Genomic DNA, 113972 nt, shown 5'->3' with positions numbered 1-113972 from the left:
TGATGGTCGTCGCCTCGGTCCGCGAGGGCGAGGACCAGGTGAGCTCCGGTGCCCCGTGGATGCTGGTGCTCCTGGTCTGCGTCCCGGCGCTGGCGGCGGGCGTCTGGCTCTACGTACGGGTGGAGAGCCGGGCGAACAAGCGCCACCGGGTGCCGACCAGCGGCATCGGCTACGGGGTGGCGGTCGGGCTGCTGTACGGCGTCAGCTCCCTGGCCGTGAAGGGCACCTCCAGCCGGCTGACCACCACCGACGTCGGGGAGGCCGCCCGTTCGCTGTTCGGCTCGCCCTACCCGTATCTGCTGCTCTTCACCGCCGTGGCCGGTCTCATCATGTCCCAGACGGCGCTGCAGCGCTGCCGGGCCTCCCTCATCGTGCCCGTGTGCACTACGGTGACCTGCGTCTTCACCGCGGTCCTCGGGAGCATCGCCTTCGGGGAGTCCCTCCCCGACGATCCGCTGCTGCTGACCCTGCGGCTGGCCGGCACCGCGCTGGCCCTCACCGTCCTGCTGGCCATGCCCCGCCATGACCCTCCCTCGACGGCCCCGTCCTGACCCCGTCCACCGGCCCTGTGCCCTCCCGTCCCGTCCCCACCACCGAGGGAGCCCCCATGAACCTCCCCACCACCGAGGGAGTCTCCATGAACCCCGACGATCCCCTGCTCGCCATCCTGGTCTGCCCGCTCGACAAGGGCCCCCTGGCCCTGCTGACCGATGAGGAGGCGCTCTACAACCCCCGCCTGCGCCTGAATTACCCCATCCTGGACGGCATCCCGCAGCTGCTGCCCTCCTCGGGCCGCAAGGTCGACGCCGACGCCCACGAGAGATACCTGGCGCATCTGAAAGCCTCGGCCGCGTGACGACGTTCGCCGCGGCGGTGGCGTCCCGGCTGCCCACAAGCCTGGTCGGCTCCGCCGCCGTCGTCCTCTACCCGCGCTTCGAGCCGGAGCTGCGCCGGCTAGCCGACTTCTGCCCGCCCGGCTCCACCGCCGTGGACATCGGCGGCTGGTACGGGCCCTGGTCGCGGCGGCTCGCCCGGCGCTGCGACCGGGTCGTCACGGTGGAGCCCGTACCGCACCTCGCCGGCCATCTGCGCCGTACGCTGCCGTCGAACGTCCGGGTGGTGCAGGGCGCGGCGACGGACCGCGACGGCTCCACGGTCCAGCTCTGGCTACCGCAGGGCGACGAGGGCGACCGCGGGGTCTCCTCACTGGAGCGCCGTGACATCCACGCGCACTGCGTCGAGGTGGAGTCCCTCACCATCGACGGCCTGGGCCTGGAAGGCGTCGACTTCGTGAAGATGGACGTCGACGGTGCGGAGGTGGCCGCTCTGCGGGGTGCGGCGGAGCTGCTGCGGCGGGACCGCCCGGCGCTGCTCGTCGAGTTGGAGAGCCGGCTCGGCCCGGTCGCCCCGGCGATCACGCTGCTCACCGGCCAGGGGTACGCGGGGTGGGTCCTGCCCGGACGGCGCTGGGTCCCGCTGGCCGGCTTCGACCTGCCGGCCCATCAGGCGCGGACGGAACACCTCGTCCATCAGGGGCTGCTGCGCAGGGCGTTCGTGCCGCGGCGCACCCGGTACATCAACTCGGTGCTGTTCCTTCCCGAGGGGCGGGTGCCGGGCGCCGCGGCGGCCTGAGCGAATCCGCCGGTGCGGGCCGCGCTGAGAGGGGACATCGCGGGGCAGGTGAGGGGGAGCCGGGCGGCCGTCCCCACGAGGGCGGGTCACCCGGCCGAACCGCCGAGACCGCCATGTACGACCTGGCCGACCCCGAGGAGTTCCGCCGTGATCGAGAGCGCAGACATCCGTGAGTGGCGTACGCGTGACGTCGTCGACCCCGACGGGCGCAGGATCGGGTCCCTGGAGTCCGTCTACGTCGACACGGGGACGGACCAGCCGGCGTTCGCCACCGTGATCGTGGGCCTGCCGACCCGTCACCGGCTGGTCTTCGTGCCGCTGGAGGGGACCGTCGTCGGCCCGGACTACGTGAAGGTCGCCCACGCCAAGGCCAAGGTGAAGGACGGCCCTTCGATCGGGACGGACGACGTCCTGCCCGCCGAGGACGAACCGGCGCTCTTCGCCTACTTCGGTCTGGCGTACCGGCCACCGGCCGATGGCGTACGCGTCCTGGCCCGCCGCTGACGCCCTGCCCGGCCGGTCAGGGGTGCGGTCGGGCGTGCGGTCAGGTGTGCGGTCAGGGCAGGAGCTCGACGTACCCGTCGGTTCCGTGCACGCGGATCCGCTGCCCGTCCCGGATCAGCCGGGTGGCGCGCTCCACGCCGACGACGGCGGGCAGGCCGTACTCCCGGGCGATCACCGCGCCGTGGGTCATCAGGCCGCCCACCTCCGTCACCAGGCCCGCGACGCCGAGGAACAGCGGCGACCAGCTGGGATCGGTGAACCTCGTGACCAGGATGTCGCCCGCTTCGAGGTCGGCGTCCGTCAGGTCCAGGATGACGCGGGCCCTCCCCTCGACGGTCCCGGTGGAGACGGCCAGGCCGGCCAGGGCCCCGGCCGGTACGTCCTCCCGCCGGTACGCCCCGGTGAGAGCCTCGCCGTCCGATGTGAGCACCCGGGGCGGTGTGAGCGCGTGGTACGACCGGAACGCGTCCTTACGCCACTGGATGAGCCGGTCGTCCACCTGGCGCGAGCGCACGACCTCGTGGAGCTCATGGAACGTGAGGTAGAAGATGTCCTCCTTCTCGGACAGCACACGGGCCTGTACAAGGCGCTCGGCCTCCTCCAGAAGCGCCTGCTTGTAGAGGAAGGAGCGGCTGACGATGCCGTACTTCGGGTACTCCCGGTATCCGGCGAAGGCTCTGACCTGGTCGATCATCCGCTTGGCCTCATCGGCCCTGCGGTCCCCGTCCGGCAGGGCGCGCAGGCGCGACAGCACGTCCTGCTCCTTCTGCCGTGCCTTCTGCCGACCCTGCTCGAAGCGCCGTGCGGCGGCGCCCGGCCCGAAGTTCCTGACGTTGTCGAGGATCAGGGGGACGAGCGTGGTGGGGCGCTCGCGCCAGCGTGGCCTCGTGATGTCGATCTCGCCCACACAGCGCATGCCGTACCGGTCGAGGTAGGCGTCGATCGCCTCGCGCGCCTCGGTGCCGCCGGGCAGCTTCGCCAGCTCGTCCAGGAAACCCTCGTCCCGCACTCCCTCGAGGAACGCCACCACCTCGGGGTGCGGGCGGATGACGTCCGCCACGTCGAGCAGGTCCAGTCCCATCTCCGACGTGATGTTGCCGGGGGCGGAGAGCGTGAGCGTGTCAGCCGCGTTCTTCTCTCCCAGCCACTCCCCCAGCTTGTCGTTGAGCCACCAGGTGGCCTCCGTGCCCGCCGTGATCGCCCGCATGCTCAGCGGATCGCCGAGGACGCGCTTGTGCTCCTCGAAGGCCTCCAGCAGGAAGTCGAACAGCGCCGGTCCGCTCCTCGTCCGCAGGTCACGCTCCAAGGCGGCGACCGACACCCGGCTGCGCTCCATCAGCTCCGGGACGATCGCCGGATCGACCTCGGCCGACGGCTCCGACGCGCCCCCGGCCGGTGGCCCTCCGGGGCCCGTTTCCGGGAGCGAGGGGACGAGGTCGTCCCGGTCGAGGACGGTCTCCAGAGCGTCCCTGACCAGCGGATCGCCTCTGCCCAGCACGTCCAGGAGGGCGGCGCGTGACGCGGGCGATGCCAGTCGGCGGGTAACGTCGACGAACAGCCTTCCGCCGGCCTCGTGCATCGGCACCATGGCCGTCCGCTGCCACAGGGAGAGGCCCAGCGGCTTCATGGGGTCGGTCATCATCTGCTGATGGCCGACGGAGACATAGACGTGAGGGTCCTGGTCACCGGCGTCGGGGATGGGGAACACCGTCGTGATCGGCCGGCTCTGGACGATCCGGAAGCCGTCGTCGGCCAAGCACCATTCGATGTCCTGCGGGCGGCCGAAGTACGCTTCGATCCGCCGCCCGAGCTCCACGAGCCGCAGGACCTGCGCATCCGTCAGCGCCGGCCGCCCCTGCCGCCGCGGGTCGACCTCCACCTCCCGCGTACCGCCGCCCGGCAGGGCGTGAACGGCGCGCTGCTTGGCGGCGATCGCCCGGGCGACGACCTCGCCGTCCCGCACGGTGAAGACGTCCGGGTTCACCAGCCCGGAGACCAGGGCCTCGCCGAGGCCGAAGCCGGCGTCCACAGTGGCGGTCCGCCGGTCGCCCGAGAGGGGGTCGGCCGTGAACAGGACGCCGGCCGCCTCGGGGAAGACCATCTGCTGGACGACCACGGCCATCTCGACCGTACGGTGGTCGATGCCGGTCCGCCCACGGTAGGCGACGGCCCGCTCGGTGAACAGCGAGGCCCAGCACCGGCTGACGTGCCGGAGGACCTCGGCCGGCCCGACGACGTTCAGATAGGTGTCCTGCTGGCCTGCGAAGGAGGCCGTCGGCAGGTCCTCCGCCGTCGCGCTGGACCGGACGGCGACGGCGGGCCGCTCGCCGAGCCGGGTGCCGAGCCGGGCGAGCGCACCGGCGATCTCCGCCGCGAGGTCGCCGGGGATCGCGGTCTCCTCGATGGCCCGGCGGACATCCGCGCTGAGCGTGCGGAGCGCCTCCCGGTCGTCCGGGTCCGAGCGCGACAACCTCTCGAGCCGGTCGTCGATGGAGGGCACCCGCGCCACCACCCGCCGGAAGGCGTCCGTCGTCACGCAGAAGCCGTCCGGCACGTGGATGCCTTCGATCCGTGACAGCGCGCCCAGATGCGCTCCCTTGCCGCCGACGACGGCGACCTGCGTCGCGTCGGCCTCATGAAGGTCCCGTACGTCTGTCCGGCGCATCGTCATTCCTGCTTCCTCCGCGGTTCGGGGCACGGCGGACGATTCTGCGCGGTGCCCCGGGCCTTGTGGCAAGCCCCCTGGTGCGCTATATGTTGGACACGGCAAGGAGAGGGCTCTCCTTGCCTTTCCTATTTGCGCGCCACGTTCCACGCTCCCCCGACTCCGTACGGCGGGCTGTCGGATGGTGCGTTCGGGTCTTCTGCGGGCGAGCAGCGTGTTGCGGCGTGCGGATGATACGACCAGGTGGTGTTCTGCTCACCCTGGCAATCCCCGGCCGATGGCGAGATGGCGAGTCCTTGGCCGCGCTGCTCCGAAGGTGCCCTCCATGGAACTCTGCACGGCATTCGTGCTCGGCGGGCTGGCAGTGCTGCTGATGCTGGTCGGCAGCACGGTCTATGTCGACCACGCCGTGAACGCCGACGCGGACGACGACACCGACCCGGGGGAGGAGTTCTCCGTGTGAGGGGCCCCGGCACGAGGTCGATGCACAGGTCCTAGGGTGTCGACGTGAGAGTGCTGCTGGTGGAGGACGACGCCAACCTCCGGTTCGGGGTGGCCGCCGCGCTGCGGGCCGCCGGGCTCGCGGTGGACGAGGCGGCCGATCTGCCGCAGGCCGACGAGGCCCTGTTCGTCACCGCGTACGACTGCGCGGTCTTCGACCGGATGCTGCCCTCCGGGGACGCCGCGGACTATGTGGAAGAGCTCCGGCGGGACGGGCGGGCCGTTCCGGTGCTGTTCCTGACCGCACGGGACACCGTCGCCGACCGGGTGGAGGGGTTCGCCCGGGGCGGCGACGACTATCTGGTGAAGCCGTTCGCCGTGCCGGAGCTGGTCGCCCGGGTGCGCAGCCTGTGCCGTCGCGCTCCGGCCGTGAGCCCGCCGGTGCTGCGGGTCGGGGACGTGGCGATCGACACCGCGCGGCGCCAGGTGCGCCGGGCGGGCGTCCTGCTGACCTTCACCCGCCGGGAGTTCGCGGTCCTGGAGGTGCTGGCCACGCGCGCCGACCAGGCGGTGGGGCGGGCGGAGCTGATCGAGAGCTGTTGGGACGAGATGGCGGAGCCGCAGTCCAACGTGCTGGAGGTACTGATCTCGCAGCTGCGGCGGAAGCTCGGCGGCCCTCCGCTCATCCACACCGTGCGCGGCGTCGGCTACCGCCTGGCCGAGGAGCCCGCCCGATGAGGGCCGTACGCCGTCCGTTCCGCTCCGCCCGCGCGCTGACGCCGACGGCTCGCGTACGAAGGCTGCGCCGGCGCATCACCGTGCTGTTCGCGCTGACGAGTGCGGCGGGGCTGGTCGCGATGGCGGTCCTGGCGGTGCGCAGCGACGGCGTGCGCGGGCGTGAACAGCTGGACCAGGCCATGAGCGCCGACACCAACTGGGCGCTGGGCCTGCTGGAGACCGACGAGGACAGCCGGCTGGACACCGAGGTGCTGCTCGACAACGCGGGGACCGCGTGCCCGCCGCTCTTCCTGCTCTCGGCGCCGACGGCGGCCGGGGAGCCGGCCGCCACGTCCGGGAAGCCGGTGGTCACCCCCGGGGAGCTGGTCGTCGAGCACGCCCCTCGCCGGCCCTGTCTCACCGTCTCCGCCGCCTCCGTACGGCAGGCGGCCGCCACCGCCGTACGGGCCGATGAGCCCCGGTCCCGGGACGCGCGGACGGCGGACGGCGAGCCGGTGCGGATGTTCGCGCTGCCCTTCTATCCGCCGGAGGCGGAGGAGGACGCGGCGCCGCAGGGGGCCCTCGTCACCGTGGCGGACGCGTCGGCCCAGTGGGCCGACCACCGGCGGCTGACCTGGGTGGTGAGCGGCGGGTGCGCCCTGTTGGTCCTCCTGTCGGCCGGGGTCGGGCACCTGCTCTCGGGGCGGGCGGTCCGGCCGGCGCTGGAGGCGCTGGACCGGCAGGAGTCGTTCCTGGCGGACGCCGCGCACGACCTGCGTACGCCGGCGGCCTCGCTGCGGACGCTCGCCGAGACCGCGCTGCGCGGTGAGACGGACAGCACCGACGTGCACCGGCGCACGCTGCGGCTCGCGGAGGGCATGGGCACGCTGGTCGACGGGCTGCTCACCCGGGCCCGGCTGATGTCGGGGACGGCCGTTCTCGCGGTGGAGCCGTTGCGGCTTGACCAGTTGGTGGAGGCCGTCGTCGAGGACGCGGCGGGCGAGGGCCAACGGGTGGCGGTGCGGGCGGAGCTGGCCGTGGTGGTGGTCGCCGACCCGGATCTCGTACGCCGCGCGGTGGCCAATCTGGTCGGCAACGCGCTCGTCCACGGTCACCTGCCGGGTAAGCCGGCCGAGGTGGAGGTGACCGTCGACGGCGAGGGGACGGTCACGGTGGAGGACTCGGGGCCGGGTCTGCCGCCGGAGGTGGCAGGCGCGCTCTTCGACCGGTTCCGCAGCGGTTCGGGCTCGACCGGGCTGGGCCTGTCGATCGCGTCCTGGGTCGCCCACGCCCACGGCGGCAGTCTCACGGCGGAGCCCGGGCGGCGCGGCGGGGCCCTGTTCGTGCTCCGCCTGCCCGCCGGGGGCCCGGCCACCGGCGGCTGACCGTACGGCGCCTCATCAAATCCTCAGCATCGCCCAGGAATGCTTCGGGTCGGAACCACACCACCCTCTCCAGGGAGCACTCCGTTGAACCGCGCCGTCCGTCGCCGCCCCGCCCTCGCCACCACCGCCCTGGCCCTCCTCGGCGCCCTCTCCCTCACCGCCTGTACGGGCGGCCCGATGCCCGCCCCAGGCAAGGCGCGGGCCGCCGACCCGGCCTCGCACCCCGACCTCGACCCCTTCTACGGCCAGCGGTTGGAGTGGACCGGCTGCGCGACCGACGGGTACGAGTGCGCGTCGCTGACGGTCCCCCTGGACTACGCGCGCCCCGGGAACGGCCGGACGTTCGTCCTCCCGGTGGCGCGCGCGGCCGCGACGGGTCCGGCGCAGCGCATCGGCTCGCTCGTCTTCAACCCGGGCGGGCCCGGAGCGGCCGGGGTGAGCTCGTTGGAGGAGGGGATGGACGAGGCGTTCGGCCCGGCGGTGCGGGCCCGCTTCGACATCGTCGGCTTCGACCCGCGCGGGGTCGGGGGAAGCGTTCCGGCCCTTACCTGCGAACCGGCCGGGGCTGAGGAGGAGGACACCTCGCAAGAAGCCTCCGACACCGTCGCGCCGCTCTACCCCCGCACGGAAGCCGACCGCTCGGCAGCCGCCTCGGGTGCCCGCACGGCCGCCGAGGACTGCGAGGAGCACAGCGGCCCCATCCTCCGGCACGTCGGCACCGAGGACGCGGCCCGCGACCTGGACGTCCTGCGCGCGGCCCTCGGCGACCGCCGACTCACCTACCTGGGCTGGTCGTACGGGACGAGCCTGGGCACCTCGTACGCCGAGCGGTTTCCCCGCCGGGTCCGCGCCATGGTCCTGGACGGCGCGATCGATCCCTCTCTGGACTGGCGGCAGCGGGTGATCAGCCAGTCGGCCGGCTTCCGCCGGAGCGTGGACGACTACGCCGAGCAGTGCGCGGAGATCGCCGGTGACAGCTGCCCCGGCGCAAGCCTCCAGGAGATACGGGCGCTGATCGAGCGCCTCTACCAGCGGGCGGAGCGCGAGCCGCTGCCGGTCGCGGAGGACAGTACGTACGCGGAGTACGGCGGCATGGACGCGACCGCCGTCCTCGACGCGGTCTCCATGGCGATGTACACGCCGGAGGACCAGTGGGAGCCGCTGTCGGAGGCGCTGCGGGAGGCGGACCAGGGGGATGCGACGAAGCTGGGCGCCCTGGACGACGAGGAGGAGAGCGAGGACCCCGGCACCGCTGAAGGGGAGGACGCCGAAGCGGAGCAGGAGGACGACGCCCCCGAGCCCCCCGCCGACAACAGCGACGCCGCACTCACCGCCGTCAACTGCCTGGACGTCCCCCACCCCCGCTCCCTGAGCCCTTATTGGGACGCCCTCGCCCCCGCCGACAAGGCGGCCGGGGTCTACGGAACCGCCGGGGTTACCGCCGAACTCACCTGTCGCGACTGGCCGTCCGGCGGGCGGCGCCCGCACCGGGTGGACGCGGACGGCGTACCGCCGGTCCTGGTCGTGGGCACGACGGGCGACCCGGCCACCCCGTACGAGGAGTCGGTGAGTCTGGCGGAGCAGTTCCCGGAGGGGATGCTGCTGACGTACGAGGGGCTCGGCCACACCGCGTACGGGCGGGGCGACGCCTGCGTCACCGCGAAGGTCGACGCCTATCTGGTGAAGCGGGAGCGGGTCCGCCCCGGGACGATCTGCTGACCCGACGGCATGATGGTCAGGTTACGCAGACCCTGCCTCGCCCGGGTCCCGCCGTCCGAGCGGCACATTCGCGAACATCAAGGGCACAACCCTCCAGGCCGGACACCGCTTCTGAGGAATCCTCATTTACTGGCCGGTAGAGAGCTATGCGACGCAGGTCACACACCTCTACCGTCGGGGCAGCGCTCCGGGTCCCGCCGATGTCGGTGAGCCGCCGACCGGACCCCGGGGTCCCGCACGTCTCCCGCCCCAGGAGGTCCGATGCCACCACCCCCCACCCCTCGCCGCCCCCGACGTAAGCTCTCCGCACTGGCACTCGCCGCGACGCTGGGAGCCCTCACGCTCGGCGCCCCCTCCCCCGCATCGGCCTCGCAGGCCGCCGCGGAAGCGGACTACCTCATCGGGCGCGGCATCGCCGACGTCACCGGAGAGGCTGCCGAGACCGGGATGATGGGCTACTCCAGCTTCGACCAGAAGACGTCCGGCATCCACCAGCGCCAGAGGTCACGCGCGTACGTCGTGGTGGACCGGGCGACCGGCAAGCGCGTCGTGTACGTCAACGCCGACCTCGCGATGATCTTCCAGTCCGTGCAGCAGGGTGTCATCGCCCGCCTCAAGGAGCGGTACGGCAGCCTGTACGGCGACGAGAACGTGCTGCTCTCCGCCACCCACACCCACTCGGGCCCCGGCGGCTACTCCCACCACGTCGCGTACAACCTCTCCGTGCTCGGCTTCCAGAACGGCACCTACCGGGCGATCGTCGACGGCATCGCCGAGTCCGTCGCCAAAGCCCACGACGACCTGAAGCCCGGCACCATCAGCCTGGGCACCGGCACCCTCACCAACGCCAGCGTCAACCGCTCCCGCGAGGCCTTCGACCGCAATCCGGCGGCCGACCGCGCGGCCTTCCCGGACGGGATCGACCCGGCGATGACCGTGCTGCGGTTCCGGCAGGGCGACAAGGACGCGGGCGCGATCAGCTGGTTCGCCACCCACAACACCTCGATCACCAACAAGAACACGCTCATCAGCCCCGACAACAAGGGCTATGCCGCCTACGCCTGGGAGCACGACCACGAGGGCGTGCGCCATCTCGACAACACCCCGGGTTTTGTCGCAGCGTTCCCCAACACCAACGCGGGCGACATGTCCCCGAACCTCGATCTGAAGCCCGGATCGGGGCCCACCGAGGACGAGTTCGAGAACACCCGCATCATCGGTGAGCGCCAGCTGGACAAGGCCCGCGAGGTCTACGCCGGTGCGCGGCCGGTGACCGGCGGGGTCGATGCCCGCCTCACCTATGTCGACATGGAGAACGTCACCGTACGCGGGGAGTACACCACGGACGGGAAGGAGCAGCGCACCTGTCCCGCCGTCGTGGGCGCCTCGACGCTCGCGGGCAGTGTGGAGGACGGCCCGGCGATCCCCGGCTTCGAGGAGGGCATGCGCACCCCGGTCGCAGGCGTCATCGACGCACTGCGCATCGACACCCCGTCCTGGCTCGCGACCTGCCAGTACCCGAAGGCGAGCCTGATCCCCACGGGTCTGCTGAGCAACGTCCACCCGGTCACCCCCAAGATCCTCCCGCTCCAGATCATGCGGATCGGGGAGCTGTACCTGGTGGCGGGCCCGGGTGAGTTCACGATCACGGCCGGGCTCAGGGTCCGCCGGACCGTGGCCCAGGAGCTCGGGGTCCCGCTGGAGCGGGTGCTGCTCCAGGGGTACGCCAACGCCTACAGCCAGTACGTGACGACGCCGGAGGAGTACGACGCGCAGAACTACGAGGGCGGCTCCACGCTCTACGGCCGCAACACGCTCCCCGCCTACCAGCAGGAGTACGCACGGGTCGCGGCTTCCCTGCGCCAGGGCACCCCGATCGGCCGGGGCACCGCACCGCCGGACGAGTCGGCCCGGCAGTTCACGTTCCAGACGGGCGTGGTGTACGACAACCCGCCGCTCGGCGAGTCCTTCGGCTCGGTCCTGACCTCACCGGCCCCCTCGTACGCACGCGGCTCCACGGCGACCGTCGAGTTCGCCACCGGACACCCGAAGAACAACGTGCGCCGGGGCGGGACCTTCCTGGAGGTCCAGCGTCTTGAGGCCGGGAAGTGGGTGCGGGTGCTGGACGACGGTGACTGGCGCACCACGTACCGCTGGACCCGGATCAACGGTCTGACCGGTACGTCGAAGGCCACGGTCACCTGGGACATCGGGCCGGACACCGCCCCCGGCACGTACCGGATCGTGCACCGCGGGGACGCGAAGAACCTGCTGGGCAAGATCACGCCGTTCACGGGCACGTCCCCGACGTTCACCGTGACCGGGTGACCGGCTGACCGGGCGAGCCGGTAGGAGGGGGCCCTGCGGCCCGGCCGCGGGTGGGCCCGGGCCCCAGGCGGCCCCCTCCTGCCACGGGATTCCGTACACGAGATGCCGGGCCCCCGCGCCGGGTCCATGCTGGTGGCATGGGTGACCAGGCCGGCCCCGAGCCCACCGAGTCCGTCCAGCGGGACCTTCGGTTGCTGGAGGCCGCTGGGGCTCATCCGACGGGCGCCCCCGCCGGGCAGCTGGCCAGGGAGGCCGGGCTGCCCGAAGCCGTGGCCGAGAACCATCTGCACACACTGGCCGAGGACGGCTACCTCGATGTGCTGGACGACGGCGCCTTCACGCTCGCCGACCGGGGCCCGTCGCCGGGCGCCGGATTCGGTGACGGGACGTGGACCCAGAGCATCCGCCCGCTCCTCACCTCCCTGCGCGACGGTCTCTCCGCCGCCGCCTACCTGACGCTGTACGACGAGGGGGAGATCCGGGTCCTCCAGATCGTCGACAGCCCACGGGCCCCCCGGGTCGACCTCTGGGTGGGCTTCGAGGACGCCGGGCACGCCACCGCGCTGGGCAAGAGCGTGCTGGGCGGGCTCGACGAGGAGGCCCGCGCCAACTACCTCTCCCGCCACCCCCTGGCCGACCTGACGTCCCACACCGTCACGCGCCGCGAGGAGCTGATCCGGGAACTCGACGCGTCGCCGATGGCGCCGCTCTCCCTGGACCGGGAGGAGTACCGGCGCGGCACGACGTGCGTCGCCGTACGGGTGTACAGCGGCGACCAGGTCGGCTCGCTCGGCATCTCCTTCCGCTCGGACCGGATGTACCGGACCAGCGAGGTCAAGGCCCAGCTGCTGTCCTCGGCGCTGCGGGTCACCCGCAGGCTGACGATCCCGGAGTGACCCGGCCGGCTACTCGGCCATCTCGTACGCCCCCGACAGCTCCTCCACGCGCTCCCAGATCCGCGCCGAACGCTCGGCGTCCACAACCGGACGCCGTAGTGCGCCGAGCGCCCAGTCCTGCTGGTCCTCGGTGGCGGAGTCCTTGCCGTGGAGTTCGACGGCGTGCGCGGAGAAGTCGCGTACGAGGACGGCGAACAGTTCGTCCAGCAGATCCTCGTCCAGGCCGGTCAGCCGGGCCTGCTCCAGGATCAGCTGGCCGTGGACGACGAGGGCGAAGAGCTGGCCGACGGCGAGGAGGAGGTCCAGGTCGCGGCTCTGCTCCTCGTCGGGGGCGGCGGTCTCGACGAAGGTGCACAGGGCGTCGGCCTGCTCGCGGAAGCGGGCGACGTTCGCCACCTCGGCGTACGCGTCGAACGCGGGGCGCCAGTCGTGGAACCGTACGGCGCCGAGACCCCGGGCCGGGCCCTGCCGGAAGAGGAAGTCGTCGTCGGCCGCGTCCAGGCGGGACGGGACGGCCGGGTAGTCGACGGGAGCGAGCAGGTGGTTCCGCATGAACTTCAGGATCAGGGCGAGGTTGACGTGGACCGTGCCCTCCAGCTTCGGCAGGCCCCGGATCTCGATGGCGGCCTGGGCGAAGTAGTTGTCCTTCTCGAAGCCCTTGGCGGCGATAACGTCCCACATCAGGTCGATGACCTTCTCGCCTTCCGTGGTCACCTTCATCTTCGTCATCGGGTTGAAGAGGAGGTAGCGGCGGTCGTCGGGGCCGGCGGAGCGGAAGTAGTCGACGGCGCGGTCGCTGAACAGCTTCATCCCGACGAGCCGGACGTACGCGTCGGTCAGCTCGCGGCGCACGTGCGGGAAGGCGGTGACGGGGCGGCCGTAGAGGATGCGGTTGCTCGCGTGGGTGACGGCCTCGTACATCGCGTGCTCGCAGATGCCGATCGAGGCGGTGCAGAGGTTGAACTTGCCGACGTTGACGGTGTTGAGCGCGGCGTCGAAGGCGGCGCGGCCCGTGTGAAGGATGTCGGCGGGCGCCACCGGGTAGTTGTCCAGGCGGAATTCGCTGACGTACTTGGAGGAGTCGACGACGTTCTTCACCAGGTGGTACGCCTCGCGGCGGCTGTCGGCCGCGAAGAAGACGTAGCCGTCGGGGCCCTCGACGTCGGTGCGGCGGCCGAAGACGGAGACGAGACCGGCGGCGTTGCCGTTGCCGATGTAGTACTTGGAGCCGGAGGCCAGGAAGCCGCCTTCACTGTCCGGCGTCAGCAGCATGTCGGTGGAGTAGATGTCGGCGCCGTGCGTCTTCTCGGAGAGGCCGAAGGCGAACACCTCGCCCTGCGAGAGGAGTTCGGCGGCCCGCGCACGGGCGTCGGCGTTCTCGCTCTGCCAGACCGGACCGAGGCCGAGGATGGTCACCTGCCAGGCGTACCAGTAGTCGAGGCCGTAGAACCCGAAGATCTCGTTGAGCGCGGCGATCCGGGCGGTGTCCCAGCGCTGGTCCTCGTCGCCCGCGGCGGAGGCCGGGGTGAGGAAGGTGGCGAAGAGGCCCTCCTTGGCGGAGAAGGCGAGGAAGTCGCCCAGCCAGGCGCGGGAACGGTAGTCCTCGATCAGCCGGCGCTTGCCGCGCTCCTCGAACCAGTCGACGGTGGCGCGCAGCAGCCTGCGGGTCTCCGGGTCGAAGTGCTGGGGGTCGTAGGTGCGCGGGTTGAAGAGCAGGGACGCGGACTCAGCCATGGAGGTCGCCTTCCGGGAGGGTCGAGGGTGTGTTCGGTGGTACGGGGGCGGCGGCCGGTGTCGTCAGACGCCGGCGCCCGTCGGTGGACCGGCCAGCCGGTGGAGGGTGTCGAGTACGTCGTCCAGCCAGGCGATGGTCATGCGCTCGTACGCGATGCCTCCGCGCAGCACGACGTGCTGGAGCTCCTGGCCCGCGTCCGGGGGTCCGGGCGCCTCCGGCCCGGTGAAGTCGCGCACCTCTCCGGCGAGGTAGTGGGCGAGGCGGTCCCGGTGGACCTGGCGGTGACGCTCGACCTCGCGGACCAGGGCGGCCGGGTCGTCGAAGGCGGCGCCCCGGATCTTGACGGCGAGGTCGTGGCGGAGGCTCTCCGGCTCGATCGGCTTGTGCAGCCACTCGGCGAGGGTGGCGCGGCCCGGACCGGCGACGGAGTACTCCTTCTTGTCCGGCCGGCCCTGCTGCTCGACTTCGCGGACGACGAGCCGCCCGTCGGCCTCCATACGGCTCAGGACGCGGTAGATCTGCTGGTGGCTGGCGGTCCAGAAGTAGCCGATGGACCGCTCGAACCGGCGGGCCAGTTCATAGCCCGAGCCGGGTTTCTCCAGCAGGGAGACGAGAATCGCGTGTTCGAGCGCCATACCGCGATCCTTCTATGCAACTCGTTGCATAACAAGTCACCGGGCCCGGGTGAGACACGGCTCACCCGGGTCTTCCTCCCCCGGGCTCGGCCTCCCGGCACCCCGAGGGACAATGGACAACCCACGCCCACCGCCCCCTCGCCCCGTCAGGAGAACCACCGCCTTGTCCCAGCCCACCGCGCACGCCGGCCACCCCGATCTGCGGGCCGACTGCGGGAACTGCTTCGGCCTGTGCTGCGTGGCGCTGCCCTTCGCCCGCTCGGCGGACTTCGCCGCGGACAAGGCCGCCGGAACCCCGTGCTCCAACCTCCATGAGGACTTCGGCTGCGGGATCCACGAGCGGCTGCGCGAGAGCGGCTATCAGGGCTGCACGGTGTTCGACTGCTTCGGGGCGGGCCAGAAGGTCTCCCAGGTCACCTTCGGTGGCCGCAGCTGGCGTGAGGAGCCGGACTCCGCCCGCACGATGTACGAGGTCTTCCCCGTGATGCGGCAGCTGCACGAGCTTCTGCGGTACACGGCCGAGGCCCTGGACCTCACGGCGGCCAGGGCCGCCCACCGTGACCTGCGCGGCGCCTACGACCGGCTCGACGCACTGACCCGGGACACCGCCGATGCCCTCCTCGCCGTCGACGTCCCGGCCCTCCGCGCCGAGGTGAACGCCCACCTGCTGCGCGCCAGCGAGCTCGCCCGCGCCGCCATCCCCGGCAGGAAGAAGAACCACCGGGGCGCCGACCTCTTCGGCGTCCGGCTGCGCGGTGCGAAGCTGCGCGGGGCCACCCTGCGCGGCGCCTGCCTGATCGCCGCCGACCTCTCCGGCGCCGACCTGCGCGACGCCGACCTGATCGGCGCGGACCTGCGCGACGCCAACCTGAACGGCGCCGATCTGACCGGCGCCCTCTTCCTCACCCAGCCGCAGGTCAACGCGGCCCGGGGCGACACGGCGACCAGGATCCCGGACGGCCTGCACAGGCCGCGGCACTGGGGCTCCTGAGCGGCGGGCCCCCGACCACCGTTAAAAAAAGGGGGCGTTTCGACCCCGGACGGCGGGGCACCCAGCTGCCATGAAGAGCAGCGAACAGCCGCAGGACCCCAACCGGCTCCACCCCCGCCCCGACTTCCCGCAGCAGGACCAGGAGCACCCCGGCTGGACCGGCCCCATGGATCCGCCGCCCGATCACGGCGAGGACTCCTACCGGGGCTCGGGCCTCCTCTCCGACCGGAAGACCGTGGTCACCGGGGGCGACTCCGGCATCGGCCGTGCGGTAGCCCTGGCCTTCGCGCGCGAAGGCGCGGACGTGCTGCTCACCCATCTCCCCGAAGAGGAGGAGGAAGCCCGGGAGACCGCCCGCCTGGTGGAGGAGGCGGGGCGGACGGCGGTGACCCTCGTCTGTGACATCCGGGACGAGAAGCAGTGCCGTGCCCTCGTGGAGCGGGCCGTCTCCGACTTCGGCCGCATCGACGTGCTGGTCAACAACGCGGCGTACCAGATGTCCCAGCCCGACGGGATCTCCGCGATCTCGACCGAGCAGTTCGACCGGGTGATGCGGACCAACCTGTACGGGATGTTCTGGCTGTGCAAGTCCGCCGTGCCGCACATCCCGGCGGGCGGATCGATCATCAACACCACCTCGGTGCAGGCGTACAAGCCCAGCCCCCACCTGCTGGACTACGCCATGACCAAGGGGGCGATCGTCACGTTCACGCAGGGGCTCGCCCAGATGCTGGCCTCCGACGGGATCCGCGTCAACGCGGTGGCCCCGGGCCCCGTCTGGACGCCGCTCATCCCGGCGACCCTGCCGGACACCGAGGAGTTCGGGAAGCAGAGCCCGCTGGGCCGCCCCGCGCAGCCCGCCGAGATGGCGCCCGCCTATGTCTTCCTCGCCTCCGCGAACGCCTCGTTCATCACGGGCGAGATCATGAACGCCACCGGCGGCACACCGCTTCCCTGATGCGAACCACCGAGCCGCTGCTGCGCCGCCTGCGCTCCGGTGTCGAAGCGGGCGCCGACGTGCCCGGCCCCGCCGATCCGGAGCCGGGGGCCGTCCGGGTCCGCGCCGAGGGCGAAGGCCCGTGACGTCCCCACCGCATCACGCGACCTCGTTACCGGCCGCGGCCTTGGCCGCGCGCCGGTCGAGGTATGCGGTCACCGGGGTCGCCGCCACTCCGTGGACCACCACGGAGATCAGGACGGCGAAGACCACGACCGCCCACATCTCCTCCTCGTAGGGCCCGAAGCCCCCCTCACCGAAGGCGTAGGCGAGGTAGAAGAACGAGCCGATGCCACGGATACCGAAGAAGGCGGTGGCCGCGCGCTCGGTCGGCGCCCCCGGTCCGCGCAGCTGGGCGAGCCACCCGGATACCGGGCGGATCAGAAGATGCAGCAGCACCCCCACGGCCGCACCCCTCCACGTGAGGGAGGCCAGACCGCCCGACGCCACGAAGGCGCCGACAGCGAGCAGGAGCACGGCCATCAGCAGTCGCTCGACCTGCTCCACGAAGTCGTGCATCACTCTGTTGTAGCCATGGCTGCGCTCGGACCTGCGCAGGGCGCAGGCCGTGGCGAAGACGGCCAGGAAACCGTAGCCGTGCAGGCTCTCGGCAACCCCGTACGACAGGAACATCGCCGCCAGCGCCACGAAACCCTCGCCGTGCTCGGCAAGCCGCAGTGACCGGGACCGGGCGCGGAAGAGCACCCGCCCCAGAAGCAGCCCGGTGACCACTCCCGCCGCCACGCCCACTCCGACGCGCAGGAGCAGGTCGTCCCACACCCAGTGCGCCACCCAGCCCCCGGACCAGGCCTCCCCGGCCGCGGCCAGAGCGACAGCGGCGGCGACGAAGGGGAACGCGAGCCCGTCGTTGAGACCGGCCTCACTCGTCAGGGCGAAGCGGACCTCGTCCTCGTCCTCCTCATCGTCCGAGGGCTCCCCGACCCGCACCTCGGAGGCGAGGACGGGGTCCGTAGGCGCGAGGACCGCGGCCACCAGGATCGCGGCGGAGACCGGCCAGCCCAGCAGCCACCAGGTGGCGAGCGCCGTCGCCCCGATCGTGAGCGGCATCGTCACGCCGAGAAGCCGCCATGTGGCGGCCCAGGACCGCCATCCGAAGGGGCGGTTGATCGCGAGGCCCGCCCCCATCAACGAGGTGATCACGCAGAGCTCGGTGAGGTGCTGCGCCCAGCCGCGGTCGGCGACCGGATCGACCTCAGGCAGCGGCAGCGGCATGAGGTAGAGGAGGACGCCGGCGGCGAGGAACACGATCGGTACGGAGACCGGCAGACGGGAGAGCAGCCGGGGCAGCGCGGCGGCGAGGAAGGCCGCGAGCCCGAGGCACCCGTACACCGCCCCTTCGGTGGTGATCGACACGTCCGGTCTCATTCTTTCTGTCAGTCCGTGCCCGCCGACCGGTGAAGTCCCGGTTCAGGCCAGGCGCCGGGGCACGGATTCGTTCCAGGTACGGGAGAAGACCCTGCGGCCGTCCTCGTACCCGTCCAGAGTCGCATCCACGAAGAAGTTATCCGAGTCGGAGGTGAGTACGGTGCTCGTCTCGACCCGTACGTCCCAGCCGGGCCTGGAGAAGGTCATGGTCCACGCCGAACGGCCGTTCAGGGAGGAGAAGTCGTCGGCCACGGAGGTGTACCTCTCGCAGGCCCGCAGCCCTACCTCGATGCCGTTGTCCTCGTACCGCTGGCGGCCCCGGTCCTTCACGATGTCGAGCGCGGAGTGGTAGTCCACCAGGCTCCTGGACACGTTCCAGGCCTGCTCGGGCTCGGTGAGCCGGGTGACCGGGGGCGGCCGGCAGCCCTCCGGTTCCCCGAAGGACGCCTGGGGCATGCCGTCGGGCTCCCCGGTGGGCCGTACCGGCAGGGTCAGGGCGGCGCCGTCCTCATGGACGGTGAGCAGGGCCGGTTCCGGGGCCGGCCAGACCAGGGGCCAGTACGAGGTGGAGAGGGAGAGCCGGACGCGGTGCCCGGGCGGGAAGGCCTGCGCCACCCCGTTCAGCGTGATCCGGGCGCGGTAGCGGCGGCCGGGCTCCAGCGGCTCGGGGTGTTCGTCGCTCTCCCGGTGGGTCAGGTTCAGCACGCCGTACGTGACCCGGGTGGCGCGGCCGTCCGGAGCCACGTCGGAGATCCTGGCGGTGATCTGGGCGACCGGGGCGGAGGCGGAGACCTCCAGATCCACGGAGGGCGAGCCGAGGATCTCCACCCGCTCGGTGAGCGGTTCGGTCTCGAAGACCAGCGAGCCGCCGTCCTCCTCCCGCTGGTCGTAGGGCAGATCGGGCGGGGCGTTGTAGGAGGCCCACTTGCCCGCGAACTGGCCGACTGAGAGCGGCGACTGGACCGTACGCGTACGCCCGCGCGGGAGGGCCTCCTCCTCGTCCGCCGTCACGATGGTGGATCCGCGCAGCGGGTGCGCCACCTCCTTGATCTGCGGGGAGGGCCAGGAGGGTTCGGCGACCCAGCGGCCGGGGCGCTCCTCGTACGACGTGGAGGGCGGGACGCTCTCCTGCATCCAGGTGCGGAGCATCGGCCCGTCCATGACGCCGTTGTCGATGCCCTTGAGCCAGTGGTCCCACCACTTGACGACCTCCTGGAGGTAGCCGATGGCGGGGCCGGGCTCGCCGAGGTGCGGCAGCTTGTGCGACCAGGGGCCGATCAGGCCCTTGCGGGGCACGTCGACACTGGCCAAAAGGCGGGTGACCGCGTTGGAGTAGCCGTCCGCCCAGCCGCTGGAGGCGAGGACCGGGCACTGCAACCGCCCGTAGTCCTCGCTGAGCGAGGCGTGCTGCCAGTACGCGTCGCGGTGCGGGTGGCGCAGCCACTCCAGGACCCAGGGGCGGGCGGCCTCCAGCCGCTCCTGCCACATGTCCCGCCACCGCTCCCCCACCACCTCCGGGTCGGGCGGGCAGGTGGCGTACGCGAACATCGTGCCGGCCTCGGCGAGGTTGTCGGAGAGCATGGCACCGCCGAGGTAGTGCATGTCGTCCGCGTACCGGTTGTCGGTGAACGAGGCGATGACGATGGCCTTCAGGCTCGGCGGCCGGCGCGCCGCCGTCTGGAGGGCGGCGAAGGCGCCCCAGGAGATGCCCATCATCCCGGTGTTCCCGTCGCACCAGGGTTGTGCGGCGACCCAGGCCAGCACCTCTTCGGCGTCGCGCTGCTCCTGCTCCAGGTACTCGTCCAGGAGGACGCCCTCCGACTCCCCGGTCCCGCGCAGGTCCACCCGTACGCAGGCGTAGCCGTGGCCCGCGATGTACGGGTGGTGGATGGCGTCCCGGGTGGAGGTGAGGTCGTTCTTGCGGTATGGGATGTACTCCACGACCGCGGGCACCGGCTCCCCGTCGGGCAGGACGGGCCGCCAGATCCTGGCCGACAGCCGCACCCCGTCCGCCATGGGGACGGTGACGTGGTCCTCCACCTCGGTCTCGTACGGAAGTTGTTCGACGAATCGCATACGGGTAGCAGGGTCCTTCCTGACGTCGGGTCCGGTGGGGGCGGGTACCCGGGACGTCACGAAGAATTCCGGCCGCGCCCACCCGGTTCGGTCTCGTCGAAGCTCAGGCCGAGGGCGGCGACGCAGGCGTCGAACTTGCGGCGCAGGTCGTCCTCGTCGTCGCCGCCGGTGAAGATGTGGGCGACTTCGTAGCTGTAGCTGTCCTGGCCCCGGACGGTGGAGAGCTTCTGGCCCTCGGACGGGACCATGTCGATGTGGACGCCCGGGATGTCCCGTTCGATGGCGGCGATCTCCTCGGCGGTCGGCACCTGGTGGACGCGCCCCTCACCGAACCAGCGGTAGTACCACTTGGCGGCCACCTTGTAGCGGCCGCCGCCCGCCGGGAGGGCCGGGTCACCGCCGAGGGCGAGGCGGAACATACGGTGGTGGTTGGGCACGCCGTCGACGAAGTGGAACATCTCCGCGTGCGACTGGGAGTGCCGGGGGTTGATCTCCAGCAGGCTGATGTCGCCGGTCTTGGGGTCGTAGAAGTACTCGATGCTGAAGGTGGCGTTGTCCATGCCGATCTGCCGCATGGTCCGTTCGCTGACCTCGTGCAGCTTCTGGATGACCGGGGCCGGGAGGGTGCTCGGGTACTGGTGGCGCAGGAAGGACGAGGAGTCGGGGTAGTTGATCGAGTCGAGGACGCCGTAGACGGTGACCTCGCCCTGCTGCGCATATCCCTCGACGGCCACCTGGATTCCGGTCATGGCCTCTTCGGCGAGACAGACCTGGCCTCCCACACCCGCCATCTCCGGCGGGAGTTCCAGAAGGTCGAGTATCGCCTCGAAGGGCTTTCCGACCCGGGCTATGCCCCCGCGTATGTCCGCGACCGCCGTCCGGAACTCCTCCATGTCCGAGACACCGAAGGCCAGCTCGGAGGAGTAGGCCAGGGCGGGCTTCAGCCACATGGGGAAGCTCATCCCCTCCGGCGGCTGCGGATCGTCGCTGTCCAGGTCGACGATGCCGAAGCGGGGGTGCTCGTCGATGACCTTCTGCTGTTCCAGCCGGCTCCAGTACTTGTGCTCGCACTTGACGACGGATTCGAGGCTGGTGCTGGTCGTCCCGTACTCCTTGCTCAGGAGGGGGACGAGAGTGCTCACCGGGAAGTCCCAGTAGCCGACGATCGCGTCGATACTGCCCTCGTGCGCGTCGAGTACGGCACGTGCGTCGGTCAGCAGTTCCTCGACGGTGGTGGTGTCCTCCTGCAACTCCTTGAGGCTGAGGAGCGGGTGGAGGCGGAATCCGTCCGCGTCCGGGACGGCCTCCAGCGTGCGCAGGTTGGCCTCGTCCATTCCGATGACGAAAATGTTCTTGCGCTGATCTCGGGACACAGGGATTCCTCTCGTCGGACAGCGGGGTTGTGCGCCGTCTACCCCTGTTCGGAGGTTCAAACGGAAACGGCCGACGCTAGGAATACCGGGCCACTTCCGCACTCGCCCTCGTCCGTGCGTTGAGCACCTCGCCCGCCCCCTCCAGCGTCTGCCAGCGCGTCCTGGAGCGCCTGAACGCCGAGTCGTCGTCGAGACGACGTCCTCGGGCGCCTCGTCGACCCAGTACGTGACCGCCTGGCCGGCCGGAAGGAAGCCGATGTCGTTCAGCTTCTGGAGGACGTCCGCGCGGGCGCTCGCCGCCAACGCCGTACGCCGGGCCCGGCTGCCGGCCGACGCCCCTTGCCCGGCGTCGTCCTGATCCGGCGGGTGGCCGCCCGACGGTATGTCACCCCCGGGGCTGGATCCGTGCCTCGGGGGGAGTCTCGCCCGTGATGCTGGCGATCAGCTCGGCGCAGAGCACCCGGAGTTTGACGTTGCGGTGCTGGGATGCCGTACGCAGGACTTCGAAGGCCTTCTCCGGGGTGCAGCGCTGCTGCCCGACGACCACGCCGATCGCCTGGTCGATGACCGTACGCGACTGGAGGGCGGCCTCCAGGTCGGCGGCGAACTCCTCGGTGTCGGCGATACGTTGAGCCAGGGCGATGGCCCCGGTGGCCTGCGCGGTGAGCAGCCGCAGGGCCGTCAGGTCGGCCTTCTCGAAGGCGCCCGGGACCGGCGCGTACAGGTTGAGGGCACCTGCGGTGTGGCTGTGCGGGGCGATGGGCAGCGACAGCGAGGACCGGGCACCGCAGACCGCGGCGTAGGCGGGGTAGTCGGCCCAGCGGCTCTCCCGGAGCGTGTCGGGCACGCTGACCTCCAGGCCGGTGCGCATGGCCTGGAGACACGGGCCGTCGTCCTGCCCGTACTGGGCCTCGTCCAGCTTCGTGGCGGAGGCTCCCACGCTGGAGACGGTGACCGGACGCCCCTGCCGCTCCAGCGTGATGCCGCACCCGTCGGCCGCTTGCACCAAGGCCAGGGCGCTGCGGCCGAGTGCCTGGAGGAACTCGTCCAGCGACTTCGTCTCCAGGAGCAGCGCGGTCGTGTCCGGCGCCTCGGCCACGGGCCTGTCAGTCATGATCATCTCGTTCTGGGCGGTGCCCCGCCTCCCGAAAGGGCGGGGCAGAGCTGGCGCGGCACAGTCCGGGGCCGCTGGGACAGGGCAACCTCCACCGACGCATCGGCACCTGGGACAGGCTCCGGGGGTGCGGGGGGTCAGGCGTGGGTGAGCGCGGGCCGTACGAGGGCGGGCACGCCACCGGCCGAGGTCACAGGACTGCTGAGGCTTTCCCGTAGAGAGGGCCCGGCCGACCACGGGCGGCCGCGGGCGGCCGAAGCCGGGATGCACACCGGGCGGGAAGGGCCGACGACCGGGACCGCGGCAAAGCGGCGGGGGAAAGCGTGGTTCACGGGAACTCCAAGGAGGCAGGAAGAAATCTCAAGGGCCGTTTCCTGACCTCCAGCGCTTCATTATGCCCTCTCGGCCGCCACGGTCCGCCCGGCGTCGCCGAGCCCGGCCGGCAGGGCCGGAAGGTGCCTTCGGTGTCCGGCGCCCGGACGGAGCCGGCCGCCGTCACTCCCCGGGAAAGCGCGGCAGGGACGTGTCGGTGTACGGCCCGACCGCCTTGCGCGGGCGCCGGGCGGTCTCCGCCAACGCGATCCGTCGTGCCGCTCGCTCCCGGGCCTCCTCCTTCCGGGAGGCGTCGGCGCCCGGTCCGCACCCTCGGCTCCGGAGCTCGGCGCCCTGGAGGCTGAACGCGACGCGAAGGACGCGGTTGAGCCCCGCGGCGCTCAGAACCTCACGCGTGGTCTCGTGCCGGGCCACCACCGCGATCGATACGCCGCGCTGCTGGGCGACCGCGCGCACGCGCAGCAGCACACCCAGGGCCCGTGGGGTGAGCAGAGGGGTGAGGACGTCCACGATCACGGTGTTGGGGCCGCAGCAGGGCAGCAGTCGGGAAAGCTCCTGCTCGATCGTCGCCTCGCTGTCGAGGTCGACGACCTCCCACAGCTCCACGACCACGTGGGACTCGTCAAGGCGATAGCTCAGCAAGGACATCGTGTACTCCGCAGAAGCAGGCAGGGCAGGAAGCAGACCGGTGGAGAGGCCGCTTCCTGACCTCGCTCCGCGCCTGCCCGCCGTTCGGGCATCCGACACCCCTTTTTCCCGCGCCTCTTCGGCCTGCGCGCGGCCGGGCACCACACGCGAACCGCTGCGACGCCACGTCCCGGATCGTGCCATGCTGGCTGAAAGGCCCTAGGGTTGTTCCGGCCCGGAAGGGAGCACCATGACCGACGCCCCGCCCCCCGGGACGCCCGACCTCGTCTCCCTGCTCCTCGACACCGACACGCTGGAGGACTTCCTTCAGGCGCTGGTCGATGGAGCGTTGGCCAACGCTCCCGGCGCCGACGGCTGCGGCATCACGCTGGAGCGGGAGAACCGCCCTCTGACCGTGGTGAGCGCGGGAACCAGCGCACCGGCCCTGGACGAGGCGCAGTACGGGCAGGACCACGGCCCCTGTCTGGAGGCCCTGCGCGAAGGGCATGAGGTCAGCGTGGTCGACATGCGGGTCGAGAACCGCTGGAACGGCTACCCGGCCTTCGCCGCCGCCGCCGGGACCCTGTCGTCGCACTCCCTGCCGATCGCCGCGCACTCCCACACGGCGGGCGCGCTGAACATCTACTCGCCCGAGGTGAAGGGCTTCGAGGACGCCGACCTCGGCGCCCTGCGCGACCTGGCCGCCCAGGCGACGGGCGCCATCGCCCTGGCCCAGCGGCTCTCCGACGCCCGGACCTTCACCTCGGACCTGCATGCCGCCCTGCGGTCGCGCACGGTCATCGACCAGGCGATCGGTATCGTCATGAGCCAGCGCCGCTGCCCGGCCGAAGAGGCTCTCCGTACCCTGCGCACCGCCTCGCAGCACCGCAACGTCAAGCTGCGCGACCTCTGCGGGCAACTCGTCGGCAGTATCTCCGGCGCCCCGCCGGCGAGCGGCCCACGGCTGCGCCCGCGCCCCTGAGACCTCACCGGCACGGGCGGTCCGCCGCGACCGACGGGCCGCCCGTCAGGCGGGGACCGAAGCTGAGGCCGGGGCCTTCGCTCTCGGGGCCGAGCGCTGCAACTGCTCACGGGCGGCGACGAGCGCCGCGGCGATGTCACGGGTCCCGGTGGAGACGCACAACGTGTAGGTCACGTCCTCCAGGCCACGGGCCAGCCCTTCGTCGCCCCCGCCGTACAGTGCCCGCAACTCTTCGTAGCGGCGCAGAAGTTCCTCGAGTACCGCGGGATGTGCCATCAGCATCGCGCTCTGCCTTTCTCTCACGACCAAAGGGCGCCCGCCGAAGTGAACGAGCGCGGACAGCTTTTCCCGAGACGGACAACCGACACACAGCGACACACCGACAGCGCCTATCGCGCACGCATGACCGGGTGGCACGCACTAAGACGACGGGGGAAGAAGGAGAGATCCGGTAAAAGCACGGCTCACCCGAGGGAACGCGGACCATTCGAGCCGGCCGCTTCCTGACCTCGTTCCACAACTGTGCCCAGCCCTGCGCGATTCATGCAAGCGCGTGAAGGGTGCACCGACGCGTCACGGCCCGGTATTCCCCGACATGTTTAGTGCCCTGGCGAGGGGTACTCCCCTTATCAGGCATCCGGCGTACGCGGAGCTCAGGCGCCGGTGGGTTGGGAAAACAGCCCTCGGCGCCGCACACGAAAGAGAGTCCGCCCCTCGCCGAGGCGCCTTCACTCCAGTGGACGCGGAACGGCACGACGGGCGTGCCCCCTTCCTCCCGGCGCGGTTTATTGGGGCTCGTACGGGAAACGCGGGTGGGCGTCCACCCGGGTGGCCGACTCACCCGTTTCGATGGAGGTCTCGCGGCCACGCGGCCGACGGGGCGGATCAAGGAGCACGTCATGCCTGCTGGATCGAGTGCGAAGCGTGAGCGCCAGTACGAGCGCATCAAGGAGAGCCAGGAGGAGCGGGGCACCTCCGCCAAGCGCGCCAAGGAGATCGCCGCCAGGACGGTGAACAAGGAGCGCGCCCGGTCCGGCGAGTCGAAGACCGCGAGCAGGACGTCGGTGAAGGACAGGAAGTCCGCCTACGAACGCGGTGGCGAACGCTCCCACCAGGGGGCGAAGGGCCCCACGAAGGACCAGCTCTACGAGGAGGCGAAGAAGAAGAACATTGACGGGCGCTCCTCCATGAACAAGGCGGAGCTGCGGAAGGCTGTCGGGCGCTGACTTCTCCGTGCAGCGGATGAACCCTACGCAGAGGAGGACGGCATGAGCGACCAAGGACGCGGCGACGATGTGTACCAGCCGCAGGACGACGACGGCCAGGACCCGCCGAACGACGATCTCGACCTGGAGAACACGCTCGGCGAGCGTGATCTGGACGACCAGATGGAAGAGGGCTACTCCCCTCCCGAACGCCCCCTGGGTGTCGACAAGTTCGGCACCACGGGCGAGGAGGGGCGTGAGGGCGAACCGCTCGACCGGCGGCTCGCCCAGGAGGTGGCGGACGTGCAACCGCCGGACGGCGACGGTATCGGCGATGTTCCGGAGGGCGACGGCGAGCCGCAGGAGCGGATCGACGGCGACGCGCGTGCCGGGAGGCTCGCGGCGGCGGACGACGCCACGGGCCGGAACACCGATGTCTTCGCCGAGGACGTGGGCATCGACGGCGGAGCGGCGTCGGCCGAGGAAGCGGCCGTGCACGTCGCGGACCACGAGGACGGCGGGGGACGACGGGCCTGACCGGGTGAGCGGGGGGCACGCAAGCGGAGGAAACGGGTGCACATGGCAGGCGCGGCGATCTTCGACGTGGACGGCACACTCACCGACACCAACCATCTGCACGTGGTGGCGTGGTGGGAGGCGTTCCGGCAGGCGGGGCATACCGTGCCGATGCCGGAGATCCACCGGGCGGTCGGCCTCGGTTCCGGCGATCTGATCGAGCGGCTGCTCGGCGAGGACCGGGACCCTGACCAGGACTCCGCCATCAGCTCCGCGCACAAGGCTCTCTACGGGACGTACTTCGACCGCCTCCCGGCCTTCGAGGGCGCGGGCGATCTGCTGCGGGCCCTGGCCGGGCGCGGCTGGCGGGTCGTCCTCGCCACCTCGGCGAGCGGGCCGGAGCTGGCGGCCCTGCGGCGGGCCGTTGACGCCGACGAGGCTATCCGGGATACGGCGAGCTCGGACGACGTCGACGAGGGCAAGCCCGCCCCGGAACCCGTACGTCTGGCCCTGGAGCTGGCCGGTGCCGGTGCCGGTCAGGGAGTGTTCGTGGGGGACACGGTGTGGGACATGGAGGCGGCGGACCGGGCCGGGGTGCGCGCGGTGGCGCTGCTGTCGGGCGGAATTCCGCGGGCGGACCTGGAGGCGGCGGGGGCGGACGCGGTCTTCCGGGACGCCGCCGACCTGCTCGCCCGCCTGGACGAGAGCCCTCTCTGCTCCCCGCCGGGCTGAGGGCGGACCACCTGTGGGCGCCAGCCCAGCCGGGGGCGGGGCCGGTCGCCGCCCCCCTCAGGGACCGGCGCCCTCACACACCCGCGCCCTCGGCCACGGTGAACAGCGCTCCTTCCGCGTCCCGGACGACGTACTCGGAGCTTCGTACGCCGGGCGAAGGGAAGGTCTCTCCGCCCGCCCGGTCCGCCTGTGCCGCCGCCCGGGGGGCGTCGTCCACCGGGAAGTGGACGATCCACCGCAGCCGGATCCTCGGGTCCGGGGCGCTACCGACCGCTCCGCCGGGGAGTACGGCCATGGGCCGGCCGGCCATCCGGGCCACCACCTTCTCCTCCTCGTACGCGACGCCGATGCCGTCCGGCCCGGGGCGCGGCCAGGAGAAGACCTCGCCGTAGAACTGGGCGGCCTCGAAGGCGTCCCGGGTCCGCAGCTCCAGCCACGGCAGAGGGCCCGCAGCACCGGACGACCAGACGGGTGCGGCGCCTTCCCAGACCCCAAAGACGGCACCGTCCCGGTCGGAGGCGATCGCCGCCCGCCCCTCCCCCACGGCGAGCGGGCCGACCGCGACGGTCGCTCCCCGTTCGCGGATCCGGTCTGCGGTCCCGTTCACGTCGGCGGCCGCCCCGTCCCCACCGAACGGATTTCACACGTTTGGACCCGTTTAGGGAGGGTAGGGGGCGGATTGCGCTTCGGACATGAGGCGCCCGTGGGAGTCCCGGGCGGCCTGTGTCCGGTTGCGAGCACTCCCACGGCGATCGAGCATCGTCGTCGAGGAGTGACCACCATGCCGGCTGCACCTACCCCCGAGTTGCTGTCGGACGCGGACGTCCCGTCCTCCGACACGGCGTTCCGGAGGTTGAGCGCGCTCCCGCCGGGGCCGGAGCGGGAGGCCCTGCGCGACGAGACGATCTGCGCCTGGCTGCCGATGGCGTACCGGCTGGCGGCCCGCTTCCGCAACCGGGGCGAGTCGATGGACGATCTGCGCCAGGTGGCCGCGATGGGGCTGGTGAAGGCGGTGGACCGCTACGACCCCGGGCGGGGCAAGGCCTTCGAGACGTTCGCCGTACCGACGGTGACGGGTGAGCTGAAGCGGCACTTCCGCGACCACACCTGGGACGTGCACGTTCCCCGCCGGGTCCAGGACCTGCGCAACCAGGTCCGGACAGCGCGGCGCGACCTCGCCCAGCGGCTCGGTGGGCGTGCCCCCACCTGCGCCGAGATCGCGGCGGAGGCGGGCCTCTGCGAGGAGGACGTCCTGCTCGGCCTGGAGGCCCTGGAGAGCTACAGCGCCCTGTCCCTGGACGCCGAACCGGCGGGTGGCGACGGGGGAACCGCTCTGGCCGACCGGCTGGGCTCCTGGGATCACGCCCTGGACGTCGCCGTCGACCGCGAGGCCGCCAAGCCGGGACTGCGCACGTTGCCCGAGCGTGAGCGGACCATCCTGTACCTGCGGTACTTCCGCGACATGACCCAGGTCGGCATCGCGAAGCGCCTCGGCATATCCCAGATGCACGTCTCCCGCCTGATCAGCCAGTCCTGCGAGCGCGTACGCGCCGGGGCACTCAGGGAAGCCGTGTGAAGGGGCGCTTGGCCCGCCTGGCCCCGTCCGTCGGGCGACCCGACCGGTACCAGGTCGTGCAGTCCCTCAAAGCGGCGGCCGCGGCCTTCCTCGCCTGGGCGGTGACGGGATGGTGGCTGGCGGCCCCGATGGCGCTGATGGCGCCCTGGGCGGCCGTGGCCCTGGTCCAGGGGACGGTCTACCGCTCGATGCGCACCGCTCTCCAGCTGTTCCTGATGATCACGGCCGGGACGCTGCTCGCCGCCGGAGCCGCCCTCCTCACGGACAGCACCATGACCGCCATGATCATCGCACTGCCGCTCGCCGTACTGCTGGGCAACTGGGCTCCGGTCGGCGGGCAGGGCCTGTACGCGCCCACCACCGCGCTGTTCGTGCTGGCCTACGGCTCCTACTCGCTGTCGGCCGTCGGACACCGGCTGCTGGAGACCGCCGTGGGGGCCGCCGTGGGCATCGCGGTGAACGCCCTCGTCCTGCCTCCGGTGCACTCCCAGCACGTCAACCGGCTGGCATGCGCGCTGCCGCGCGACTGCGCCCGCCTGTTGCGCCGGCTGAGCGAGGGCATCGCCGACGACTACGACGAGGAGCAGGCGGAACAGTGGTACCGGGCCGCAGTGGAGATGCTCGGGGACCTTTCGGAGCTGCGGGTCGCACGGGGGTGGGCCACCGAGAGCTTCCGGCTCAACCCCGGCCACCGCCTACGCCGCAGGACTCCCGAACCGTCCGACGCGTGGGACGTCGTCTGGGCGCGGGTGGGGGACCGCTTCCTGACGCTGACGCTGGCGTTGTGGGAGACCGCTGCCGAGGGGCGGGGACTGCCTCGGCCGCCGCGCCCGGCCCTGAACGACCTCAGTGATCTCCTGGCCGCCGCCGCGGAGGTCTGCGCAGTCGACCAGCTGGTCATGGAGCACGGTCCGGACGAAGAGCTGCGCGGTCGGCGCAGCGCCCGTCTGGCCGAGGCCCACCGCGCCCTCGCCTCGGTCAAGAGGCAGCCCCATGGACCGGAGCCCGATGCAGGTGCCTCGCTCGGCAGTCTGGTGGCCGGCTGTCATGCCCTGCTTGACGACCTGTCGCCCGGTGAGGGCGGGACGGCGGCGGCCGTCACCTGACCGCTCGCTCGCGGAACGAGGCCCGGCCTCTCCCGAACCCACCGCCCCGAGGCGGCCGGATGTTCGGCACCCGGTGACGGTGGTGCCCGCCCGCGCGGCGGACGTCGGCCGTCCGCATGTGGTGGACGCCCTGGCGGACGAGCTGGGCCGGGTCGACGTCCTCGTCAACTGCGCGGGCACCGGGACCTCCACCCGATTCCTCTTACCTGGACCACGCGACGGTCAAGCAGGTGATCGACGTCGATCTCATCGGACCGTTCCTCTGCTCACAGCGGGCCGTCCGACGGATGATCGCCCAGGGGGACGGCGGACGCATCGTGAACATCACCTCGGTGCACGAGTACCAGCCGCGAGTCGGAGCGGCCCCCTACTGCGCGGCCAAGCGGCCAAGGGGGGCCTGGGACGCTGACGCAGGTGATGGCCCTGGAACTGGCCGAGTACGGCATCACGGTGAACGCGGTGGCCCCCGGCGGGATCGCCGCCCCGATGCGGCCCGGTGGACGGCCACCGGTGCCCCGGGCAGGACGTGACCATCGCCGTCCTGGCCGAGGTGGCGAGGTTCCTCGCCTGGACCTCGTACGACGTCGCGGAACAGGACCTGCGCATCCCGCTGCGCCGGATTCCGGCGGCGCCCAGGAGCGGGGTTCGTGATCGGTGACGTGGCGGCGGCCCCGGCCGGTGTCCGCGCCGGGGCCACGAGCCGTAGCTGAACCTGCTGGACTGCCCCGCCGGGCCTCAGCCGACCTTGTGGCCGGCCAGCGGGGCTGTGTCCTCGCCCCGGCCCTCCCGTACCCCGCGCAGAAAGGCGTTCAGCGCCTCCTGCGCCGTACGGGTGGGCTGCCAGCCCAGCACCTCGTGGGCCCTGGTGGAGTCCAGTACCGGCAGCCGCAGCACCGCGTCGAACAGGTGCGGCGATGCCGGTACGGCGTGGGCCCGCCAGGCGCCCGCGAGCGCCGTACGCACCAGCGCCCTCGGGACCCGTACGATCCGGGCGTCGAGCAGCTCTGCCAGGATGCGGGCGTCGATCACCGGGTCCGCCGCCAGGTTGAAGGGGCCGCGTACGTCCTTGAGCACGGCCAGCCGGTACGCCTCGGCGGCGTCGTCGGTGTGCAGCACCTGGAACCGCAGCCCCTCCAGGTCGGGCACGAAGGGCAGCAGGTCGGGGCGGAGGAGGTTGCCGGGGACGTGGCGGCCGGCGAAGATGCGCCGCTGTTCGGGCGCGGCCGTCTCCTTGAAGAGGAAGCCGGGGCGCATCCGGACCACCCGGATCTGCGGGTGCCGCAGCTCGAAGGTGTCGAGGACGCGTTCCAGGTAGGACTTCTCCCGGCAGTAGGCCGCGTCCGGCCAGCCGTGGGTCGGCCACTCCTCGTCCACGCCGGGCTCGCCCTTGGGGCCCGGTGAGTAGGCACCGACCGACGAGGCGTGCACCAGGGCGGGGACCCCGCTCCGCTCCACCGCGCGGAAGACGCGCTGGGAGCCGAGCACGTTGCTCTGCCAGGTGACGACCGGGTCGTGGGTGGGCTGGAAGCGCCAGGCCAGGTGGACGACGGCGTACGCGCCGCGCAGCAGGCCGGTGAGCCGCTCCTCGCTGTCGTCGCGCGAGAGGTCGACGGTGTCCCACTCGACGCCCGCGATCTCCAGTGCGGGCCGCCTGCGGGCCAGGCCCAGGACCGAGCCGACCTCGGGGTCGGCGGCCAGGGCGCGCACGACGCTCGTCCCGACGTTGCCGGTGGCCCCGGTGACCACGATCCGCCTGCCGCCCGGCCGTCCGGTGGTCTCCATGAAAGCTCCTTCCGTCGGTGATCTCCGTCAGGGGACGAGCAGGGTCTTGATCATGCCGTCGGCCTTCTTCTGGAACGTCTCGTACGCCCGGGGCCCCTCCTCCAGCGGCAGGTGGTGGGTGGCGAAGGAGTCCACGCCCAGCGGGTCGCCGTCGACCAGGAGCGGCAGCAGGTCGTCGACCCAGCGCTTGACGTTGGCCTGGCCCATGCGGAGCTGGATCTGCTTGTCGAACAGGGTGAGTAGCGGCATCGGGTCGGCGGAGCCGCCGTAGACGCCGGAGATGGAGATCGTGCCGCCCCTGCGCACCAGGTCGATCGCGGTGTGGAGAGCGGTGAGGCGGTCGATCCCCGCCGTCTCCATCAGGCGCTGTGCGACCTTGTCGGGCAGCAGGCCGACCGCCGCGTGCGCGGCCTTGGCGACGGGCGCGCCGTGCGCCTCCATGCCGACCGCGTCGATCACCGCGTCGGTGCCGCGCCCGTCGGTGAGGTCCCGGACGGCGTCGCCGAGGTCCTTGCTCTTGTCGTACCGGCGCAGGTCGAGGCAGGTGGCCCCGTACCCGCTGACCCGGTCGAGGCGTTCGGGGACGAGGTCAACGCCGATGACGAGACCGGCGCCACGGTGGATGGCGATGCGCGCGGCCATCGCCCCGATGGGGCCGAGACCGAGGACGGTGACGCTGCCGCCGGGCGGGATGTCCGCGTACTCCACGGCCTGCCAGGCGGTCGGCAGGACGTCGGAGAGATAGACGAACCGGTCGTCCGAGGGGCCGTGCGGGACCTTGATGGGCAGGTCGTTGCCGAAGGGGACCCGCAGGTACTCGGCCTGGCCCCCGGGCACCTGCCCGTAGAGCTTGGTGTAGCCGAAGAGAGAGGCACCCGAGCCGCGCTCGCGGACCTGGGTGGTCTCGCACTGCGAGTGCAGTCCCTGACCGCACATGTAGCAGTGCCCGCAGGACACGTTGAAGGGGATGACCACCCGGTCCCCCGGGGCGACGGAGTGCACCTCGGGGCCCACCTCCTCCACGATGCCCATCGGTTCGTGGCCGAGGATGTCGCCCGGATCGAGGTAGGGGCCCAGCACCTCGTAGAGATGCAGATCGGAGCCGCAGATCCCGGTGGAGGTGATCTTGACGATGATGTCCGTCGGATCCTGGATCTTCGGGTCCGGAACGGTCTCCACCCGGACGTCCCGCTTTCCCTGATAGGTCAATGCGCGCACGGTGCCACTCCCTGTTTCGCGTCGGATTTCACGGCTTTTCCCCCGGGTGACGAACGAGTGCCGAGTTCCCAGGGGAGGCCTCGCGAAACACCGGTATGTCGCTCCGCGGACGCGGTGGCAGGATGACCTCATGGGAAATAGCGCTCTCATCGTCATCGACATGATCAACGCGTACGACCACCCAGACGCCGAGCTTCTCGTTCCCACCGTCCGCGCGGCCCTGCCACCGCTCACCCGCCTTGTCGACCGTGCCCGCACCGAGGGTGTTCCCGTCATCTACGCGAACGACAATTTCGGCGAATGGCGATCGCACCACGGGGAGATCATCGAGACGACTCTCGCCGGGAAGAACGCCGAACTGGTCGAGCCCATCCTGCCGGACGACGATTCCCTCTTCGTCGTCAAAGCGCGGCATTCCATCTTCTACGAGACACCGCTCAGCTACCTGCTCTCCCGACTGGATGTGGATCACGTCGTGCTCTGCGGCCAGGTGACGGAGCAGTGTGTTCTCTATTCGGCGCTGGACGCACATATCCGGCAGCTGCGCGTCACCGTGCCCGAGGACGCGGTGGCCCATATCCACGAGGATCTGGCGCAGGCCGCGCTGCGCATGATGGAACGGAATATGAGTGCCTCGATCCGGACGGCGGACACCGTCACCTTCTGACGGGCCGACGGACGGCTGTCACACGAGCGTGCTCTGCTCCACGGGCTGCTCGCGGGCACTCTCGCGGATGCGGCGGCAGGACTCGGTGATCAGCCGGGAGACGTGCATCTGCGAGAGGCCCAGTTCGGCGGCGATGGCGCTCTGGGTCATCCCGGCGAAGAACCGCAGGTAGAGCACCAGCTTCTCGCGCTCGGCGAGTCGGCGGATTCCCGGTTTCGCCGCCTCGCGGTCCAGCACCAGGTCGTATCCCTCCTCCAGCGCCCCCAAGCGGTCACCGAGGAGCAGCTCACTGCCCTCGGGGGCGGTCTCGGCGTCGAGGGAGAGGGCGCTGAAGCCGTGCAGTGCCTCGCTCCCCTGCCGTACGTCCTCCTCACTCAGCCCGGTGTGCTCGGCGATCCGGGCGGACGAGGGCGAGGCGCCCGAAGCGGCCAGTTCGGCGTGGGCGAGGCGGACGACGTTGCGGAGGTTCTGGATCCGGCGGGGGACGTGCACCGACCACATGCGGTCCCGGAAGTGCCGTTTGATCTCCCCCGTGATGGTGGGGACGGCGAAGGGCGCGAAGGCGCGGCCGATGCCGGGGTCGTAGCGGTCGACGGCGTTGACGAGACCGATCGCCGCGACCTGCCGCAGATCCTCCAGCGTCTCGCCGCGGTTGCGGTAGCGGGCGGCCAGCCGGTGGGCCATGGGCAGCCAGGCACAGATGATCTCCCCGCGCAGCCGCTCCCTCATGGGCCCGCCGGGCAGCTCCAGGAGACGCCGGAAGTCCGCTGCCGTGTCGGGGTCGTCGGCGTACCGGCTTTCCTCGGGCATGGGGGGCGGCTCATCTCCTCGCCGTACAAGATGGTTGTCGCCGGGAGACGGGGCGCCGGAGCGCGTCGTTACGCCGACGAGCGCGACCCGCACGGCATCCGTCGCCGGGACGTACCTCACCTCCGAAGCACTCCGTGGCCTTGCCACGCCGGAGCGGCCGCGAAAACCGGGGACCGGTGCATTCACCCGACCGGCCGTCCGCCGCATACGCCCCTGCCTCAGCCGGTGCGCGCTCGCCGAGCGGCGGGATCGCCCGGCCCGGGGCAGAATGGCACGCGAGAACAGATCGTCCCCGGCGCGAAGCGTCCGCTGTGCGAAGCGAGGAGGATCATGGCCGTGCGGCACCACCTCATCGACCGGCCGCCGACTGCGGTCTGGTCGGTCCTGGAGGACGAGACCCTGTACGGGGAGTGGGTGGTCGGGACCTCCGATTCCCGCCCTGAGAACGGCCGTTGGCCCGAGACCGGCGCCTCCATCACCTACCACGTCCACGTGGGGCCCAAGCGGTTCAGCGGCCGCACCGTCGTCCGGTGCATCGACCGGCCGGGCAGGCTGGAGCTGGAGGCGGAGGGCGGCCCCTGGGGTACGGCCCGGATCGCCTTCGACATCCGGCCGTGGGGCGAGCAGACCCTCGTGATCGTCGACGAGCACCCGCTGCGCGGCCTCGGCGGCACGCTGCACAATCCCCTGCTGGACACCCTGCTCCAGCTCCGGCACCGCACCATGCTGGCGCGCCTCGCCCGGCTGGTGGAACGGGTGACGGCCCCGGAACCGGACGGGGGCGGGCGTGCCACCGCACCGGCCGGCTGATCCGGGGCCCCTGTCCCGTGGGCGCGCTCCCGGGCGAAGGACTGCGCCATGGTCGACGCGGTAGTGATCGGGAGCGGACCCAACGGCCTGGTGGCCGCCAATGTGCTCGCCGACGCCGGCTGGTCCGTGGAGGTCCTGGAGGAGCAGGACGAACCGGGGGGCGCGGTCCGCAGTGACCGGGGGGTCCATCCCGCTTACGTCAACGACCTGTTCAGCTCCTTCTACCCGCTGGCGGCGGTCTCGCCCGTGCTGGCGGCGCTGGACCTCGAACGGGAGGGGCTCCGCTGGAGCCACGCGCCCCGGGTGCTCGCCCACCCTCTCCTGGACGGCAGGTGTGCCGTGCTGGACCGCGACCGGGCGGTCACCGCCGAAGGCCTCGACGGCTTCGCCTCCGGCGACGGGCAGGGCTGGCTGGACCTGTGCGGTGTCTGGGACCGGCTGGGCGGCGACATCGTCGCCTCCCTCTTCTCCCCCTTCCCTCCGGTCCTCGCCGGCGGGAAGCTGCTCGCCCGGCTGCGGGCGGCGGGCGGGCTGCGGCTGGCCCGCAGCCTTCTCCTTCCCGTACGCAGGCTCGGCGAGGAGGAGTTCGCCGGCGAGGGCGGCCGGCTCCTGCTGGCGGGCAACGCGCTGCACGCGGATCTGGCACCCGAGGCGGCGGGCAGCGGCGGCTTCGGCTGGCTGATGTCCATGCTGGGGCAGACCCGCGGCTTTCCGGTCCCGGTCGGGGGCGCCGGTGCCCTCACCGCGGCCCTGGTAGCGCGGTTGGAGGCCCGTGGGGGAAGGGTGAGGTGCGGACAGCGGGTGAGCGAGGTCGTCGTACGGCAGGGCCGGGCCGTGGGGGTCCGTACCGCGTCCGGGGACGCGCTCCCGGCCCGCCGTGCGGTGCTCGCCGATGTCTGTGCCCCCAGCCTGTACGGGTCGCTGGTCGCCGCGGAGCATCTGCCGGACCGGCTCCTCGACGACATGCGGCGGTTCCAGTGGGACCTCGCCACGTTCAAGGTGGACTGGGCGCTGAACGGCCCCGTCCCGTGGGACAGCCCGGCAGCGGCCACGGCCGGGACCGTACACCTGGCGGAAGGGGTCGACGAACTCAGCCGGTGGGCCTCCCAGATCGCACGCGGCCTGATCCCGGACCGCCCCTTCGTCCTCTTCGGGCAGATGACCACGGCGGACGCCACCCGTTCGCCCCGGGGCACCGAGTCGACCTGGGCCTACACCCATGTCCCCCACAGCGTGAAGGCGGACGCGGGGGCGGACGGCCTGTCCGGCGCGTGGGACCGGGCGGAGGAGGAGCGGATGGCGGACCGGGTGGAGGAGCAGGTGGAGCGGTACGCCCCCGGCTTCCGCGGCCGCGTCCTCGCCCGGCGGATCCTGGCCCCGCCCGCGCTCCAGGCGGCGGACCGCAGTCTCCACCAGGGTGCGATCAACGGGGGCACGGCCGCGATGCACCAGCAGCTGGTCTTCCGCCCGGTGCCGGGCACGGGCCGCCCCGAGACCCCGGTGGAGGGGCTCTACCTGGCCTCCGCCTCCGCGCACCCGGGCGGCGGCGTCCACGGGGCCCCAGGCGCCAACGCGGCCCGGGCCGCCCTGCGTTCGACCCGCGCGACAGCGACGGCCCTGTCCGCCGCGCAGCGGATGATGAGCCGGCGGGGGCGGGGCGGGGAGTCCTGAGGCCAGGTCAGGAGGGTGCGGCGATCCGCCGGGCCATGTGCTCGTACGCGTCAAGGACCCGGGGGCGGTAAGGCCCGTAGAACTCCACGCAGTCCAGGCCCACGGCTTCGTAGAGGTCGGCCGCGCCCCGGGGGTCCCCCGCGTCCCCGGTCAGTTCGGCCAGCCTGAACCGGGCGTCCACCACGGCGGGACGGCCCGCTGTGTGCTCGGACAGCAGCTCCCGTACCCGCTGTTCGCTCGTCGGGCGGGGGCGGGGGGTCAGGCGTGCGGGACGACGGCGACAGGGCAGCGGGCGTGGTGCAGGACGGCGTGGGCGGCCGAGCCGATCCGGGTGCCGATCGGGGCCCGGCGGGCGCGCCGCCCGACCACCATCAACTGCGCCTCGGCCGACTCCTCCACCAGCACCTCCCCGGCGCTCCCCATCTCGACGTGCTCGGTGACCTGCACGTCCGGGAACCGGTCGCGCCACGGGGCCAGGGCCTCCTGGAGCGCCTTGCGCTCGAAGGGCTCCAGCCCTCCCGAGGCGTCGGCGAGGGCCAGGGAGGCGCTCCAGGTGTAGACGGGCGGCAGACTCCAGGCGCGGACCGCGCGCAGCGGGACTCCCCGTACGGAAGCGGCCTCGAAGGCGAAGCCGAGCACGTCCGCGCTGTCCTCTGGGGTGCCCTGCTGGCCGACGACGACCTCGCCGTTCTCGCGGACCGGGTACTCACCGTCGTAAGCCCGGACGGAGACGACCGGGCCCTTCGCGCCGGCGATCACCTGCTGCCCGTAGGAGCCGAGGAGGAAGCCGAGGAGAGCCCCTTGGCCCCGGGTGCCCAGGCAGAGCAGGGCGGACCGCTCGGCCTCGGCCAGCAGCGCCACGACCGCCGTCTCGGGCAGCACCCGGCTGGATACGGGCAGTTCGGGGTACCGGCCGGTCACCTGCTCCTCTGCCTCCCGCAACACGGTACGGGCGGCCTGTGCCTCCGTCTCCCGGTTCTGGACGAGCGGGATGTCCAGCGGCTGCCAGAGCCAGGCGTGCACGATGCGCAGCGGCAGGCCCCGCAGGGACGCCTCGCGCGCCGCCCAGTCGGCCGCCGCCAGACTCTCCGGCGAACCGTCCACCCCTACGACCACGGCCTTCTTCACGAGTCTGCCTCCGTATGTCCGTGCGAACCGGCCCCTCGGCCGACCGCTGGAACCAGCATCTCGGCCGGGCCCGTCCGCGGGGAGGGCCGATCGGCCCTCCCCGCGGGCCCGTCGGGCACGGAAATACGAGGCCGACGGCGCTCCGGTGGCCAGAAGCTGACATTTCCTGGGACTGATCCGGGACTGAAACGTGTGGCGGCGGGTAGGCGGGTTGCGTTTGAGGGCTGTGCGGTGCAGCTGACCGACGGGGGGAAATGACGTGGAACTGCTGATGGCGGACCGAGGAAGCGAACAGGACCGGCAGACAGTGGGTACGGGCGCCGTGCGGGGCAGTGCCGCGTACGAGATGGGTTCGGGAGAGATCTCCCGGGCCCGGGGCTTCGTCCGGGACTTCCTGACCGAGGCGCGGTCGCTGCACGGCCTGCCCGTGTCGGAGCGGGCCATGGATGTCACGCAGTTGGTTGTGAGCGAGCTGGCCACGAACGTCTGCAAGTACGCGCCGGGCCCGTGCCTCCTCGACCTCGAAGCAGGCGACGGCATCCTGAGCATCACGATGTGGGACACGGGTTCGGTGCTGCCCACCAGCCGGCAGGCCGACCCGACGCGTACGGGGCAGCACGGGCTGGAGATCGTTCTCGCGGTCTGCGAGAGCTTCGAGGTGCGCCGTGAACCCGTGGGGAAGCGTGTCCGCGTGGAGATCTCGCTGCTTGACGGCCCGCAGGGCGATCCGGCGGGCCCCGCGGCCTGGTAGGGCTCCGACAGGCTGGTCCTGGTAGGGGCCCTGGTACGGACAGAACCCCCACAGCGAGCCGCTGTGGGGGTTCTGTCCTTGTGTGGGGGTTCTGTCCTTGGCTCGGTTCCGGTGGCTCCGGTTCTCCGGCGGCTCAGTTCTGGGTGAGCATGCCGTGCCGCAGCGTGGTGAGGAGCCGGGAGAGCAGCCGGGAGACATGCATCTGGGAGATGCCCAGATGTTCGCCGATCTGAGCCTGGGTCATCTCCTGACCGAAGCGCATCCGGACGATCTCGCGGTCGCGGTCCTCCAGGGTCTCCAGCAGCGGGGCCAGTGCGTGGAGGTTCTCGACCAGCTCCATGCCCGGGTCGCAGTCGCCGGTGATGTCGGCGTAGCTGGTGCCGCTGTCGGAGGCGCCCTGCTCGGTCCCGCCGAGCGGGAGGTCGATGGAGCCCGCGGTGTAGCCGTTGGAGGCGATGAGGCCGTCGATGACCTCGTCCTCGGTGATGTCCAGGTGCGCGGCGAGCTCCGCGACGCCGGGGTCGTGGCCCAGGATGGAGGTGAGCTCCTCCTTGGCCTTGGCCAGGGTGACCCGCAGCTCCTGCAAGCGCCGGGGGACATGGACGGACCACGTGGAGTCGCGGAAGAAGCGCTTGATCTCACCCACGATGTAGGGAATGGCGAAGGAGGTGAACTCGACCTCGCGCGACAGCTCGAAGCGGTCGATCGCCTTGATCAGGCCGATGGTGCCGACCTGGATGATGTCTTCCATCTGGCCGTCGCCGCGGTTGCGGTATCTCTTCGCCGCGAACTGCACCAACGACAGGTTCATCTCGATGAGTGTGTTACGCGCGTACTGGTACTCGTGCGTGCCTTCTTCGAGGACCTGCAACTGCTGGAAGAAGAGCGTGCCGAGTGCCCGGGCGTCCTTCGGGGCCATCTTCTGCGGATCGTCGATCTGCGGGAGTACCGCCGGCGCGAGTGCCGCCGGCGCGGCGACCCCGGTCGTGGCCTCCATGGATATCGACATTACGAACCTTCCCTGTCACGGACGCTGCCGCGGAATCCCGCCTGCATGTGGCTACGCCTACCCGTGCCGGCACGGAACACGCGTGCGGCACGGTGACATAAGAAGTCCCCAGGGACCCGCGCCTCGCAGACATGAGTACCGCCGTGGTGGACACCCGCCGGGTATGACAGACGCACCGAGGTCGGGCCCCGGCAAGGAACACACGGGCGGGAACGGGCGCCGCGACGGCGAAGCGGGACCTGATGAACAGGTGGAGGAGCGGGCGCCGGACCGTCCGACCGAGCTGCCCCGGCGCTCCTGGACGGCGGTGCTGCGCGGCACCCTGAAGGAGTTCAAGGACGACGAACTCGCGGACCGGGCCGCCGCGCTGACGTATTACGGGGTGCTGGCGCTGTTCCCCGCCCTTCTGGTGCTGGTGTCCCTGCTGGGCCTCGCGGGCGAGTCCGCCACCCAACAGGTCCTGAAGAACCTGCGGAAGCTGGCACCGGGTTCCGCCCGGGACGTGATCAGTGATGCCGTGGAGCAGCTCCAGGGCAACGCCGGCGTCGGTTCGTTCATGGCGATCGCGGGTCTGGCCGTCGCGGTGTGGTCGGCCTCCGGTTACGTCGCCGGGTTCATCCGCACCTCGAACGCCGTCTACGACATGCCGGAGGGCCGGCCGGTGTGGAAGGTCCTGCCGCTGCGCCTGGCCCTGACGGTGACGCTCATGGTCCTCGCGTGTGCCAGCGCCCTCATCGTGGTCTTCTCCGGCGGTCTGGCACGGCAGGCCGGTGCCGCCCTGGGAATCGGGGACACTCCTCTGATCATCTGGTCGATCGCGAAGTGGCCGGTCCTGGTCCTGCTCGTCACCGTCATGATCGCGGTCCTCTACTGGGCCGCGCCGAACGCCAAGGGCCGCGGGTTCACGTGGGTGACCCCGGGCAGTTTCCTGGCCCTGGTGATCTGGCTGGCCGCGTCGGCCGGCTTCGCGTTCTACGTCGCGAACTTCGCCTCGTACAACAAGACCTACGGCGCCCTCGCCGGCGTGGTCGTCTTCCTGGTGTGGCTGTGGATCACCAACCTGGCGATCCTCCTGGGGCTGGAATTCGACGCGGAGATGGTCCGCCAGCGTGCGATCGCCGGCGGCCACCCGAAGGACGAGGAGCCGTATGTGGAACCCCGTGACACCCACGCCTGGAGCGAGGGGGACCGCCGCCGGATGGAGCAGTGAGCGGTGTCCGTGGGTCGCGGGACGGGTGCCGCCGCCGTTGCCGGGTAGCCGGACGACGACGGCGTACACATCCGGACGAAGGCGTTCCATCGCAACGGCCCACGTCCCCGTGACGATTCCGACCGATCGAGGAGAGCAGGGTGACCTCATCATGAGCACAGCAGAGCGGCAGGCCGGCCCCACCGGCGACCAGGTGGGTGTGCTGGTTTCGCGTGCCTCGCAGCAGATCTCGGAGCTGGTCCGCGAGGAAATGCAGCTGGCACGTTCGGAGATGACGCAGAAGGGCAAGCGGTTCGGGAAGGGCGGCGGCCTCTTCGGCGCCGCGGGTCTCGTCGGCATCCTGGCGGCCCAGGCGCTGGTGGCGACCTGCATCGCCGCACTCGCGCTGGCACTGCCCCTGTGGGCGGCGGCGCTCATCGTCACAGCGGTGCTGGCGGCGGTGGCCGCCGTGGCCGCCCTGGCCGGGAAGAAGCAGATCGCCCGGGCAGGCACCCCCGCCCCCGAACAGACCATCGACAGCGTCAAGGCCGATCTGGCCGAGGTCAAGGAGAAGGCTCACCGATGAACGACGAATCACAGAACAAGATGGGCACGCCCACCCCCGAGGAGCTGCGCGAGCAGGTCGAGCGGACGCGTGACGAACTGGGACAGACCGTCGAGGCGCTGGCGGCCAAGGCCGACATCAAGGCGCAGGCGAAGGAGAAGACGGCGGCCGTGAAGGAGCAGGCCGCGGAGAAGGCCGCGCTGGCCTCCGGACAGATCCGTGAGAAGACGGAGCAGGCCGCGCAGTTGGTGAAGGACAGGACGCCGGACGCCGTGCTGGAGAAGACCGCACAGGCCGCCGCGCAGGTGCGCGAGAGCGCGGCTCAGGCGCGGCGGTACGCGGCGGAGAAGACGCCCGACCCGCTGCTGGAGAAGGCGGACCGCGCCGCGACGGCCGCCCGCGCCAACCGAGCCCCGCTCATCGCGGGCGGTGCGCTGCTGGTCGCCTTCCTCCTGATCCGCCGTAGCCGGGGGCGTAACCGGTGAAGGGGGCCAAGATCGCCTACAAACCGGTCGGTTTCGCCCTGGGTACGGTCAGCGGCATGATCGCGGGCGCGGCGTTCAAGCAGACATGGAAGCTCATCGAAGGCGAGGGCGACGCCCCGGACGCCCTGGACGAGGGCCGCCCGTGGCGGCAGATCCTTCTCGCCGCCGCCGTACAGGGCGCGATCTTCGCCGTGGTCAAGGCAGCGGTCGAACGCTCGGGCGCCCGGGCGACCCGGCGCGTCACGGGCGCCTGGCCGGCCTGACCCGCCGCGGTGCCGGCCCGTTCCGCAGGAGGGCCGGCACCGCCCGGGGGCAGGTCGGGGCAGGGATCAGGCGCTGACCATGTGGAGGGGGACGACGACAACGGCGTACGCGATCAGGGAGAAGGCCGCCGCGGCACCCAGCGTCAGGGCGCGCTCCTTGTGGTCACGGGCCATCAGCAGCGGGATCAGGGCGAACAGCGCCAGGCAGGTGTACGCCTCCGGAATGTGGTGGAGGTCCACCGCGTACAGCAGTCCTTCCATCCCCCAGAGACCGGCGAACGCGCCCAGTCCTGCCACGCGGCGCCGCGTGTCCCGGCCACGCCGCCACCACCAGCCCGCGACACCGAACAGAGGCCCGGCGACGAGAGCAAGCCCGAGCCACACCAGCGGGAAGAAGAGACTGCCCGCCCCGTCCCGCCCGAACTCGGCGTACCCGTAGTACCCGAGCACCAGTCCGACCTCAGCACCCGCGCCGCCCGACGCGGCCTGTAGGAGCCTCTCGTGCCGATACAGCAGCGCCCCGACGGCGAAGGCGACGGTGGACCAGACCGCTCCGGAGTTGGGGAGCTGCTGCCAGGCGTCGGGCAGCCATCCCTGGGCCAGGTTGGTGAGCACGCCGAGGAGCAGACCACCGCCCGTCGCCACAGCGGCGCGGCCGGCCCGGGCGCGCACGTCGCTCCTTGGCGCGGCGGGGGCGTCCGGGATGGTGCTGGTGGTCATCGTCGTCTCCATGGTCACGGTTTCAGGAGCTTTCAGGGCTCTCAAAGATCCTCAGGAGTTCTCGACTATACACCTCACGTATACATGCAGCGCATAGCATCTTTGTTGCGGGGAAGCCTCTCCGTCGCCGGGTCCCGGCACATGGACGATGACGCGGCGACCGGGGGCCCGGTCACCGTGCTGGCCGGCTTCTCCGGGCACGGCTCCAAGTTCGGACCCGCCATCGGCGAACTGGCCGCCGACCTGGCCGAAGGACGGCCGGGCACCGCCCGTTTCGCCCTCGGCCGCACGGCCCCCGCGCGCTGAAGCCGCTCTGTCGGCCCGGCGGGCGGGGAACTCCTGGACTGCCACGGGCGCGAGGAGTACACCAGCCACCTGAGCCGCGCGGGCCTGAGCTGGCGGGCCTGAGCTGGGCGGGCCTGAGCTGGGCGGGCCTGATCTGGCCGGGCGGCGAGGCCCCGTCCCAGCGCCCGGGCCGGGCAGCTCTACGGTACGTAGTGCTGCGGAAGCCCGCGCCGCTCCTCCGGCGGCAGGTTCCGGGCGGGCGTCTCCACCGGGCCCGTCGCCGAACGGCCCCGCTCGCGGTCCCAGCCCGCACGGGCGCGGGGGTGGAAGCGGTGACGCTCGGGAACGCAGTGCCAGGCGTGGTGCACCAGCCGCCCCAGTGCGCGCAGCAGCCGTTCGTCGTGGGGAGTCCAGCGCAGCCCGAGGCGTTCGCGTACGGCGTGCGGATAGAGGCCGATCGTCATCCACAGGGTCAGCCGGACGATCGGGATCCGGGCGACGGCCCACAGCGGCGCGGGCAGCAGCCGCAGGAGAGGTGGTTTGGCGATCCGCCGCATGTTCAGGACGTCCTGGGTCGGCCGGTTGTCCTCCAGGACGTCGGCGCACATGTGGTCCCAGTATCTCTGGAACTCCTCCCAGCTGCGGGGAACGGGCTTCATGGACAGGCCGTACAGCGCGTACCAGCGGACGTGCTCGTCGAAGAGCGTGTGCCGCTGGGCTTCGGTGAGGCCGCCACCGAAGCGCTCGGCCACCTGCACGGTGAGCATGAAGAACGTGGCGTGCGCCCAGTAGAACGTGCCCGGGTTGAGCGCGTGATACGGGCGGCCGCGCTCGTCGACCCCGCTGATCGAGGCGTGGTAGCCGCGCACTTCACGGGCCGTACGGGCGGCGAGCGGGCCGTCGTACACCACTCCCCCGATCGGGTACAGCGAGCGGAAGAGGCGCTCCCAGCGCTCCTCGAAGAAGCGGGAGTGCTCGGCGACGCCCGCGCCCAGTTCGGGGTGCATGTTCTGCATCGACCCGGCCCAGGGGGCGAGGAGGAGGCCCCTCCAGTCGCCGAACCAGCGCCAGGTGAGCGAGTCGGGGCCAAGGGGTTCGACGGTTCTCGGGTCGGTCGGGGCAGGTCCGTGGGCTGACGCTGTCACGTGTACCTCCGGTGAGGGATTCCGTTCCGGGGCCGCTCTGTTCCGTGGCTGCTTTGGTGACTGCGGCCGTGTTCGTGACCGTGGCGTGGTGGATCGTCCCGGCAGTTGCGCCGAGGACCATCTGAGGACACCTGTCATCAAGTTAGAATGTGCGGACGGCTGTCGTCAATCGTCTCGACGGAGGGCGGGCCGACAGGGGGCGGTCAACGGCAGACGAGGGGGCCGGAGTTGGCGGAACGGAGCTGGGGCGGGACCAAGCTCGCCGATCGCCGCGCGGCCCGTCGGCAGGTCCTGCTGGACACCGCCGAGCGCCTGGCCGGCGAGGAGGGGTGCGCGGCCGTCACGGTCCGGTCCGTCTGCAGACAGGCGCGCCTCACGGACCGCTACTTCTACGAGAGCTTCACCGGGCGCGACGACCTACTCCTCGCTGCCTTCGAGCGGGTCGCCGACGAGGCCAGGAACGCCCTGGAGAAGGCCGTGGCGCTCAGCGGCCCACCGCTGGAAGTACGGGCCCGGGCCGCCGTCGCCGCCTTCGTCGCCCTGGTCCTGGACGCACCGCACAAGGGCCGCCTGCTGCTCCTGGAGCCTTTCGCCGACCCGGTGCTCGGCGCCCACAGCCACCGCCTCATGCCGGTGTTCACCGACCTCGTCGGCGGTCAGCTCGCCGGTAGGGGGGACGCCGTCGACCGCCGGATGGCCGCGCACGCCCTGGTCGGCGGCCTGGCGAACCTCTTCGCGGGGTGGCTGCACGGCACGCTCGACGTGCCACGCGAGCGGCTGGAGGCGCACTGCGTGCAATTGGTGATCGCGGCGACGTCGCCCCGGGCCTAGCTGTATTGCCCAGTGAGAGCGGCCGGCCGTCCTCGACCACGCAGCGGGCCGGACGCAGACGTCCGGTCTCGGTCAGGGGTGCGTTGCGGCGGGACACGAGGGCCCTTCTGTGGGTGTAGACGTCGCAATCCACACCGAACCGGAAGGCCCTCACCTGTTCAAGATCCCTCAGCCGAGTTCTGGCTCACCCGTCCACAACCTCCCGGGACAGAACACCTGTGGGTGGGTACTCCGCCAGCCTACGGACTGTACGAGCTGATCCGCTGTGACCCAGCTGTTCACCGACTGAACCGAGGCGCACCCCGGGGCCGGGCCCGGGATGCGCCTCGGCGGCGGATCAGCCCACCAGGTCCGGGGCGCGCAGCATGGCGGACGGGATGCCCCACGCGTCCACGAGATCCCCCGCGAGCGGCCGGACCTTGCGGCAGAGGTCGTTCACCTCACGGGTGATCGCCTTGGAGCGCTGGACGGTCAGCCGGCCGTGCTCCATGAACCACGCCCGGTCCGCCTCGATCGTCGACAGGGCGAACAGGTCGCACAACAGCCCCAGCGCCACCTTGTTGCCGCCCTCGGGCAGGGTACGCGTCTTCTCGACGAACGCCTCCAGCACCAGCCTCTCGACATGTGCGTGGGCGACGGCGATGACGTGGTCCTGCACCTCCGAGAAGACGGCGCCCGGGTCGCGCTTCCGGTCGATTCCGGCCTTGAGCCTGCGGGCCACTCCGGCGAGCATGTGCTCCTCGCGGTAGCGGAACATGGCCAGCTGGTACTCCGAGTCCAGCAGCCCTGCTTCCTGGTCCCACTCGTCGCCGCCCGGCAGCAGGTCACGTACCCGTTCGAGCAGCTTGTGGGCCGAGGTCTTCTCGATGACCGTCTCGACGGCGAGGCTGGTGACGTAGCGGACCGTGCCGAGCTGGTCCAGGTCCTCGAACTCGCTGGCGTAGTCGGTGAGCAGGCCCTTGGCGACGAGTTGCAGCAGGACGTGGTTGTCGCCCTCGAAGGTGGTGAAGATGTCGCTGTCGGCCTTGAGGGCGGCGAACCGGTTGACGGCGAGATAGCCGGCGCCGCCACACGCCTCACGGCACTCCTGGATCACCCGCGTGGCGTGCCAGGTGCCCAGCGCCTTGGTTCCGGCGGCCCGTGCCTCCAGCCGGCGCCGCCCCTGCGGGTCGTCCTCCGCGCCGGAGAAGACCTCGTGCAGCTGCGTGCGTACGACGTCCTGCGCGAAGTGCAGCGCGTACGTCTGCGCGATGAGCGGCAGCAGACGGCGCTGATGCAGGCCGTAGTCGAGGAGCAGCTGCTCCTCTCCCTGGGAGCCCGCCGCGAACTGCCGGCGCCGCAGGGCGTACTTCGTTGCGACGGCGAGGGCCACCTCGGCGGCGTTGACCCCGGCGCCGCCGACGCTGACCCGGCCCTGGACCAGAGTGCCGAGCATGGTGAAGAAGCGGCGGTCGGGGTTGTCGATCGTGCTTCTGTAGACGCCTTCCGGGGTGACGTCGGCGAACCGGTTGAGCAGTGCCTCGCGGGGGACCCGCACGCCGTCGAACCGGATGCGCCCGTTGTCCACGCCGTTGAGGCCCATCTTGCGGCCGTCGTCCTCGATGTCGACGCCGGGCGCCACCTCGCCGCCGACCCGGATCCGTACGACGAAGGCGTGCACGCCCTCGGTTTCCCCGCCCACCTCCAGTTGGGCGAAGACGACGGCCAGCTCACCGTGGCGGGCCGCGTTGCCGATGTAGTCCTTGCGGGCCTGGTCGCCCTCGGTGGAGATGACGAACTCCTGGGCGGCGGCGTCGTACCGCGCGACGGTGCCGAGCGCCTGGACGTTGGAGCCGTGGCCGGTCTCGGTCATCGCGAAGCAGCCCATCAGCTTCCCGGTGACCAGGTCCGGCAGATAGGCGTCGTGGTGGCGTTCGGTGCCCAGGTGCAGAATCGCGCCGCCGAAGAGGCCGAACTGCACGCCGGTCTTGACCAGCACCGACAGATCACCGAAGGCGAGCGTCTCGAACGCGGCGATCGATGCCCCGACGTCACCACCTCCGCCGTACCGCTTCGGGAAGCCCATACCGGTCTGCCCCGTCGCCGCCATCTCGACCACGAGTTCGCGCACCCGCTCGCGGTACGCGTCGATGCCGAGCTCCTCGGCCTCCTCGAGGACCGAGGCGTACGTCACCAGGTTGGTGCGGACCAGGTCACGGACCTCGGCGTACTCGCCGTCCAGGACCTCGGTGAGAGCCCGGACGTCGAGTTCCGGCTGCACGTATCCCGCGGGAGCGGTGGGTGTTCTGTCAGTGCTCATAGCCTTTCGCTACCCCGACCGGCAGCGATAACGCGGTACCTCACGCGGCGCCGTCGAGTACCTCACGCAGACGGCGGGCGAACTCGTCCGGCTTGCCGGGGTAACCGAACTCGCCGTCGAGGAATCCGCCGTGATGGCTCGGGAACACGGTGACCGGTTGCCCGAGCAGTTCGGCGATCGCGACGGAGGTACGCCCGGTCTGGACGGCCTCGGACTCCTCCCCCACCGCGATCACCACGCGGGTGGGGGCACCGGTGATCGCGTCGACATCCGGCTGGTAACTACTGATCGCCCACGACCGGTCGGACAGCAGCGGATCGTCACGCGATCCGTCGTCCTCGGTCGGCATCCCGAACGCGGCCGGATCGGCCTCCGACTGAGCGAAGTACGCCTCGGTGAATTCGCCCTCCCAGGAGGTCATGGCCACGAAGGCGGCCATTCCGGCCCCCCACCCCCGCTTCTCGTAAACGTCCCGGACGGCGGCACGGGCCCGCACGGCCGCGGGACCATCCGGGGTGAGGGTGATGAGCGGCGGCTCGTGGGCGACCAGGACGGTCACATCACCGGGGTACCGGGCCACGACCGCGAGCGCGGTGACCGCTCCGCCACTGCTGGCGAACATCTCGACCGGACCGGCGCCGATCTCCTGGATCAGGGCGTGCACGTCGTCGGCCTGGGTCTCGGGGGTGTGGTCGACCCGCCCGTCCCTGCGGACGCTGCGGCCGAGTCCGCGCGGGTCGTAGGTGACCACCGTGCGCTCGGAGGAACGGGCCGCGAGCGCGGCGAACCCGGTGGCGTCCATGGGCTGCCCGATCATGAACAGCGGCGGGCGCCCGTGGGTGGTGGGCAGCGGCCCGTGCACGTCGTAGACGAGATCGGCGTCGGCTGTCTTGAGCGTGTGAGTCTTCATACCTGGGCAGACCATTCCCGCTCCGAAAACTCATCGGTCCGGGCCGTCCGGTCGGTTCAGACGCTTCGGACGGTTCGCAGGGCGGAACTCAGCGGCTGTCCGGATCCGGGCGGACATGCACGCTGACGGCGTAACCGCATCCCGGGACATAGGGATCGCCGCTCCAGGTGGCGTAGCGCTGCCGCAGGATCAGTCCGGCCCGGTCACACCACTCGTCGAAGTCCGCGAGGCCGAAGGGCGCTTCGGGCAGCGGCAGGTGCGCGGCGTCCAGCCCCATGCCCGTGACCAGCAGGCCGCCGGGCCGCAGCACGGCGGCCAACTGTCCGATGACGGCCGCTTCGGTGCCTGCGGCCAAGAGGGGGACGACGTTGCCTGCGGCCAGCACCAGGTCGAAATCGGGTCGCAGGCCGAGGGTGTCCGTACGGGCCAGATCCCCGAGGAGCCACTCCTGTGAGGGGGCATGGCGGCGGGCGACGGCGAGCATCGAGGCGTCGATGTCCACCCCGGTGCAGCGATGCCCCAGTTCGGCGAGCCGGACAGCGATCCGTCCGGTGCCGCAGCCGGCGTCGAGCACCCGGGCGGCGGGCTCCACCAACGCGGCGCAGAACGTGGCCTCGCCGTGGATGTCGTGCCCCGATTCGGCAAGCCGCGCGAAACGCCGGGCGTACTCCTCTCCGGCCTGTCCGCCGGTGAGTTCCGCCCAGCGGTCCCGTTTCCCGGTCATATCAGCGTGCCTCTCCCTGTCATGTCAGCGTGCCCCCCGATCGGCCCCCGCCCGGTGGTAGCGGGAACGTCTTCGAGGGGAACGTGGTGCCCCCGTATCGTCGCAGCCGTGGGCAGCGCCGGCACCGCGGGGCTCACCGGGCCGCACTCACCGCCGTCTGCACCAGCGCCCGTACCTGGTGCACGATGTCCGAGCGGTTGCGCTCGAAGCCGGGGTCGGTGACCTCACCCGTCGCCGGGTTCTCGTTCCCCGCGCCGAACTGCAGGACGGGCGTGTGCAGATGACCGCCCGGCAGCTTCGACAGCCCCATCCGGTCGCGTAGCAGGGTGACCCGGTAGGCGATCTCGTTGGAGAGGTAGTCGCCACCGCCCCCGGCCCGCGCGGTGGAGCCCGGGGTGGGCCCGTCCGGCCTGGTCACCGGCTGGGTGGCGCCCGCCGGGATCTCGGTGACCTCGGTGTTGTCGTACACGGGGAAGCGGCCCGTGTCCGCTTCGGTGAGCTGACGGTACGGGAGGGTGGTGGAGGTCCACTGCGGCTGCGACGCGGGGTCGGTGACGGGGACCGTCCCGGTGCGCGCGAGGTTCTCGTTGTCGGGGAAGCCACCGCGCCAGGCGCCGTTGGTGCGCTCCACGTCGAAGCGGCCTTGGCGGCCCTGGCTGATGGTGGTGAACACGTCCAGGTGCGGCAGATGCCGGGCGAGGGCCCGCTCGACGGCCCCCTCGGCGAAGTCCGTCCACCGCACCGGGAAGACGACTGCCTCTATCCGGACCGGCCCCTCGGCGGTCCGCACCAGGGTGCCGTCCAGGGCGAGCGCGCTCGCGCCCGAGGGGTTGCCGATCCGGACGTCCCTGTCCAGGGTGAACGGATCGAAGCCGGTGACGAGGACGCGCTTCACCTGGCGGCCCGGGTGGCGGATGTCCTGCTGCCCGCGCGAGGAGGTCTCCAGAACCGTGTGCAGAGCCCTGCGCTGCTGGTCGTCCAGCCCGAACCGAGGTGTCCACGCACGCAGTTCACGGCTCAGGGCGAGTCGGGCCCAGTACAAGGGACGGTCGTCGCCCCGGCTCAGGTCGCCCGTGGCGGGGCCACGGCCCTGGGCGCGGTCCACGGCACGCAGCCACAGTGCCGCGGCGTGGCGGTTCACCACGCGCTCCGCCTGCGCGTAACCGCGGGCACCCTCCAGGGCGTGGACGAAGCGGGGGGCCAGGGCGTGGAATCCGCTGCGCCGCAGGATCTCCTGCGGGGCGGCCCGGTCGAGGCGCTGTTCCTCGACGGTGGGCTCCGTGGTGCTGCGGGTGGTGCCGGCGGGGGACGCCGTGGCAGGCAGGGCGGAGCCCGTGAGGACGAGCAGGAGCGCGACTCCGCCCAGACCGAGCCGGGTGATTGCGGGGAACTGGTGCGTCACGTGGGCCCTTTCGACAGAACGGTTCCGACAGACCGGTTTTGACGGAACGGTCGGTCGCAGTATCGCTGCACCACGGGAGACGACGCCATCCCGCAGTGCCGGACGACGATTCCGCCTGCTGCGTCATGCGTCACGCACCTGCGGCCGCACGGGCGGTGGGAGCCGCAGCCCTGCGCAGCGACAGGGCGAAGGCGCAACTGGTGACGGTGAGGACGACGATCGGTGGAGGGGGAAGCAGGAGAACGGCTGTCGCCAGGACGGCCAGGGAGACTGCCAGGGCCGTCCATCCGAAGGCAGTGCGGCGCTGGACGAGGGCAGGGGCGTGGCGGACGGCGGCGAGGATGAGCAGGCCGCAGGCAGCGGCGAAGAACGCCATGGCGATGCTCATACCGTCGAAGAGATCGAGGACGGTGCGTTCCAGTCCCAGCAGGACGAACGTGGACTCCCGCATGGCCCTCTCGGCTTCGCTCCGCTCCGGTGCCTGGGCGGTCGACGCCGCGACGGCGGAGAGGGCGAGGTGGCCGATCCCCAGGAGGACGAATCCGTAGGCGCCCACCTTGAAGGGCCGCACGGAGTCCGCCCGGGGGAAGGGGCGGGAGGTGACCGCGCTGTTCATGGTTGCTCCTTGGTGGTGACGGAGGGCCGCGAGGGCGATGTGGGGCCGGACGGGGGCTGCCAGCCGAGGACGGTGTCCAGAGCCCTCGACGTGACCGCTGACGGCGTGGCCCGTACGACGAGGTTCCTGGCGGACACGGCCACGGGGTGGGAGAGCCGGGCGAGTTCACCGATGCGCCGGGAGCGGATGCTGATGCGGGTGGTACGCCGGTGTCTGGCCTGCGTGTAGGCGGCGAGGGCAGCCGGTACGTCGGCGTCATCCGCGAGGAGGTGCGCCATGACGACCGCGTCCTCGATGGCCTGGCAGCCGCCCTGGCCCATGTTGGGCGTCATCGCGTGGGCGGCGTCACCGAGCAGGGCCACCCGGCCGGAGTGGAATCGGGGCAGGGGCGAGGCCAGTTCGTGGAAGTCGTGGTGGAGTACGCCGACGGGGTCGGGGTTCCGCTGGTCGAGCCGGTCCAGCAGTGCGGGGATCGGGTCGTGCCACGTGCCGAAGCGCCGGTTCAGTTCCGCATGGTGGTCGGCCGGCTTCGTACCGGGGCCGGACGCGGCGGTGGCGTAGACATAGATCCGGCCGTCGACGAGAGGGACTATGCCGAACCGCTCCCCTCGGCCCCAGGTCTCGGCCGCCGACCGGACCGGGGGGCCGAAGCCGGGCAGCACCGCCCGCCATCCGGCCTCACCGGCGTGACGTAGGCCGGGGTGCCCGGGGAAGAGCTGTCCACGGAGCACGCTGCGCATGCCGTCGGCCGCCACGACGACGTCGGCACGCAGGTCGCCCGCCGACGTAAGCACGACCACCGCGTCCCCCGTGTCGTCCACACCGGTCACCGGTACGCCGAGGCGTACGACGCCGGGCGGCAGAGCGTCGGCGAGGGCGTCGATCAGGGAGGCGCGGTGCACGGCGCGCGCGGGAGGGCGGTAGCGGGAGGACATCGCGCCGGCACCGGCGCGGCTCAGCCACGTGCCGTCGGGGGTACGCAGCCCGACCGGACCGACCAGGGTGTCGCCCGCCCACACCTCAGGGCTCAGGCCGATCGAGTCCAGGGCGCGCAGTGCGTTGGGGGCGAGCACGATGCCCGCGCCGATACCGGTGAGGACGGGAGCCCGTTCGCACACGGTCACACGCCATCCCCGGCGGCTCAGGGCCACCGCCGCGGCGAGACCCCCGATCCCGCCTCCGGCCACGACAGCATGACGAACACCCATATCGACCACGCCCCTCCTTCACTCACACCTCCTCTACATCTGTAGAGGACGACGCTCCGCACTCTACACCTGTAGAGTGCGGGTGTGCCCCTTCCTGATCGCCGGAACCTGATCGCCGACGCCGCCATCAGCACCGTGGCCTCCGCAGGCCTGCGTGGTCTGACCCACCGGGCGGTCGACACCGCCGCCGGGCTGCCGGCCGGCAGTACGTCGTACTACTTCCGCACGCGGAGCGCCCTGATCAGCGCCTGCTACCTCCGCCTGGCGGAACTGACGGTCGCCGACGTGGACCGGTGGGAAGCGCAGCACGGGGGCCCGGACCCGGACTCCGCCGCGGAGGCGTTGGCCGTACTGCTGCACCACTGGCTGACCGTGGGGCGGGAACGCCAGCTCGCGCGCTTCGAGCTCAGCCTTGAGGCGACCCGTCGTCCGGAGCTGCGGGCCGGGCTGGAGACCGCGGGCCTCACCGCACGCTCCAGGGCCACCACCCTGCTGGCGGTGCTCGGCGCCCCCCGCCCGGCGCAGGCTGCGGACCTGCTCGTCGCCTGGACCGACGGGCTGCTGTACGACCGGCTCGCCGGGGCACCGGCCGCGAGCCGCCCGGTACCCGACGTGGCCGAACTGACCCCGGTCGTCCGTCGGATGCTCGCCGCCGTGCTCGCCGCCTGAGGCACAAGGAGGCCATCGCCTCCCTGGGGGGCCGACGCCTTCGGTGGGCGGCGAAAAGGTTGGTCTGCGGGGCCGACGGAACCGGGTAACGTATTTGTCATGTTCTTCCAGACCCCGATGTACGAGTGAGGGCGTGACGGGCCCCGCTGACACCCTCCGGCGTCGCCGCCCGTCCCCCACCGATGAATCCGCAGATCACTTCACATCACCCCCGGGAGAACCTGTGACCGTGAGCAAGAACATCAACAACCCCGTCGGCATGGGCGGCGGCCAGCGCAAGAAGCTGTCCCGCGCCGAACGCCAGAACAACGGTCCGCACCGCAACCTCGACCGCCAGGGCGCAGCCGCCCAGAAGGCGGAGCTGGTGCGCAAGATGCGCGAGAAGGCCGACTCGGCCGAGAGTGCCGGGCAGGCGGGCGACAACACCGCACAGGGCTGACGCACCGCCGCCTCAGTGCGGCACCGCACGGGGCGGCCGCACATGCGGCAGCCCCGTCACCACAACCGCCACCGCCCCGAGCCGACCCCTTCACCCCTTACCCGGTGGCCTGTCCGGCGAGGGCGAGATCGCGCAGTCGCGCGACGCTTCACACGGGCGAGGACATGCTCCTCCGGCCCGCCTGGGCGCGCCGTGGTGTCGGCGCAGGTACACGACCGCGTTCCGGCGGGGCGGTAAAGCCCGCCGCAGTCAGGCGCAGGCCGGACACAAGCCCCGGTAGGTGATCTCCACCGAGCCGACGGCGAACCCGAACCGCTCGGACTCGGGCAGATCACCCAGGGCATTGCCGGCCGGATGGACGTCGCGGACCATTCCGCAGCCGGAGCACACCAGGTGCTGATGAGGGCGGCGCGCGTTCGGGTCGTAGCGCTTGGCCCGGCCCACGGTGGAGACCTCCAGCACCTCACCGATCGCGACGAGTTCCCCCAGCGTGTTGTACACGGTCGCGCGGGATATCTCGGGCAGGCGCACGGCGGCACGCAGATGCACATCGTCCGCCGTCAGGTGCACGTGGTCGCCGTCGAGGACCTCCGCGACGACACGCCGCTGCGAGGTCAAGCGCCAGCCGCGGCTCCGCAGCCGCTGAAGGAGGTCGCTCATCTCGTCCCACCTGTTCCGGTCCACGGGGGACGTGCGACCCCTGGAGGGATCCGACACGCCGCACCCCGGTCGTTATCGTTTTAGCGCACTTCTTGACTTGGACGAAGTCCATTGTAGGATCGATCCCGGCGACATCCAAGAGACAGGAAGAGTCCGGTACGGCAGCAGAGACACGTGACGGGGCACCGCCGGTCGAGAGCGCACCGCCGCCCGCCTTCCGAGCATCGTCCTCGTCGCACCGCCCGGGACCGTCCGGCCCGGTGGTCCGTAAGACGTTCGGGCCCCCTCGGCGAGACCCTGGCAACACAGGTGCCCCTTCTGCACGGCCCGAATCCTCCTCCCCCGTACAGCGCCCCCTCGACCCGCCGGGGCCGGAAGGATCACCCATGACCGAGAACAACGAGTCACACGTCTTCGACCCCGTCGTCCCGGATTCGCCTGAGACGGCCAACCCCGAGGTGCCCGAGGCGCAGGCCAGCGGCTGCCCCGTGGCCCACGGCCGCGCGCCGCACCCCACGCAGGGCGGGGGGAACCGTCAGTGGTGGCCGGACCGCCTCAACCTGAAGATCCTTGCCAAGAACCCCGCCGTGGCGAACCCGCTCGGTGCGGACTTCGACTACGCGGCCGCGTTCCAGGCCCTCGACCTGCCCGCGGTGAAGCGGGACATCGCCGAGGTGCTCACCACGTCGCAGGACTGGTGGCCGGCCGACTTCGGCAACTACGGACCGCTGATGGTCCGGATGGCCTGGCACAGCGCCGGCACGTACCGCATCAGCGACGGCCGCGGTGGCGCGGGCGCCGGTCAGCAGCGCTTCGCCCCGCTGAACAGCTGGCCGGACAACGGCAACCTGGACAAGGCCCGCCGTCTGCTGTGGCCGGTCAAGAAGAAGTACGGCCAGGCGCTGTCCTGGGCCGACCTGCTGATCCTCACCGGCAACGTCGCCCTGGAGACCATGGGCCTGAAGACCTTCGGCTTCGCCGGCGGCCGCGAGGATGTCTGGGAGTCGGAGGAGGACGTCTACTGGGGCCCGGAGACCACCTGGCTCGACGACGAGCGCTACTCCGGCGACCGTGAGCTGGAGAACCCGCTCGGCGCGGTCCAGATGGGTCTGATCTACGTCAACCCCGAGGGCCCCAACGGCAACCCTGACCCGATCGCGGCCGCCCGCGACATCCGCGAGACCTTCCGCCGGATGGCGATGAACGACGAGGAGACCGTCGCCCTCATCGCCGGTGGCCACACCTTCGGCAAGACGCACGGCGCGGGCCCGGCCGAGAGCGTCGGTGCGGACCCCGAGGGCGCCCCGCTGGAGGAGCAGGGCCTCGGCTGGCGCAGCTCGTACAAGTCGGGCAAGGGCGGGGACGCCATCACCAGCGGTCTGGAGGTGACCTGGACCAGCACCCCGACCACGTGGGGCAACGAGTTCTTCCACAACCTCTTCGCCTACGACTACGAGCTGACCGAGTCCCCGGCCGGTGCGAAGCAGTGGGTCGCCAAGGACGCGGAGGCGACCATCCCGGACGCGCATGACGCGTCGAAGAAGCACAAGCCGCAGATGCTCACCACCGACCTGTCGCTGCGCTTCGACCCGGCGTACGAGCAGATCTCGCGCCGCTTCCACGAGAACCCGGAGGAGTTCGCGGACGCCTTCGCCCGTGCCTGGTACAAGCTGACGCACCGCGACATGGGTCCGATCCAGCGCTACCTGGGCCCTGAGGTCCCCTCCGAGGTCCTGCTCTGGCAGGACCCGCTGCCCGCGCGCACCAGCGAGCTGCTGGACGCCGCGGAGATCGCCGCGCTCAAGGAGCAGGTGCTCGCCACCGACCTGGCGGTGGCGCAGCTGGTCTCGGCCGCCTGGGCTTCTGCCGCGTCCTTCCGCGGCAGCGACAAGCGCGGCGGTGCCAACGGCGCCCGCGTCCGCCTGGAGCCGCAGCGCGGCTGGGAGGCGAACGACCCGGACGACCTCGCCCAGGTCCTGCGCGCCCTGGAAGGCATCCAGGAGTCCTTCAACGCCAAGGGCGGCAAGCAGGTCTCGCTGGCCGACCTGATCATCCTCGCGGGCAACGCGGCCGTCGAACAGGCGGCCAAGGACGCCGGCGTCGAGGTGGAGGTGCCGTTCACCGGGGGACGGGTCGACGCCACGCAGGACCAGACGGACGTCGAGTCCTTCGCCGCCCTGGAGCCCGCGTACGACGGCTTCCGCAACTACGTCGGCAAGGGCACCCGCCTGCCGGCCGAGTACCTGCTCCTCGACCGGGCCAACCTGCTGACGCTGAGCGCTCCGGAGACCACCGTCCTGGTGGGCGGTCTGCGCGTGCTGGGCGCCAACTCCGGCGGTTCGACGCACGGCGTCCTCACCGACCGCCCGGGCACGCTGACCAACGACTTCTTCGTGAACCTGCTCGACCTGGGCACCACCTGGAAGTCGACGTCGTCGGCGCAGGACGAGTTCGAGGCCCGCGACGCATCCGGCAAGGTCAAGTGGACCGGCACCCGCGCCGACCTGGTCTTCGGCTCCCACTCCGAACTCCGCGCCCTCGCCGAGGTCTACGCGAGCGACGACGCCCAGCAGAAGTTCGTGACGGATTTCGTCGCCGCCTGGACCAAGGTCACGAACCTCGACCGCTTCGACCTGGTCTGACCACTCCCGGCTGCCGGGGCCGGTGCTTACGCGCACCGGCCCCGGCAGCGGGGTCCGGACGGGCGCCGACACCTGGGACCATCCCCGCGTGCGCGGGGATGGTCCCTTTCCGGCCGTGGCGCGGTTCGTGGCGACGCAGGGCGGGCGGTGCACGTCCACGTGGCGTGACCCGCCCGGCCCAGGCGGGGAGCGGTCAGCGCCTGGGCAGGCGGTGCAGGTCGACCTCGCCCAGCACCCCGTCCGCCACCGTGCACGTCATGTAGGTGCAGTACGGCTGTCGTCGGCGGTCCGTGGGCGAGCCAGGGTTCAGCAGGCGCAGCCCGCCCGGAGCCACGGAGTCCCAGGGGATGTGGCTGTGGCCGAAGACCAGGACGTCCAGCTCCGGGTGGAGCGCGGCGCAGCGCGCCTCCCGCCCGCGGGCCGCCCCCGTCTCGTGGACGACGCCGAACTCCAGGCCCCCCAACCGCACGCGGGCCACCTCCGGCAACCGGGCCCGCAGTTCCGGGCCGTCATTGTTGCCGTACACCCCGACCAGACGTCGGGCACGCCCCTCCAGCAGTTCCAGGGTCGACAGGTCGACCCAGTCCCCGGCGTGCACGACAACGTCCGCCCGCTCCGTTGCCCGCAGCAGTTCGTCGGGGAGCCGTCTGGCGCGCAGGGGCACATGGGTGTCCGCGACGAGCAGCATCCGCACGGAAGGTTCCGTCGCCCCACCACTCCTGTCGGCGTCCATCCGCCTGCCTCCTCCTCAGGTCCGCCCGGCCGCACCGCCTCAGGTGCCTGGCGGTGCGGCCGAGAAGGCCCAGCTCGGCCCCGGACTCAAGGGGCGGTCAGGTCGATGCTGAGTACGTCTTCGTCTCTCGTGGGATGGTCGATCGTGATCGAGCCTGCGGCGCCGAGGTACGTTCCGGTGCCTCCGGTGATCGCGAAGGCGTGGGACCACTGCCGGGCGTTGACCGGTGGCTCCGTCACCGCGGGAAGCGGCCGCTGGAAGGCGGTGGCAGCCGTGATCATGCCGTCGTCCAGGCTCAGGACCAGCGTCGCGATGACGAACGATCCGTCCAGCCCCACGGCGACGGGCAGACAGTGGGCGTTCTCGGTGCCCACGCTGCGGCCCTGCTCGTCCGACAGGTCGTACCGGACGAAGTAGGGGACTCCAGCGGTGAGTACGTCCGGAATATTCGCACCCGTGCGCTTACCCCTGAGGACGATCTGGCCGGCGGCCTTGCGCGCCGCATGTGCGGCCCCGCCCGCCCCTGCGACCAGCCCGCCGGCGATGGCCGCCGCCGAGGTCAGCTGCAGGATGCTCCTGCGATCCATGTCCGTCATCGCCTGCCTCACGCCCCTGTCCGTCGTGTGCTCGGGCGCGTTCGCGCCTTATTCGTAACCGATCCTCGGAACGGAACGGATCGCCTCGCACCCGCAATTCGCCGGAATGGAGGAGCGCACGACCGGGAGAACGCCATGGAGGGGTCAGCTGCGCTTCGGCTTCCCTCACACAGGGAGGCCCGTGGCCCGGCGGGCGGCTCGGACTATGCCCGGAGCCGCCCGATGCGCGTCACCCCGCCCCGCTTCCCACGGTTTGGTACCTTTCACTGGACACGAAAATCGATCGGATGTTCGCTTTTGGGATCTCCGAAACGTCCGTTGTCGGCACCAGACGCTCACGTTCTCCGACGTGCGGCGGGCCACTCCATCGGACCGGGTGAAGCGCATGGCAGGAACCGACCACGAGAAGGCGCTGGACACCGCGCTCGCACAGATCGAGCGGAAGTTCGGCAAGGGCGCGGTGATGCGTCTCGGTGAGCGGCCGAACGAGCCCATCGAGGTCATCCCGACGGGATCGACCGCCCTCGACGTCGCGCTCGGCGTCGGCGGTCTGCCGCGTGGCCGTGTGGTGGAGGTGTACGGGCCGGAGTCCTCCGGTAAGACCACGCTGACGCTGCACGCCGTGGCGAACGCGCAGAAGCTCGGCGGATCGGTGGCGTTCATCGACGCCGAGCACGCCCTCGATCCCGAATACGCCAAGAAGCTCGGCGTCGACACCGACAACCTCATCCTGTCCCAGCCGGACAACGGCGAGCAGGCGCTCGAGATCACCGACATCCTGATCCGCTCCGGCGCGATCGACCTGATCGTCATCGACTCCGTCGCGGCCCTGGTGCCCCGCGCCGAGATCGAGGGCCAGATGGGCGACTCCCACATGGGCCTCCAGGCCCGTCTGATGAGCCAGGCCCTCCGCAAGATCACCAGCGCCCTCAGCCAGACGAGAACGACCGCGATCTTCATCAACCAGCTGCGCGAGAAGATCGGTGTGATGTTCGGTTCGCCGGAGACCACGACCGGTGGCCGGGCGCTGAAGTTCTACGCCTCGGTGCGCCTGGACATCCGCCGGATCGAGACGCTGAAGGACGGCACCGACGCGGTCGGCAACCGGACCCGCGTCAAGGTCGTCAAGAACAAGGTCGCCCCGCCGTTCAAGCAGGCCGAGTTCGACATCCTCTACGGCCAGGGCATCAGCCGTGAGGGCGGCCTGATCGACATGGGCGTGGAGCACGGCTTCGTCCGCAAGGCCGGCGCCTGGTACACGTACGAGGGCGACCAGCTCGGCCAGGGCAAGGAGAACGCCCGCAACTTCCTCAAGGACAACCCCGACCTCGCCGACGAGATCGAGAGGAAGATCCTCGAGAAGCTCGGTGTCGGGGGATCGGCGAAGGCGGCGGTCGCCGAGGACCCGGGCACCGCCCGGGACCCTGATGCCGCCCGGACCCCGGCGGGAAGCGCGGCCTGACAGGTGGGGGCGGTCGTCGGCCTGCCCGCCACGACCTGGGTCCTGATCGTCGCCTCTGCCACCGTGCACCTGCTGCTCCAGCGCACCGACATCCGCAACCTCTCGGCATGGTGCGGGCCGCGTCCGCGAGCACGGCCGCGTCCTTCGCGTCTGCCTTCGCCCCGCCCGGATACAGGTCAGCGATCCGCCGCGTCGTCAGGCCGGGCAGGTAGGCGACCTGACATCCGGCGTCCCGGGGCCACAGGCCGGCGGCCTCTTGCAGGACCGCGAGGAAGAGGACGGGCGAGTGTCGGGGTGCTCGTTCAGATGGGGATCCCTCGGTGAGGCTCATTGCCTCTACTGGTCCGAGTCGGCGGGGAGCTGCCCACCAGGTGACGTTGTGCGGCTCTGCTCTCCGTCCCCGACGACAGGAGCGCCGAGTTCAGCCCGAGCCCGTCAAGCCGGGCCTCGCTCCGGCTGGATTGCCTGCCACCGTGAGCAGGTCCACGACGAAGATCAGCGTCGAGTTCGCCGGGATCAACGAAGAGAGCGACTGTTTGCCGTAGCCGAGACGCGGGGGAACGATGATCTCGCGCCGGCCACCCACCTTCATCCCCCTCACCCCCCGGTCGAAGCCCTTGACGGCCTTGCCACCGCCCACGGCGAACTTGAACGGCTGGTCCCGCTCCCAGGAGGAGTCGAACTCTTTCCCGGACGCGAACGTCACCCCTACGTAGTGAACTTGGACGACCCTGCCCGGATGCGCCTCGGGCCCGTCCCCCACCACGAGGTCCCGGATCGTCAGCTCGGTGGGCGCGTCACCCTCCGGAACCTCGATCATGGGCTTCGCGAGTTCGCTCATCAATTTCCCATCACGCCACCGGCACCCCTCGCACGGGCCGACCGGACACCTGGATATTCCGTGCGGCAGACGATCACGCTACGCCGGAGTTCCCCTCTGCCGTCCCACTGAGCGATGAAGCTCAGCTGGACCAGACGGTTGGCATCGTCCCTATCGGTATCCACCACACTCCGTTAGGACAACTGCCACGCTACCTGGCTGTGCCCTTCACTCGATGTGTCACGCCCGCGAGCACGACGGGCGGCAGGACGGGCCGAGACGCGCCACAGGCGGGTACGGGACGGGAAGCACCGCGAGCCCAGGGAACCCCCGCCCGACGCCAACCCCGCCACCTCCCACTCCGTCCTACGGAGGGGATATCGCTTCGGGGCCGGTCCCGGTGAGTGCCCCTTATCCGGATCCGCAGCAGCCGTAAGGAGAGGGGAAACCGAGTCGTGTTCACATCATCGTCCGGCTCCGTCACGCGCTACTGCTTCCCGGCCGGCGATCCGGTCCGTGCGCCCGGATGCCACTCACCTGCTGTCTGCCGATCAGGGCACTTCTGAAATATTCCCGTGTCTTATCTGACTTTTACGACGATTCATGGCATCCCTTAGGCGATCAGGTGATCAGTACGACAATCATCTCGGCTTGAAGGAGCCCTCATGCGCATCCCTCGTTCCGTCCGATCCCGCAATGCCCGCACGGGCGCCAAGCTGGCCGTCGCGGTCGCAGTCGCCGGTGCCACCCTGGCCGGAGCTCCCGCGGCCTATGCCGTCCCCGGCGACAGCGGTGACATCGACATCCGCTCGGTCAGCTGGCACTCGCGCGGGGACCGCGACGGGGTCGAGGTCTGCAAGTTCGTGCTGGCGGCGAGCAACTTCGAGTCGTTCCCCTCGGTCCCCTGGACGATCACCGAGCAGCCCCCGACCGTGCCGCCGGGCACCACCCTGCTGGACACCCTTCCGCTCATCAACGGCAGTGCGCGCAGTGAGACGTACCTGCTCCCCGAGGGCACGTACCAGTTGGTCTGGGTCGTCCCGGCGGGCCCGAAGCAGAAGAGCTTCAAGGTCGAGTGCCCCGACCGCGGTCACGGCGGCGGCAAGCCTCACAAGCCGCAGCGGCCCATCGGCGCCGTCCCCGCCGGCGGCGGTGGTGTCCCGGACATGGAGCCCATCAGCTCGGAGAGCGACTCGAACGCCGGAACAGCGGCCGCCGCGCTGGTCGCCGGGGCCGCAGGGGCCGCGGGCCTGATCATGATGCGCCGTCGTCGTGCCCGTGGCGAGGCGTAACACCCGCTGCCGACGGCGACGACGAGGACCGACACGGGCGTGCCGTCTCACCATGACGCTGTGCGTGACGTTCTCTCTGGTGGCCGGCGTCGTCTGGGTGTCCTCGGACTCCTCCGAGGACACCCGGACGGTCACCGCCGCCCACGGCAGCGACGCCGCGGGCGGCGGGCCTGAGCCGTTCCGACGCGCACCGCACAAACCGGAGAAGCACGTTCCCCCCTCGCACGCGCCTCTGGTGCCCTCCCGACCACTGAAGGTCGCCATTCCCGCCATCTTCATCGAGGCGGCGGTCACCGGACTCGGCCTCGACGCGAAGGGCCGGCTCGAAGCCCCGCCGTTGAGCAAGCCGAAGCTGACGGGCTGGTACGAGAAGGGGCCGTCGCCCGGTGAGGACGGCACCGCCCTGCTCGTGGGCCACCGGGACACCAGGACCGGCCCGGCCATCTTCCTCAATCTCAACGCACTGCGCCGGGGCGACAAGGTCAACGTGATGCGCGCGGACCGCAAGACCGCGGTGTTCACGGTGGACGCGGTGAGGACGTACACAAAGGACAAGTTCCCCGACAACAAGGTCTACGGGGAGACCGGGCGGCCCGAACTCCGGCTGCTGACCTGCGGCGGGCGGTTCGACGAAAAGGCGGGCTACTCGGCGAATGTGGTGGTTTTCGCCCACCTCACGTCACTGAAGAAGGCAGCGGCCTGAATGCCACGCGCAGACTCGGCCGGTACCTCGGGGACGAGGTACCGGCCGCCCTCACGACCGAAGCGGAGGCTGGCACGCCCCGCCCCTCGCCGCCCCGAACAGCCGCTCCGGCTTAGCGGTGTCAGGCCCGCCAGCCGACACAGCAGGCGCTCGCTCGCAAAGCGTTGAGCGACCGCTCGCGTCTCGGGCGCTTCGAGCGCGCTGAGCGCCCCGTGCCGCGGCATGCGGCCATCGCTCTCGACGAGGTCCTCGATGCCACTGGGGCATTGGTTCGCTGCTGCGACGAGGCGGAACGCGAGGCCCCCCAGGACAGCTCTCCCATGGCCTCCAGAGCCGGGACAGCGGTTCATGGGGCCGATACACGGAGCCATGGGGCCAGCGAGCTGGGACCACTCGCAGCGAGCAGGCCCCGATCCGCGCGGAGGGCTGCGGTGAAGCACCGTCGTACGGGCTCGCTGTGGCGTGCAAGGGAGCATGCGGTCGGCGAGGGGCCGCTCCGGCGCGTACGCCGCCCAGGGTAGCGGCGAAGAGTGGGGCCGGGTCGGCACGGGCAACAAGGTGCGCCCCGGGCTTCGTACCCGGCACGGGAAGGCCGGAGCGCCACGTCGACAGGATTTCGTGACGCGAGGAGAGGCCGGACACGGGCGGATCCCGACCCGCTCCCAGGAGCGAGCGAGCCACTGCTAGCGTGGCGAAGCGTGGATGACAGCGTGTACGTGGGCAACGCGGGCAAGGACGCGGCTCTGGACCGGGGGTGGCTTCTCGGCCACTTCAAAGACGTGGACGATCCGCGTCATAGCCAAGCTGTCGAGATCAAGTGGGGTGTCCACCCCCGCGGCGACGAACGAGCACGGTGGGTCGAGAACGAGAGACGTACAGCCCTCCTGGTCCTCATCAGCGGGCGCTTCCGGGTCGATTTCCCCGGCCACAGCGTTCTTCTGCAAGAGCAAGGTGACTATGTCGTGTGGGGACGGGATGTCGGCCACTCGTGGCTCGCCGAGGAGGAGTCGGTTCTGCTGACCGTTCGCTGGCCTTCAGTACCCGGATACGCGGTGCCGGCCGCGAAGCGGGGCCGCCTGCCGGGCTAGGGGTATCGACCCGCGCGGTACGGATCGAACCCGCCTGCCGCCACCCGGTGCGATCGCCGTCGGAGGCGAGCGGTTCTCCAGCGCCTGCGGACCGGGCATTTCCGTGCACGTCATCACACCGGTGGACGTCCCGTGCATCATGAACATCCACCGGTGACCTTCGCCGGCAGCCACCCCGGCTCCCGCCCGGCCCGATACCGCGACCGGGCAGGAGCCGCGGCGTACCTCGCCGGGCAGCCTCCGAAGGCGACGCACACCCCCGAGGAACGCCCGCGACTACCGGGGTACGGTCGCTACCGTTCGGCGATCCTCAGGAACGTGACCGAGTTGGCGGGGAACGTATACGTGAAGGTGTCCGAGATCCCGGTCAGGGCCGACCTCACGGGGGCAACGGGAGTGGCTGTCTCGCTGTTCTCGGCGGACGGGTCGGCCGCCAGGGTCGTCACCCGGGCCCGGGGGGCCACTCGCGCTCCGCCCAGGTCGACCCTGGTGCGTGCCCCGGTCGCCTGGGCGTTCACGACCTTGACGATCAGGTCACCGGTCGCCGGGTCCCGGGTGACGACCTGACGGAACGGTTCGGCCACCCGGTCGTCGGTGAAGGCCCCCCACTCCTTGCCGTCCAGGTAGAGGGTCACCTGGCGTCCGCGGACCTTGACCTCGATGTCGTAGGCGCGTCCGGACTCGATGGTGCCGGGCTTGCTGATCAGTGTCGTCTTCGCGCCGTTGTCGGAGCGCTCGACTCCGTGCGCCGTGTTACCCCACCCTCCGAGGTTCCACCAGTAGTAGTTGCCGGTGTCCTTGACGCCGAAGGCGACCAGGAATCCTTCGGCACCCGCCTGCTTGGTGGCCTTCACACGCAGGTCGTAGTCGCGCCAGGCGCGGTCGCCCGCGGTGACCGTGGTGTTCTCGGCCGCGATGGCCGTCTGGGTGTACTGCCCGTCCTGGACGGCCCAGCTGCCGCCACCGGTGTGGGTCCAGGCCGAGGCCGGGCCGGAGAAGTCGTCGGTCAGGAGGGTCCTGCCGTCCGCGGCGGTCACCCGTACGTCGTCGTACGAGGCGGCTGTCGCCCACGTCGACAGGCCGACGGCCCCGGAGATGGGTCCGCTGACGGAGGGGGTGGAAGTGGCCTCGGAGGGAACGACCCGGCCACCCGCGTTGTTCATGAACAGCTTCTGGACCTCGTAGTTGGCCGACCCCCAGGAAGCACGGTTGTTGAACCAGATCAGGTTGGGGCGCCACTGCACGTAGTCCTCGTTGGCGAGGACGGGCGCGTAGGAGGCGAGTTTGACGATGTCCGCGTTGCGCTCCAGACCCGTCATGAACGCGGCTTCGGCGAGACCGTTGCCGAAGGTGTTGCCCTGGGAGGCGTACTCACCGAGGAAGACCTTGGGGCCGGAACGGTCGTAGGAGTCGTAACGCTGGTTGTTCTCCAGGAACCACCGCGGGCTGTTGTAGTAGTGCTCGTCGACCATGGCGACGCCGGCGTCCCGGTTGAGTTGCCAGAGAGTGTCGAAGGTCGCACCGGCTGCGGCCGGTCCGGAGTTGGAGACCACCGTGATCCCCGGGTACTTCGCCTCGATGGCCGTACGGAACTTCGTGAAGCGCTCGAAGAACTCCCGGGGCAGGTTCTCCTCGTTGCCGACCTGGACGTGCGTGAGTCCGAACGGCCCGGGGTGTCCCATGTCGGCGCGCTTACGGCCCCAGGTGGACGTCACCGGCCCGTTGGCGAACTCGATGAGGTCCAGGGTGTCCTGGATGTGCCGCTTCAGCAGGGCGTCATCGACGACGGCCCGGTTCTGACCGCAGCCGGTGACCAGGGCGGGCACGACGGGCAGCGGCATCGCCCCCACGTCCTCGGCGAAGCGGAAGTACTCGTAGTAGCCGAGGCCATAGCTCTGGTTGTAGCCCCAGAAGTTGGCGTTGGTGGCACGCTGCTCGACCGGGCCTATGGTGTCCTTCCACTGGTAGGAACGGGCTCGCTGCCAGCCGGACGCCTCGCTGTAGTCCTCCATCGAGCCGGTGTTGACGAGACAGCCGCCGGGAAAGCGGAGGAAGCCGGGCTTGAGCGCGGCGAGCTTCTCCGCAAGGTCCTTGCGCAGGCCCCCCGGCTGCTTCTTGTACGTATCACGAGGGAAGAGGGACACTTCGTCCAGGGCGGCGGCGCCGGCCGAGGCTACGGCGAGCCGTCCGGCTGCGGTGGTGCGCATCGCGGTGAACGTGGCGCGGTACTGCTTCCAGCCGCCCTTCACGGCCTTCTGCTGGGCCGTGGCCAGCACGCCGCCCGCGTCCTTGAGCGTGAGCGTGAGGGTGGTTCCGGTCTCGGCGCGGGCCCATACCGAGAGGTCGTACTTCGCCCCGCTCCTCAGCGACAGTCCGCTGTTGTAGCCGGAGTTGGTCAGGGTCGTGCCCGCCGCCACCCGGGCGTAGTTGCGGTTGTTCGCGTGGAGACGGCCGTCGTCGTTCACGACCGTGGCGGAGCCGTCGACGTCCCAGGAGGTCAGCGAGGTGTAGGCCCGGTTGTCGGCGGTGGAGTACTCGAAGGACCTGTTCTGTACGAGTTCGGCGTACAGGCCTCCGTCGGCGGCCCGGTTGATGTCCTCCAGGAACAGCCCGTACATGGTGTCGTCGATCGCGGCCCCATGCTTGCTCGGGTCCACGGTGATGGCGTAGTCGGTGACCGGCGCCTCGCCGTGCGCGGGGGCCGGCACGAGGGCTGTCGTGACCAGGACCGCGGCGGCCGTCAGGCCGAGCCTGAGACGTGGTCGGGTACTTCTGCGGGACATGGATCCTCCGAGTCGTGGCACCGGAAGGCGCCGGTCTGGGCGGACAGAGGTGTCGTCGTGCGCCCGCGCCGCTGGGCCGACCTGCCACGGCGGCCTCACCCACTTGTGACCGGGAGCAGGGCCGCCCGCAACCGGCCGGCTCACACACTGGCGGCAAAGGCGTCACACGACTACCCGCCGAGAATTGTGAGCGCTAACTCACCATGAGCTCAAGACCCTTGCACTACCCACAAGGGCCGGGCGCGCGGAATCACTCGGCGACCCGTTGACGCAAACGCCCCACTTGACCCCAAACCCCTTGCATCCCGCCACGAACCACGGATCGGGCGGTGGACGAGAAGCGAGCCCGACCCCGCGCGCTGGGTGCCGCGAGGGCACTGGTGAGCCGTCAGCCGTCTTGTTATCGTTAACACACACATGACAGATATTCGGGGCCAGGTATGGTCAGTCGTCGCCTCGCGCGCCCACACGGGGGCTCCGCCGTCCTCCGTCCCTGCTCGCGAGCGGCAGCGGCCCCGATCACCCGACCGTCGACCCGCCCCGAAGGCGTCATCGTGCAAGCGAAGCAGGGGTGACACGACCGGTTGTTTCTCAGGCACGTTCCGCTCGGCCGAGCGGAACCGCACGTCGGCCCGGGTGCGCGGAGGCTCTCGGCAGACCTCTGATCCCTACCGCCGTCGAAGCGTGCCCGCCGACACCCCTCGCCCTCTGCCGCTGTCCCCCCTGTGGTCAAGGAGCTCCATGAACCCGTCCTCGCCCCCTTTCGCCGGAGGCCCTCCGGTGTGTCGCCCCGACCCGGCAGCCGGGCAACGCTGGACCTTCGGCTTCGCCGGGGGACTCACGGCGGAAGTGCACACCCATGGCGCCCGCATCCACGGACTGTGGGTGCCGGACCGGCACGGCCGTCCGGCCGATGTCGTCCTCGCGCCCCGCGAACCGGGCGAGTCGACCGCCGCCGCCCGGTACTTCGGAGCCACGGTGGGCCGGTACGCCAACCGCATCGCCCACGGCCGGTTCACCCTGGACGGCACGCCGTACCAGCTGACCACGCAGGAGAACGGCCATTCCCTGCACGGTGGAACCGACGGGTTCGACACCCGGATCTGGGAAGCCGAAAGCGTGCACACTCCGGAGCGGACCGGGGTAATCCTGCACCTCCGCAGCCCTGACGGCGATCAGGGCTTTCCGGGAAACCTGGACGTCACGGTCAGCTACCTCATAGGCCGGAACGACGAACTCACACTCACCTACGCGGCGGTCACCGACGCCGCCACGCCGGTCAATCTCACCAACCACGCCTACTTCAACCTCGAAGGCGAGGGCGCCGGTGACATCCTCGATCACGAGCTGGCCGTCGACGCCTCCCACTACACACCGGTCGACGGAGATCTCCTTCCGCACGGGGAGCATCTCCCCGTCTCCGGTACCGCGTTCGACCTCCGCAGCCCTCTCAAGCTCTCCGAGGCGCTGGCCGGCTCCGAGCATCGGCCCATGCCGGCGGGCGGGGGGTACGACCACAACTTCGTACTGACCCCGGACGGCGACGGCACGCTGCGCCGTGCGGCCGTCCTCCGTGCGCCGGCCACGGGCCGGTGCATGGAGGTGTTCACCACCGAGCCCGGCCTGCAGGTCTACACGGCCGGACAGTTCGACGGAACCGTCGTCGGTAAGAGCGGAACGCCCTACCGGGCGGGAGCCGGTATCGCGTTGGAGACCCAGCACTTCCCCGACTCCCCGAACCGCCCCGGCGACCCGTCCACGGTGCTCCGCACCGGCGATGAGTACCGGTCGACGACGGTCCTGCGATTCGGTGTCCGCGGCTGACCGCTCAGGGACATGCCGAGGTGGCTGTGCCCGCCGGTGGTCGACGGCGGGCACAGCCACCGACCCGGGTCGGATTCAGAGGCCCGCTCTGCGCCTGTTCCATACGTCGAATCCGACCGCCGCGAGCAGCACGAGGCCCTTGATGACCTGCTGCCAGTCGGTGCCCACCCCGACCAGGTTCATGCCGTTGTTGAGCACGCCGAGGACCAGGCCGCCGATGATGGCGCCTGTCACGGTCCCCACGCCACCGCTCATCGAGGCCCCGCCGATGAACGCGGCGGCGATGGCCTCCAGTTCGAAGTTCACGCCCGCCTTGGGCGAGGCCGCGTTGAAGCGGGCCGCGAACACGAGTCCGGCGAGCGCCGCGAGCATTCCCATGTTGAGGAACACCACGAAGGTCACCTTCTTGTCCTTGACCCCGGACAGCTTCGCGGCGGGCAGGTTTCCCCCCACCGCGTACACGTGGCGGCCGATCACCGCGTTGCGCATCACGTAACCGAAGCCGACGAGCAGCACGGCCAGGATGAGGAGTACGACAGGAGCGCCCTTGTAGCTGGCGAGCAACAGGGTCGTGACCAGTACGGCGGCGACCAACGCCGTCACCTTCAGCGCGAAGAGGCTGGTGGGGAGCGATTCCAGTGCGAACTCCCGCCGGCGCCGACGGTCTCGCACCTCCTGGAACACGACGAAGGTGATCAGCCCCAGGCCGAGGAGGAGGGTCAGGTTGTGGTAGTTGGTCTGCGGCCCCGCTTCCGGCAGGAAACCGTTGGCGATCTTCTGCAGTCCCTCCGGGAACGGGCCGAGTGTCTGGCCCTGGAGGAAGATCTCCGTGAGCCCCCGGAACAGAAGCATGCCGGCGAGCGTCACGATGAACGACGGTATGCCCACGTACGCGATGAAGAACCCTTGGAGCGCACCCGCGACGGCCCCCAGCAGGAGGGCGAGGATCACCGCGACGGGCCAGGAGAGATGGTGCTCGACCATGAGCACGGCCCCCACGCCACCTACCAGGGCCATCAGTGAGCCTACTGACAGGTCGATGTGCCCGGAGATGATGACCATCATCATGCCGATGGCCAGGATGAGGATGTAGCTGTTCTGCAGCACCAGGTTGGAAACGTTGCGCGGCAGCAGGAGGTCTCCTCCCGTCCAGACCTGGAACAGAAGCACGATCAGTCCGAGCGCGAGGAGCATCCCGTACTGGCGCATGTTCCGCCGGACGCCGTCCAGAAGCGCACGAGCCACATGCGCCCCGCCGGGCTGGGCGACACCGTCCCCCTGAGGCGCCGGAGCGGTCGACTTCGTGGTGGCGGGGGTGCTCATTCCTGATGTCCTTCGTTGGGGGTGGCGGTGCGTGCGCCGACTGCGGACGGCGCGGGAACGTCCTGCGTCATGTGCCGCATCAGCACTTCCTGGGTGGCGTCCTCGCGGGTGACTTCGCCGGTCAACCGGCCGGCGGCCATGGTGTAGACCCGGTCGCACATGCCGAGCAGTTCGGGCAGTTCGGAGGAGATGAGGAGGATGGCCTTGCCCTCGGCGGCGAGTCGGTCGATCACGGTGTAGATCTCGAACTTGGCCCCCACGTCGACGCCGCGGGTGGGCTCGTCGAGGATGAGTACATCGGGTCCGGCAAGGATCCACTTGCTGAGAACGACCTTCTGCTGGTTGCCGCCGGAAAGTCGGCCGACCGGTTCGAGGACGTTCGGAGCCTTGATGCCCATGGTCCGCCGGTACCGTTCGGCGACTCTGCGCTCCTCGTGGGCGTCGACGATGCCCCTGCGGGCGAGCGTGCGGAGGGACGCGAGCGAGATGTTCCGGCTCACGGAGTCCTCCAGGTTGAGGCCGTAGTGCTTGCGGTCCTCGGTGACGTACGCGATGCCGTTGGCGACCGCTTCGGGAACCGTGCGGGTGCGCACCGCTCGGCCGTCCTTGAGAACGGTCCCCTGCTCGTAGCGGCCGTAGGAGCGGCCGAAGACGCTCATCGCGAGTTCCGTCCGGCCGGCGCCCATGAGCCCCGCGACGCCGACGATCTCGCCGCGGCGGACCCGGAGCGAGACCCGGTCGACGACCTTGCGGCTGTGGTCCAGGGGGTGGCGTACGGTCCAGTCCCGGATCTCCAGGACCGGGTCGACGTCGGCCGGGCCCTTGTACGGGGTGCGGTCGGGGAAGCGACTGTCCAGGCTCCGCCCCACCATGCCTCGGATGATGCGGTCCTCGGTGGTGGCCGGGTCCCTGACGTCCAAGGTCTCGATGGAGCGTCCGTCACGCAGGATGGTGACGGAGTCGGCGATCTGCGCGATCTCGTTGAGCTTGTGCGAGATGATGATGGAAGTGATGCCCTGGTCTTTCAGTTCCCGCATCAGCCGCAGCAGTTTCGCGCTGTCCTCGTCGTTGAGGGCTGCGGTGGGTTCGTCGAGGATCAGCAACCGGACGTCCTTCGCCAGCGCCTTCGCGATCTCCACGAGCTGCTGCTTGCCCACGCCGATGTCGGCCACCCGGGTCTCGGGGTGTTCGTCGAGACCCACGCGCCGCAGCAGTGCGGCGGCACGCCTCAGCGCTTCGCGCCAGTCGATGATGCCTCGTCGCGACGGCTCGTTGCCGAGGAAGATGTTCTCGGCGATGGACAAGTAGGGAACGAGTGCGAGTTCCTGATGGATGATGACGATGCCGTGCCGCTCACTGGCCCTGATGTCCTTGAAGCGGCACGGTTCCCCGTCGAAGAGGACCTCACCCTCGTAGCTCCCGTGCGGATGCACGCCGGACAGGACCTTCATCAGCGTCGACTTGCCGGCGCCGTTCTCTCCGCACAGAGCGTGAACCTCACCCCGCTTCACGGACAGGGTCACTTCCGACAGAGCCCTGACACCGGGGAAGGTCTTGACGATGGCCCGCATCTCCAGAACAGGGTCGGCCGGAGGCACTTTCGAGGACGAGGCGAATGCGGCGGAGCTCAACGGAGCTCCTCGGCCTTGATGTAGCCGGAGTCGACCAGAACCTTCCGGTAGTTCGCCTTGTCGACGCTGATCGGGTCGAGCAGGTAGGCCGGTACCACCTTCTTGCCGTTGTCGTACGTGCTCTCGTCGTTGATCTCGGGCTTCTTGCCGTCGAGGACGGCGATCACCATGTCCGAAGCGACCTTCGCCAGTGCGCGCGTGTCCTTGTACACGGTCTGGGTCTGCTGGTTCGCGATGATCGACTTCACGGAGGCGACCTCGGCGTCCTGACCGGTGACGATCGGCAACGGCTTGGCCGGACTTCCGTAGTCGTCGGACTTCAGGGCGGACAGGATGCCGATCGAGATGCCGTCGTACGGGGACAGCACTGCGTCGACCCTGGCCGTGGAGTAGGCGGAGGTCAGCAGGTCGTCCATGCGCTTCTGTGCCGTGCCTCCGTCCCAGCGCAACGTGGTGACCTGGGCGAGCCGGGTCTGCTGGGAACGTACGACAAGCTGCTTCTTGTCGAGATAGGGCTTCAGCACCTCCATCGCGCCGTTGAAGAAGTACTTGGTGTTGTTGTCATCGTTCGAGCCGGCGAACAGCTCGATGTTGAAGGGGCCCTTCTTCGAGCCGTCCTTCAGGCCCAGCTTCTCGACGATGTAGGTGGCTTGGAGCTTGCCGACCTTCTCGTTGTCGAAGGAGGCGTAGTAGGCGACGTGCGGAGATCCCAGGATGAGCCGGTCGTAGGAGATCACCGGGATGCGGGCGTCCGCCGCCTGTTGCAGGACGTTGGACAGCGCCTCACCGTTGATGGCCGCCACGACCAAGGCGTCGACACCTTGGGTGATCATGTTCTCGATCTGGGCCACCTGCTGGTCGGGGTCGTCCTCCCCGTACTGCAGGTTGGTGCGAAATCCGCTCTTCTTCAGGCCCGCGGTCATGTTGGCGCCGTCCGCGATCCACCTTTCGGAGGACTTGGTAGGCATGGAGATCCCGATGGTGAGGTCCTTCTCGTCCTTCGACTCCTGACTTCCTCCCTCGCTGCTGCGCCCACAGGCCGTCAGGAGCAGGGCGCAGCTGGTGGTTACGGCGAGGAGGAGGGATGCGGCTCGGAAGTTCGTCATGGGCTTACCTGGCAATCTCGTCGTTGAGGGTGTTTCCGTCCCGAAGGGCTTCGGCGGCAGCACATGTCCTCGTACCACCGGGCCTCGTCGCGGAGACGGTCGGGGTTCGACAGCCTCGGTCGAGCTTGATTGTTAGCGCGCGCATCGCCGCAGTACAAGAGGAACCAGGCTTTTTCTCGGGGCGATGCACGCCCGACGACGCGAAGAACGGGGCAAAACCGGGGCATCCCGCAGAGGTTTCTCACCGACACCGCGGGCTGCCTGCCTCCGGACGGCGCCCCAGCGTGGCACACGTGACCCGACGCACCGGTACGCCGGCCCCCCAGGACTCCGAACAGAGGGCTGCTGCATCCGGCATCGACATGACCTCGGCGGGGGGACGCCACGCGGCCGCCGGCTCGCCGATCGACAGGACAGGCTTCCGGTAGGCGCCGTGCCCCGGGAGGCCCGCCGCGAGCCGTCCGCCGGACACCCCCCAGCCGCCGACACGCACGCGGTCGCACTGACCGCCGCCGGCCGGCCGAAGCCGGTGCGCGTGCGGCGTCGGGGCGCGCGAGGGCCTGCCCGGCCGAGACGGTCCACTACAGGATGTGAGACTCTTGCCGACCTTGATTGGGAACGTTAACAATGTAGGGATGCTGGGTTGAGGGCCCTTGTGAGCCACCTGCCGCGGTACGGCGTCACCACCGACCGCACGCCCGGCCAGCCGATCCGGAGAGCACATTGACGCACGGCGACCGGCGGCCTCCGAGAATGCCTCACATGCCGACGTCGCGGTCCGCGTCACCCACCGCTTCATCGCGGTGGACGCCGCGATCCGGCACCACCACCAGACCGCCCGCGCCCGATGGCTACCGGGTCGGTGGCGGCATCGGGTGGGGTTCATGCCGCGTACGACGTGCGGACCTGCCGACACGGCGCGGACGGTCAGGCCCGGAACATCATGATCAGCCGATGTTCCATTGCTGGGGGTTGTTTCCGTTGCACGTCCACTGCCGGACCTCGGCACCGGGCGCGGTCCCCCAGTTGTAGTTGTCCAGGCACAGACCACTGTGCCGGTTGCCGACCTGGTAGTAGCCGTCGCTCACCGGCGTCAGGGCCCAGTCCTGAACCGCCGCTCCGCTACAGGTCCCCTGCTGTACGGCAGCCCCGGGCGTGGTCGCCCAATCACGGTCGTCCAGGCACAGGCCGCTGTGCCGGTTGCGAAGCACGACCGGTGCCGCAGCGACGCCCGCCTCGCCAGAAGGTCCCTGGACGGCGGTTGAGGTGGACACCGGGGTGCCGAGATCCGGGGTGCCGTCCGCCTTCCAGGAGATCTTCTGTACGCGGGTCGTGCGCGAGGTGCCGCAGCCCTGGCCGGCCGAGGAGTTCGCGTGGTAGGCGATCCAGGTCTCGCTGCCTTCGGGCGAGGAGAAGAACGAGTGGTGCCCCGGCCCGAAAACGCCTGCGGCGGCGTCGCGCTGGAATATCGGCGCGGCGTGTTTGGTCCACGACGCGGCGGCGAGAGGACTGCCGCCACGGTACTCCAGCATGCCCAGCTTGTAGTTGGGGCCGTTGCAGTGGCTGGCCGAGTAGGTGAGAAAGGTACGGCCGCCACGCTGCAGGGCGAAGGCCCCCTCGTTGACCGCACCGTCCTGCCGCTCCCAGGCCAGGGTCGGGGCCGAGATCCGCGTCCCGGTCGCGGCTGCGGTCCACGGATTCGCCATGGGCGCGATGTGGATCGACCGCAGATTGTCCTGCGGGGAGAATGCCGAGAACGTCATGTAGAGGCCACCGTTGAGCTTGAGCAGGCTCGCGTCGATGGCCCAGCCGTTGTCGGGCATGAGGTCGATGATGCCTCGGCAGGTGTACGGCCCCAGCGGATCACGCCCGGAACTCTCCAGGACGTGCGTCCTACGGGGCCCGCCGCTCTGCTCGATCGAGTAGTAGAGGCACCAGCGGTCGCCGACCATCTCCAGGTGCGGTGCCCACATCGCAGTCCCACCGGTACGGAAGACCAGTCGCTCCGGTGCGTCGCGCAGACCGGCGAGAGTCGGCGACCGGCGCATGACGACGTCGGACGACCACGTGGTGGCGACGTAGTAGTAGAAGCCCTCGTGGTGTACCAAGGTCGGGTCGGCGCTGTTCGGTGCGCCGACCACGGGATTGGTGAAGGAGGGGCCGGGCGCCGCCTCGGCCCGGGGGGGATGCGACGAGGTTGATGTTCACAACGGTGACGAGGGCCACCGCGAACAGAAGAAGCCGTCCTGCCCATGATGGTTGCCGAGCGAATGACACCGTGCCTTGTGCGGGCACCGTCCCGGAGGCGGCGGCGAGCGCAGCCGCGACGAGCCGGCGGGCGAGCAGTCTCCGATGAGGTCTTCTCCTGGGGAATCCATTGGCGTGTGGGGGCGGGCAGGGGGAGGCGGGGCGCCCCGGCCCGCTTTCCGAAGGGAGATCAAAACGCGTCGGTTCCCTCTGCGATGCCGTGAGGCAGGCAGGGCGAAGCAGTCGTGCGTGTGGGTGGTATGACGCCGTTGAACCGCGGTGCTTTCGGGCTGCGCAAGCCGGGTCTCTCGATTTCACGACCGCCAAGAAGGCGCTCGGTGTCCGTGGCCCGGCAGCGACGGTTCCCTGGACCGGCCCGACGCGGAGACCTGCGAGTACTCCTCGTGAGCACCTTGCGCGCGGTGGGTGCGGGGGCCGGACCCACGACGGTGAGCAGCACGTAACGTAGCGCAGGCGTCCGCCACCGACAACCCTTCTGTTACCGATAACAATCGGCGGGTGGTTGGGAGTTCACCCCCACCGACACGTTAACGGGCGAGCTGCGGAGCCGCCCTCCTTCACCACACCACCTCGCCGTCGACGCGGGGGACGACGTTTCTCGCCAGGTTTGGCGACCGCGGAGCGCTGGCGTCGGCGCGCACCGACCGACGGGAGCAGCACGCCACGGAGTACGGGAGACGCGAGGAGTTGTTTCCGAGGGATTGAGCCCTGGAACGAGCGCTGTTAACGTTCACACCACTGAGATCCCGCAAAAGGACGTTCGTGACCGCGCCGTCCTCGGAGAGCCACCGCCGAGCCGACCACCGAGAATGCGGTTGCCCGATCCTGGGCTCTGCCTTCCCGGCGCCCTTCGCTCTTCCCCGCGCGGGCATCGGCACCACGCCCACGCCTCTCGCCACGGCGAACACTGGACACCGATCCGCTGCCGTCCTCGCATCATCGACGAAGGAGAATCCGTGAGACTCAGAAGTCGTGGCCTGCTCACCGCGTCGGCCGTCCTGGCCGTGTTGTCGGCCGGTATTCCCGCTCCCGCCGCAGCGGCTGCTCCCACCCCCGCGGCAACGTTCGTGAATCCGATCGCCCAGCAGCGCGCCGACCCGCACATCCACAAGCACACGGACGGCTACTACTACTACACGGCGACCGTTCCCGCCTACGACCGCATCGTCCTTCGCCGCGCCACCACGCTGCAGGGGTTGTCGACCGCCCCTGAGACAACGATCTGGACCAAGCACGCCAGCGGTGACATGGGCGCGCACATCTGGGCTCCGGAGATCCACTTCATCGACGGCAAGTGGTACGTGTACTTCGCCGCGGCCCCCGCCGAAGACCCCTGGGCGATCCGTCCGTACGTACTCGAGTCGGGGTCAGCCAATCCGCTCACCGGCGCCTGGACCGAGAAGGGCCGGATCAGCCTGCCGCTGAACACCTTCTCCCTGGACGCAACCACCTTCGTGCACAACGGCATCCGCTATCTGAGCTGGGCACAGGCCGATCCCGCTGTCGGTGACGGCACGGGCATCTACATCGCGCGGATGTCCAATCCCTGGACCATCAGCGGCCGCCCCGCCCGAATCGCCTCCCCCACCCACGCGTGGGAGACGAGAGGCCACCGGGTCAACGAGGGGCCGGCCTTCATCAGCAAGGGCGACAAGGTCTTCATGACCTTCTCCGCCAGTGCGACCGACAGCAATTACTGCCTGGGCCTCCTGACGGCCGACCGGACGTCCGATCTGCTCAACCCCGCCTCCTGGTCCAAGAAGCCCACCCCCGTCTTCACCAGCAACGTGGCGACGAGCCAGTACGGTCCGGGCCACAACTCCTTCACCGTCTCCGAGAACGGTGCGTCGGACGTCATGGTCTACCACTCCCGCACCTACCGGGACATCAGCGGCGACCCGTTGAACGACCCCAACCGGCAGACCCGGATGCAGAAGCTGTACTGGAACAGCGACGGCACTCCCAATTTCGGCGTGCCCGTCGCCGAAGGCCCCACCCCCGTCCGCCTCTCGTCGTTCAACTTCCCCGATCGGTACATCCGCCACTCAGGCCTGCGGGCTCGGGTGGAGGCGAACGTCACCGACCTCGCCGACTCGCAGTTCCGTGTCGTCGACGGGCTGACCGGCAACGGCACCGTCTCCCTTGAGTCGGCGAACTTCCCCGGCCACTATCTGCGCCACAAGGGCTTCGAGGTCTGGCTGGAGAGGAACGACGGATCCTCTCTCTTCTCGGCCGACGCCTCGTATCGCCGCAGGCCGGGCCTGGCCGACGCGGCGGTCGGTCTCTCCTTCGAGTCGTTCAACTACCCCGGCCGCTACCTTCGGCACTACGACAGTCTTCTGCACGTGCAGCCGGTGAACTCGGCGCTGGACCGGGCCGACGCCACCTACTCCGTCGAGTAGGCGCCCCGTGGCAGGACCTGGCACCCGTTCCGCTCCCATGTGAAGGAGCCCCGCCCGGCGGGCGGGGCTCCTTCACATGGGAGCGGAACGGGTCACGCTTCGGTTTGGGTCACATTCGCTGGGCCAGCCGGTGGTACGCCTGATTCCAGCGCAGACGGTCCGCGAAGTCGTGGGCCGTCGTGGTGTCGTCGATCATCACCAGCTCGGTGCCGGCCATCTGCGCGAAGTCACGCAGGACGTCCGACCCCACCGTGGTGAGGACCGTGTGGTGCGGGCCGCCGGCCATCAGCCAGCACTCGGCCGACGTGGACAGCGAAGGGCGCGGCTCCCACACCGCCCGCGCCACCGGCAGGCACGGAAGCGGCTCGTCCGGCAACACGACATCGATGTCGTTGGCCACCAGCCTGAAGCGGTCGCCCATGTCGGCCAGGCCGATCACCGTGGCAGGGCCCGCGGCGGCGTCGAACACCAGGCGCACGGGGTCCTCACGCCCTCCGATCGACAAGGGGTGGACCTCACAGGACGGCTGGGCGTCCGCGATCGAGGGACACACCTCCAGCATGTGCGCGCCGAGGGTCCTGGGCGTACCTGGCCCGAAGTGGTAGGTGTAGTCCTCCATGAACGAAGCTCGCGGGCCCATGGCCTTCGCGGCGGCGAGCAGCGCGGAGGTCTTCCAGTCGCCCTCGCCGCCGAAGCCGTACCCGTCGGCCATGAGGCGCTGGACGGCCAGGCCGGGCAGTTGGCGCAGTCCGCCGAGGTCCTCGAAGTTGGTGGTGAAGGCGCCGAAACCGCCCTCCACGAGGAACCGACGCAGGCCGGCCTCGATGGCCGCCGCGTAGCGCAGTGAGGGGTGGCGATCACCACCTGGCTTCAACTCCGTTGCCAGAGAGTAGAGGTCGGAGTACTCGCCGACGAGATCGTCGATCTCCCCGGCGCTGACGGCGTCGACGAGTTCGACAAGGTCGTTGACGCCGTAGGTGTTGACGCTGACGCCGAACCGGAGTTCCGCCTCCACCTTGTCGCCCTCGGTCACGGCAACGTCGCGCATGTTGTCGCCGAAGCGCGCCAGGCGGAGATACCGCATGCGATGGAAGCCGATAGCCGCCCGGACCCAGTCGTCGACCCGCCTGACGACCTCCGGATCGGACACATGACCCACCACGGTCTTGCGGGCCATCCCGATGCGGGTCTGTATGTAGCCGAACTCCCGGTCGCCGTGGGCGGCCTGGTTGAGGTTCATGAAGTCCATATCGATGGACGACCACGGCAGTTCCCGGTTGAGCTGGGTGTGCAGGTGCAGCAGCGGCTTACGCAGCGCGTCGAGCCCGGAGATCCACATCTTCGCCGGAGAGAAGGTGTGCATCCACGCGATCACCCCGACGCAGGACGGGTCGGTGTTGGCCGCCTCCAGGGTCTGCCTGATGGCGGAGGCCTCGGTCAGGACCGCCTTTCCGACGATGTCGGCGCCGATCCGACCGGAAGCGGCCAGCATCTCCTGGATCCTGGCCGACTGCTCCGCCACCTGGTTCAGGGTCTCGGGGCCGTAGAGGTGCTGGCTTCCCGTCAGGAACCAGATCTGCGGCTGGGTTGTGCTGTTCATCGGTCTTCCCCTCGTGGGCTCACTGGCCGTAGACGTTCTGGTAGCGCTCGTAGAGCCGGTCAACGGCGGCCGGGTCGATGGCGTCCGGGGTACCGAGCTGGTGGGCGAAGTGGACGGTGCGGGCCACGTCCTCGACCATGACGGCCGCTTTCACGGCCGAACGCGCGTCCCGGCCGACGGTGAAGGGGCCGTGGCCGCGCATGAGGACGGCGGGCGAGCGGCTGTCACGGAGGGTGTCCACGATGCCGCGTCCGATGGAGTCGTCACCGATGAGCGCGAAGGGGCCGACCGGGATCTCGCCGCCGAACTCGTCGGCGATCATGGTCAGGACACACGGGATGGGTTCCCCGCGCGCGGCCCAAGCGGTGGCGTAGGGCGAGTGTGTGTGAACCACACCGCCGACCTCGGGCATGTGCCGGTAGACGTAGGCGTGGGCGGCGGTGTCCGAGGACGGCGCCAGATCGCCCTCCACCAGGTTGCCGTGCAGGTCGGTCACGACCATGGTGTCCGGGCTCAGGTCGTCGTAGGACACGCCGGAGGGCTTGATGACCATGAGGTCCTCCCCCGGAACGCGGGCCGAGACGTTTCCGGCGGTCCAGATCACCAGCCCGTATCGCGTCAGTTCGCGGTGCAGGCCGGCGACGGTCTGCCGGAGGTTCATCACGCTGTCGACGGCGCCCATCACTTCTCCTTCGATTCGATGGCAGAGCGGCGCATGGCCCGTAGTCTGCGCATGACGTCGCTGCCGCCCCGGCCGAAGTGGTCGTGCAGGGCGACGTATTCGGCGAAGAGCCGGTCGTAGGCGGCGGCTTCCGCGGGACGGGGCCGGTAGACGGCTCGGTCGACCGAGCCCATGGCAGCAGCGGCGGCTCGGACATCACGGTGCGCACCTGCGGCCACCGCCGCATGGAGCGCCGATCCGAGGGCCGGCCCCTGGGCGGAGCGGATGATCGACAGCGGCAGGCCGAGGACGTCGGAGTAGAGCTGCATCAGGAACGCGTTGCGCACCAGGCCGCCGGCGACGATGAGTTCGTCCACGGGTACGCCCGCGGTGGTGAAGGTCTGCACGATCGTGCGCGTGCCGAACGCGGTGGCTTCGAGCAGAGCACGGTAGATGTCCTCGGGCCGGGTGGACAGCGTCTGCCCCACGACCATTCCGGACAGCTCGTGGTCGACCAGCACCGAGCGGTTGCCACTGTGCCAGTCGAGGGCGATCAGCCCGTGCTCACCGACCTCCTGGTTCGCGGCCAGTTCGGTGAGCAGTTCGTGGACGGACAGGCCGCGTTCCCGAGCCTGCGCGTGGTAGCCCTCGGGGACCTGGTGGTCGACGTACCAGGCGAAGATGTCCCCCACTCCGCTCTGTCCGGCCTCGTAACCCCACAGCCCGTCGACGATGCCTCCGTCGACCACGCCGCACATGCCGGGGACCTCGCGCAAAGTGTCGCCGTTGAGGACGTGGCAGGTGGATGTGCCCATGATCGCGACCAGCTGGCCAGGCTCCACCGCCCCGGCCGCCGGGGCGGTGACATGTGCGTCGACGTTTCCGACGGCAACCGCGATGCCCTGCGGGAGCCCGGTCCAGGCCGCGGCCTCGGCGCTCAGAGCACCGGCCCTGTCGCCGAGCCGACCGATGGGCTGATCCAGCTTCTCCGTCACGAAGTCGGCGAAGGCGGGGTTCAGTTCGGTGAGGAAGTCCGAGGCGGGGTACTCGCCGTCCTGGCGCATTCCCTTGTAACCGGCGCTGCAGGCGTTGCGTACGTACGCCCCGGTGAGCCGCCAGACGATCCAGTCTGCGGCCTCCACCCACCGGTCCATGGCGGCGTACACCTCGGGCGCCTCCTCCAGCATCTGCAGCGCCTTGGCGAACTCCCACTCCGAGGAGATCAGCCCTCCGTAACGCGGCAGCCACTTCTCCCCGCGCTCCCGGGCCAGCGCGTTGATCCGGTCGGCCTGCGGCTGGGCGGCGTGGTGGCGCCAGAGCTTGACGTAGGCGTGAGGATTCCCTGCGAGCTCAGGCAGGTCGCAGAGCGGGGTTCCGTCCCGGATGGTCGGCACCATCGTGCAGGCGGTGAAGTCGGTCCCGATCCCGATCACATGAGCTGGATCGACCCCGGCGTCCGCGATCGCGGCCGGTACGGCGATGCGCAGGACGTCGAGGTAGTCCTCGGGAACCTGCAGTGCCCAGTCCGGCGGCAGGCTCTGGCCCGTCGCGGGAAGGGACCGGTCGATGACGCCGTGACGGTAGGCATGGACACCCGTGCCCAGCTCGGCCCCGTCCCGGACCCGTACCACTACGGCGCGTCCGGAAAGCGTGCCGTAGTCGACACCGACCACGAGGGAGTCAGGTTCGTCGGCCATGAAGCCACCTTTAGTCGTTCGTCGAAGGACACTCGAAGTGTTATCGCTAACAATCTGCGCGTCAAGACATCCACAGACAGCAAAGTCCCGGCATGTGAGCGTGCTCAGGCAGGGATTCGAGCGATCGACCGGAGTCGCGGCTCAGCCGCGCGGGGACGCGACGCTCTCACGCGGGATGAGCGTGGGGTTGAGCGTGCGCAGCGAAGGCCCTGACTCGCCCTCGATCCGGGCCAGCAGAAGACTGAGGGTCTCGGTGGCCACCCCGTCGAAGTCCGGGCGCACCGTGGTCAACGGGGGCGAGAAGAACTCGGCCTCGGGCACGTCGTCGAAACCGACGATGCTCACGTCGCCAGGGACGTCACGGCCCCGCTCCGCCATGGCGCGGATGGCACCGAGGGCCAGATGGTCGTTGGCCGCGAACACCGCGGTCACGTCCGGCATGCGGGCCAGCATCTGGCCCGCACGGTAGCCGGAGGACGCGCTCCAGTCCGCGGAACTGACCGGTGGAACCTCCGCGCCGGCCTCCCGCAGGGCACGCCGCCATCCGCACTCCCGGCCCGCGGCATCGAACCAGTCCGGCGGACCCGAGATGTGCCACACGGTCTGATGCCCCGCGTCCAGCAGGTGTCGGGTGGCCGCGAAGGCTCCCGCTTCCTGGTCCACCGTGACCAGCGCTCCGCCCCGGTCGGGGTCCCCGTCGACGGCGACGAGCGGAACATCGGCCGGAATCTCCGCCAGCGCCTCGTCGGCGGATGCCGTGGGTGCGATGACCACGATGCCGGCGACCCGCTGGTCGCGGTGGTGCTCCACCGCCGCGGCGATGGACGAGCGGTCAAGGACACGCACCCGTCGCACGCTCACCGCGAAGCCCTGGGCCGCGGCGGCCAGTTCGAAGGCGGCCAGCATCGAGGTGGGCCCGTACAGGGTCGAGTTCTGCGCCACCACGCCGATCTGCTGGGACCGGCCGGTCACCAGGGTGCGCGCGGCACGGTTGGGCCGGTATCCCAGCTCGGTGATCGCGGCACGTACTCTCAGCCGCGTCTGCTCCCGGACGTTGGGGTGCCCGTTGAGGACGCGGGAGACGGTCTGATGGGAGACCCCTGCGAGCCGTGCCACATCCGTCATCGCCGGCTCGCGTACCCGGGTAGCCGCCGAGGTGTCCTCCACCTGCATCTCCTGACTCCGCCGTTTCTGCCTGCCCGGTACCTGTGAGGGACCACGCAGGGACGCGCCACCTTGAACCTTAACCAGGCCGAGGGGCTGACAACCAGCTCCCCCTCCCCGCGGGCGCCGGAATCCGGCTGCGGGGCGCTTCAGGCCCTTTGGTTCCCAGCGGCGCTTGAACAATGAGCGTTAACATATCGCATCCCTCCCCTCTGCCTTGAGCAAGCAAAATTACGGCGTTCCAGGGGTTGACTGGGTAGATGTGAACGCTCACTCTGATGCACCAGTGACTCCGGTCACGCGAAGCTCGCCACCCCGAGTGAGCACGGTTGAGCACGGAGGAAGCAGTGTTGAAGAAGATCGCCACAGGTGTCAGCGTTCTGCTGCTCGCCACACTGACGGCGTGTGGCTCGGGCAGCACCTCGAGCAAGGACGGCGACAGCGGCGCGGCCGGCAAGATCACCATGGGCTTCGCCCAGGTCGGTGCTGAGAGCGGCTGGCGCACGGCCAACACGAAGTCCGTCCAGCAGTCCGCGAAGACCGCGGGCGTGGAGCTGAAGTTCTCCGACGCTCAGCAGAAGCAGGAGAACCAGATCAAGGCCATCCGCTCCTACATCCAGCAGAAGGTCGACGTGATCGCTTTCAGCCCGGTGGTGGAGACCGGCTGGGACGCGGTACTGCTGGAGGCCAAGCGGGCCCGCATCCCCGTGATCCTGACCGACCGCGCGGTCGACTCCGACGACGACACCCTGTATGAGACGTTCCTCGGCTCCGACTTCGTCGAGGAGGGCGAGAAGGCCGGCGAGTGGCTCGTCGAGAACACCAAGGGTCCCGTCAACGTGGTGGAACTGCAGGGCACCACCGGCGCCGCGCCCGCCATCGACCGCAAGAAGGGCTTCGAGGAGAAGATCGCCGCACGCCCCGACATCAAGATCAAGGCATCCCAGAGCGGTGACTTCACCCGCTCCGGCGGCAAGCAGGTCATGGAGGCCATCCTGCGCTCCAACCCCGACGTCGACGTCGTCTACGCACACAACGACGACATGGGCCTGGGTGCCATCGAAGCCATCAAGGCGGCCGGCAAGAAGCCCGGCAAGGACATCAAGATCATCACTGTCGACGCCGTCAAGGACGGTATGCAGGCGTTGGCCGACGGGGAGATCAACTACATCGTCGAATGCAATCCGCTCCTCGGCGACCAGCTCATGGACCTCGCCAAGAAGGTCGTGAACGGCGAGAAGGTACCCAAGCGTGTGGTCACCGAGGAGACCACCTTCACGCCCGAGCAGGCGAAGAAGGCGCTGCCCGACCGGCAGTACTGACCGAAGAGCTCCGGTTCCTGCCACCGTGCCCCTCCTGGTGGTGGCAGGAACCGTACCCACGACGAAAGCACTGGTCATGACCGATTCCTCAGCGCTCACCGGCACCCCGGTGGTCGACATGCGCGACATCAGCGTCGAGTTCCCTGGCGTCAAAGCTCTCTCGGGCGTCGACTTCCGCCTGCTGCCCGGTGAAGTGCACGCCCTGATGGGCGAGAACGGGGCAGGCAAGTCCACTCTCATCAAGGCACTCACCGGCGTGCACCCTCCGACGACAGGCGTCATACACCTGCATGGCGAACCGGTCGCTTTCGACGCGCCCGGCCAAGCGCAGGATGCGGGGATCAGCACCGTCTACCAGGAGGTCAATCTCCTGCCCAACCTCTCGGTGGCGGAGAACATCCTGCTGGGCCGCGAGCCACGCCGGCTGGGCCACATCGACGGACGGGCCATGCGCGCGCGGGCGAGGGAACTGCTCACCCGCGTCGGCCTGTCCATCGACCCCGCCTCTGTTCTGGGGTCCCACCCGATCGCTGTGCAGCAACTCGTGGCGATCGCGAGGGCACTGGTCGTGGACGCACGCGTCCTGGTTCTGGACGAGCCCACCTCCAGCCTTGACGGCGATGAGGTCGCCGAACTCTTCCGCATCGTGCGCGTGCTGCGCGACGAGGGAGTCGCCATCCTGTTCGTCTCCCACTTCCTGGACCAGGTCTACGAGATCGCCGACCGCATGACCATCCTGCGCAACGGCTCACTCGTCGGCGAGTACCTGCCTTCCGAGATGAACCACATCGAGCTTGTCGCAGCGATGCTCGGCCGCGAACTGGGAGTGCTGGAGGAGGTGCAGCGGCGTTCGGAGGCCCGGGCTCCCGGCACCGCGCCGCTGCTCAGCGCCGTCGCCCTGGGCCGCACGGGAGCGATCGCCCCCGTCGACCTGGAGATCCACGCCGGGGAGGTCGTCGGTCTGGCCGGTCTGCTCGGCTCGGGCCGCACGGAACTGGCCCGCCTGCTCTTCGGCGCGGACCGCGCGCATACCGGAACTCTCACGTTCGACGGCAGGGAGCACCGCCCCCGCGGCCCGCGGGCGATGATCGCCCAGGGCGTGGCCTTCTGCTCCGAGGACCGCAAGGCCGAAGGGGTCGTCGCCGATCTCAGTGTCCGCGACAACCTCGTGCTCGCCCTGCAGGCCGCACGAGGGTGGGCACGCCCCATCCCACGGCGCACCTCCGACGCTCTGGTGAAGGAGTACATAGCGAAGCTGGACATCCGCCCTGCCGATCCCGACGCCATCATGAGCACCCTCTCCGGCGGCAACCAGCAGAAGGTGCTGCTCGCACGCTGGCTCGTCACCCGGCCCCGCCTGCTCATCCTCGACGAACCCACCCGGGGCATCGACGTCGGCGCCAAGGCGCACATTCAGAAGGTCGTGGCCGACCTCGCGGGTGAGGGAATGGCGGTGCTGTTCATCTCCGCCGAACTGGAAGAAGTGGTACGCGTGTCCGACCGGGTCGTCGTCCTGCGCGATCGGCACAAGGTAGCCGAACTGACCGGCCATGACGTGTCGGTGGACAAGATCATGTCCGTTATCGCCGCTCCCAGCGACAACCACACCGCGGCGGTGGCTTCGTGACGCGCGGGCGGCTGCTGTGGCCGCTCGTCGCCCTGGCCGCGCTGATCGTCCTCAACATCGCCGTCGAGCCATCCTTCGTGGAACTCCGGATCCAGGACGGGCACCTCTTCGGCAGCATGGTCGACATCCTGCGCAACGGAGCGCCGACGCTCCTGATCGCCGTCGGCATGACCCTGGTCATCGCCACCCGCGGCATCGATCTGTCCGTGGGTGCCGTCGCCGCCATCGCCGGCGCGATCGCCTGCACCTACATATCCGGCGGCGGGGACGCGGCGACCGCGATCCTGCTGGCTCTGAGCGTGTGCGTCCTGCTCGGGCTGTGGAACGGCTTCCTGGTCTCCGTCCTCGGCATCCAGCCGATCATCGCCACCCTGGTCCTGATGACGGCCGGCCGTGGCGGCGCCATGCTGCTCACCGAAGGCCAGATCATCACCGTCAGGGATCCGCTCTACCGGCAGATCGGCTCGGGCTTCCTCATCCTGCCGATCGCGATCCTGATCAGCCTCGCCGTACTGACGGCAGTCGCCCTCATCACCCGCCGGACCGCTTTGGGCATGCTCATCGAAGCCGTGGGGATCAACCCCAGGGCAGGCGAGCTCGCGGGCGTACGCTCACGCACGATCATCTGGACGGTCTACGTCTTCGCCGGTCTGTGCGCGGGTGTCGCGGGCCTGATGATCAGTTCCAACGTGAACGCCGCAGACGCCAACAGCGCCGGTCTGTGGATCGAGATGGACGCCATCCTCGCTGTCGTCATCGGAGGCACTTCGCTTGCCGGGGGCCGGTACTCCCTCGCGGGGACCATGCTGGGCGCCCTCGTGATCCAGACGCTGACCACCACCGTCTACACCATCGGGGTCCCGACCAACGTCACTCTGGTCTTCAAGGCCGTCGTGGTGATCGCCGTCTGCCTGCTCCAGTCACCCCGCACGACGAAGATGCTCCGTACACGCCGTAAGACCGCAGTTCCTACGTCCCGCTCCCAGGAGGTGGCCGCCGGATGAGCACCATGGCTCTTTCCTCCGCACGCTTTCCCCAGCGCTTCCTGCCCGTGGTCGCGACCTTCGCGGTGTTCGTGGTCACCTTCGGAGCCGGATCGGTCCGCTACGAGAACTTCGCATCGGGACAGGTGGTCGCGAACCTGTTCGTCGACAACTCCTTCCTCATCGTCCTCGCGGTGGGCATGACGTTCGTCATCCTGACCGGTGGCATCGACCTCTCCGTCGGCGCGGTCGCCGCCCTCTCGACCATGATCGCCGCGGCCACCCTCAACGCGGGCTGGCCTCCGCTGCTTTCGATCATCACTGTCCTCGGATCAGGCGCCACCCTGGGTCTGCTCATGGGTCTGGTCATCCACCACTTCGAGGTCCAGCCCTTCATCGTCACGCTTGCGGGCATGTTCCTGGCCCGCGGGCTGTGCTTCCTCATCAGTGTCGAGTCGGTCTCCATCACCGAGCCCGCGTTCCGTGAGTTCGCGAGCGGGGCCATCACCCTGCCGGGTGACATCACACTGACCTACAGCGTCGTGATCGCACTGGCCGTGGTCCTGGGCGCGCTGTACGTCCTGCACCTGACGCGCTTCGGCCGGACCGTCTACGCCGTGGGCGGCAGTGAGTCGTCGGCCCGCCTGATGGGCTTGGCCACCAGGCGGGCCAAGGTCGGCGTCTACGTGGTGAGCGGCTTCTGCTCCGCACTGGGCGGCCTGCTCTTCAGCCTCTACATGCTCTCCGGCTACGGTCTGCACGCCGTCGGCATGGAACTCGACGTCATCGCCGCCGTGGTCATAGGTGGGACTCTTCTCGCAGGCGGGACCGGCTACCTGCTGGGCTCAGTGGTGGGGGTGCTGGTCCTCGGCACCGTGCAGTCGTTGATCTCCTTCGAAGGCACCCTCAGTTCCTGGTGGACGAAGATCGTCATCGGTGCGCTCCTGCTAGCTTTCATCGTGCTCCAGCGTCTGATCGTCCGCCGACAGGCCTGAGCCAGAGGCTGGTCGCCACGTCTGCGGCCCGTCAGGCACCCGTGCACAACGCCATCAGCGGCGGAGTTCGGCACGGCCCGGTGATCCAGGCAGGCCAGATCACCGGGCTCACATCCCATGTCCACAGTCTCGGCCTCCCGGTCCGGGACTGAGATAGGTCAGCAATGAGATCCCCTCGGCCGGTTCGAGGATCGCCACGCATGGCACGGAGTGCGTCGGTGGCCAAAGGTGCGCCACGTCGAACGGAGTTCTGTGAAGCCAAGCTCTGTGACCTGCGAACCGCGGGGTGACCGCGCACCCCACCCAGTTGTGTGCCACCGCCGATGCGAGCGGTCGCCGGCCCGCCGAACGCCTGGGCTGCGCGGTCGGCTGGGCTAACCTGCCCGGATGAGTCTCCTTGATGACGTGGCCGAGCGCGACGGCCGGCGGTGCTGGGTGTGCGACGAAGCGGTCGACCTCGACAAGTCGGTGAACGACCCGCGGGGGCCCAGCGTCGACAGCCGGACCGCCGACCGGAAAGCCAAGGTCACCGAGCGGCTCGCGCACCGCGGATGCAACACCCGCAAGGGTGCGGTCAAGGTGGTCATCGCCTGGCCGGACCGCCTGTACGTGGTCGAACCCGCGCCGCTGATCACCGTTGCCGGGAGGCTGGAGCGCAAGGGGGGCCGCGAGATGGTGGGCCGTTGTCCGACCAGGCGGGACGCCCAGGAGGCGGCGGACTGGTTGGTGGACCGGTTCTCCCGACTGGTACCCGGGCTGCCGGTGACCGCCGACATCGAGCCGGGCGGCGGCCAGTTCCTCGTCTTCCTGGCCTCCGGCCGCCGCTGACCAGGGATCAGCAGCTCTTCTCCGAGGCCCACGCGGCTGGGAGAACGTCCCGCTCACGTCGCCACTTCTTCACGCCGATGCGCCACGTGCAAGCAGGGCGGTGCCCCCTATGGGCCGGCCGACGCGCAGGGGCGGGTCGGCCGGTCGTGTAGGACCTCAGTGACCTCAGTGGCGCTCGGGCAGGTCACGCTCGGCGGGCATCGGTGCGAGGTCAGGGACGCCGGAGGGCGCCGTGGAGCGCGCGGTCGAGGCGGGTGTCAACTTCTTGCCGCAGAAGGCGGCCTCCAGGGTGTCGCCCAGCGCGGTGTTCGCGGCGCCGTGGTTGGAGGTGTTGGCCAACGCCGAAAGGCTGCGGCGGCCGTCGCGGGTGGAGAAGGCGTAGGTGTAGAAACCCTGGACGGTGCCGGTGTGCCCGTACACCTGGGTGCCGCAGGACAGGTCGTAGCGGCGCAGACCGAGGCCGTAGAACCGGGTGTTGGTGGTATCCGTCGGCGTGACCGTGGTCATTTCCGCCAGTGTCGCCGCAGACAGCAACCGGCCGCGCATCAGGGCGCCGGTGAAGGTGTTGAGGTCGGCGGGGCTGGAGATGACGGCGCCCGCGGACTGCGCCCAGGACACGGTCTGCTCGGTGGAGTCGACGAGCGGCGCACCAGCCTCGTCGGGGTGCAGATAGCCCCGCACGTGTGTGCCCTTCATGCGCGTGTCGGGATGGACGTACGCGGTTTTGCGCAGCTCCAGCGGCTTGATGATGCGCCGCTGGTAGGCGTCGGCCACCGGGCGTCCCGTCAGCTTCTCGATCAGCATGCCGACGACGACGAAGTTGGCGTTCGAGTACTTGTACGCGGCACCGGGCTCGGTGGTCCGGGGTTCGGCGAGGGAGAGGTCGACCAGTTCCTGGTAGCTGAACACCCGGTTGCGTACCGCCTCGAAGCCCGGCACGGTCTGGTCGAACATGGCGTTGGTGTAGTCGGCCAGGCCGCTGCGATGGGTGACGAGATGACGGACCGTGATCCGGTCGTCGGGCAACAGCCCTTCAAGATAGGTGTTGACGGGCGCGTCCAGCTTGAGCCGCCCCTCTTCCACCAGTTGGAGCAACACGACGCTGGAGAAGGTCTTGCTGACGCTGCCGATCCGGAACCGCGCCTGGATGTCCATGGCCGCGCCGGACTCCCGGTCACGGACGCCGACGGCCCTTCCTCTGGCCCCGTCCGGGCCGGAGTACCGGGCCATCGCCCCCGGCGCCCCGCTGGCCATCGCGGACTCGAGTGCGGCAACGATGCCGGCCATATCGGGCGCGGGCGTCCGGTCGGCGGCGGGGGCCGCGGACGCGCTGGTGGCGGGAGCGAGACCACCGGCGAGAGCGGCGATCAAAGCGGCACTCACGGTCAGACGGCGGCGTGACAGCAGGGGCACGGTCATCCTCGGTTCTCTCTCTGTCGGATGGGTACGGCAGCGCCGCGGCGATCGATCACGGGCGCCACAAAAGGGATGTATCGCATAGGTGGAACAAATCCCAGCACACGGGGTACGGCGTCTGGGCAGTCCGGGCACCGCTCGGCTGCTCTTCACCGGCCGGGAGCGCGATGCCGGGTGGCGTGGCACGGTCCGCCCCCGGCAGGCGAGGTGGACCGGGTCGACTGTTCGGATCAGCACGGTCTCAGACCCGGGACCTGGTTCTCGGGAACGCTCAGATAGATGTTGGTGACGTAACCCCCGTACTGCGGCAGGTAGGCCCACCAGTCGTTGGTGTAGGGAGGGATGCTGACCTCCTGACCCCGCTTCTGGCAGGACACCAGGACCTCGGCGCCGGCGGGCAGCACCGTCAGCTTCCGGGATGTCGTGGTGGAATCCGCGCGGACGTTGACGTCGGCGCCCCACGTGCCGATCCACGTGCCGGCCGGGCGCGTGGCCCCGGGCACGTTCAGGGAGCGGGTCAGCCGGCCGAGGTCGGTGTACGCCTTGCCGTACGAGGTGCCGTCCGGGTGCAGGGTGAGGACGGCCACGATCCCGCGGTCGTCGGGGCCGACGGTACCGGTGCTGTGCAGGGCCGGCCGGCCGAGGTCGACCCCCGCGACGGCTGAAGTACCGGTGCGGGCCGTCGGCGTGGCCGCGGCCGGTGTGGTGCAACCACCCGAGCTGAAGCCCGACCAGCCCTGCTTCACCGCCCAGGGACGTTCGAAGGCGCTGGGAATGCCGAAATGCTGGTCATAGCCGTCGTCGGCACAGCGGGTCGAAGAGCGCAGGCCGTCCATGACGTAGTCGCGCACCGCGGCGGGCGCGGTGTCCAGCAGGTACCGGTAGATCCTCACGGTGTCCCGGGCTGAGAGAGCGGTATACCCCCAGTAGCCGGGATGGGTCGCCGGAGGGCGGGTGGTGTCGGTGAGGCTGAGCTTGCGCACCATCCGGTCGACGATCGCGCCGCCTCCGTTCACGGCCCAGAAGTGGCTGGCCGCGTCGTCGTCACTGGCGCGCAGCATGTCGTCGACGCGGGCGCGGTCCTGCGCGCCGAGTGCGTCGGGGCCGCGGTCGCCGAGGAGGTCGAGGGCGATCAGGAGCTTGACGACGGAGGCCGAACGGAAAGGCACGGAGGGGTTGACCTGTTCGGTGAAAAGGCCGGATCTGCGGTCGAAAACGGCGACGCCGGCCGTCACTCCGGACGGCACGTCGGCACGCACGGTCCTGGGCGTCGGGTGGGGTGACGGGGCGGCTGCCGTGGCCGGCGGGACGGCCGAGCAGACCAGCGCCAGGACAGCAGCCCCGAGCACGGCGATGTGCGCCGGCCGCCACGGCGGGCGTCGTCGAGCGGCGACAAGGGAACGGGTGAGAGACAGAGTCATGAGTCGTCCAGAGATACGCGGGCATCGGATGCCGCGTGCGACCTGTGGGTGGGTGGGCCGGGGCGCGGTCCGCCGCCTGTCGCGGCACGGTCTGCCGGTCGGTGCCCCGCGGCGGACCCCAGGAGAGGGCCGGATCTCAGCGGTACCGGCGGGTCACCACCAGTCGACGCCGTTCTTGGTGGCGCAGCGGACGACGCCGTTGGTGGCGAGCGAACCGCAGACCCGGAACTGGTAGTTGGGGTCGGTGCTGGTGCGCTTGAAGGGAGTCGTCAGGCTCTGGCCGTGGCTCTGAACGGTGAAAGGTCCGCACTGGAGCCAGGGGCGGACCGGCCATTCGGGCCTGCCTCCGTCGTCCCATCCGGCGGCCCGCCAGTCCATCCACACCTTGTCACCCGGACGGGTGGGGCCGCTAATCTTCCCGAACCCGATCTGCTGGTCCCCGTACACCCCCTTCTCCAGGGTGATGACGACGCCACCGCCGAGATCCAGACTGCGAGGCTTGTCGGTGTCCCCGGAGGCGTTGTCCGGGTGGTCGCGGAAGCCCCGGGCGCCGCCCGTGCAGTCCGACGCGGCGGCCTGGGCCGGGGCGACGGGCCCCGCGACCGCCAGGCCGGCCGCGAGGGCACAGACCGCGGTGAGAGAGGTGAGCACGGATCGCAGTGAACTCATTTTGCAGATGCCCTTTCAGTGGTTGACGGTCGCGGTGTCAGCCGCGCCAGACTTCACGTACGTGACAGCGTCGTTGAGGGCGTCGCCGACATACGGGACCTGCCCGGTGAACGAGCCGTTGCCGCACGGGCCACTGAGGGCGAGCGGCGCCCGGTGGCGACGACGGGCCGACGGCTGGGCGTCGACGGACGAGGCTCTTTCCGCTGGTGTCTCTCCGAACATGTGCGATCTCCCCGTGTGTCCGGCGGACCCCGTGGTCCACCCGGAGCCGATGGTGCCGGGAGCACTCCGTGCCGAGCTATGGGGAGAAGTGCGTATGGACAACGGCGGGTTACGGTGAAGGGGCACACTCACGGAGACGCCGGGGGAAGTCGTCATGCCGGATCGGTACGCACGCATGCTGGACTTGGCGGTCGAGGTGATGAGCACCGAGGCCCCTGAGTTCGTCTGGCCCTTGCTCACCGAGGAACTGCTCACGGCGCTCGACGGGGAGCTGATCGTCGTCAAGGAGGTGCCCTGGACACGTGACCAGGGCAGCGTGGTGATCCGGTCCCCAGGACCTCTGCCGGAAGTCGGCGTCGGTGACGACTCGGTGCAGGCTCACATCCGTTCGGGGTACCCCTTCATCGACCGCTACGGGGCCAGCGCCGACTGGACGCCGCAGAGCGCCGCACGTGTGGTGGGGGCGCGGACCTGGCAGAACAGTCAGACCGCCGACGCTCTCCACCAGGCGTTCGGGACACGGCACGTGTTCGGCCTGCCGCTGCCGGGCAGGGGACCGCACGTCAGCGGATTCTTGGTGCACCGGTCCGGCGGCGACTTCTCCCGGCACGATGAGCGCTACGCCGCACGCGTCCAGCCACTGCTCAAGGCCGCGACGGCCCACCGTTCCCTCCTGATGGCGCTGCGCGAGTCCTCCGGCAGCAATCGCAGGCGGCATGCCGACCACGCCTTGGCGACGCCACTGACCCCGCGCGAGACAAACGTGCTGCACCTGCTCGCCACGGGGCTCACCGCCGAGGTGATCGGACGCAGGCTGGGCATTTCGCCGCGCACCGTCCACAAGCACCTGAACGCGCTGTACCGGAAGCTCGGGGCCGCGGACCGGCTCAGCGCGGTACTGCGTGCCCAGGACGCGGGCCTGCTTCCCGGGACGTCCAGGCCGCCCGGCGCACACCCCGGCCCGGGCTCGGCCGGCTCGCATTCCCGGTAGCCGGGAAGCCCTCTGCCCACCAGTCTCGCGGTCGCCGTCGGCAGAAACGGGGGCGTAGGCGCAGGCCGTACCACCGCTGCTGGAAGCGGGCCGAGGTCATCGGCTTCACCCGTGACCCGTGACCGGCTCCGTCGGCAGATCCGCCCCGGCCAGGAACGATGCCCCTGACAGGTCACGTTGAGCGTCCCTCCATGCCAGGGTGGCCGGCTACCGGGCTGTACTGCGGGCCCGTCCTCGACGGCCGAGTCGGTGCAGCCTTCGGTGAGTTCGAGGAGCGCGATCCGCGCCATGCGTCCAGCGGTCGTCGTCGCCTTCACCGAGGTCCAGCCGCTCAGACGCATGCGGGAACGGCGCCTCCGTGACCGCCGCCCACACGTCCTTGACGCCGGCCCGGAAGGTGCGGTCGAAGGCGATGCTGTCCAGGCCGTCGATGGTCACACGACGCCCGGTGGGGGTGCTGGTCATACGGTGACCAGCCCCGCCTCGGCAAGCAGTCGCAGACGCCTGCTCACCGCGGGCCGAATGCCCGGACGTCACGCGCCGGGCCTGCCGCGCGGCCCGCTGCCCCAGGCCGTGGGGGCATGCTCGAGTTCGGCCCCGAAGGTCGCGCTCGTAACGGGAAGGTGAATCGCTTGGCACGGAATCCTTCCAGCCGATGGCCCCCGGGCGCGGCCGAACGGTCCGCCCGGCGCCTTCCTGGCCGTCGATCTGCACGACGGACCCCCGCACCACGCAGGCAGCGTCCGCACCCGGTCGGCTATCGGCCGTCAGCACATCCTCCCGCCGACGTTCGGAGGTTGATCAGCCCAGGAAGCTCAACCGCACATGACGATCCGGATTGTCGACGTTGGTGTCCACCAGGCACACCGACTGCCAGGTCCCCAACTCCAGCGACCCCCCGATCACCGGCAAGGTGGCGTGGGGCGGGACGAGGGCGGGGAGTACGTGGTCGCGGCCGTGGCCCGGGCTGCCGTGGCGGTGCTGCCAGCGGTCGTCCGCCGGGAGCAGGTGGTGGAGGGCGGCCAGGAGGTCCTCGTCGCTGCCCGCGCCCGTCTCCAGGATGGCGATGCCCGCCGTGGCGTGGGGCACGAAGACGTTGAACAGGCCGTCCCGGCCCGCCGCCGCCCGGGTGAGGAACTCCTCGCAATCCTGCGTGAGGTCGGTGACGCTCTCAGCGGTACCCGTGGTGATGTGCAGAACAGTGGTGGTGAAGGAATCGGACATGCCTCCATCTTCCCTTCCGGAGGGCGAGATCACACGTCCACGTTCCGGGACACCGTTGACCGTCTCCTGACCGGATGGCCACGTACATCGCCATGTTCCGATCAGCTCTGCTCACCTCGCGCGGTCCCATCGACCTGCTGCGGATGGCATCCGCCGCGTACCGCAGCGGCTGCTGACGTTCCCTCAGCGCCCTCCGGGTCGCCTTCCGGCCGGGGCTTCGCGCCTGCTCCGCCCCCTTCGGCTGTGCCTTTCCGGCGCGCGCCCACGCGGGCTTCTTCGGCCCGTCACCCGTCGGACCCTCCACCCCTGACCTGTCGGCCTTCCGATCTTCCGCCTTCCCGACACGTACGGGTCGGCCGCTGCGCCACACCCAGGGGAGCCGCAGCGTGTCTCATTTCCCGATTCCCCCTCCGTACCACCTCCCGTTGCCGATCGTCCCGGCGTCCGCGCGCCGGGTGCGGCTGCGTTCCGTGCCGCAGTGGCTGCGGCGCACCACGGGCCGTTGGCCAAGCTGGAGATCGCGCCGAACCTGTGGGCGATCTTCGGCCTGGTGCGCGGCGGTGAGGGCTCACGGTCGACCGGACCTCGCCACCGGTGCAGGCCGGGCCCGGGAAGATCCCGGGCACCCCGCGAGTTAGTAGAAACGTGAACATTACTGGGGAGCGCGAGCTGGACGTGGTCGTGATCGGCGCCGGACAGGCTGGGCTGTCCGCCGCCCACCACCTGCGCCGCGTCGGTCTGGAGCCGGACCGCGATTTCGTGGTCCTGGACCACGCACCCCGGCCGGGCGGCGCCTGGCAGTTCCGCTGGCCCTCCCTCACGTACGGCAAGGTCCACGGGATGCACGCACTGCCGGGCATGGAGCTGACCGGCGCCGACCCCGATCGGCCCTCGTCCGAGGTGATCGGCGCGTACTTCACGGCGTACGAGGAACGCTTCGAGCTGCGGGTTCACCGGCCCGTCGAGGTGAGTGCCGTACGTGAGGGAAGCGGCGGGCGGCTGCTCGTGGAGACGTCCGAGGGTACGTACGCCGCGCGGGCGCTGATCAACGCGACGGGCACCTGGGACCGGCCGTTCTGGCCGCGCTACCGCGGGCAGGGGACGTTCCGGGGACGGCAGTTGCACACGGCGAACTACCCGGGACCCGAGGAGTTCGCGGGGCGGCGGGTCGTCGTGGTCGGGGGCGGCGCCTCCGGTACGCAGCACCTGATGGAAATCGCCGAGTACGCCGCCGAGACCTTCTGGGTGACCCGGCGCGAGCCGGTCTTCCGCGACGAGCCGTTCACCGAGGAGTGGGGGCGGGCCGCGGTGGCGATGGTGGAGGAGCGGGTACGCGACGGGCTGCCGCCGCACCGCGTCGGTGACCGGGCTGCCGGTCACCGACGCGGTGCGGCGCGCCCGTGAGCAAGGGGTGCTGGACCGGCTGCCGATGTTCGACCGGATCACCCCGACCGGGGTGGTCTGGGACGACGGACGGAGCGTCGAGGCGGACGTGATCCTCTGGGCGACCGGCTTCCGGCCCGCCGTGGACCACCTGGCGCCGCTGAAGCTGCGCGAGCCGGGCGGCGGCATCCGGGCGGAGAACACCCGGGCGGCACGGGACCGCCGCGTCCATCTCGTCGGGTACGGACCGTCCGCCAGCACCATCGGTGCCAACCGGGCGGGGCGCGCCGCCGTGCTCTCGGTGCTGGGGCTGCTGGAGGAGACCGGTGGCCTGGACCGTACGCGAAAGGCGGAGGCGGCCGTGTGACGGCTGCTCCGGTCAGCCCGTGGCCGCGCGGCGGTTGCTGTTGAACTCCTCGACGTTCTTCTGCTGTTGGTCGTAGCTGTCGGTGAACCGGGTGTCGCCGGGTGCGACCGTGACGAAGTACAGCCAGGGGCCCGGCGTGGGGCTGATCGCGGCCCGTAGCGCCTCATCCCCCGGGTTGCCGATGGGCGTCGGCGGCAGGCCCTTGCGTACGTAACTGTTGTACGGGCTGTCCAGTTGGGTATCGGTGGTCGTGGTGTCCAGGGTGGAACGCTTGAGGGCGTAGTTGATGGTGGAGTCCATCTGCAACGGCATGTCCTTGAGCAGCCGGTTGTAGATGACCCGGGCGACCTTGCCCATGTCGGACGCGGTGTCCGCCTCGGCCTGGACGATGCTGGCGATCGTGGCCGTCTCGTAGACCGTGACGTTGTTGCGCTGCGCCCCGGCGGTGATGTGGTCGGCCCCGAACCGCTTGCGGGCGGTGTCCGCCATGTAGCGCAGCAGGCCGGCGGGCTCGGCCGCGGAGTCGATCGGATAGGTGGCCGGGAAGAGGTACCCCTCGGGGTTGCCCTCGGCCTGTTCGGGCAGGTCCAGGTCCACCGTCGCCGCAGTCTTGTGCGTGGTGCCGGACTTCAGGCCGAGCGCCCGGTCGACAGCGGTGTACACCTGCGAGGCACGCCAGCCCTCCGGGATCACCAGAGTGCTCTGCGGGCGCTCCTTCTTCTCCTCGTCCGAGCCGAGCAGGGAGAGCGGGATCAGTACGGCGGCCGACGCGACGAGCAGCGCGGCGACGACCAGGACGATCTTTCCGCGGCGGGTCGGGCGGAGTCTGCGACGGGGACGGGCGTCCGGGGACTCGTTCACCATGCGGGCACGTTAACCCGGTCCGCTCCTTGGGGCCGGTAGCCCGGCGGCGGCGTCGGCTCCGGCGACACGAACGCCGTACCACGCGACCAGAACAAACGAACAAGGGATCGGGTGTTCGCGGGAACGCGTGATCTTTTGGGGATTCGTGGCGGTCCGCCGCATGGAAGGGCAGCCCGCCCTGGACATCTGGGACGTACGGATGCGGCCGGAAGTAACTCTCGGGGCCGAGCTTGGCCAGCCAGGCGTCGGTGTCGGCGGGGCGGTGGCCAGGGAGTCCGACCCCGAGGCCAGCTCTCATGCGCGGCGATCATGCCGTACGGACGGTGGGCCGGTGGCGCCGGGGTCCGGCCCCCCGGAGGATGCTCCGGTCGCGCGACGGGCGACGGCCGGTCGCGCGGTGCGCGGTCAGGGGGCCGCGACCGGGGCCGGGTGGGAGTCGCGGCGGATCAGGGCGGCGTAGCGGCCGTCCCGGTCGAGAAGCTCCTCGTGCGTACCGCGCTCGGCTATGCGGCCGCCGTCCAGGACGACGATCTGGTCCGCGTCGCGGACGGTGGAGAGGCGGTGCGCGATGGTGAGGGTGGTGCGTCCGGCGGAGAGAGCGTCGATCGCTTCCTGCACGGCGTGTTCCGTACGGGTGTCGAGTGCGCTGGTCGCCTCGTCGAGGATCAGCACCGGCGGGTCGCGGAGGATGGTGCGGGCGATGGCCAGGCGCTGCTTCTCTCCGCCCGAGAAGCGGTGACCGCGCTCGCCGACGAGGGTGTCGTACCCGTCGGGCAGGGAGGCGATGTGGTCGTGGATCTGCGCGGCACGGGCCGCAGCCTCGATCTCCTCGTCGGTGGCCTCCGGCTTGGCGAAGCGCAGGTTGTCGGCGACGGACGCATGGAAAAGGTAGGTCTCCTGGGAGACCACGCCGACCGCCCGGGCCAGAGTGTCGAAGTCCAGGTCGCGGACGTCGATCCCGTCGAGGGTGACCCGGCCGCCGGTGACGTCGTAGAGCCGGGGCACGAGATAGCTGAGCGTGGACTTGCCGGAGCCGGTGGGACCGACGACCGCCAGGCTGGTGCCCGCGGGGACGGTCACGTCGATGGAGCTGAGCGTGGGGCCGTCGTCGGCGTCGTAGCTGAAGTCGACGTTCTCGAAGGCGATCTCGCCACGGATCTTCTCCAGCCGGACGGGCTTCTCCGGTTCGGTGATGTCCACCGTGAGGTCGAGGTACTCGAAGATCCGCTGGAAGAGGGCGAGGGAGGTCTGCATCTGCACACCGGTGGAGAGCAGGCTGACCGCCGGGCGGAAGAGGCCCTGCTGGAGGGTGACGAAGGCGACGAGCGTGCCGATGGAGACGGCGGTGCCGCCGGGCTGGAAGGTGAGGCCGGCCACCCAGTAGATGACGGCGGGCATGGCGGCCATCACGATGCCGATGGTGGACATCCGCCAGCGGCCTGCCATGTTGGAGCGCACTTCGAGGTCGACCAGGCGCTCGGACTCCTCGGTGAACCCCTGGGTGAGTGAGTCGGAGCGGCCCATCGTGCGACCGAGGAGGATGCCGCTGACCGAGAGGGACTCGGTCACCGTGGCGGCCATGGCGGCCATCTGCTTCTGGCGCTGGGTGGTGATCTTCTTCCGCTCCCGGCCGACGCGGCGACTGATCGCGACGAACACCGGCAGCAGGAGCAGCGAGACGACGGTGAGGCGCCAGTCGAGCGCGAGCATGGCGACGACGGTGGCGATGACGGCCGTGAGGTTGGAGACGAGCGAGGTCGCGGTGGAGGTGACCGTCGCCTGCATGCCGCCGATGTCATTGGCGATGCGGGACTGGACCTCGCCGGTGCGGGTCCGGGTGAAGAAGGCGAGCGGCATCCGCTGGAGCTGGGTGTACACGGCGGTGCGCAGGTCGTGCATGACGCGCTGGCCGACGGTGGTCGAGATCAGGGTCTGCAGGACGCCGAAGACGCTGTTCATCACGGCGGTGAGGATCATGCCGAGGGCGAGCAGGGTCAGCAGTCCGGTGCGCCCCTGGGGGATCGCGGTGTCCAGGATCTCGCGCAGCAGGAACGGAGAGGCGACCGACACCAGGGAGGAGGCGCCGACCAGCAGACCTACCACGGCGAGGCGGCCGCGGTAGGGATGGAAGAGGCGGAGGATGCGACGCACCTCGCCGGGTGGCCGGTCGGAGACCGCGCGGCCATCTGGAGGGGGCGTCCACGTGAGTTCGTCGGGTTTCATGGGCTCCTTCGTGGGGCGTGAGGAACGGCCGGACGTGTCCGACCTTAAGAGCTTAGCTCATTGTTACCTATGCTCACAATGAACGGGGTCCTGATATTGTTCCCGCATGGACGCCTCAGATTCCTCCGACGCCGATGCCGCGGATGCGGCAGCCGCCGCCGAGCGGGCCCATGACCATCACCGGGACCGTGACCGCGACTCCGACGGCATGCTCGCCGAGCAGCTGCTGCGGCTGACCCGTCGGCTGCACCGCATCCAGAGCCGTCAGCTGGAGCCGATCGGCATCACCCCGGCCCAGTTCCGGCTGCTACGGACCGTCGCGAGTTACGACGCGACCCCCCGGATGGCCGATCTCGCCCAGCGCCTGGACGTCGTCCCGCGCGCCGTGACGACGCTGGTCGACGCCCTGGAGGCGAGCGGGCGGGTCCGCCGTGCCCCGGATCCGGACAGCCGCCGGGTGGTCCGTATCGAGATCACCGACGAGGGACGCGCCACGCTGCGCTCCCTGCGCGACGCGCGCCGGGCGGCCGCAGAGGAGATCCTGGCTCCACTGTCATCCGGCCAGCGCGAGGTGCTGGGTGAGTTGCTCTCCGCTCTGGTCGACGGGATGCCGGAGCGCCACTGCTGAGAGCGCCACCACTGAGACCGGGCCGCCGTAACCGGGTACGAGCCGCCAGGGCCGCACGCAGGCCCGCACCGACCGCCGAGGGGATGCCGACATGCCGCTGCTGGAGCCCGATCCGGAAGCCCTCCGCCCCGGTACGGCACGCGAACCCGCCCCCGACCGGGTCACCGACCGGAGCGCGGCCGGCACCCCGGAGCCCCTGCGCTCCGAGCTGACCGCCCTGCTCGGCGCGGACAAGGTGCTCTGGAAGATCTCCGACCTCGTGCGGTACGCCTCCGACGCCAGCCCGTACCGCTTCCTCCCCCGGGTCGTGCTGGTCCCCGAGGACCTCGACGACGTCTCCGCGATCCTGTCGTACGCCCACGGCAAGGGCCGCGAGGTCGTCTTCCGGGCCGCGGGCACCAGCCTCAACGGCCAGGCGCAGGGCGAGGACATCCTCGTCGACGTACGCCGTCACTGGACCGGTGTCGAGGTGCTGGACGACGGGGCGCGGGCCCGCATCCAGCCGGGTACCACCGTCATGCGGGCCAACGCCACCCTCGCCCGGTACGGCAGGCTGCTGGGCCCCGACCCCGCGAGCGCCATCGCCTGCACCGTCGGCGGGGTCGTCGCCAACAACGCCTCGGGCATGACGGCGGGCACCACCCGCAACTCCTACCGCACGCTCGCCTCCCTCACCTTCGTCCTGCCGAGCGGCACCGTCGTCGACACCGCCGACCCCGCCGCCGACGAGGAGCTGGCCCACGCGGAGCCGCAGCTGTGCGCGGGGCTGCTGGCGCTCAAGGCGGAGATCGAGGCGGACGAGGAGCTGACGGCCCGGATCCGCGCCAAGTACGCGATCAAGAACACCAACGGCTACCGCCTCGACGCCTTCCTCGACGGCGCGACACCGGTCCAGATCCTGCGCGGGCTCATGGTCGGCTCCGAGGGCACGTTCGGTTTCATCTCGGAGACCGTCTTCGACACCCTGCCGCTGGACCGCCGGGTGACCAGCGCCCTGCTCTTCTTCCCCTCACTCACCGCCGCCGCGGCCGCCGTCCCCCGGTTCAACGAGGCCGGGGCCATCGCGGTGGAGCTGATGGACGGCAACACCCTGAGGGCTTCGGTGAGCGTGCGGGGTGTTCCGGCGGACTGGGCTGCGCTGCCCCGGGAGACGGCCGCGCTGCTGGTCGAGTTCCGGGCCCCGGACGAGGCCGGGCAGGAGGCGTTCGAGGAAGCCGCCGCCGAGGTGATGCGGGGACTGGACCTGGTGGTTCCGGCCGCCTCCGTCACCAACACGTTCACCCGGGACCCGGGGACGATTGCCGGGTACTGGAAAGCGCGCAAGGCGTTCGTGACGGCGGTCGGCGGCTCCCGCACCTCGGGTACGACGCTGATCACGGAGGACTTCGCCGTCCCGCCGGGCCGGCTGGCCGACGCCTGCGAGGCGCTGCTGGAGCTCCAGTCCCGGCACGGCTTCGACGCCGCGGTCGCCGGGCACGCGGCCCACGGCAACCTCCACTTCCTGCTCGCCTTCGACGCCGCGCGCCCCGACGACGTCGAGCGGTACGACACGTTCATGCAGGAGTTCTGCGCACTCGTCGTGGACCGTTTCGACGGGTCGCTCAAGGCCGAGCACGCCACCGGCCGCAACATCGCGCCGTTCCTGGAGCGTGAGTGGGGCCCGCGGGCGACCGAGCTGATGTGGCGGACGAAGCAGGTCATCGACCCCGAAGGGGTGCTCGCTCCACGCATCGTCCTCGACCGTGACCCTCGGGCCCATCTGCGCGGGTTGAAGACCATTCCGAAGGTGGAGGCGGTCGCCGACCCGTGCATCGAGTGCGGCTTCTGCGAACCCACCTGTCCCAGCGGGGATCTGACGACCACTCCGCGCCAGCGGATCGTGCTGCGCCGCGAGATGATGCGCCAGGCGGACGGCTCCCCGGTGGAGGCCGGACTGCTCGACGCCTACGGGTACGACGCGGTGGACACCTGCGCCGGGGACTCCACCTGCAAGCTCGCCTGCCCGGTCGGCATCGACACCGGGGCGATGATGAAGGGGTTCCGGCACCTCAGGCACACCCGGCGCGAGGAGCGGATCGCCGCGCTCACCGCGAAGAACTTCCGCGTGGTGGAGGCCTCGGCGCGGCTCGCCGTGGCGGCGGGGGACGCCATCGGGGAGCGGGGCGGCGACCGGCTGCTGGAGTCCGTGACGCGGCTCGCCCGTAGGGCCGTGCGCCCCGATCTCGTACCGGAGTGGCTGCCGCAGCTCCCCGGACCCGCCGCCCGGAAGCTGCCCGGTACCGCACGGGTGGGGGCGAGCGCGGTGTACTACCCCGCCTGCGTCAACCGCATCTTCGCAGGCCCGGAGACGGGACCCGGGGACGGACCTGGAGCCGGACCCGGTGGCACGCCCGGCCCCTCCCTGGCCGAGGCGCTGGTGGCCGTCTCCGAGCGGGCCGGAAAGCCGGTGTGGATCCCCGAGGACGTCGCGGGGACGTGCTGCGCGACGATCTGGCACTCCAAGGGGTACGACGCGGGCAACAGGATCATGGCGAACCGCATCGTGGAGGCGGCCTGGGGCTGGACGGCGGGCGGGGCCCTGCCGCTGGTCGTCGACGCGTCCTCCTGCACGCTCGGCATCGCCGAGGAGGTCGTGCCCTACCTCACCGAGGACAACCGGGCCCTGCACCGGGAGCTCACGGTCGTGGACTCGCTGGTGTGGGCGGCCGGCGAGCTGCTCCCGGAGCTGACGGTGTCCCGGAGGACCGCATCGGCCGTCGTCCATCCGACGTGCTCCATGGAACACCTGGGCGACACAGAGCAGTTGCGTGTGCTGGCCGAAGCCTGCGCCGACGACGTGACCGTGCCGGACGACGCCGGATGCTGCGCGTTCGCGGGCGACCGGGGCATGCTGCACAAGGAGTTGACCGATGCGGCCACGGCGAAGGAGGCGGACGAGGTCAACTCCCGTACGTACGACGCCTATCTGTCGGCCAACCGCATGTGCGAGATCGGCATGGAACGGGCCACCGGACACCCCTACCGCTCGGTCCTGATCGAGCTGGAGCGCGCCACCCGACCGCCGGGCCGCTGAGCGTCCGAAGGACCCGTCCGAGCGCAGGTCAGGTGCCCCGACTGGTTGAACCAGTCGGGGCATTGGCATGACTGGAAGAAAAGTCCATGGTTTGAGGACGAGAGTCCAGTTGGCTCCCTTGCGCACCGTCAGCCTCACCGTCCAGGGTCCTACCGAGGCCCGGCCCCGGGGTGACTCACACCCGTACGGGACCCGGGCCACGCTCGCGCACGTCCAGAACCCCCACACCCCACCTGGAGGCTCGATGAACGACGACGCCCGGCCCGGACAGGCACCGCAGGACCTCCCCCCGCAGCACTCCGGCGACGACACCGACCGGCAGGATCCCAGCCGCCGTTCGGTGCTGTGGACCACGGCGGGCGTGGCCGGCGCCGGACTCGGCCTGAGCGCCCTCACGGGAGGCAGCGCGTCGGCCGCCGGGACCGTAACGCCGGAAGCAGCAGGAGCCGTGGAGGCAGCGACGGCCGCCCCCGCCCGCCAGGGCCGCACCATGGCCGACGTCCCCTTCGACCGGCGCTCGACCGTACGGGTCGGCATCGTGGGCCTCGGCAACCGGGGCGACAGCATGATCGACCTCTTCCTGGCCGTCCCCGGCGTCCGGGTCGTGGCGGTCTGCGACCCGGTCCGGGACAAGACGGAGAAGGCCGCCGCCAAGGTGACCGCCGCCGGGCAGCCCGCCCCCGCCGTCTACGCCAAGGGGGAGGACGACTACGTCAACCTCTGCCGGCGCGGGGACATCGACTTCGTCTACGTGGCCACGCCCTGGGAACTGCACTTCCCGATGGCGAGGGCGGCGATGCTGAACGGGAAGCACGTCGGCGTGGAGTGCCCCATCGCGATGCGCCTGGAGGAGCTCTGGCAGCTCGTCGACCTCTCCGAGCGCACCCGGCGGCACTGCATGCAGCTGGAGAACTGCTGTTACGGCAAGAACGAGATGCGGGTGCTCCGGATGGCGCACGCGGGCCTCTTCGGGGACCTGCTGCACGGCGCGGGGGCGTACAACCACGATCTGCGCGAGCTGATGTTCGACCCCGACTACTACGAGGGCCCCTGGCGGCGGCTCTGGCACACCCGGCTGCGCGGCGACCTCTACCCCAACCACGGGTTCGGGCCGGTCGCCAACTACATGGACGTCAACCGGGGCGACCGTGCCGTCTCCATCACCAGCATCGGCACCCCCGCCCTCGGCCTCGCCGCGTACCGCGAGGAGCACATGCCGGCGGGCGACCCCAGCTGGAAGGAGTCGTACATCGGCGCCGACCGGACGATCAGCCTGATCCAGACGGCCAAGGGCCGGGTGATCCGGCTGGAGCACGATGTGTCGAGCCCGCACCCGTACTCCCGTATCAACAGCCTCGGCGGTACCCGGGGCGTCTTCGAGGACTACCCGGAGCGGATCTACCTGGAGCCCACGAACACGGACCACCGGTGGGACGACTTCAAGAAGTACGCCGAGTGGGACCACTGGCTCTGGAAGGAACACGCCAATCCGCCGGGCGGCCATGGCGGGATGGACTACATCATGGTGTTCCGGCTGATGCAGTGCATGCGGCTCGGGCTGGTCCCGGACTTCGACGTGTACGACGCGGCCGTCTGGACCGCCCCCGTCCCGCTCAGCCACCTCTCCATCAAGGCCAAGGGCGCCCCGCTCCCCATACCGGACTTCACCCGGGGAGCATGGAAGAAGGCCAGGTCCGGGATGGATTCGGAGAAGCCGGCCGCGTGACGGCGACGGGGTCCCGTGCGGCTCGGCACGGGACCCCGGGGGCGGCCGCGCACCGCGGAAAACCGGTTGCCCCGGAGGGGGGCGGGAAGCGAACCTTGCACGGTTTGGTCACCCCGTAACTCCGAGGTCCGCACGGGCCTCGCGCATACCGAGCCCTGGGACGTCATGCAGATTCGCGATCTTCCGTATTCGGATCCCGGCGACCCCGATGTACGGTCGGGGCCACGCTTCCTGTACTGGCTCGGGCGCAATCAGCTCGGCGGACAGCTCAAGTCGCTCGGCTGGGGACTGCTCCACCAGCTGAGCATCGCCGGGCTTCCGGTCACCGTCGGCGTCGCCGTCCAGGCCGTCATCGAACGCTCCGGCACACGCCTGGCGCTGGCCGGCGGTCTGATCGCGGCCCTGGGCGTCCTCATCGCGGTGGGCGACACCATGCTCCACCGGACCGCCGTCACCAACTGGATCACCGCCGCCGCCCGGGTGCAGCAGCTCCTGGCGCGCAAGACCGCCGAGCTGGGCGCCGCCCTGACCCGGCGGGTCGCCGCCGGTGAGGTCGTCGCCGTGTCGACCGGCGACGTGGAGAAGATCGGCTGGTTCGTCGAGGCGCTCTCGCGCTTCCTGGCCGCCGCCATCGCGCTCGTCGTGGTCTGCGTGGGGCTGGTCATCTACCTCCCGACCCTCGGCGTGGTGGTGGCCATCGCCATGCCGGTGCTGGCCCTCGCCGTGCTGCCGCTGCTCCCCCGCGCCACTCGGCGCGCCGACGAGCAGCGCGAGAAGGCGGGCAAGGCGACCGAGCTGGCCTCGGACACCGTGGCCGGACTGCGGGTGCTGCGCGGCATCGGCGGCGAGGAGCTGTTCCTCGGCCGCTACCGCCGCGCCTCCCAGGAGGTCCGCAAGGCGGCCGTGCGCAGCGCCAGGATGTGGGCGCTGATCTCGGCGGTGCAGGTCCTGCTGCCGGGCATCCTGCTGATCACCCTGGTCTGGTACGGGGCGACGCTGGCGCGGGAAGGCCGCATCGACGTGGGCCAGCTGGTCACGGTCTACAGCGCGGCCACCCTGATGCTGTTCCCGCTCCGTCACTTCGAGGAGATCGCGATGGCCTACTCCTTCTCGCGGCCGTCCGCGCAGCGCGCCGTACGGGTGCTGTCGCTGCGCCGCAGCGACCGGACGGCCACGGAGGCGGGCGTTCCGTCGGGCGACCTGTACGACCCCGCCTCCGGGCTGATGGCCCACCGGGGTCAGTTCACCGCGGTCGTCTGCGGCGACCCGGACGAGGCGGGGCGGCTGGCCGAACGGCTGGGCGGCCATGCCCAGACCGGCGACCAGGACACCGAGGAGGAGAAGAAGGCCCCCTCCGTCCTGCTCGGCGCCGTCGCGCTGGACGAGCTCCCGCTGGACACCGCCCGGACCGCCGTCCTGGTCCAGGACAAGGACCCGGTGCTCCTCTCCGGCACGCTCCAGCAGCTGCTGGACGTACCGTCCTCGAGCCTGGTCACCGCCGAGGAGGCGCTGGAGGCCGCACAGTGCGGCGACGTGCTCGCCGCACTGGCCCAGGCCTCCCCCGACAACGAGGGCGACCCGATGCGGACGCGGATCACCGAGCGGGGCAGGTCGCTCTCCGGCGGTCAGCGCCAGCGCCTCGCGCTGGCCCGGTCGCTGATCACCGACCCGGAGGCGCTGGTGCTCGACGAGCCGACCTCCGCCGTCGACTCGCACACCGAGGCGCGCGTCGCCGCCGGGGTCGCGGGGCTGCGCCGGGGCCGTACGACGGTCGCGTTCGCCTCGTCGCCGCTGCTGCTGGACGTCGCCGACCGGGTCGTCCTCGTCCACGAGGGCAGCGTGGTCGCCGTGGGCACCCACCGCGACCTGCTGCGCTCCGAACCGCGCTACCGGGCCGTCGTCACCCGCGAGACCGAGGACGAGGCGGCGGCGAACGGCTACCAGGGCGTCGACGCGGTCCCCGCCCTGAACAACAGCACCCAGGAAATCGAGGAGAGGGCATGATCGGCGTCGCACCACCGGCGTACGACCCGGCCGCCCCGGAGTCGGCCACCACCCTGCCCGTGGGCACCCCCACGACCGTACGGAGTTACGTACGGCATCTGCTGCGGCGCCACCGCAAGGCCTTCGCCCTCCTGATCGGCGCCAACGCGGTGGCGGTCATCGCGTCGATCGCCGGACCGTATCTGCTCGGCGGGCTGGTCGAGGACCTCTCGAACGGGGTCACGGACCTCCATCTGGAGCGCACGGCGGCCATCTTCGCCGTCGCGCTGGTGATCCAGACGGTGTTCACCCGGTCCATGCGGCTGCGCGGGGCCATGCTGGGCGAGGAGATGCTCGCCGATCTGCGCGAGGACTTCCTCGTACGGTCCGTGGGACTGCCGCCCGGGGTCCTGGAGCGGGCCGGGACGGGCGATCTGCTCTCCCGGATCACCACGGACATCGACCGGCTGGCCAACGCGATGCGCGAGGCCGTGCCGCAGCTGGCCATCGGCATCGTCTGGGCCGGGCTGCTGCTCGGCGCACTCACCGTGACCGCTCCCCCGCTGGCGCTTGCGGTGCTCATCGCGCTGCCGGTGCTGATCACCGGCTGCCGCTGGTACTTCCGGCGCGCGCCCTCCGCGTACCGCTCGGAGGCCGCCGGTTACGCGGCCGTCGCCGCGATGCTCGCCGAGACCGTGGACGCCGGGCGGACCGTGGAGGCGCACCGGCTCGGCGCGCGTCGGGTGGCGCTGTCGGACCGGCGGATCACGGAGTGGACAGCGTGGGAGCGGTACACGCTGTTCCTGCGTTCGGTGCTCTTCCCGGTCGTCAACGCGACGTACGTGACGATCCTCGGCGCGGTGCTGCTGCTCGGCGGCTGGTTCGTGCTGGAGGGCTGGCTGACGGTCGGGCAGCTCACCACGGGCGCGCTGCTGGCCCAGATGATGGTCGACCCGATCGGCCTCATCCTGCGCTGGTACGACGAACTCCAGGTGGCCCAGGTGTCGTTGGCGCGGCTGGTGGGCGTGCGGGAGATCGAGCCGGACGGCGGTGACGCGGCGGTCGGGCCGGACGGCCGGGACGTACGGGCGGACGAGGTGCGGTTCGGGTACCGGGAGGGCGTCGACGTCCTGCACCAGGTGTCCCTCGACGTGGCTCCGGGCACCCGGCTCGCGCTGGTCGGGCCCTCGGGCGCGGGCAAGTCGACGCTGGGCCGGCTGCTGGCCGGTGTCTACGCCCCGCGCACCGGCGAGGTGACCCTCGGCGGGGCCGAGCTGTCGCGGATGACGGCGGAGCGGGTCCGGGAGCATGTGGCCCTGGTCAACCAGGAGCACCACGTCTTCGTCGGCTCGCTGCGGGACAACCTGCTGCTGGCCCGGGACGGTGCGCGGGACGCCGAGCTGTGGGCCTCGCTGGCCGCGGTCGACGCGGACGGCTGGGCGAAGGGCCTGGACCAGGGGCTGGAGACGGAGGTCGGTTCGGGCGGGTTCGCGCTGACCCCGGCGCAGGCACAGCAGATCGCGCTGGCCCGTCTCGTGCTGGCCGACCCGCACACGCTGGTCCTGGACGAGGCGACCTCGCTGCTGGACCCGCGGGCGGCCCGCCATCTGGAGCGTTCGCTGGCCCGGGTGCTGGAGGGCCGTACAGTCGTGGCGATCGCGCACCGGCTGCACACCGCGCACGACGCGGATGTGATCGCGGTGGTGGAGGACGGCCGGATCAGCGAACTGGGCAGCCACGACGAGCTGGTGGCGGCGGACGGGGCGTACGCGGCGCTGTGGCGGTCCTGGCACGGATAGGACCGCCTGGCGTCACCGTGCGGTTCGCGTGGGGTGAGGCTGGAGGAGCTGGTCGACGGGCGCGTGGTCATCGGTGAGGACCGGCGCGTCGCCGGTCCAGGCCGTCACGGTGTCGCCGGTGGCGATCCTCCAGTCGGTCTCCCCTGTGTCCAGGGCCTGCTGGATCGCGGGCGCGTCGAACGGCTGGTCGGAGGCGAGCACCACCATGTTGCCGCCCTGAGGGGTCGCGGCCGGATCGAGGCCGATGTCCTCGGGGGCTCCGATGACGGCGACGTGCTCGAAGACCTCGATGAGCGTGGCGACTTGGGCGCGGGCGAAGGCGAGGCGGCCGTGGTCGATGAGGTTGGCGGCGTACAGCCCGTCCTTCCTGAGCGCACGGTGTACGTCCCGCAGCGCCTCCGTGGTCGTGAGGTGCCACGGCACGCTGACGCCCCCGAACGCGTCGCCGACGACGAGGTCCCGGCTGTCGGTGTCCAGCCGCTTCAGGCCGAGCCGGGCGTCCTCCACGCGGACGTCGATGCCGCTGGAGGCCCCCAGGTCGAGCTGTTCGCGGTCGATGCGGACGACCCCGCCGTCGATCTCGGAGACGAGGCTGCGGGTTCCGGGGCGTGCGGCCGCGAGGTAGCGGGGGAAGGTGAGGCCGCCGCCCCCGATGTGATGGGCGGCGAGGGGTTCGCCGGCGGGGAACGCGGTGTCGACGACGGCCGCGAAGGCGCGCACGTATCCGAACCTGAGGTACGTCGGGTCCTCGACGTCCACGTACGAATGGCGCAGGCCGTCCAGGACCAGGGTGCGGCCGGTGGCCCGGTCGGGGTCCACGACGATCCGGGCGCAGTGGTAGCGGGTCTCCGCGTCACAGCCGCCCGGGGCGAACGCGGTGGCGAGGGAGCCCGCGACGACGGTGGCCAGCGCCACGGCCGAGGCCCGGCGCCAGCGCCGCGCCCGCCATCCGACCAGCACGGAGCCGATCACGAGCAGGGCGCCCAGACCGATCAGGATGGAGCTGACCGGCAGCCGCGAGATGAGGACGAAGCCGGTGAGGACCGTGCCGACGATGGCGCCGAAGGTGCCGACGCCGGACAGCCGTCCCACGACCGTCCCGGTCTCGGCGAGGCTGGTGAGCCGCAGCTTCGTCACGAGCGGGGTCACCGCCGAGAGCAGCGCGCCGGGGACGAGGAGGGTCCCCGCCGCGACCAGCAGGAGCGCCGGAGCCGCCCACTCGGCGGTGGTGCGGAGGAGGAGCGGGGTGAGTGCGACGACCACGCCCGACACCCCGAGCGCGGGGCCGATGAGCCGGTGGGGGTCGACCTGGTCGGCGACGCGCCCGCCCAGCCAGGAGCCCAGCGCGATCGCGGTGAGGGCGATGCCGATCACCAGGGTGCTGGTTTCGAGGGTGAGGCCGAGGTAGGGGGCCAGCAGCCGCAGGGCGACGATCTCGACGACCAGGACCGCGGCCGAGGATCCGAACACGAGGATCGCTGCGGCGCGTTGCCCCACGCCCTTGACTCGGGGCGGGTCGTCGGCCACGGGCGGGGAGGACGGTGTGGTCACCGCAGCATCCTCGCATGCGGGCGGAGGAACTCCGTGCGGCCCGGGAGGTGCTTGGAACCCAGCCACTAAGTTGATTAGTATGCGTGGCCCAGCCTCCGCCCGGCCGTCCCGCCGGCGGACGAGGAAGAAGGAGCCCGCCTCAGTGGCGTCCCACCGTCGTCCCAAGCAGCCCGGCAACGGATACGCGACCGTGCTCACAGCGACCGCCGCGGTGAGCGTGGTGCTCTCCGCCTCTCCGGCGTCCGCCGACCCGCTGCCCGACCCGAACAAGAAGGGCGTGCAGGCGCAGATAGACCGCCTCCACGAGGAGGCGACCCAGGCCACGGAGAAGTACAACGGGGCGAAGGAGAACGCGGAGAAGCTCCGCAAGGAGGCGGACAACCTCCAGGAGGCCGTGGCCCGCAAGCAGGACGACCTCAACGAACTGCGCCGCGGACTCGGTTCGGCGGCCGCCGCCCAGTACCGCAGCGGCGGGATCGACCCTTCGGTGCGGCTGCTGCTCTCCTCCGACCCGGACGCGTATCTGGACGAGGCGGCGGCCCTGGACCGGCTGGGCGCACGGCAGTCGCAGGCGCTCCACCGCTTCCTCTCCGAGCAGCGCGCCCTCCAGCAACAGCGCAACCAGGCCGGTGCCAAGCTCGCCGACCTCCAGGGCACCCGGAAGGAACTGGGCGACCGGAAGAAGGAGATCCAGGGCAAGCTGGCCGAGGCGCAGCGGCTCCTCAACACGCTGACGGCCAAGGAGCGGGCCGATAGCGCTGCCAAGGAGGAACGCGCCAACCGCTCCAGCGCGCGGGTCGAGCTCGGCAACGAGGCCAGCGCGTCGGGCATCACCGCCGCGGCCTTCGCGGCGGCGAAGACCCGGGTCGGCATGCCGTACGTGTGGGGCGCCACGGGTCCGGGGTCGTTCGACTGCTCGGGGCTGACCTCCTGGGCGTTCCGCCAGGCGGGGGTGAACCTGCCGCGCACCTCCCAGGCGCAGGCCAACGCCGGGACCCGGATCAGCTCCCTGAGCGCGCTCAAGCCCGGCGACCTCGTCATCATGCGCACGGACCTGAGCCATGTCGGCTTCTACGCCGGGAACGGCCAGATCCTCCATTCGCCGAAGCCGGGGGCCCAGGTGCGCTACGAGTCGATGGCCCGCAGCGGGATGCCGTTCATGTGGGGCGTACGGATCTGACGGAGGCGGCTGTCACCCGAGTCCGGCGTGACAGGTCAGCAGGACGGGCAGCAGCGGAGCCATGAGGGCGCCGGTGCCGACCGTGCAGCGCAGGGCGGGATGCGCGCTGCGCGGCGGCACCAGAACGCGCTTCAGGCGGATCAGCACCGTCTCGCCGCCGACTGCCAGCGCTCCGCGCGGCGCCCGGCCGGAAGCCAGCGTGAACATCGCTGTGGCCAGCGCCTTCTGCGGACTGCGGCGCAGGGCCCGGTCGTCGGCGGCCATCTCCAGCAGCAGCGGGATCTGCTCGCGCAGGTGCCGGGCCAGGGGCACCCCGGGGAAGATCCAGGCGAAGGCGTGGGCTGCCGCGAGGACGAGGTGGTGGCGGCCGTGGATGTGGGCCCGCTCGTGTTCGACGACGGCGCCGAGCTCGTCGTGCGAGAGGGCGTCGACCGCGCCGCTGCTGACGACGACCCGGGGGCGGCGGCCCGGCAGGCAGTACGCGGCGGGCTCGGCGTGCTCCACCACCGTGGCCCGCAGCAGCTCCGAGGGCCGGCCCACCTTGTCCAGGACATCGCGGTGCCGGGCGCGTGCGACGTACGCCCGTACGGCGTGGAAGGCGAAGCCGGACAGATGCGCGGCGAGCAGCACGGTGAGTGCCACGAGGCCCCAGGACGGGCCCGTACCTCCGTCGGGTTCGCCGCCGAGTCCCAGGGCCGCGCGGCAGGAGTACAGGATGCCGTGCAGATGCGCCCCCGGCGTGGTGAGGTGCGCGGCGGCCAGCTGGACGCAGACCGAGAAGGACGCCGCGAGGGCGAACCAGACGGCGACCGCCAGCAGCGGCGCCCGCTGCGGCCAATCGCTGCGGAGCAGCAGGCGCGGGGCCAGTACGCCGACGACGGCCGCGTAGCCGAGGAAGGCGGGGGCGGCGTTCACAGCTCGCCGCCCCGGCCCGTCGCCCGCAGCGCCTCGCGCAACGCGGCGACCTCCTCGTCGGTCATCCGCTCCACGAAGTGGACGAGGGCGGCCGAGCGGTCCCGGCTCGCCCCCAGGGCGTCCTCCATGAGAGCGGCGGAGTACGCCTCACGGCTGCGCACCGGCGTGTAGAGCCACGCCTGCCCCTGCTTCCGCCGGGTCAGCCAGCCCTTGTCGTAGAGGATCGTGGCCACGGTCATCACCGTCGTGTAGGCGGCAGGACGGCGGCGGTTGATGTCGTCCACGATCTCGCGGACCGTCGCCGGTCTGTCCCAGCTCCACAGGCGGTCCATGATCTCGGCCTCAAGCTCTCCGAGCCGTCGCATGCCCCGTCCCTCTTCCGTCCCGCGCCCTCTTTTATGCGCCCGCGTTCACATACTAGGTTCGCGCGGCGGCTTCAGGAGCACGGATCGTACGGGCTCCGGAAGCCGCTGCTTCACTTACGCGCGAGCCGCTTCTCGATGAGCGCGCGGAACTCCGTACGACCCGGGGTTGGGGATCCTGAGCCCGTCGACGAAGAACGTCGGTGTGCCCTGGACGCCGAGTCCGAGGCCGTCTCGCTGGTCGGCCTCGATCCGCTCGGTGGTCGCCGGGTCGTCCAGCGCGGCGGTGAACTTCTCCATGTCGAGGCCGAGTTCCTCGGCGTACTCGCGGAAGAGCGGTTCCTTCGACTCGTCGGCCTCGCCCCACCGCGCCTGGGTGGTGAAGAGCTTGCCGTATCTCCTCGAACCTGCCCTGCTGTGCGGCGGCCTCCACCGTAAGGCGGCGAGCCGGCCGTTCTTGTGTCCCGGCATCGGGAAGTGACGGCATACCAGGGGCTTTCGAGGAGTCGGGGCGGCTGCGGAGGGCCTGCGCCGCACGGCCGCGCACGCACCCGCAGCGTACTCGCCGCGCCCCGGGCCCCCTTCGACGGGAAGAGAGCGACCGAAATGGACATGCGTGGCCGATCGGGCGGGTGGTCGAATGCTCCGATGCGCAGAGGTGACGACGACAAGGCCGAGACCGTGGACCGCGAGCGTTTCCCGGACGCCAGGACCCCTTGGGACGACCCGGACCCCCGGGCCGAGGCCCTGGACTGGGCGACCGGGTGCTGGCGGCCCACGGGCTGCGCGAGTCCGGCCGCCGGCAGGCCCGGCTGCGCCCGTGGTCGGTGCTCGTACCCAGTCGGCCAGGCCGGCGGCGAGACCTGCCTCGAAGGCGGCGGCAGGCGGCACGGCCGTGCCGGACCATGTCCTGGCGCCGCTCGCCGTCGAGGCGGAGCGCGGCTGGTACCTGATGCCGGACGGCGGGCCGCTGTTCCGGCAGGTTCTGGACGAGGGCGCGGGCACGCTCGCGGACTGGGAGGACGCCCGCGGCGCCGAGACGGCCCACTGGTTGCGCGAGCTGCACGCCGAGCCGCCGATGTGACCGTGGCACCCCGCCGGTCCACCGTGCGGCGGCCCGTTCACCCCCGCCGGGAGGCGGTCCGGGGTGCATCCGGTGAGGATGAGGAGTGCATCGGCCGGTATACGGGGCAGGCGAGCGCAGAACCACGCAAGCCCGAGAAGGGACGCAGACCGTGGCACCACCCAGGATTCTCGTCGTCGGCGCCGGCTTCGCAGGTGTCGAATGTGTACAACGGCTGGAGCGCAGGCTCGCTCCGGGCGAGGCCGAGATCGCGCTCGTCACGCCGTTCTCCTACCAGCTCTACCTGCCGCTGCTGCCCCAGGTGGCCTCCGGCGTGCTCACCCCCCAGTCGGTCGCGGTCTCCCTGCGCCGCAGCCGCCGCCACCGCACCCGGATCATCCCCGGCGGAGCGATCGGCGTGGACACGGAGGCCAAGGTCTGCGTCATCCGGAAGATCACGGATGAGGTCGTCAACGAGCCGTACGACTACATCGTGCTGGCCGCGGGCAGCGTGACCCGGACCTTCGACATCCCCGGCCTGCTGGACCACGCGCGCGGGATGAAGACGCTGGCGGAGGCGGCGTACGTACGCGACCACGTCATCGCCCAGCTCGATCTGGCCGACGCCAGCCAGGACGAGGCCGAGCGGGCCTCGCGGCTCCAGTTCGTGGTGGTCGGCGGCGGTTACGCGGGCACGGAGACGGCCGCCTGCCTGCAACGGCTCACCACGAACGCCATCCGGCACTACCCCCGGCTGGATCCGAAGCTGATCAAGTGGCATCTGATCGACATCGCGCCCAAGCTGATGCCGGAGCTGGGCGACAAGCTGGGCCGGGCCGCCCTGGAGGTGCTCCGCAGGCGGAACATCGAGGTGTCGCTCGGGGTCTCCATCGCCAAGGCCTCCGCCGAGGAGGTGACGTTCACCGACGGCCGGGTGCTGCCCTGTCGGACGCTGATCTGGACCGCGGGGGTGGCCGCCAGCCCGCTGATCGCCACGCTCGGCGCGGAGACCGTACGCGGCCGGCTGGCCGTGACGCCGCAGCTGAAGCTGCCGGGCGCGGACGGGGTCTTCTCGCTCGGTGACGCCGCGGCGGTGCCCGACCTGGCGAAGGGCGACGGGGCGGTCTGCCCGCCGACCGCGCAGCACGCGATGCGCCAGGGCAAGGTGCTGGCGGACAATCTGATCGCCTCGCTGCGCCGTCAGCCGCTCAAGGACTACGTCCACAAGGACTTGGGGCTCGTCGTGGACCTCGGCGGCAGGGACGCGGTGTCCAAGCCGCTCGGCATCGAGCTGCACGGGCTGCCCGCGCAGGCCGTGGCCCGCGGCTACCACTGGTCGGCGCTGCGGACGAACGTCGCCAAGACCCGGGTCATGACGAACTGGCTGCTCAACGCGGTCGCCGGTGACGACTTCGTACGGACCGGGTTCCAGTCG

General features: G+C 70.8%; 101 protein-coding genes and 4 pseudogenes (2 of these 105 only partly in view). 55 read left to right on the top strand and 50 right to left on the bottom strand.

The genetic code is table 11. From position 1 onward, the window contains the following. The 4 genes from AMK21_RS25105 to AMK21_RS25090 all read left to right on the top strand — a co-directional run. Positions 1-551: the 3' portion of a hypothetical protein gene (locus AMK21_RS25105; protein ID WP_073881430.1), read on the top strand. The gene continues 343 nt to the left of window position 1, outside the view; only the last 551 of its 894 coding nucleotides appear in the window; the start codon falls outside the window, past its left edge; the stop codon is at positions 549-551. 86 nt (positions 552-637) lie between these two features. After that, positions 638-856, top strand: a complete 219-nt coding sequence (locus tag AMK21_RS25100) for a Trm112 family protein (RefSeq protein ID WP_073881501.1) — start codon at positions 638-640, stop codon at positions 854-856. Continuing rightward, the gene (locus AMK21_RS25095) at positions 853-1632 is read left to right on the top strand and encodes an FkbM family methyltransferase (RefSeq protein WP_073881429.1); all 780 of its coding nucleotides are present in this window, start codon (positions 853-855) and stop codon (positions 1630-1632) included. Before AMK21_RS25100 ends, AMK21_RS25095 begins: the two co-directional genes overlap by 4 nt. A 147-nt stretch (positions 1633-1779) precedes the next feature. Beyond that, on the top strand, positions 1780-2136 hold the full coding sequence (locus AMK21_RS25090) for a PRC-barrel domain-containing protein (protein ID WP_073881428.1): 357 nt from the start codon (positions 1780-1782) through the stop codon (positions 2134-2136). 52 nt (positions 2137-2188) lie between these two features. On the opposite strand, the gene rph is transcribed toward AMK21_RS25090, so the two are convergent. Further along, on the bottom strand, positions 2189-4807 hold the full coding sequence (rph, locus tag AMK21_RS25085) for a rifamycin-inactivating phosphotransferase (RefSeq protein WP_107429989.1): 2619 nt from the start codon (positions 4805-4807) through the stop codon (positions 2189-2191). A 319-nt stretch (positions 4808-5126) separates the two neighbouring features. Between rph and AMK21_RS35175 the strand changes: the two genes are divergently transcribed. The 6 genes from AMK21_RS35175 to AMK21_RS25060 all read left to right on the top strand — a co-directional run bounded on the left by AMK21_RS35175 (position 5127) and on the right by AMK21_RS25060 (position 12287). Next, the gene (locus tag AMK21_RS35175; RefSeq protein WP_158070731.1) at positions 5127-5264 is read left to right on the top strand and encodes a hypothetical protein; all 138 of its coding nucleotides are present in this window, start codon (positions 5127-5129) and stop codon (positions 5262-5264) included. A 50-nt stretch (positions 5265-5314) separates the two neighbouring features. Continuing rightward, a complete protein-coding gene (locus AMK21_RS25080; protein ID WP_073881427.1) occupies positions 5315-5980 on the top strand; it encodes a response regulator transcription factor in 666 nt (221 codons plus the stop codon). Beyond that, positions 5977-7344, top strand: coding sequence for a sensor histidine kinase (locus AMK21_RS25075; protein WP_073881426.1), 1368 nt, complete (start codon positions 5977-5979; stop codon positions 7342-7344). Before AMK21_RS25080 ends, AMK21_RS25075 begins: the two co-directional genes overlap by 4 nt. Positions 7345-7428: 84 nt before the next feature. Beyond that, on the top strand, positions 7429-9063 hold the full coding sequence (locus AMK21_RS25070) for an alpha/beta hydrolase (RefSeq protein WP_079181245.1): 1635 nt from the start codon (positions 7429-7431) through the stop codon (positions 9061-9063). Positions 9064-9324: 261 nt separating this feature from the next. Then, positions 9325-11391 (top strand): neutral/alkaline ceramidase, encoded by a 2067-nt coding sequence (locus AMK21_RS25065; protein ID WP_073881424.1) that lies wholly within the window; start codon positions 9325-9327, stop codon positions 11389-11391. Positions 11392-11528: 137 nt separating this feature from the next. Then, on the top strand, positions 11529-12287 hold the full coding sequence (locus tag AMK21_RS25060; protein ID WP_073881423.1) for an IclR family transcriptional regulator: 759 nt from the start codon (positions 11529-11531) through the stop codon (positions 12285-12287). 9 nt (positions 12288-12296) lie between these two features. Here AMK21_RS25060 and AMK21_RS25055 read toward each other — a convergent pair whose 3' ends face one another. Further along, the gene (locus AMK21_RS25055; RefSeq protein WP_073881422.1) at positions 12297-14021 is read right to left on the bottom strand and encodes an acyl-CoA dehydrogenase family protein; all 1725 of its coding nucleotides are present in this window, start codon (positions 14019-14021) and stop codon (positions 12297-12299) included. Between the two features lie 63 nt (positions 14022-14084). Continuing rightward, the gene (locus tag AMK21_RS25050; protein WP_073881421.1) at positions 14085-14657 is read right to left on the bottom strand and encodes a PadR family transcriptional regulator; all 573 of its coding nucleotides are present in this window, start codon (positions 14655-14657) and stop codon (positions 14085-14087) included. 112 nt (positions 14658-14769) lie between these two features. Here AMK21_RS25050 and AMK21_RS25045 point away from each other — a divergent pair, with 112 nt between their 5' ends. From AMK21_RS25045 to AMK21_RS36700, 3 genes are all read left to right on the top strand, one after another. Next, entirely contained in the window at positions 14770-15648 is an 879-nt protein-coding gene (locus AMK21_RS25045; RefSeq protein ID WP_079181244.1) for a pentapeptide repeat-containing protein, read from the top strand. Between the two features lie 70 nt (positions 15649-15718). Continuing rightward, a complete protein-coding gene (locus AMK21_RS25040; RefSeq protein ID WP_073881419.1) occupies positions 15719-16606 on the top strand; it encodes a glucose 1-dehydrogenase in 888 nt (295 codons plus the stop codon). Further along, complete coding sequence (locus tag AMK21_RS36700; RefSeq protein WP_267893934.1) at positions 16606-16731, top strand: hypothetical protein; 126 nt, start codon at positions 16606-16608, stop codon at positions 16729-16731. The genes AMK21_RS25040 and AMK21_RS36700 overlap by 1 nt, the downstream gene beginning before the upstream one ends. Positions 16732-16744: 13 nt before the next feature. Here AMK21_RS36700 and AMK21_RS25035 read toward each other — a convergent pair whose 3' ends face one another. The 5 genes from AMK21_RS25035 to AMK21_RS25015 form a co-directional block, all read right to left on the bottom strand. Then, entirely contained in the window at positions 16745-18031 is a 1287-nt protein-coding gene (locus AMK21_RS25035) for a cation:proton antiporter (RefSeq protein ID WP_079181243.1), read from the bottom strand. 42 nt (positions 18032-18073) lie between these two features. Next, entirely contained in the window at positions 18074-20107 is a 2034-nt protein-coding gene (locus AMK21_RS25030; RefSeq protein ID WP_073881417.1) for a CocE/NonD family hydrolase, read from the bottom strand. A 56-nt stretch (positions 20108-20163) separates the two neighbouring features. Then, positions 20164-21480, bottom strand: coding sequence for an ATP-grasp domain-containing protein (locus tag AMK21_RS25025; protein WP_073881416.1), 1317 nt, complete (start codon positions 21478-21480; stop codon positions 20164-20166). Between the two features lie 385 nt (positions 21481-21865). After that, entirely contained in the window at positions 21866-22594 is a 729-nt protein-coding gene (locus tag AMK21_RS25020) for a GAF and ANTAR domain-containing protein (protein ID WP_073881499.1), read from the bottom strand. Between the two features lie 495 nt (positions 22595-23089). Then, positions 23090-23575, bottom strand: coding sequence for an STAS domain-containing protein (locus tag AMK21_RS25015; RefSeq protein ID WP_073881415.1), 486 nt, complete (start codon positions 23573-23575; stop codon positions 23090-23092). A 229-nt stretch (positions 23576-23804) separates the two neighbouring features. Here AMK21_RS25015 and AMK21_RS25010 point away from each other — a divergent pair, with 229 nt between their 5' ends. Further along, on the top strand, positions 23805-24536 hold the full coding sequence (locus AMK21_RS25010; RefSeq protein ID WP_073881414.1) for a GAF and ANTAR domain-containing protein: 732 nt from the start codon (positions 23805-23807) through the stop codon (positions 24534-24536). A gap of 45 nt (positions 24537-24581) precedes the next feature. Here the strand turns inward: AMK21_RS25010 and AMK21_RS25005 are convergent, their stop codons facing one another. After that, complete coding sequence (locus AMK21_RS25005; RefSeq protein ID WP_073881413.1) at positions 24582-24818, bottom strand: DUF5133 domain-containing protein; 237 nt, start codon at positions 24816-24818, stop codon at positions 24582-24584. Positions 24819-25435: 617 nt separating this feature from the next. Here AMK21_RS25005 and AMK21_RS25000 point away from each other — a divergent pair. From AMK21_RS25000 to AMK21_RS24990, 3 genes are read left to right on the top strand one after another with little or no spacing between them, the layout of a single operon-like run. Further along, positions 25436-25762, top strand: coding sequence for a plasmid stabilization protein (locus tag AMK21_RS25000; protein WP_073881412.1), 327 nt, complete (start codon positions 25436-25438; stop codon positions 25760-25762). 42 nt (positions 25763-25804) lie between these two features. After that, positions 25805-26278 (top strand): DUF5709 domain-containing protein, encoded by a 474-nt coding sequence (locus AMK21_RS24995; protein WP_073881411.1) that lies wholly within the window; start codon positions 25805-25807, stop codon positions 26276-26278. A 42-nt stretch (positions 26279-26320) separates the two neighbouring features. Beyond that, positions 26321-26989 carry an HAD family hydrolase gene (locus tag AMK21_RS24990; RefSeq protein ID WP_073881410.1) on the top strand — a complete coding sequence of 223 codons (669 nt, stop codon included), beginning with the start codon at positions 26321-26323 and terminating at the stop codon, positions 26987-26989. A gap of 73 nt (positions 26990-27062) precedes the next feature. Here AMK21_RS24990 and AMK21_RS24985 read toward each other — a convergent pair whose 3' ends face one another. After that, positions 27063-27596, bottom strand: a complete 534-nt coding sequence (locus tag AMK21_RS24985) for a VOC family protein (protein ID WP_079181242.1) — start codon at positions 27594-27596, stop codon at positions 27063-27065. Between the two features lie 174 nt (positions 27597-27770). Between AMK21_RS24985 and AMK21_RS24980 the strand changes: the two genes are divergently transcribed. From AMK21_RS24980 to AMK21_RS34510, 4 genes and pseudogenes are all read left to right on the top strand, one after another. After that, on the top strand, positions 27771-28565 hold the full coding sequence (locus AMK21_RS24980; protein ID WP_073881409.1) for an RNA polymerase sigma factor SigF: 795 nt from the start codon (positions 27771-27773) through the stop codon (positions 28563-28565). After that, entirely contained in the window at positions 28562-29671 is a 1110-nt protein-coding gene (locus tag AMK21_RS24975) for an FUSC family protein (RefSeq protein WP_073881408.1), read from the top strand. Before AMK21_RS24980 ends, AMK21_RS24975 begins: the two co-directional genes overlap by 4 nt. Then, positions 29670-30232: pseudogene (locus AMK21_RS36280) on the top strand (SDR family NAD(P)-dependent oxidoreductase); the annotation flags it as partial. The gene AMK21_RS24975 and the pseudogene AMK21_RS36280, both read left to right, overlap by 2 nt. Beyond that, the gene (locus AMK21_RS34510) at positions 30198-30329 is read left to right on the top strand and encodes a hypothetical protein (RefSeq protein ID WP_324613925.1); all 132 of its coding nucleotides are present in this window, start codon (positions 30198-30200) and stop codon (positions 30327-30329) included. The pseudogene AMK21_RS36280 and the gene AMK21_RS34510, both read left to right, overlap by 35 nt. A gap of 77 nt (positions 30330-30406) precedes the next feature. Here AMK21_RS34510 and AMK21_RS24965 read toward each other — a convergent pair whose 3' ends face one another. Both AMK21_RS24965 and AMK21_RS24960 read right to left on the bottom strand, forming a co-directional pair. Continuing rightward, on the bottom strand, positions 30407-31453 hold the full coding sequence (locus AMK21_RS24965) for an SDR family oxidoreductase (protein WP_073881407.1): 1047 nt from the start codon (positions 31451-31453) through the stop codon (positions 30407-30409). Between the two features lie 27 nt (positions 31454-31480). Beyond that, positions 31481-32671, bottom strand: coding sequence for a zinc-dependent alcohol dehydrogenase (locus tag AMK21_RS24960; RefSeq protein ID WP_073881406.1), 1191 nt, complete (start codon positions 32669-32671; stop codon positions 31481-31483). Between the two features lie 130 nt (positions 32672-32801). Between AMK21_RS24960 and AMK21_RS24955 the strand changes: the two genes are divergently transcribed. Continuing rightward, positions 32802-33338 carry an isochorismatase family cysteine hydrolase gene (locus tag AMK21_RS24955; protein ID WP_073881405.1) on the top strand — a complete coding sequence of 179 codons (537 nt, stop codon included), beginning with the start codon at positions 32802-32804 and terminating at the stop codon, positions 33336-33338. A gap of 18 nt (positions 33339-33356) precedes the next feature. Here AMK21_RS24955 and AMK21_RS24950 read toward each other — a convergent pair whose 3' ends face one another. Next, positions 33357-34148, bottom strand: a complete 792-nt coding sequence (locus tag AMK21_RS24950; RefSeq protein WP_073881404.1) for a SigB/SigF/SigG family RNA polymerase sigma factor — start codon at positions 34146-34148, stop codon at positions 33357-33359. Positions 34149-34478: 330 nt separating this feature from the next. Between AMK21_RS24950 and AMK21_RS24945 the strand changes: the two genes are divergently transcribed. Both AMK21_RS24945 and AMK21_RS24940 read left to right on the top strand, forming a co-directional pair. Next, on the top strand, positions 34479-34958 hold the full coding sequence (locus AMK21_RS24945) for an SRPBCC family protein (protein WP_073881403.1): 480 nt from the start codon (positions 34479-34481) through the stop codon (positions 34956-34958). A gap of 48 nt (positions 34959-35006) precedes the next feature. Further along, on the top strand, positions 35007-36629 hold the full coding sequence (locus tag AMK21_RS24940; protein WP_073881402.1) for a phytoene desaturase family protein: 1623 nt from the start codon (positions 35007-35009) through the stop codon (positions 36627-36629). 7 nt (positions 36630-36636) lie between these two features. Here AMK21_RS24940 and AMK21_RS24935 read toward each other — a convergent pair whose 3' ends face one another. Continuing rightward, positions 36637-36813: a hypothetical protein gene (locus AMK21_RS24935; RefSeq protein WP_234422042.1), complete on the bottom strand. Its 177-nt coding sequence runs from the start codon at positions 36811-36813 to the stop codon at positions 36637-36639. Between the two features lie 74 nt (positions 36814-36887). Continuing rightward, positions 36888-37757: a universal stress protein gene (locus tag AMK21_RS24930; protein ID WP_073881401.1), complete on the bottom strand. Its 870-nt coding sequence runs from the start codon at positions 37755-37757 to the stop codon at positions 36888-36890. Between the two features lie 271 nt (positions 37758-38028). On the opposite strand from AMK21_RS24930, the gene AMK21_RS24925 reads away from it, so the two are divergent. Further along, positions 38029-38508, top strand: a complete 480-nt coding sequence (locus AMK21_RS24925; RefSeq protein ID WP_073881497.1) for an ATP-binding protein — start codon at positions 38029-38031, stop codon at positions 38506-38508. Positions 38509-38641: 133 nt separating this feature from the next. On the opposite strand, the gene AMK21_RS24920 is transcribed toward AMK21_RS24925, so the two are convergent. Next, a complete protein-coding gene (locus AMK21_RS24920) occupies positions 38642-39517 on the bottom strand; it encodes a SigB/SigF/SigG family RNA polymerase sigma factor (protein ID WP_107429987.1) in 876 nt (291 codons plus the stop codon). A gap of 163 nt (positions 39518-39680) precedes the next feature. Between AMK21_RS24920 and AMK21_RS24915 the strand changes: the two genes are divergently transcribed. From AMK21_RS24915 to AMK21_RS24900, 4 genes are all read left to right on the top strand, one after another. Continuing rightward, positions 39681-40727 (top strand): YihY/virulence factor BrkB family protein, encoded by a 1047-nt coding sequence (locus tag AMK21_RS24915; protein ID WP_073881400.1) that lies wholly within the window; start codon positions 39681-39683, stop codon positions 40725-40727. Between the two features lie 151 nt (positions 40728-40878). Beyond that, positions 40879-41292, top strand: coding sequence for a phage holin family protein (locus tag AMK21_RS24910; protein ID WP_073881399.1), 414 nt, complete (start codon positions 40879-40881; stop codon positions 41290-41292). Next, a complete protein-coding gene (locus tag AMK21_RS24905; RefSeq protein ID WP_073881398.1) occupies positions 41289-41756 on the top strand; it encodes a DUF3618 domain-containing protein in 468 nt (155 codons plus the stop codon). The genes AMK21_RS24910 and AMK21_RS24905 overlap by 4 nt, the downstream gene beginning before the upstream one ends. Continuing rightward, positions 41753-42019 carry a DUF4235 domain-containing protein gene (locus AMK21_RS24900; protein ID WP_073881397.1) on the top strand — a complete coding sequence of 89 codons (267 nt, stop codon included), beginning with the start codon at positions 41753-41755 and terminating at the stop codon, positions 42017-42019. The genes AMK21_RS24905 and AMK21_RS24900 overlap by 4 nt, the downstream gene beginning before the upstream one ends. Positions 42020-42085: 66 nt before the next feature. Here the strand turns inward: AMK21_RS24900 and AMK21_RS24895 are convergent, their stop codons facing one another. Continuing rightward, positions 42086-42739 carry a DUF6518 family protein gene (locus AMK21_RS24895; RefSeq protein ID WP_234422041.1) on the bottom strand — a complete coding sequence of 218 codons (654 nt, stop codon included), beginning with the start codon at positions 42737-42739 and terminating at the stop codon, positions 42086-42088. A 141-nt stretch (positions 42740-42880) separates the two neighbouring features. Between AMK21_RS24895 and AMK21_RS34505 the strand changes: the two genes are divergently transcribed. Next, on the top strand, positions 42881-43045 hold the full coding sequence (locus AMK21_RS34505; protein WP_234422040.1) for a hypothetical protein: 165 nt from the start codon (positions 42881-42883) through the stop codon (positions 43043-43045). A 179-nt stretch (positions 43046-43224) separates the two neighbouring features. On the opposite strand, the gene AMK21_RS24890 is transcribed toward AMK21_RS34505, so the two are convergent. Continuing rightward, positions 43225-44169: an oxygenase MpaB family protein gene (locus AMK21_RS24890; RefSeq protein ID WP_073881396.1), complete on the bottom strand. Its 945-nt coding sequence runs from the start codon at positions 44167-44169 to the stop codon at positions 43225-43227. Positions 44170-44397: 228 nt separating this feature from the next. Here AMK21_RS24890 and AMK21_RS24885 point away from each other — a divergent pair, with 228 nt between their 5' ends. Beyond that, the gene (locus AMK21_RS24885; RefSeq protein ID WP_073881395.1) at positions 44398-45000 is read left to right on the top strand and encodes a TetR/AcrR family transcriptional regulator; all 603 of its coding nucleotides are present in this window, start codon (positions 44398-44400) and stop codon (positions 44998-45000) included. A gap of 337 nt (positions 45001-45337) precedes the next feature. Here the strand turns inward: AMK21_RS24885 and AMK21_RS24875 are convergent, their stop codons facing one another. The 6 genes from AMK21_RS24875 to AMK21_RS24850 all read right to left on the bottom strand — a co-directional run bounded on the left by AMK21_RS24875 (position 45338) and on the right by AMK21_RS24850 (position 52159). Beyond that, positions 45338-47299 carry an acyl-CoA dehydrogenase gene (locus AMK21_RS24875; protein ID WP_073881394.1) on the bottom strand — a complete coding sequence of 654 codons (1962 nt, stop codon included), beginning with the start codon at positions 47297-47299 and terminating at the stop codon, positions 45338-45340. 40 nt (positions 47300-47339) lie between these two features. Beyond that, the gene (locus AMK21_RS24870) at positions 47340-48209 is read right to left on the bottom strand and encodes an alpha/beta fold hydrolase (protein WP_073881393.1); all 870 of its coding nucleotides are present in this window, start codon (positions 48207-48209) and stop codon (positions 47340-47342) included. Between the two features lie 88 nt (positions 48210-48297). Next, positions 48298-48933: a class I SAM-dependent methyltransferase gene (locus AMK21_RS24865; protein WP_073881392.1), complete on the bottom strand. Its 636-nt coding sequence runs from the start codon at positions 48931-48933 to the stop codon at positions 48298-48300. A gap of 133 nt (positions 48934-49066) precedes the next feature. After that, a complete protein-coding gene (locus tag AMK21_RS24860) occupies positions 49067-50335 on the bottom strand; it encodes a pyroglutamyl peptidase (protein WP_073881391.1) in 1269 nt (422 codons plus the stop codon). 130 nt (positions 50336-50465) lie between these two features. Then, positions 50466-50951, bottom strand: a complete 486-nt coding sequence (locus tag AMK21_RS24855; protein WP_073881390.1) for an LIC_13387 family protein — start codon at positions 50949-50951, stop codon at positions 50466-50468. Further along, positions 50948-52159 carry an FAD-dependent monooxygenase gene (locus tag AMK21_RS24850; protein ID WP_073881389.1) on the bottom strand — a complete coding sequence of 404 codons (1212 nt, stop codon included), beginning with the start codon at positions 52157-52159 and terminating at the stop codon, positions 50948-50950. Before AMK21_RS24850 ends, AMK21_RS24855 begins: the two co-directional genes overlap by 4 nt. 84 nt (positions 52160-52243) lie before the next feature. Between AMK21_RS24850 and AMK21_RS24845 the strand changes: the two genes are divergently transcribed. After that, the gene (locus tag AMK21_RS24845; RefSeq protein WP_073881388.1) at positions 52244-52828 is read left to right on the top strand and encodes a TetR/AcrR family transcriptional regulator; all 585 of its coding nucleotides are present in this window, start codon (positions 52244-52246) and stop codon (positions 52826-52828) included. Positions 52829-53051: 223 nt separating this feature from the next. Next, the gene (locus AMK21_RS24840) at positions 53052-53267 is read left to right on the top strand and encodes a DUF6243 family protein (RefSeq protein WP_199863280.1); all 216 of its coding nucleotides are present in this window, start codon (positions 53052-53054) and stop codon (positions 53265-53267) included. 249 nt (positions 53268-53516) lie between these two features. On the opposite strand, the gene AMK21_RS24835 is transcribed toward AMK21_RS24840, so the two are convergent. Beyond that, the gene (locus AMK21_RS24835; RefSeq protein WP_073881387.1) at positions 53517-53927 is read right to left on the bottom strand and encodes a Fur family transcriptional regulator; all 411 of its coding nucleotides are present in this window, start codon (positions 53925-53927) and stop codon (positions 53517-53519) included. A gap of 386 nt (positions 53928-54313) precedes the next feature. On the opposite strand from AMK21_RS24835, the gene katG reads away from it, so the two are divergent. After that, positions 54314-56569 (top strand): catalase/peroxidase HPI, encoded by a 2256-nt coding sequence (katG, locus tag AMK21_RS24830; RefSeq protein ID WP_073881386.1) that lies wholly within the window; start codon positions 54314-54316, stop codon positions 56567-56569. A gap of 193 nt (positions 56570-56762) precedes the next feature. On the opposite strand, the gene AMK21_RS24825 is transcribed toward katG, so the two are convergent. Beyond that, on the bottom strand, positions 56763-57302 hold the full coding sequence (locus tag AMK21_RS24825) for a metallophosphoesterase family protein (protein WP_420712521.1): 540 nt from the start codon (positions 57300-57302) through the stop codon (positions 56763-56765). An 86-nt stretch (positions 57303-57388) separates the two neighbouring features. Next, positions 57389-57898 (bottom strand): hypothetical protein, encoded by a 510-nt coding sequence (locus tag AMK21_RS24820; RefSeq protein ID WP_073881385.1) that lies wholly within the window; start codon positions 57896-57898, stop codon positions 57389-57391. 385 nt (positions 57899-58283) lie between these two features. Between AMK21_RS24820 and recA the strand changes: the two genes are divergently transcribed. Then, positions 58284-59360, top strand: coding sequence for a recombinase RecA (gene recA, locus AMK21_RS24815; protein ID WP_073881384.1), 1077 nt, complete (start codon positions 58284-58286; stop codon positions 59358-59360). 103 nt (positions 59361-59463) lie between these two features. Here recA and AMK21_RS24810 read toward each other — a convergent pair. Continuing rightward, positions 59464-59586 (bottom strand): annotated as a pseudogene (locus tag AMK21_RS24810) (IS110 family transposase); the annotation flags it as partial. A gap of 195 nt (positions 59587-59781) precedes the next feature. Then, entirely contained in the window at positions 59782-60201 is a 420-nt protein-coding gene (locus AMK21_RS24805) for an FKBP-type peptidyl-prolyl cis-trans isomerase (protein WP_073881383.1), read from the bottom strand. 644 nt (positions 60202-60845) lie between these two features. Here AMK21_RS24805 and AMK21_RS24800 point away from each other — a divergent pair. From AMK21_RS24800 to AMK21_RS24790, 3 genes are all read left to right on the top strand, one after another. Beyond that, entirely contained in the window at positions 60846-61472 is a 627-nt protein-coding gene (locus tag AMK21_RS24800) for a hypothetical protein (protein ID WP_073881382.1), read from the top strand. 52 nt (positions 61473-61524) lie between these two features. After that, positions 61525-62175: a class F sortase gene (locus AMK21_RS24795; protein ID WP_073881381.1), complete on the top strand. Its 651-nt coding sequence runs from the start codon at positions 61525-61527 to the stop codon at positions 62173-62175. A 698-nt stretch (positions 62176-62873) separates the two neighbouring features. Further along, positions 62874-63263: a signal peptidase I gene (locus AMK21_RS24790; RefSeq protein ID WP_073881380.1), complete on the top strand. Its 390-nt coding sequence runs from the start codon at positions 62874-62876 to the stop codon at positions 63261-63263. 293 nt (positions 63264-63556) lie between these two features. Here the strand turns inward: AMK21_RS24790 and AMK21_RS24785 are convergent, their stop codons facing one another. After that, positions 63557-66046 (bottom strand): alpha-L-arabinofuranosidase C-terminal domain-containing protein, encoded by a 2490-nt coding sequence (locus tag AMK21_RS24785; RefSeq protein WP_073881379.1) that lies wholly within the window; start codon positions 66044-66046, stop codon positions 63557-63559. A gap of 741 nt (positions 66047-66787) precedes the next feature. Between AMK21_RS24785 and AMK21_RS24780 the strand changes: the two genes are divergently transcribed. Continuing rightward, on the top strand, positions 66788-67870 hold the full coding sequence (locus AMK21_RS24780; protein WP_073881378.1) for an aldose epimerase family protein: 1083 nt from the start codon (positions 66788-66790) through the stop codon (positions 67868-67870). Positions 67871-67945: 75 nt separating this feature from the next. Here AMK21_RS24780 and mmsB read toward each other — a convergent pair whose 3' ends face one another. The 4 genes from mmsB to AMK21_RS24760 all read right to left on the bottom strand — a co-directional run bounded on the left by mmsB (position 67946) and on the right by AMK21_RS24760 (position 74071). Further along, the gene (mmsB, locus tag AMK21_RS24775) at positions 67946-69193 is read right to left on the bottom strand and encodes a multiple monosaccharide ABC transporter permease (RefSeq protein WP_073881377.1); all 1248 of its coding nucleotides are present in this window, start codon (positions 69191-69193) and stop codon (positions 67946-67948) included. Beyond that, entirely contained in the window at positions 69190-70764 is a 1575-nt protein-coding gene (mmsA, locus tag AMK21_RS24770) for a multiple monosaccharide ABC transporter ATP-binding protein (protein ID WP_107429985.1), read from the bottom strand. Before mmsA ends, mmsB begins: the two co-directional genes overlap by 4 nt. Positions 70765-70820: 56 nt before the next feature. Continuing rightward, entirely contained in the window at positions 70821-71930 is a 1110-nt protein-coding gene (gene chvE, locus AMK21_RS24765; RefSeq protein ID WP_073881375.1) for a multiple monosaccharide ABC transporter substrate-binding protein, read from the bottom strand. Between the two features lie 947 nt (positions 71931-72877). Then, positions 72878-74071: a family 43 glycosylhydrolase gene (locus AMK21_RS24760; protein ID WP_079181241.1), complete on the bottom strand. Its 1194-nt coding sequence runs from the start codon at positions 74069-74071 to the stop codon at positions 72878-72880. A 1134-nt stretch (positions 74072-75205) separates the two neighbouring features. Here AMK21_RS24760 and AMK21_RS24755 point away from each other — a divergent pair. After that, a complete protein-coding gene (locus AMK21_RS24755; RefSeq protein WP_251052007.1) occupies positions 75206-76600 on the top strand; it encodes a family 43 glycosylhydrolase in 1395 nt (464 codons plus the stop codon). Between the two features lie 109 nt (positions 76601-76709). Here the strand turns inward: AMK21_RS24755 and araA are convergent, their stop codons facing one another. The 4 genes from araA to AMK21_RS24735 all read right to left on the bottom strand — a co-directional run bounded on the left by araA (position 76710) and on the right by AMK21_RS24735 (position 81731). Beyond that, entirely contained in the window at positions 76710-78200 is a 1491-nt protein-coding gene (araA, locus tag AMK21_RS24750) for an L-arabinose isomerase (protein WP_073881374.1), read from the bottom strand. A 19-nt stretch (positions 78201-78219) separates the two neighbouring features. Continuing rightward, complete coding sequence (locus AMK21_RS24745; protein WP_073881373.1) at positions 78220-78882, bottom strand: L-ribulose-5-phosphate 4-epimerase; 663 nt, start codon at positions 78880-78882, stop codon at positions 78220-78222. After that, positions 78882-80558 (bottom strand): ribulokinase, encoded by a 1677-nt coding sequence (araB, locus tag AMK21_RS24740; protein WP_073881372.1) that lies wholly within the window; start codon positions 80556-80558, stop codon positions 78882-78884. The genes AMK21_RS24745 and araB overlap by 1 nt, the downstream gene beginning before the upstream one ends. Positions 80559-80699: 141 nt before the next feature. Then, entirely contained in the window at positions 80700-81731 is a 1032-nt protein-coding gene (locus tag AMK21_RS24735) for a LacI family DNA-binding transcriptional regulator (RefSeq protein ID WP_073881371.1), read from the bottom strand. Positions 81732-82069: 338 nt separating this feature from the next. Between AMK21_RS24735 and AMK21_RS24730 the strand changes: the two genes are divergently transcribed. From AMK21_RS24730 to AMK21_RS24710, 5 genes are all read left to right on the top strand, one after another. Further along, positions 82070-83044: an ABC transporter substrate-binding protein gene (locus tag AMK21_RS24730; protein ID WP_073881370.1), complete on the top strand. Its 975-nt coding sequence runs from the start codon at positions 82070-82072 to the stop codon at positions 83042-83044. Between the two features lie 76 nt (positions 83045-83120). Next, positions 83121-84671, top strand: a complete 1551-nt coding sequence (locus tag AMK21_RS24725) for a sugar ABC transporter ATP-binding protein (RefSeq protein ID WP_073881369.1) — start codon at positions 83121-83123, stop codon at positions 84669-84671. After that, entirely contained in the window at positions 84668-85675 is a 1008-nt protein-coding gene (locus AMK21_RS24720; RefSeq protein ID WP_073881368.1) for an ABC transporter permease, read from the top strand. The genes AMK21_RS24725 and AMK21_RS24720 overlap by 4 nt, the downstream gene beginning before the upstream one ends. Beyond that, complete coding sequence (gene yjfF, locus AMK21_RS24715) at positions 85672-86649, top strand: galactofuranose ABC transporter, permease protein YjfF (RefSeq protein ID WP_073881367.1); 978 nt, start codon at positions 85672-85674, stop codon at positions 86647-86649. The genes AMK21_RS24720 and yjfF overlap by 4 nt, the downstream gene beginning before the upstream one ends. 387 nt (positions 86650-87036) lie before the next feature. Further along, on the top strand, positions 87037-87477 hold the full coding sequence (locus AMK21_RS24710; RefSeq protein WP_073881366.1) for a hypothetical protein: 441 nt from the start codon (positions 87037-87039) through the stop codon (positions 87475-87477). A 165-nt stretch (positions 87478-87642) separates the two neighbouring features. Here the strand turns inward: AMK21_RS24710 and AMK21_RS24705 are convergent, their stop codons facing one another. The 4 genes from AMK21_RS24705 to AMK21_RS24690 form a co-directional block, all read right to left on the bottom strand. Then, positions 87643-88896, bottom strand: coding sequence for a serine hydrolase domain-containing protein (locus tag AMK21_RS24705; protein ID WP_073881365.1), 1254 nt, complete (start codon positions 88894-88896; stop codon positions 87643-87645). 227 nt (positions 88897-89123) lie between these two features. After that, positions 89124-90314: a hypothetical protein gene (locus AMK21_RS24700; protein ID WP_234422039.1), complete on the bottom strand. Its 1191-nt coding sequence runs from the start codon at positions 90312-90314 to the stop codon at positions 89124-89126. A gap of 153 nt (positions 90315-90467) precedes the next feature. After that, positions 90468-90983 (bottom strand): hypothetical protein, encoded by a 516-nt coding sequence (locus AMK21_RS24695; protein ID WP_073881364.1) that lies wholly within the window; start codon positions 90981-90983, stop codon positions 90468-90470. A 15-nt stretch (positions 90984-90998) separates the two neighbouring features. Next, complete coding sequence (locus tag AMK21_RS24690) at positions 90999-91205, bottom strand: hypothetical protein (protein ID WP_073881363.1); 207 nt, start codon at positions 91203-91205, stop codon at positions 90999-91001. Between the two features lie 154 nt (positions 91206-91359). Between AMK21_RS24690 and AMK21_RS24685 the strand changes: the two genes are divergently transcribed. Beyond that, the gene (locus tag AMK21_RS24685) at positions 91360-92196 is read left to right on the top strand and encodes a helix-turn-helix transcriptional regulator (RefSeq protein WP_073881362.1); all 837 of its coding nucleotides are present in this window, start codon (positions 91360-91362) and stop codon (positions 92194-92196) included. 354 nt (positions 92197-92550) lie between these two features. On the opposite strand, the pseudogene AMK21_RS36935 reads toward AMK21_RS24685, so the two are convergent. Both AMK21_RS36935 and AMK21_RS24675 read right to left on the bottom strand, forming a co-directional pair. After that, positions 92551-92661: pseudogene (locus AMK21_RS36935) on the bottom strand (polyketide cyclase); the annotation flags it as partial. A gap of 336 nt (positions 92662-92997) precedes the next feature. Then, positions 92998-93420, bottom strand: a complete 423-nt coding sequence (locus AMK21_RS24675; RefSeq protein WP_073881361.1) for a YjbQ family protein — start codon at positions 93418-93420, stop codon at positions 92998-93000. A 645-nt stretch (positions 93421-94065) separates the two neighbouring features. On the opposite strand from AMK21_RS24675, the pseudogene AMK21_RS24670 reads away from it, so the two are divergent. Further along, positions 94066-95170 (top strand): annotated as a pseudogene (locus AMK21_RS24670) (NAD(P)-binding domain-containing protein). Positions 95171-95182: 12 nt separating this feature from the next. Here the strand turns inward: AMK21_RS24670 and mltG are convergent. Both mltG and AMK21_RS24660 read right to left on the bottom strand, forming a co-directional pair. Continuing rightward, positions 95183-96034: an endolytic transglycosylase MltG gene (gene mltG, locus AMK21_RS24665; protein WP_073881360.1), complete on the bottom strand. Its 852-nt coding sequence runs from the start codon at positions 96032-96034 to the stop codon at positions 95183-95185. A gap of 405 nt (positions 96035-96439) precedes the next feature. Then, positions 96440-98257 carry an ABC transporter ATP-binding protein gene (locus AMK21_RS24660; protein ID WP_073881359.1) on the bottom strand — a complete coding sequence of 606 codons (1818 nt, stop codon included), beginning with the start codon at positions 98255-98257 and terminating at the stop codon, positions 96440-96442. A 208-nt stretch (positions 98258-98465) separates the two neighbouring features. Here AMK21_RS24660 and AMK21_RS24655 point away from each other — a divergent pair, with 208 nt between their 5' ends. The 5 genes from AMK21_RS24655 to AMK21_RS24635 all read left to right on the top strand — a co-directional run bounded on the left by AMK21_RS24655 (position 98466) and on the right by AMK21_RS24635 (position 107466). Then, entirely contained in the window at positions 98466-98885 is a 420-nt protein-coding gene (locus AMK21_RS24655) for a MarR family winged helix-turn-helix transcriptional regulator (protein WP_073881490.1), read from the top strand. 91 nt (positions 98886-98976) lie between these two features. Then, complete coding sequence (locus AMK21_RS24650) at positions 98977-101958, top strand: FAD-binding and (Fe-S)-binding domain-containing protein (RefSeq protein ID WP_073881358.1); 2982 nt, start codon at positions 98977-98979, stop codon at positions 101956-101958. Between the two features lie 244 nt (positions 101959-102202). Further along, on the top strand, positions 102203-103684 hold the full coding sequence (locus AMK21_RS24645; RefSeq protein ID WP_073881357.1) for a Gfo/Idh/MocA family protein: 1482 nt from the start codon (positions 102203-102205) through the stop codon (positions 103682-103684). Between the two features lie 165 nt (positions 103685-103849). Continuing rightward, the gene (locus AMK21_RS24640; RefSeq protein ID WP_073881356.1) at positions 103850-105688 is read left to right on the top strand and encodes an ABC transporter transmembrane domain-containing protein; all 1839 of its coding nucleotides are present in this window, start codon (positions 103850-103852) and stop codon (positions 105686-105688) included. Then, on the top strand, positions 105685-107466 hold the full coding sequence (locus AMK21_RS24635; RefSeq protein ID WP_073881355.1) for an ABC transporter ATP-binding protein: 1782 nt from the start codon (positions 105685-105687) through the stop codon (positions 107464-107466). The genes AMK21_RS24640 and AMK21_RS24635 overlap by 4 nt, the downstream gene beginning before the upstream one ends. 12 nt (positions 107467-107478) lie before the next feature. Here the strand turns inward: AMK21_RS24635 and AMK21_RS24630 are convergent, their stop codons facing one another. Further along, positions 107479-109017, bottom strand: a complete 1539-nt coding sequence (locus tag AMK21_RS24630; RefSeq protein WP_073881354.1) for a fused MFS/spermidine synthase — start codon at positions 109015-109017, stop codon at positions 107479-107481. Positions 109018-109159: 142 nt separating this feature from the next. Here AMK21_RS24630 and AMK21_RS24625 point away from each other — a divergent pair, with 142 nt between their 5' ends. Beyond that, positions 109160-110197 (top strand): C40 family peptidase, encoded by a 1038-nt coding sequence (locus tag AMK21_RS24625; RefSeq protein WP_073881353.1) that lies wholly within the window; start codon positions 109160-109162, stop codon positions 110195-110197. A 12-nt stretch (positions 110198-110209) separates the two neighbouring features. Here the strand turns inward: AMK21_RS24625 and AMK21_RS24620 are convergent, their stop codons facing one another. From AMK21_RS24620 to AMK21_RS24610, 3 genes are all read right to left on the bottom strand, one after another. Continuing rightward, complete coding sequence (locus AMK21_RS24620; RefSeq protein WP_073881352.1) at positions 110210-111112, bottom strand: M56 family metallopeptidase; 903 nt, start codon at positions 111110-111112, stop codon at positions 110210-110212. Next, a complete protein-coding gene (locus AMK21_RS24615; protein ID WP_073881351.1) occupies positions 111109-111477 on the bottom strand; it encodes a BlaI/MecI/CopY family transcriptional regulator in 369 nt (122 codons plus the stop codon). The genes AMK21_RS24620 and AMK21_RS24615 overlap by 4 nt, the downstream gene beginning before the upstream one ends. 114 nt (positions 111478-111591) lie before the next feature. After that, entirely contained in the window at positions 111592-111945 is a 354-nt protein-coding gene (locus tag AMK21_RS24610; protein ID WP_234422037.1) for a DsbA family protein, read from the bottom strand. 424 nt (positions 111946-112369) lie between these two features. Between AMK21_RS24610 and AMK21_RS35540 the strand changes: the two genes are divergently transcribed. Together AMK21_RS35540 and AMK21_RS24600 are read left to right on the top strand one after the other, a co-directional pair. After that, complete coding sequence (locus AMK21_RS35540; protein WP_073881350.1) at positions 112370-112558, top strand: hypothetical protein; 189 nt, start codon at positions 112370-112372, stop codon at positions 112556-112558. A 151-nt stretch (positions 112559-112709) separates the two neighbouring features. Further along, positions 112710-113972, top strand: partial view of an NAD(P)/FAD-dependent oxidoreductase gene (locus AMK21_RS24600; RefSeq protein WP_073881349.1) — the 5' portion only. It continues 99 nt past the right edge of the window; 1263 of the gene's 1362 nt are visible here — the first part of the coding sequence; the start codon lies at positions 112710-112712; its stop codon lies beyond the right edge, outside the window.

This window comes from Streptomyces sp. CB00316 (genome assembly GCF_001905595.1).
Classification (GTDB): domain Bacteria; phylum Actinomycetota; class Actinomycetes; order Streptomycetales; family Streptomycetaceae; genus Streptomyces.
The sequence above is the reverse complement of the archived record's forward strand: the minus strand, read 5'-3'. Positions and strand labels throughout refer to the sequence as shown.

Coding starts and splice junctions, on each gene's coding strand:
- AMK21_RS25050 (WP_073881421.1), bottom strand. CDS start 14,657: ATGGCGCTCGAACACGCGATTCTCGTCTCCCTGCTGGAGAAACCCGGC.
- AMK21_RS34505 (WP_234422040.1), top strand. CDS start 42,881: ATGGACGATGACGCGGCGACCGGGGGCCCGGTCACCGTGCTGGCCGGC.
- recA (WP_073881384.1), top strand. CDS start 58,284: ATGGCAGGAACCGACCACGAGAAGGCGCTGGACACCGCGCTCGCACAG.
- AMK21_RS24695 (WP_073881364.1), bottom strand. CDS start 90,983: ATGAGTTCACTGCGATCCGTGCTCACCTCTCTCACCGCGGTCTGTGCC.
- AMK21_RS25030 (WP_073881417.1), bottom strand. CDS start 20,107: ATGCGATTCGTCGAACAACTTCCGTACGAGACCGAGGTGGAGGACCAC.
- AMK21_RS25000 (WP_073881412.1), top strand. CDS start 25,436: ATGCCTGCTGGATCGAGTGCGAAGCGTGAGCGCCAGTACGAGCGCATC.
- AMK21_RS24920 (WP_107429987.1), bottom strand. CDS start 39,517: ATGTCGATATCCATGGAGGCCACGACCGGGGTCGCCGCGCCGGCGGCA.
- AMK21_RS25020 (WP_073881499.1), bottom strand. CDS start 22,594: ATGACTGACAGGCCCGTGGCCGAGGCGCCGGACACGACCGCGCTGCTC.
- AMK21_RS25055 (WP_073881422.1), bottom strand. CDS start 14,021: ATGGCTGAGTCCGCGTCCCTGCTCTTCAACCCGCGCACCTACGACCCC.
- AMK21_RS24825 (WP_420712521.1), bottom strand. CDS start 57,302: ATGGACGCCGACAGGAGTGGTGGGGCGACGGAACCTTCCGTGCGGATG.
- AMK21_RS24650 (WP_073881358.1), top strand. CDS start 98,977: ATGCCGCTGCTGGAGCCCGATCCGGAAGCCCTCCGCCCCGGTACGGCA.
- AMK21_RS24995 (WP_073881411.1), top strand. CDS start 25,805: ATGAGCGACCAAGGACGCGGCGACGATGTGTACCAGCCGCAGGACGAC.
- AMK21_RS24835 (WP_073881387.1), bottom strand. CDS start 53,927: ATGAGCGACCTCCTTCAGCGGCTGCGGAGCCGCGGCTGGCGCTTGACC.
- AMK21_RS24905 (WP_073881398.1), top strand. CDS start 41,289: ATGAACGACGAATCACAGAACAAGATGGGCACGCCCACCCCCGAGGAG.
- AMK21_RS24870 (WP_073881393.1), bottom strand. CDS start 48,209: ATGAAGACTCACACGCTCAAGACAGCCGACGCCGATCTCGTCTACGAC.
- AMK21_RS25075 (WP_073881426.1), top strand. CDS start 5,977: ATGAGGGCCGTACGCCGTCCGTTCCGCTCCGCCCGCGCGCTGACGCCG.
- AMK21_RS24700 (WP_234422039.1), bottom strand. CDS start 90,314: ATGACTCTGTCTCTCACCCGTTCCCTTGTCGCCGCTCGACGACGCCCG.
- araA (WP_073881374.1), bottom strand. CDS start 78,200: ATGAACAGCACAACCCAGCCGCAGATCTGGTTCCTGACGGGAAGCCAG.
- AMK21_RS24795 (WP_073881381.1), top strand. CDS start 61,525: ATGACGCTGTGCGTGACGTTCTCTCTGGTGGCCGGCGTCGTCTGGGTG.
- AMK21_RS24910 (WP_073881399.1), top strand. CDS start 40,879: ATGAGCACAGCAGAGCGGCAGGCCGGCCCCACCGGCGACCAGGTGGGT.
- AMK21_RS24990 (WP_073881410.1), top strand. CDS start 26,321: ATGGCAGGCGCGGCGATCTTCGACGTGGACGGCACACTCACCGACACC.
- AMK21_RS25065 (WP_073881424.1), top strand. CDS start 9,325: ATGCCACCACCCCCCACCCCTCGCCGCCCCCGACGTAAGCTCTCCGCA.
- katG (WP_073881386.1), top strand. CDS start 54,314: ATGACCGAGAACAACGAGTCACACGTCTTCGACCCCGTCGTCCCGGAT.
- mltG (WP_073881360.1), bottom strand. CDS start 96,034: ATGGTGAACGAGTCCCCGGACGCCCGTCCCCGTCGCAGACTCCGCCCG.
- araB (WP_073881372.1), bottom strand. CDS start 80,558: ATGGCCGACGAACCTGACTCCCTCGTGGTCGGTGTCGACTACGGCACG.
- AMK21_RS24915 (WP_073881400.1), top strand. CDS start 39,681: ATGACAGACGCACCGAGGTCGGGCCCCGGCAAGGAACACACGGGCGGG.
- AMK21_RS25005 (WP_073881413.1), bottom strand. CDS start 24,818: ATGCTGATGGCACATCCCGCGGTACTCGAGGAACTTCTGCGCCGCTAC.
- AMK21_RS24645 (WP_073881357.1), top strand. CDS start 102,203: ATGAACGACGACGCCCGGCCCGGACAGGCACCGCAGGACCTCCCCCCG.
- AMK21_RS24685 (WP_073881362.1), top strand. CDS start 91,360: ATGCCGGATCGGTACGCACGCATGCTGGACTTGGCGGTCGAGGTGATG.
- AMK21_RS24965 (WP_073881407.1), bottom strand. CDS start 31,453: ATGGAGACCACCGGACGGCCGGGCGGCAGGCGGATCGTGGTCACCGGG.
- AMK21_RS24705 (WP_073881365.1), bottom strand. CDS start 88,896: ATGACCGTGCCCCTGCTGTCACGCCGCCGTCTGACCGTGAGTGCCGCT.
- AMK21_RS24950 (WP_073881404.1), bottom strand. CDS start 34,148: ATGCCCGAGGAAAGCCGGTACGCCGACGACCCCGACACGGCAGCGGAC.
- AMK21_RS24610 (WP_234422037.1), bottom strand. CDS start 111,945: ATGCCGGGACACAAGAACGGCCGGCTCGCCGCCTTACGGTGGAGGCCG.
- AMK21_RS25010 (WP_073881414.1), top strand. CDS start 23,805: ATGACCGACGCCCCGCCCCCCGGGACGCCCGACCTCGTCTCCCTGCTC.
- AMK21_RS24850 (WP_073881389.1), bottom strand. CDS start 52,159: ATGGGTGTTCGTCATGCTGTCGTGGCCGGAGGCGGGATCGGGGGTCTC.
- AMK21_RS24800 (WP_073881382.1), top strand. CDS start 60,846: ATGCGCATCCCTCGTTCCGTCCGATCCCGCAATGCCCGCACGGGCGCC.
- AMK21_RS24780 (WP_073881378.1), top strand. CDS start 66,788: ATGAACCCGTCCTCGCCCCCTTTCGCCGGAGGCCCTCCGGTGTGTCGC.
- AMK21_RS24640 (WP_073881356.1), top strand. CDS start 103,850: ATGCAGATTCGCGATCTTCCGTATTCGGATCCCGGCGACCCCGATGTA.
- mmsA (WP_107429985.1), bottom strand. CDS start 70,764: ATGCGGGCCATCGTCAAGACCTTCCCCGGTGTCAGGGCTCTGTCGGAA.
- AMK21_RS36700 (WP_267893934.1), top strand. CDS start 16,606: ATGCGAACCACCGAGCCGCTGCTGCGCCGCCTGCGCTCCGGTGTCGAA.
- yjfF (WP_073881367.1), top strand. CDS start 85,672: ATGAGCACCATGGCTCTTTCCTCCGCACGCTTTCCCCAGCGCTTCCTG.
- AMK21_RS24655 (WP_073881490.1), top strand. CDS start 98,466: ATGCTCGCCGAGCAGCTGCTGCGGCTGACCCGTCGGCTGCACCGCATC.
- AMK21_RS24945 (WP_073881403.1), top strand. CDS start 34,479: ATGGCCGTGCGGCACCACCTCATCGACCGGCCGCCGACTGCGGTCTGG.
- AMK21_RS24875 (WP_073881394.1), bottom strand. CDS start 47,299: ATGAGCACTGACAGAACACCCACCGCTCCCGCGGGATACGTGCAGCCG.
- AMK21_RS24635 (WP_073881355.1), top strand. CDS start 105,685: ATGATCGGCGTCGCACCACCGGCGTACGACCCGGCCGCCCCGGAGTCG.
- AMK21_RS24865 (WP_073881392.1), bottom strand. CDS start 48,933: ATGACCGGGAAACGGGACCGCTGGGCGGAACTCACCGGCGGACAGGCC.
- AMK21_RS24940 (WP_073881402.1), top strand. CDS start 35,007: ATGGTCGACGCGGTAGTGATCGGGAGCGGACCCAACGGCCTGGTGGCC.
- mmsB (WP_073881377.1), bottom strand. CDS start 69,193: ATGAGCACCCCCGCCACCACGAAGTCGACCGCTCCGGCGCCTCAGGGG.
- AMK21_RS24745 (WP_073881373.1), bottom strand. CDS start 78,882: ATGGGCGCCGTCGACAGCGTGATGAACCTCCGGCAGACCGTCGCCGGC.
- AMK21_RS24820 (WP_073881385.1), bottom strand. CDS start 57,898: ATGACGGACATGGATCGCAGGAGCATCCTGCAGCTGACCTCGGCGGCG.
- AMK21_RS24855 (WP_073881390.1), bottom strand. CDS start 50,951: ATGAACAGCGCGGTCACCTCCCGCCCCTTCCCCCGGGCGGACTCCGTG.
- AMK21_RS25040 (WP_073881419.1), top strand. CDS start 15,719: ATGAAGAGCAGCGAACAGCCGCAGGACCCCAACCGGCTCCACCCCCGC.
- AMK21_RS24805 (WP_073881383.1), bottom strand. CDS start 60,201: ATGAGCGAACTCGCGAAGCCCATGATCGAGGTTCCGGAGGGTGACGCG.
- chvE (WP_073881375.1), bottom strand. CDS start 71,930: ATGACGAACTTCCGAGCCGCATCCCTCCTCCTCGCCGTAACCACCAGC.
- AMK21_RS24895 (WP_234422041.1), bottom strand. CDS start 42,739: ATGACCACCAGCACCATCCCGGACGCCCCCGCCGCGCCAAGGAGCGAC.
- AMK21_RS25045 (WP_079181244.1), top strand. CDS start 14,770: ATGGACAACCCACGCCCACCGCCCCCTCGCCCCGTCAGGAGAACCACC.
- AMK21_RS24785 (WP_073881379.1), bottom strand. CDS start 66,046: ATGTCCCGCAGAAGTACCCGACCACGTCTCAGGCTCGGCCTGACGGCC.
- AMK21_RS25100 (WP_073881501.1), top strand. CDS start 638: ATGAACCCCGACGATCCCCTGCTCGCCATCCTGGTCTGCCCGCTCGAC.
- AMK21_RS25035 (WP_079181243.1), bottom strand. CDS start 18,031: ATGAGACCGGACGTGTCGATCACCACCGAAGGGGCGGTGTACGGGTGC.
- AMK21_RS24955 (WP_073881405.1), top strand. CDS start 32,802: ATGGGAAATAGCGCTCTCATCGTCATCGACATGATCAACGCGTACGAC.
- AMK21_RS24675 (WP_073881361.1), bottom strand. CDS start 93,420: ATGTCCGATTCCTTCACCACCACTGTTCTGCACATCACCACGGGTACC.
- AMK21_RS24925 (WP_073881497.1), top strand. CDS start 38,029: ATGGCGGACCGAGGAAGCGAACAGGACCGGCAGACAGTGGGTACGGGC.
- AMK21_RS24725 (WP_073881369.1), top strand. CDS start 83,121: ATGACCGATTCCTCAGCGCTCACCGGCACCCCGGTGGTCGACATGCGC.
- AMK21_RS24735 (WP_073881371.1), bottom strand. CDS start 81,731: ATGCAGGTGGAGGACACCTCGGCGGCTACCCGGGTACGCGAGCCGGCG.
- AMK21_RS24615 (WP_073881351.1), bottom strand. CDS start 111,477: ATGCGACGGCTCGGAGAGCTTGAGGCCGAGATCATGGACCGCCTGTGG.
- AMK21_RS25060 (WP_073881423.1), top strand. CDS start 11,529: ATGGGTGACCAGGCCGGCCCCGAGCCCACCGAGTCCGTCCAGCGGGAC.
- rph (WP_107429989.1), bottom strand. CDS start 4,807: ATGACGATGCGCCGGACAGACGTACGGGACCTTCATGAGGCCGACGCG.
- AMK21_RS24660 (WP_073881359.1), bottom strand. CDS start 98,257: ATGAAACCCGACGAACTCACGTGGACGCCCCCTCCAGATGGCCGCGCG.
- AMK21_RS24980 (WP_073881409.1), top strand. CDS start 27,771: ATGCCGGCTGCACCTACCCCCGAGTTGCTGTCGGACGCGGACGTCCCG.
- AMK21_RS35175 (WP_158070731.1), top strand. CDS start 5,127: ATGGAACTCTGCACGGCATTCGTGCTCGGCGGGCTGGCAGTGCTGCTG.
- AMK21_RS24710 (WP_073881366.1), top strand. CDS start 87,037: ATGAGTCTCCTTGATGACGTGGCCGAGCGCGACGGCCGGCGGTGCTGG.
- AMK21_RS25015 (WP_073881415.1), bottom strand. CDS start 23,575: ATGTCCTTGCTGAGCTATCGCCTTGACGAGTCCCACGTGGTCGTGGAG.
- AMK21_RS24690 (WP_073881363.1), bottom strand. CDS start 91,205: ATGTTCGGAGAGACACCAGCGGAAAGAGCCTCGTCCGTCGACGCCCAG.